Origin of the sequence: Pseudoteredinibacter isoporae (assembly GCF_040372805.1) — a bacterium.
Taxonomy (GTDB): domain Bacteria; phylum Pseudomonadota; class Gammaproteobacteria; order Pseudomonadales; family Cellvibrionaceae; genus Pseudoteredinibacter; species Pseudoteredinibacter isoporae_A.
This window is the reverse complement of sequence record NZ_BAABWJ010000001.1, coordinates 574332-688001: the sequence shown is the minus strand read 5'-3', so window position 1 is coordinate 688001 and position 113670 is coordinate 574332. Positions and strand designations below refer to the sequence as shown.

Sequence of the window (113670 nt, the reverse complement as noted above, 5' to 3'; positions counted from 1 at the left end):
CCAGATTTAATGTGGCTTATTTTTGCTGCTATTGGTCTACTCACTTCAGCAGGCTTGTGGTGGTTTAATCGCCGCTACGTAAGACGCTCAATCGCGTAATTACTTGGCGAATAGTCTCTTGGCGCCTACCAGTCTTTGGGCAGGCGCTCATCTTTCAAACGCTGTTGCTTTAAGCGTTTACTGCGCTCTTCTTGTTCGACTTTCTTCCGATGACGGCTGTTCGCCTTCGCCCAATAGGCATCATCTCGTTTAAGTAATATGGCTTGGCACGCCGTGTATAAACCTGTGGCTTCCAGTAGAGGGCGCAAGCCTACTCCCAGAAAAATTAACACGGGAATGTACGTCCATAGAACATTGGGTGCGACCCAGACAAAAAACAAACAGAACCACCAAGCGGCGATGTAGCAGGCTCTTGCGAAAGGTCCCCAATAGAACTGCGCTTCTTTCACGACGATGTCATGTCCGAGGTTTACTAAACATCAATTTTTTGAGCGACAAATATGATCGACGCGGCTTTTCGGGTGTTGGGGTTTATGGGTTCGCGGACGCTTTGCAAACTGTATCCGGTTTCGCTGAATAGCTGCAGCCAAGTTTCCAGTGTTCTGAAATACCAAGGGGCGGCTTCTTTGAAGCGTTCACTGATGCCTGCCCAACTGCCTTCGCGCCAGCCATCCTCATAAGGCATGTCGCCACAGCTGGTATGGGGATGAAGTGTTTGCACAACAAAATGTCCGCCATAGTTCAGCAGGGGGCGTAAGCGTCGGAAAACCAATTCAACGGATTGTCGCCCGAGTAGTGAGAAGTTGGCGACAGCCAGGTCAACGGTAGTGCCAACAGTGCGTCGGCATATATGTTCATAACGACAGAGTTTGAAGTCGCCGCCGCCTTTTGCTTTGGCGGTTTCCAGAAACATGGGGACTGCATCAACGCCGACAACATTTCGCCCCTGATTGGCGAGCGCTCGGCTTAACCAGCCTTCACCACAACCCAGATCGAGTACACTGCGGCTGGGAATGTTTTGCAGGGTTTCCAAAATAGCTTGGTTAGTCACCAGCTCTCGACTGGCAATTTCACGAGCTTCCAGGGCTTCTATCCAGGGTGAGGCGTTGTGGTTCCACGCCTGAAGGATAAGTTGTTCATTGAGCAGAGTCATAGTCTTCAGTGTTCGTTGTTGGCTTGTGAGATGCCGTAAGCCGATTGGTCTCTTGAAGGATACGATGCTTTTGATAGCCTTCCAAGTATAGATGCCAAATACTGGTGAGCAAAATACCAAAACCAAGTATTATAACAGCCAAATTTTTAAGCCAGTCCATCATAAATTTCCGTAAGGTATTTATGGGCTTTTGAACCTTCCTGAAAAACAACGTTCCCTTTTGGAATGATCATGGCAATTATTTTGGGGTATCCGGGAGGAACTCTACTTTATCAAAGTGGGGATTCTGTACCAGTGCTTCAATAGACACAATGTGTTTAAGTTTTATCGGATGCTTCATTTTGCTGGGTACAGCGTGTAACAGAATTTCAAGCACTTCCTCGCCGTTGTCGTCCTTTGCAATATCACTTGGGACGCCGTGAATACACTGCCCACTGACGAGTTCTACTTTGATGGCCAGATGATAGATGCAACACAGTTCCAATACGTCATAAATTTGACAAGACAGCATCTTAGTCGCCTCCACAACCGCCGCTGCATCCGCTGTCGGTACTTCCGGAAAACAAGCCGGAGCTTTCTGTGCTTGTGTTTCCTGAAGTGCCAGAGCAACCCGATGCACAGGCAATATGTGCTGCACAATAATCGATGTAGGTTTTGTTGCTGTCCACCTTTGTGTTGGCTTTGCGTTTGCAATCCAGGCTGTAGTGAAAACCATCCTCGATTTTAAGCGTTGCATCGATGGAAAACAGCAGTGGGAGTTGAGAAGGTCTTGCCGGATCAATATTTTTCTGGGCACAGGCCAGGCGCCAAGCTCGCTTAATACTTTCCTGCGCGCGCACCGGACTGGACATGACCTCACTGGGGTTGTGATGCAAGAAGCGGCCAAAAGCCCTTTGGCAAAAGGACTGGTAAGAGCGAGTAATGAGGATAAACTCATGCCAGGCAAGGTCGACCACTTGCGAGGGCATAGCCACCATTTTCTGTTTGGCCATATGGCAAAGAGTAAAGTAGTCACGCAATGCTGAAAATACCCTCGCCACATCCTCGTCACTCAAGTGGGGATACTGGGTTTTAATCTTTTTCGCGATTAGAGAATTAAATCGGAAGTGACCGATGTATTTTCTTTGTTGTTGCAGGCGAATTTGATAATACAAATAGCCGGCAAGAAGCGCGGGAATAATGAGTATGAGCAGTTTGAAATCCATTATTGCCCTCGCGGTCGGTGACGCTCTTCCCTAAGTTTGAATGTTTGGGGTGGTGTTTGGGAAGCCGCCCTAAGCTTCCATTTTTAACAGTAGGGCTTTGATGTCTTCTTTAGCATTCAGAATATGCTGTTGCAAAAATTCACAGGCCTCGGCGCGTTTTCCGGCACGGCACAGCTCCAGAATTTTTCGGTGTTCCTGGGCGGCGGTAGTAAAACCACCCGCCAACATCAGATGCATACGCACATAGCGATCGGCACTTTTGTTCAAAGTGCGCACCATTTCCTGAGTTTGTGGGCGTTTCGCTTTTTGATACAGATGTTGGTGAAAATCCAGATTCAATTCGCCGCTGTGGCTCTGGGTATTCTCGTCGTCCTGTTTGGCCAGCCGGTCAAGGATGTACTCAGCTTTTACGAAGTCGTCTTCGGTTAGGGAGTCAAAAGCATGCTTGAGCAATTCCGCTTCCAGCATGGCACGCAGCTCGAACAATTCGTCTACCTGTTCGGCGGACACTTCAGTCGCCGTAGCCCCTTTGTGGGGCTCAAAGTGCACGAGTCCTTCGCCTTCGAGTTGCAACAGGGCTTCGCGCACGGGAATCCGGCTGACGTTCAGCTCTTCTGCCAGGGCGGCCTGACGCAAAGGTTCACCGGATTTGATCTCGCCGTTCAGGATCTTTTCGCGGATGGATTCCACCACCAGCTGGCTACGGGTTTTGTGCACAATGGCCATTAGGCTTCTCGGTTGTTATCTTGGGCGCTAGCGAGCGCTGACTGAGGCATAGTATAACGGTTAAGTGTTCCGCAAAAAACAGGCCGCTTAGCCTAAAAAAAAGGCCAGACAAGCTGGCCAAACACTACAGGAAAAAGGAACGGTATCGTGGGCGTTAGCCCAATAAATGCGCAGGTGCGTTCTGGTAGCAGATGGGGCGCACAAAGCGGTGATAGGCTTCGGCACCCACTGAGGTGCTGCGGACATCGGTCGATGAAGGGAATGGGCCTCCGTGGTTCATGGAGTAGCACACCTCAACACCCGTTGGCATTTGGTTGTAAATCAAGCGTCCAACCTTGTGAGCCAGCTGTTGGCTTAGGGCTTGGGCTTGGGCCAGGTCTTGTTCCAGGCCGTGAATACTGGCTGTTAGCTGACCTTCGAGAGACGCAATGACCTGTTGAAGTTCTTCGTCATTGCGATAGCTCACGATCAGCGCCGCAGGACCGAAGACCTCTTCATGCAGCTCTCGATTGGCTAAAAACTGGTTGGCACTGGTGTTGAACAATTTTGCGGCTGAAAAGTGAGCCTGTTCGACTTCATTGCTGGCGAGCAGTTCAACGCCATCGGCTTGCGCCAGTTTAATCGTGGCGGCACTGTAGGCGGCGCTGATGCCCTGGGTCAGTAAGGCGGTGGTGCTGGCATTACGGATCGCTTCACTGGCGGCTTGACGGAAATCATTGGCCGACTCAGGCACCAGCCACAAACCGGGATTGGTACAAAACTGACCATTGCTTAGCACCAGAGAATCCACCAAACCTTGTGCGATATTCTGAGCGCTTTCGCTGGCCATAGCCGGCATCACTACTTGCGGGTTTACTGCCCCCAGCTCGCCATAAAACGGAATGTTCTGGCGGCGTTCCCAGCAAGCTTTTTGCAATAACTGGCCGACACGAATTGAACCAGTAAAGCCAACTGCCTGAATCGCCGGATGTTGCACGAGTTCAATACTGGCCTCGGGGCGACTGCTCTGTACCAATGAAAATACACCACTGTGCAGTTCACATTTACGGATCGCTTTGTCAATGGCCTGGGCGACCAGCTCTGAGGTGCCTGGGTGAGCCGGGTGGCCTTTAACCACTACCGGGCAGCCTGCGGCCAATGCAGAAGCGGTGTCGCCTCCAGCGGTTGAAAAAGCGTATGGGAAATTTGATGCTCCAAATACGGCAACTGGGCCCAGTGCAATATGGCGCAGACGGGTTTCTGGTTTGGGTAGTGGTTCGCGCGCTGGATCGGCTTCATCAAGAACTTCCGCATCCGCCTGTTCACGAATGAACTGGGCGAACATCTTCAACTGATTTACCGTACGCATGCGTTCACCCTGCAAACGCATCATGGGCAGGCCAGTTTCCTGGGCCGTCGTATCGAGAAGCTCGTCACCCAGGGCCAGGATTTCTTCACCGATGGTGTCCAAAAACTGCGCGCGTTGCTCAACGTGCAATTGGCTAAAGCTGGGGAACGCTGCCTCGGCTTGCAAGGCCGCTTGGTCGATCTCCTTGCGGCTGGCATTGAAATAACGCTGCTCAAGGTTCTCGCCGGCTAGAGGATTGTAAGCCTGAAACTGCCCTTCAGCTTCGTTACCTAACCAAACGCCAGCAACCAGACTTTTGCCACTAATACTCATAAATGATTCCTGTTTTTCAATAGGCCTCTTAAGGCCATTAAGCTGCTAAAAGATAAAATTATGTTACTTGGAAGCCAAAAGCATAGGGGTCGTCATCATCGACGGTAATGCAATTTTTACCGAACACTTTTGCCCATCCTTTAATGCTTGGCATCATGGCGGGGCGCCCGGCAATTTCAGTCGCCGCTTCGACTTTGCCAACGAATTGACTGCCAATAATGCTCTCATGGGTAAATTCTTGGCCGACGCTGAGTTCACCGCGTGCGTAGAGTTGAGCCATGCGTGCGCTGGTGCCGGTGCCACAGGGTGAACGGTCGATGGCCTTGTCGCCATAAAAAACCGCATTGGCGCCATCAGAACCTGCTTTCTGAGGTTTGCCGGTCCAGAGTAAATGTGAGGCCCCACACACACTGGCGTCGTCCGGATGTACACACTCGACAGTGTCGTTGATGATGTCTCGAATGATTGGGCTGAATTGTAAGACCTTTGCCGCGGACCAGTTTTCCAGACCCGGGTAATTTTCCTGCGGCTCGACAATGATGTAGTAGTTTCCGCCGTAGGAAATGTCGACCTTCAGTTCACCAATACCGGGAACATCAATAAGAATGTCCTGGTGAGCCAGATAGGAAGCGATATTGTATATTTTTACCCAGTCGACCTTGCCGTCTTTCTGTTCGTACTCTACGCGAATTTGACCGGCAGGGACGTCGAGTATTAATTGCCCCGGAGTCCTGGCTTGTAACAGGCCGGATTCTAATGCCGCCGTTACCGTACCAATGGTGCCATGACCGCACATTGGCAAGCAGCCGGAAGTTTCAATAAACAGGATCGAAGCATCGGCATTGTCACTGCAGGGCGGATATAAAAACGATCCTGACATCATGTCATGACCGCGGGGTTCGAACATCAGGGATTCCAGAATCCAATAGTGATTGTTGAGGAAATCCTGTCGTTTCTCACTCATATTGCTGCCGGCCAGAGTTGGATGACCTGAGGTCACCAGACGAACCGGGTTGCCACATGTATGAGCATCGATGCAAAAAAACGTGCCTTTGCGCATGTATTCGGCCTTAATCAAGCGTATTAAACGTGGGTCATCACTTATCTATGACCAAGCGAACGGGTTTCTGGCCGCGTGAAAAAGGCGAGTTTGCCTGCGGCTAAAGATCTGGGCAGGACGGGGCCTTAGCGGGGCCAATGAACGAATTGAAATATAGTGTATATTGTATACAATAACAATCACTTTTCTTTCCTGGCGTTTTCCCTATGAGTTTTAAATTGTCTCTCCAGCAGGAGAAAATTAAGAAATTTCAAAGCCTTACAACCATTGATGCCCATACTGAGGGTGAGCCGTTGCGTATAATCCTAGACGGTTACCCTGAGGTGCCGGGTGATAATATTTTGGCAAAGCGTCGTTATTTGCAGTCCGAGCTGGATCATCTGCGCCAGGTACTGATGTATGAGCCACGCGGGCATGCGGATATGTACGGCGCTCTATTGACCGAGCCCACAACCGAAGGGTCAGACTTCGGCATCTTGTTTATGCACAACGAGGGCTATTCCAGTATGTGTGGCCACGGCATTATCGCAGCCGTCACCATGGCCGCTGAGTACGCCAACTTGGAGGTGGCTACAAGCAGCAAGCGCACCATTGGTATCGATGCCCCTGCGGGAAAAATTACTGCCTATGCCGAGCGTAATGATCAGGGTGAGTTGGCGGTGAGCTTTGACAATGTGGAATCGTTTGTCGAGGTATGTGATCGCACTGTTACTGTACCCGGCTTTGGCGAGGTGAGATATGACATTGCTTATGGTGGTGCCTATTATGCCTACGTCGATGCCGATGCCATTGATGTGGCTTGTGGCCCTGAAAATGCCGAGCAGTTGATTCAATTGGGGCGTGCGATCAAGCATGCCGTGATGGCTGATTATCCGTTAGTGCATCCGACCGAAGAAGATTTGGGTTTTCTCTACGGCACTATTTTTACGTCCAGAAAAACCAATGACGAAAGCAGTCATTCCCGCCATGTCTGCATTTTTGCCGATGGCGAAGTGGATCGCTCACCTACCGGCACCGGAGTGAGTGCGAGAATCGCTCTGCTGCGCCACCGCGGTGAAGTCAGTGTGGGTGAACGCATCAATATTGAAAGTATTATCGGAAGCGCCATGCAGGTCGAAATTGCTGAGGAGTTGGATTTCGCCGGTAAGGCCGCCGTGATTCCGAGGGTGTTTGGCACCGCATTTATCACCGGTGTGAATCAGTTTCTGGTGGACATGGATGATCCATTGAAACACGGGTTTTTAATTCGATAATCACGCGATATGCATACTATGGTCGTTAAAAAAGTGGGCATCCTTGGTGCCGGTATTATCGGAATCTGCTCGGCAATCGAATTGCAGCGTCGTGGTTTTCAAGTCACCTTGTTGGATCCGAAAGGTTTGGGGACACAAGCGTCGTCTGGCAATGCCGGGCATTTTGCCAGTGAACAGGTTTTCCCTCTCGCGGACCCTGCGTTATTGCCCCAGCTGCCAAAAATATTACTCGATCCGAAGGGCCCGTTTCGAGTTCGGCCCGCTTATTTCCTGAGAGCCTTGCCTTGGTTTTTGCGTTTTCTATGGAATATGTTGCCCAGTCGCGCGAGACACAATTCGCACTTGATTCGTCAGCTGAATGAACGAGCAATACCCTGTTATCAGGAACTGTTGGGCGTGTGTGGTTTGAAGGGTGAGTTGCAATTGTCTGGAAGCTTACTGACTTTTGAGAAAACCGCTGAGGCAGACATTAAGAAACAGCTGGCGGCGTTTCAGGCAGAAGGTGTTGCTGTTGAATACCTGACACGAGCGGAAGCTTTACATTTGGAACCGGCTTTGGGAGATTCGGTAAGTGCTTGCCTGTATTTCAGCGACGTTGGGCATTGTCATGACCCTGCCACGCTGTGTCGGAAGTTGGCCGATTATTTCTTGGAACAAGGTGGCACCTTTCATACCGTGAGCGCTGAAAAGATTACCGAGTTTCAAACGTCCGTAAAGGTGAGCGTCGTATCGGCTGAAGACGAGCAGGTCCATAAGGATTTGTTCTTTGGTAAAATTTTGATCAGTTCCGGTGCCTGGTCCAAACCTTTCGCTCGTCAGCTGGGTTATCGTGTGCCTCTGGATACGGAGCGAGGTTATCATCTGATGGTGCCTGAACATCGTATTCTGAGTCGACCGGTGGCGTCGGCTGAGCGCAAATTCATTATGACACCGATGTCAGGCGGCCTTCGTCTTGCCGGTACGGTTGAGTTTGCGGGCCTGGATGCGGCGCCGGACTACAGTCGAGCGGATATGTTATTGCCTCACGCGAAGGCACTTCTGAACAATGAGGCCTTGGAGAAATTCCGAGTGCAGGATCACCATGAACGTTGGATGGGTTGTCGCCCCTCGCTGCCGGATTCTGTTCCTGTTATGGGGAAAGCGCCGAACCACAAACGTATCTATTTCAATTTTGGTCATCAGCATTTGGGATTGACTTGGGGAGCGGTTGCCGGGAAGCTGTTGGCGCAAGATATTTCCGGTGAAAGCAGCGATATTGAGCTTCAGCCCTATTCAATCGCCCGCTTCAACTAGGTCTTTCCGGTGCATTTCGCCCGGGCTTGATTGCGTCTGCCAGTTGCTAGTAAGCTGGCAGAAAAGGAAGTCATTATGAGCCCAAGCGCTTCGTTGTTCAGCGTTATCAAGTCCAATCTCGCCTATCAATTTAATTACTTGATGCTGTGCATCGTCTGGAATATTGCGGGCCTGATTTTATTATCGAACGGTGAGCCTGCCTTAGGACCGACGGCCTCTGTGAGCGCGATAGCGGTGCTGTTGGGATTTGCATGTGCGATTGCTCTGGGGGTGTGGCGTTGGCCCTATCTGTATATGTTTGCGACAGCCATATTAATGTTTCTGGCGAGCTCCGCGGTCATTCCTGCTTACACACAAGATCCGAGTTTATGGCCTTCGGACTATTGGCGTTATGGTGGTGCCCTATTGAATGGTTTGGGGGCATTGGTTTGTGCTCGCGGTTTACTGGGGTTTTGGCAATGGCGCAGCCGCCATGCTGAATCTTGAGCTGTCTGTGAATTCAATGAGCATTGTCGAATGCCAGATCCACGACTTGAATGAGGCCCACTGGGCACTGATGTTCATGGCTGACCCTGATCGAGAAGTCATTTCCGCTTACTTACCCGATTGTCGAATCTTTGCGATCCATAGCAATGGCTTGCCAATCGCTCTGGCACTGTTGCTTGGTGCTGAGTGTGCCTATGGAGAAAAGCTGGGCCTAACAAAAGGCGAGGCTGAACTGATTAATATTGCTGTGAACCCAGATCATCAGGGCAAAGGTTTGGCGAAACAACTGATTCAACATTGCATTGATGTCAGCAAGCGAGCTGAGCTGAAAGCGTTGTGGATTGGTACCGGCAATTCCAGCTTGTCGCAACTGGCGCTTTATCAAAAAATGGGTTTTCGTCTTCATCACATTCTTCCGGATTACTTTTCGGATTACCCCGAGAGCATTATTGAGAACGGTATCGATTGTTTGGATATGGTGCGCTTGACGTTTACCTTTAAACAGGAGGTGTCTGATGTCGGAACTGAAAACTAAAGCCGGACAAATCAGTTTGGCGGAGTTCATGGCCAGTGTGCCGGAAAAGAAACTTGAAGATACCAAACGCCTGATCAAGATGATGAAAACGATCACGGGTGAAAAAGTCACGGTATGGGGTAGCGCAATTGTTGGTTTTGGGGCTTACGAATACCAAAACACTGGTGCAGGAGGCCGCTGGTTTAAAACTGGATTCTCACCGAGGAAACAAAACTTCTCGATTTATATTATGAACGGTTTTTCTGAATACGACGCGCTTCTTGCGAAGTTAGGAAAGCACAAACTGGGAAAATCCTGTTTATACATCAGCTCATTAAAGGCAGTTGATGAGGCGGTGCTGAAAGAACTGATCACACGCTCATACACTGCCATGAGTAAGAAGTACGACTAGGTGAGAGTCATATTAGGTGAGAGCCATATTAGGTGAGTATGATGCCGGATAAACTCAAGTCGGCGCTGGTTATTGGTGCAACAGGATTGGTGGGGCGCGCCTTGCTCATGAAAATAGCCAAGGCTCCTGGCTATGGACGCATTGTGGCACTCAGTCGACGGCCGATCGAAGACTGCCCCGGTAACGTTGATAATATCGTACTGGATTTCGATCACTTAGCGGATCACGCTGCGGTGTTCAATGTCGACTGCTTTTTCAGTTGCCTCGGAACGACCCGTAAGCAGGCGGGTTCTATTGAGGCCCAGAGAGTCGTTGATTATGACTACCAGCGGCACGCTGCTGAGTTGGCGAGGGCTGCTGGCGTAAAGCACCTATTGCTGGTGTCTTCATCAGGCGCTGATGCGAAAAGTGCCAGTGCCTATATGAAAATGAAAGGTGAATTGGAACTGGCGGTACACGCCTTAAATTTTGACAAACTGTCGATCTTGCAGCCTTCTCTACTGGTTGGAAAAAGAGAGCATCATCGCTTGGGTGAAAGCCTGGGTGAGAGTGCCCTTAACTGGCTGAATGCCTTGGGTATCCTGAAACGCTATCGACCTATCGCGGGAAGCCAAGTGGCTGATGCTCTGCTTTATCTGGTGGAGAACCAAACCGGTGCATCTGAGGTCTATCGTCTTGATGAGATTTTCACACTCACTTAAAGGAAGATTATGATGGCAAATCGTCGCAGCAGTGCTTTGATTCTTGGTGCGCTACTCTGTATCGGCCTGGTTGCTCTGGGGTATCTGCTCGGGCAGTCGGCAGTGAAAGTTAAAGAATATGAGCGCTTGGTTCGAGTCAAAGGGCTGGCGGAGCGAGAGTTGCCTGCGAATATTGTCATCTGGCCGATTCAATACTCAGCGGCAAGTAATAGTCTTGAAGATCTGTACCAAAAGCTGGATGAACATGCCGCTGTGGTTCGAGGATTTCTAGTCGAGCGCGGTATTCAAGCTGAAGAGGTGAGTGTGTCTGCGCCTGCCGTTACGGATAAGTCAGCACAGCAGTACGGTAATGAGCGCTCTCCGTTTCGCTTCGTGGGCACACAAACGGTGACAGTTTATAGCGAACAGCTAAGCAACGTTCGTGGCATGATGGGAGCCATCAGTGAGTTGGGCAAGCAAGGTGTGGTGTTAAGGGGCGATCACTACGACAGTCGCCCAGAGTATATTTTTAATCAGCTCAATGACATCAAGCCAGCCATGATTGAGGAATCGACAAAAAACGCTCGGCAGGTTGCCGAAAAGTTTGCGGCCGATTCCAACAGCCGCTTGGGTAAAATCAAAAGAGCAAGTCAGGGGCAGTTTTCGATCCAGGATCGAGACCGCAATAACCCGCACATTAAAAAGATACGAGTCGTATCGACGGTTGAGTACTACTTGTCAGACTAGTTATTCTCAAGCCTGTTGTTGCTTCTGACGAATCTGTTCTTGCAGGATGTTGTGGAAGTATTGCAAGCTGGCTTCGTGTCCACCAATAATAAACGTATCGTTGGCGCCGGTAGCGATCCCCTTTTGAGCCTGCTCACAAACAAAAAAGTCTTCGGCTTCGAACACGCCGTTCTCAATGATATCGAAAGCGCGTTCATAATGAGCGTGCTCGGCTTCATTTTTGGGTTCGGCCGGGATCAGACAAATGTGATTGACCAGAGTTTCATCGGGCGCGATGGGGTACACCGATAAAATGCTGCTGTAGTCCGGGTGGAAAATCAGCGTTGTGTTGGGAAAAATCTGGTATGCAAACGTGCAGTGATGGCGATAATCCCAGTCAGTGTCGTTTAAATCAAATGCGTCTACCAATTCATTGCGCCCCACAGTGGAACGAATATGAACCCCCTTCGCCTCGCTGACCGCGGCGCAATCAATAAAGAGAGGCCCTACGGTATTTTTATGCAAGCGCTTTACGTGGTAACCATCAAGGAACGCGTCGACAATGAGTTTCCAATTGGTTTTCTTGCGTTTTAATGATTGTTTAAAGAACACCTCACCATCGATGTTAAACGCCTCCAGATCGTTGCCAATATCACCCAGGTGTTTGTCCAGATCTAATGACCCTTCCGGGTTGGGGTTTACCCAAATAAAACCATGGCGTACTTCGCAAGGCAGTGCCTTCAGGCTTCGACACGTTTTATCAAGATGAGGAAAGGATTCTTCCAGAGGTACGGCGATTAGCTTTCCATCCATGCCATAGGCCCAGTTGTGGTATGGGCAAACCATGCTGGGACGCCGTTTAACTTCTTCTCCATCGACCAGACGAACGCCGCGGTGGCGACAGGCGTTTAAGAATGCTCTGATTTTGCCGTCGCGAGCGCGGGTTAAAATAATGGGCTGCCCCAGGTGATCGAATGCCATGTGATCACCGGCTTCTTTCAACATGGTGTGATGACCGACAATAAAAGCCCCGTCACGAAAGATGGTGTTTTGCTCGTCCTTGAACACCTCTTCGCAATGATAGATTTTCGCCTCAATTTCTCCGCAGGCGTCCATGTTGCCTAAATCCCCTTCTCTGGTTTTGGCGATCAGTTCGGAAAAAATATCGTGTCTGGGGTCGGACATATCAGGCTCCTTGTTATGTTGGGGTGATGTCAGGCATCGAGCTTGTTGAGCAACCGGTCAAGTTTTTGATCGATGTGGTCGAGATCAGAACTCTGGTTGTTTGTTGAGTGCTCGCGGCTGAGCACGCCTCGGAATAATAACTGCCAAAGTTGCTCCAAAAATTGTGCACTGTCGTGGGCCTTACCGGTGTTGAAGTTGGCGATGGCAAAATGTTCTATTGCACCGAACAGCGCGTCACGAAACACCGGGCTTGGAATATGACCGTCGATTTCCTCTTGGCTGATATCCTCAAAGGCATCAACAAAAAGCTGGGTGTATCGTCGGTTGTGGCGATGCAGGGCTTGTTGAGTCTGTTCATCTCCATAGCGCGCATGATTGCCCACGACCAGCCTGGCGAGTGGCCATTGAGCCTCCAGCTGCTGGATATAGTCCTCGGCCATTGCTCTTAACCGCCTTTTGGGGCAGCTGTGAGCTTGCTGAATCATTTCAATGTTGGTGTGTATCGTCGCGAAGACCTCATCAATCAGGGCCCGCAAAAGCCCCTGCTTGTTTTCAAAATGAAGGAACACTGTGCCTTCGGCGACTCCCGCGCGCTTGGCGATGGTACTGGTTTTGCTATTGGCAAAATCCTCTTCGCTCATGATGGCTTTACAGGCCTCAAGAATGGCCTGCCGGGTGGCTTCCCGACGCTGTGACTGGCTGCGTTTTTCTATCTGAGTAGCGCTCATAATGGTTTGGTCAATGTTCAGTTAAGTGCCAGTAAAATGGCTGTATATCGATTTTTAGTGAGTATTACTCATTAAAATATAGGCGGCAAGCTGAGTTTCTGCCACTTTTTTGGGCTAAATTGACGTTTGTTGCAGTCAGGCTCAGTTTTTTAGCTATGTGGCCGTTATTCGTCTATGAGCGCGGTGAGGTCATGGCGACAAAAGGCAAAAAAGGATGTAACAGCATGAATTTCAAATACCGTTTACTGTTGCTGATGGGGATTTCCGTATTGGGGGCGGTTTGCTTTGCCCTTGGTTTTCGACAGGGCCTGGTGCTTTTGGTGATGGTAGGCCTGATTGTGGAATTATTGGTTTGGCTGGGGCAAATGGAATCCGATTTTGCACTTGAACTCGCGAGACCGGCGGTACCGACCGCTCGTAAAAAACCGCTGTAAGCTATTTAGTGCGCTGCCTATGCGGCAGCGCATTTGAACATCGATTATGAAGCCATCCAGGCTTCAATCTCCTCTACGGTTCTTGGGGCGCCTGCTGAAAGATTTTCGTGGCCGTCGGCGGTCACTAGGATGTCGTCTTCAACTCGAATGCCCATGCCGCGAAATTCCGGCGCAACTTGGTTATCGTGGGCGGGGAAATACAATCCTGGCTCAATAGTAAATACCATATTCGCTTGCAATGTTTTCCACTCATTGTGATGTTTGTAGCGCCCAACATCATGAACATCCAGGCCCATCCAGTGGCCGGTTTTATGAATGCTGTAAGGCTTGTAGAGTTCTTTCTCCAAAGCTTCTTCCATACTGCAACGGAGAATGCCCAGATCGATAAGCCCTTGTGCCAGAGTGGCCATGGCAGTTTCGTAGAGGTGGTTCCATGGTGTGCCGGGTTTCACCAGAGCGATGGCATTATCGAGCGCGGCCAATACCACCTTGTATACGGCTTTTTGTGTATCACTGAAGCGGCCATTGACAGGAAAGCTGCGAGTGATGTCGGCCGTGTAATATTGAAAATCACCACCGGCATCAATCAGTAAGATTTGCCCGTCCTGGAGCACGTCGTTATTTTCAGTGTAGTGCAGGCAGCAGGCGTTATTTCCGCTGGCCAAAATAGTAGGGTAGCCCACATCCTGGCAGCCGTATTCAGACACTTTGCCAAAAAAAGCGCCGGCTAATTGCTGTTCGTTAATGCCCGCGCGAGCTTGTTTCATGACGGTTTTGTGCCCGTCGACCGAAGCCGTAACTGCTTGGCGAATGCGAGCGAGTTCGGCGTCGTCCTTAATGATACGACGTTCATGAATGAAGGGCAGAATCGAATGCAGGCTGCGAAAAACTTTTGTTTCGTCGAATCTCGCACCACGCCGCTGTTGGTTGATCCAGCTGAAGATTCGATCTTCAAAACGGCCCAGCTCGTCGGATAGATAAACATGCTGGCGCTGTCCCAGCAGCTCAGGCAGGCGCTGTTCAAGCTCGGCGATATCATACGCTGCGTCGCAGTCATAACGTTCAGCCGCCATTGTTTGGCCACAACGATGGCCAAAATTAATCTCTGCTGCTTTGTCCTTAGGCAGATTAAACAGCACAAAGGGTTGGTTGGAGTTAGGGCGCAGAACCGCAACTGCATCGGGTTCGGCAAAGCCTGTTAAATAGTAGAAATCATTGTCCTGGCGAAAATTGTAGGTAATGTTTTTATTACGCACCTTTTCAGTGTTCCCAACCAGAATGACCACAGAATCGGCTTCGATTTCGGTCAGCAACAATTCTCGGCGCGCTTTGTAATCAATGTTCATAGTGCTTTCCAAACCACATTTGTTTGTGTCTTAGGCTAAACTTTTTACGACCAGCTGGGCGGCAGCAAGATCTTCCAGGGCATGTCCAACTGACTTAAACAGCGTAATGTCTTTATCATTGCGAAGGAAGGCGCGTTCCTGTCGGCAGAGTTGAAACAGATCTGCGCAGATGTCTTCCTGCTGCAAAACGCCGTTGGCCAACGGTGTGGCGATATCGCCGGTTTCTTTGCAGGCGCCGGTGTAATTGTCGACAACGATACGGCTGCGGCGGATGCAATCGTCATCGGCTTCGCGCATATCGGGGCGATAGGCCCCGACCAAATCCAGATGTTGACCTTCCTGCAGCCACTCACCCATGATCAGGGGCTCTTTGCTCATGGTGGCCACTGAAATAATGTCTGCCTCACTGACGGCCTGATTCAGGTCATCGGCAACTTGAATATTAAAGCCCGAAAGATTGTCCAGCTCGGCAATGGCCTGGGCTTTTTCCGGGTTGCGCCCCCAGATGATGACATCCTCAATCGGGCGAACGCTGGCATGTGCGCGAATGAGCTGGCTCGACAGGGTGCCAGTGCCGACCATCAGCAGTTTTCGGCTATCCGGGCGCGACATAAAGCGACTCGCCAGTGCGGACGCAGCGGCCGTGCGTTTGGCCGTCAGGGCCGGTGCATCCATGGTGGCTTTGACGCAGCCCCGAACAGCATCAAACAGGACGTAGGTGCCTTGAATGGAGGGAAGGTCAAACTTGTAGCTCTCCGGGGTTACTGTGACCAGCTTAATTCCTATATCACTGCCCGCCTGCCAGGAGGGCATCATCAACAAGGTGGTTTCCCGGCTGCTCTCAGGATTAGGAATGTCATAGTGATTGCGCAGAGGGGTCTCAATATCGCTGGCAAAAGCCTTCTGAAGGGCATTCACCAAATCCTCAAAGGGTAAGGCGCGGTCAATGGCCTGCTGATCGATAAAATCCATGGACTGACTCTCATTACTGTAAATTGTATACAGTATACAAGAGTTGTCTGGACAAAATAAACGATCGAGGTCTGATTGGGAGTGAAAACGGGCCAGGCTTTCGGCCCTGACCCACTGTGCGGATGTCGATGCGTTTTAGGATTCGGACCAGATCGCAAACTCATTGCCGCAGGGCTCGCGGAAATGGAAGCGACGGCCGCCAGGAAAATCGAAACAAGGCTTGCTGATGTCACCACCGGCCTTGATAACGGCCTTTTCACTGGCCTCAAGATTCTCGCTATACAGCACAACTAACGCACTGCCTGCTTCCTGACTCATGGCCATATCAATGCGATAGAAACCACCATCGATGCCCTCTTGATGAAAGTCGCAGTAATCCGGGCCATAATCCTGAAAGGTCCAGCCGAAAGCAGAATGGAAGAAGGCCTTGGTCTTTTCGAGATCTTGGCTAGGCATTTCAATATAATTGATTTGTTGATGTTTTTTCATAGGCTACCTTGCTGACACCGCTTAGGAACCGCTGCTTGAGGGTTCCTGTAGTTAAAATCAGTGGGTATGGTAGCGACTTGCGGTTCGCGCAGAAAGAGATTCAACCAATGCTTTGCAAGTCTACTGACAGGGCCTGTCGTATGAGATTGGCTTTGCTGAAATTGCCACGGCTGACCTTATCCATCATTTCAGGTTTGCCCAGAATCTGGAACGTATTTTCTGCGAGAGACAGACCTTGCGCTTGGTTCCGTTGGGCATTCTTGCAGAGCTCGATTAGATAATTGAGTTTGTCCTGCATGCCGGCTTTTCCTGCTTCGTCGATCCCGCGATGGGGGCAAAAGACGACCTCTATGTCCAGCGTCAGCACTTTTTTCAAACTCAGCATTAACTCCATCAGATTTTCGTCGGAGCGCATGTATTTAAGCGCGCGTGCCAAGTACAGATCGCCGCTGAAAAACCAGCGTTGTTTAGGTAAATAAAAACAGGTGAGGTCTTTGGCGTGCCCAGGTGTATGTATGGCAATGGCCTCATCGCCATTGGCCAGGTACTCCTTTTCGGCCAGAGGTTCAGTAATAACCCGTTGAGGTTTTCCCCAGGTCAGTTGCTGAATGGCTGGAATTCGAAACCCTCGTGCGAGTTTTTGCTGGGCTTGAATCGGTGCTTTGGGGACTAAGCCATACTTGCGGCCAACCCGCGAGGCATTGCCGCTGTGATCTTCATGGTGATGGGTTAGCCACAGTTGTTCTATCGACGGACCAGATTCCAAAAAGCTTTTTACATGCCGCCACTGGTTCGAGGGACCGCAATCAACAAGCACACTGCCAATGCGATAAACAATAAAATTAGAGGTCACGCCCCCGTTAAGGCGACCCACTCTGACTCCTTCGACCAAAGTGCCGTCGGCATGTTGATGTTGATAGTGTTGGCGGATGGGCATGTTCGAATCTCTTACTTTCCTAATTGGCTATTCTAGTTCATGTTTGGCGAGACAAAAGTGTGAAATCCGTCTTTTTCAGTGGCATAAATTTACACATATGTAGGGGATATGTAATACAATTAACCAGCTCTCAGGCTAAGGAAGCAAGGATTGGCCGAATACAAGGGATAGATTTATAGGATGACTACTTGACCTCCTCTAAGAACTCCACCTCTTTTTTCGTTATTTTTATGGCATTCCTGTGCATGGCCTGCGGTGCATCCAAAGCATTCAGGTTAAATTAAGTGAATAGGAAAGGAAAATGCGCGTTGCTTTTGGTTTGCTACTGTTGCTCAGTGGCGTGAATGTATTTGCAAATTCAAATATTGATACTGTTTGTGATCATGCAGAGTTGAGTGTTGAAAGGAATGATTGCCTGGCCTTGGTGGATTTCTACCATTCTTTTAATGTTAAAAATGTTGATATTGGTAATACGTGGGGATTACCGGTAGTTAATCACTGGAAAGGTGTGACGACTTCTGGTGGTCGAGTTGTAGAGATTGTTCTGGATAAGCCTGTTTTAGATGATTCTTTTCAAAGTGATTCTTGGTTGGAGGGCAAGTTCGAAGATAGTTTCAAGCTGTTAACAGCATTGCATAAATTAAGTATTAATGGCACGACTTATGGAGCTCCTCTTCCCGATTTCTGGGATGCATTCCCAAATCTTGAGTGGTTAAGCTTGAGCGCTGGGAAAGCTAAGTTGATTAGCTCGTTTCCTCAGTCAATGAGGGACCTAAAAAATATTAGAATTTTAGATTTGGGGAATCTAAAAATTAGAGACAGATTTCCGAGTAATTGGGGGGACTTCGCTACTCTAGAGGTTTTGAGGTTGCACGATAATCTTTTTTATGGGGAGGTAGACAGTTCTATTGTAGATCTCAAGAAGCTTAGGAAGTTGAACTTGTCATTTAATCCCTATTTGTGGGGGGAGTTTCCATTTGAAATTTTAAAAAACGAAGTTGTTCCTGATGTCCACCTTGTGGAATCCAATTTCTGGGGCGAGATACCTGACTATGTTCTTGATACAACGAATCCATTGGATGAAAGTGCATTGATTTATTTGGATCATAATCACTTTTCAAATGCTTTGAGTGGCCCAATTCACTTAATTTTTCAGAATGGTTATTACTATGTTGAAATGTCGGGTCAGACATTAGCATATAATCAGGAAGAACATATTATTCCAATAACCTTGAAACATAATAATAAAGGAAATGTAGTTCTAGCGCCAAAAATAAAAGGCCAGCAGTCCCGTATATTCATTGTCCCGGACGAGGGTTATAAAGTTACAGCTGTTTCCGGGTGCTCAGGGCAATTGGAGAGAAACATCTTTTCTGTTTCAGGTGGTCAAGCACAATGCAACGCTGACATCGTATTCTCTCCATGCGAAGGAAAGTCCTGTGTGGTGGATTTCGGTAAAACGAATTCTATCCCTAATGTAAAGGTAGAGTCCCCATTTCAAGGGAAGCAATTGTCTGGAGTGGTTCAATTTAGGGGGTGGTTTCTTTTGCCAGATTGGCATCAATTTTTTAATAATGACTTTATTCACGGAGAAAAAACAAAGTTTTCCATAAAAATTGATGATAATGAACGTGTTTATTTTCAGGAGTTGGATGTAAGAAGTGATGTAACTGATGCAATGAATTACACGCGTCCAGAAGGTGAGAGAGAGCTGGGGTGGAGTGTTCCAATCTACACTGGAGATCTGACAAATGGTCAGCATAACCTAAAACTCTTTAATGACATGGGAGTGCAGCTGGCTGATGTTGATTTCACTGTCTTCAATCCTAAAATGGCGGGGAAAGTTCAATATATTAGTGGTGTTGAAAAATCTGCTATCGTTCCAAATTTTCCAATTCCGGGGCATTCTTCAGAGATTGCTTTTAATGTCGCGGAGCAGAGTTTTACTGTTGTGAATCAATTCGATTCCTCAGGTAAGTCTGTTCGAAGTGAAGAGCGGCATTTCAGTGATGATGGCGAACGATACTCAGATCCAAAGCTGAGACAGAAGTCATCGAAGTATGGAGATAGGTCTGCTGCTCAAATAGAAAACCCATCTCCTGATCGCATATATTCTGGTGTACAAAATATGCGGGGGTGGTTCATAACTCAAAGGGATCAAAGCCCTACGCTTGGAGAGTTTGGTTTGCAGGACAAAAAATTCTCCATTGATTCAGGGGGCGAAGAAAAAAATATCAACCGAAACCTGACGTTTCACAAGCGTGAAGATGTAAATAAAAATTTCTCGGTTGCAGGAGATTTTGGTTGGAGCTTTCTTTGGTACTCTGGTAGTTTGAAAAATGGCTGGTATAGAGCCGATCTTAGTGCGCTTGAAGATGTCATTTATCAGATAAGGTTTGTGCTCCAGGAGGTTGAGTTTTTGTCTTTTACGCCTGTCAATGAATTTGGCGAGCAAGTTTACGTTCACTCCTATAAAGATGAAATACTGGTGGAAAACTTTCCAGAAGATGGTAGTGATGTAAAGCTACGTTTTGATCCAGCTGGGCAGAATTTTCTCATTGTTGATCAGCTAATACACTAGGAGAGCTTGCTTGGTTAGTAGCTGAATTAAGCTGATCGAAGATGACGTGAGGATTGTATGTATAAATTGTTTTTTGTTTTTGGTTTTTTGGTTTTTTGCTCCCAAGCCTTTTCTGGGATACATCTAGACTCTTGTAGGCAGTATGTGAATGAGTTGGATGAGGAAGAATGTAGAATTCTTGTTGAGTTTTACAATGATAGCAATGCTGAGGCATGGGATGTAGAAAGTACATGGCAGAACTTCGATGTTCACAAGTGGCGAGGTATTACTATTGAAAATGGCCACGTTGTTGAGATTGATATTCACCCATCTTCTGGCGGTGTTAAACACAATAACCAAGGAGTTATTGGCGGGACGTTGTCGGCAAATTTTTCCAGCCTAAGTGAGCTGAGAAAACTAAGAGTTTCAGGGCAAAATTTGCGAGGTGAAATTCCTCACCAATTATCTAAACTCAAGAATATCGAATACATAAGTTTTGAGAAGAATAAGCTGACTGGGTTGGTGCCTGAAATTTTTTCAGGTATGTCGTCTTTAAAATTTGTTAATCTATCTTTTAATGATTTAGAAGGTGAGATTTTAAATAAGTTTGTGCACAATGAAAGATTGTCTGAGATTAGACTCAGGAATAACAGGTTTAAGGAAAGAATTCCCGATTCAATAGGTAATCTCAAGGATCTCGAGTACTTAAGGTTGGATGTCAATCGGTTCTTTGGGGAGGTTCCTGGGTCATTTGCCAACTTAAAAAATTTAAAATTTCTTAGCTTAAATGGAAACTATTTTTTATGGGGCGATATTGGAAAATGGATGTATGGTTTGGAGAGTGCCTTCTATATTGCTATTCGTGGAAATCAATTTTGGGGTGAGATACCGAAAGAGTTTAAAACTTTTAGTTCTTTGACTCATCTTGATGTGGCTGAGAACCATATTGTTGGAGATATTCGTGCAGGGTTGTATGATCCTAGCAAAATGGTGTTTTCTTTGATCGATCGCCAATCAATGGTAGCCGGGCAAGAAGATATAAAGGGAATCAACCTGAGGCTTCTAGGTGGTGGGCTGGCAACATTAACTCCGCGGGTCCGTGGTGCCGGGGTGAAAGTATTTATAGTGCCAGGTGAAAATTCAAAAATTGGCACAGTCGAGGGTTGCGGCGGAAGTTTGAAGAGGAGCATTTATTTTATACCTGATACTTCTGAGAATTGTACAGTTCGTGTGGTTTTCAGTTCTTGCTCATCAAAGGCTTGTGAGCCGAATTTGGGTAAAACTAATAATGTACCTAATGTTTCTCTCGAAAACCCTAGTGATAAACGTGTGCTTTCTGGAGTGGTTCAGTTGCGTGGCTGGTCTAGAGATCAGGAGTGGTATACTGAATTTTTATCGAACAGCTCTAATGAAAGGTTCGCGTACATTCGGCTTGATAATCAGCCTAAAATAAGAGTAAGAGTATCTTCTTTTCGTGCAGATGTCGTTCAGTCAATGGGCTTGTCTGATTTTGAGCAGGATAGAAATTTTGCATGGAGCTATTTATTCAATTCTGCGAGCCTATCTAATGGTAAGCACCGAATTAGAGTTTATGGAGCGTCTGATTTATTATGGGTTGATAGAGAATTTAATGTATTTAATCCGACGATAAATGGCGAATACCAGTACATCAGTGGCGTTACAAAATCTGTGACAGTGAAAGATTTTCCTATCGAGGGACATTCCTCGGTTATTGAATTCAATCAAGCGCAACAGAGCTTTACTATATCAGATCAAATGGATGGGAATGGTAGGTCTGTAACTAGTCGGGAAGTTCATTTTATCAATAGCCAGGCAGAGCGTTCAGTGCATGCTGATGATGATTCTATAGCGAAAATAGAGAATCCGAATGCAAGTATGGTTTTTTCCGGTGTTCAATCTGTACGAGGATGGCTGAGAACAGGGTTGACTGAGGCTGATGGGCGATTAAGTGAGTCCCCCAAACTTGTTTTTGATGGTGGGGCTGAGCTGGATGTAGTTCGAGAAAATCGGTCCGATGTTGGGGAGGTGTTTGGTTATGGCTACACCTCACTGTTAGGATGGAGTGTGCTGGGATACTCTGGGACTCTCAAAAATGGTTGGCACAAACTCGAATTAAAATCACGAACTTTTTTTGGCGTCAAAAGCTATGTGTATAGAGATGTTGAGTTTTTATCTTTTACCCCGGTCAATGAAAATGGAGAGCAGTTCTATGTACGTTCCTATGATAAAGATATCTTGGTAGAAGATTTTCCCTATCAAGGTAGCGATGTGACCTTGCGATTTGATCCGGCTGGCCAAAATTTTGTGATGGTTGATCAGTATATTCATTGATTTTAAACATAATTGCTTATTGTTTGTGTTCTAGGTGATGTGGTCAGTTTTTGCGCTCAAATAAAAAATCCCGCCGTGGCGGGATTTTTGGGAAGAGATTCGGCGTTAGTCCAGTTGCGATAAATCTCTTACCGCGCCTTTGTCGGCACTGGTGGCTAACATCGCATACGCTTTTAAAGCGGCGCTGACTTTACGTGGCCGCGCGTCAACGGGCTTCCAGCCTTTGCTGTCTTGTTCGCGGCGACGTTCGGCCAGTTCTTCATCACTCAGTAGTACGTCGATAGAGCGATTGGGGATGTCGATTTTGATTCGATCCCCATTGCGTACTAAACCAATGGCGCCACCGGCAGCGGCTTCTGGCGAAACGTGGCCGATGCTCAAGCCGGATGTTCCTCCAGAGAAGCGACCATCGGTTAGCAAAGCGCAATCTTTGCCGAGGCCCTTCGATTTAATGTAAGAAGTCGGGTACAACATTTCCTGCATGCCAGGGCCGCCACGGGGGCCTTCATAGCGCACGATAACCACATCGCCGGCCTTTACTTTATCGTCAAGAATATCCGCAACCGCTTGATCCTGTGATTCGGTTACGTAGGCATTGCCTTCGAAGACTAAAATAGATTCGTCGACGCCGGCTGTTTTTACCACGCAACCGTCTTCGGCAATATTACCGGTCAGAACCGCCAAGCCACCTTCCAGGCTGAAGGCGTGTTCCAGGGACCGAATGCAACCGTTGGCGCGATCGGCATCCAGGGTTGGCCAGCGAGTGCTTTGGCTAAAAGCTTGTTGGGTGGGAATGCCAGCGGGGCCAGCTCGATAAAATTCCATTACCTTGCTGCTGGGGTTGCGCATAATGTCCCATTTGTCCAGCGCTTCCTTCATGCTACTGCTGTGCACGGTGGGTAGCTCGCTGTGTAAAACACCGGCTCTGTCCAGCTCTCCGAGGATGGCCATGATGCCGCCAGCGCGGTGCACATCTTCAATATGATATTCGGGTGTATTCGGGGCAACTTTGCACAATTGCGGAACGGTTTTGGAAAGGCGATTAATGTCTTCCATGGTGAAGTCCACTTCGGCTTCCTGGGCAATGGCCAGCAAATGCAAAATGGTATTGGTGGAGCCCCCCATTGCGATATCCAAGGTAATACAGTTTTCAAACGCTTTGAAGCTGCCGATGCTGCGTGGCAGTGCGTTGTTGTCGTCACCTTCGTAATAGCGTTTTGCCAGATTCACAATTTGACGTCCGGCCTCTAAAAAGAGTTGCTCGCGATCGGCGTGGGTGGCAACTACGGTGCCGTTACCGGGCAGACTCAAGCCCAGTGCTTCGGTTAGGCAGTTCATGGAGTTGGCGGTAAACATTCCAGAGCAAGAACCACAGGTAGGGCAGGCGCTGCGCTCGATTTCGGCAACGTGCTCATCGCTGACGGAATCGTCGGCGGCGATAACCATGGCGTCCACCAAATCCAACTTGTGTTCGCTCAGTTTGGTTTTGCCGGCTTCCATTGGGCCACCGGAAACGAAAATAACTGGGATGTTCAGGCGCATGGCGGCCATCAACATTCCGGGAGTAATCTTGTCGCAGTTGGAAATGCACACGAGGGCATCGGCGCAATGCGCATTGACCATGTACTCAACGCTGTCGGCAATAATGTCTCGGCTTGGCAGGCTGTACAGCATGCCGTCGTGGCCCATGGCAATGCCGTCATCAACCGCGATGGTGTTAAATTCTTTTGCGACACCACCGGCCTTTTCAATCTCGCGGGCCACCAGTTGCCCCATATCTTTTAGGTGTACATGACCAGGAACAAACTGGGTGAAAGAATTGGCGATGGCAATAATCGGCTTGTGAAAGTCTTCGTCTTTCATGCCGGTGGCGCGCCACAGGGCGCGAGCGCCAGCCATATTGCGGCCAGCGGTGGAGGTTTTGGAACGATACTCAGGCATAACATCCTCGATTGCGCTATTGCTTGGTTTGCAGGTGGGCCTAGGGCCCTGCTGTCGGCCGTTTGTGAGGGCTTGGCCCTTTTTCTAATATGCTCGAATGATCGACAGCGTCGCCTTATGGGTTGGGGATTGTATCAGATGCAGCCCTTGGGCTATATGCTTGGGTGAATGATCGAGGTTTAGAGCTCGATATCGTAGTCCATAATGACCGGCAGGTGGCTGGAGAACTGTTTATTCTTGTTGATGGCGCCGTACTCAATACGATGTTTGAGATCATCAGAAATAATCTGCAAGTCGGTTCGCCAGCCATCGCCTTCACCGACGGTTCCAGAGGGCCACCAGCTGTATTCGTCGCCGTCACTGTTGACACGACGGAAAGCGTCAACATAGTCCAGTTCGTCTACCAGTTGGCGCATCCACTGCTGCTCATGGGGACGGAAACCGTCTTCATCTTCGTGATTTTGCCAGTTCTGTACATCGTTGCGATCTCTCGCCATGGCCCAGTTACCACAGAAAATGAAGTCGCGACGTTTGTTGGAGATTTTGTGTAAATGGGCCTGTAAATCATCGAAAAAGCCCACTTTTTCTTCGAGTTGCTGCTCGTGTCCGGGTTCGGCATTCGGAGCGAGGAACGAGCCAACACTCAGGCGTTCAAAATCCAGCTGAAGGTAGCGCCCTTGCATATCCAGGCCGCTGGCGAACCCAAAGCCATAAATCAGGGCTTTGGGCATATGACGAGTGTAGATTGCCACGCCATTGGTATGGGGAATGCCGGAATCGAAAAAATAGGCAAAATAGCCTTCCGGGTGGAAGGTATCATGATCGAGCTCATATTCCTGCGCACGGAGGTCTTGAAGACAAACGATGTCGGCGTCTTGCTCGGCCAGCCAATCATACAATCCACGCTGAGCTGCCTGGTGGATGCCGTCGACACTTAAACTGATAATGCGCATTAATAGCCCCTTGATACTGGACTGTGTATGATACCGGGCTTTGCAGATATTGGTAGTTTATTTGGTTCCATTGGACGCTATAGCGGCAGATGCGGCCAAAGTTTGAGCGTATCAGTACCGACGTTCGATCAGTCCCTCTATACGGGCTGACAAACAAAGATGTGGAGACAACTATGAAAGACTTTCAGCGTGAATTCATCAAATTGGCGATACAACATGAAGTCCTGTGCTTCGGTGAGTTTACTTTGAAGTCAGGGCGAGTGAGCCCGTATTTTTTTAACGCAGGCCGTTTTAAAACCGGTGCTGCTTTAGCCGCCCTGGGTCGATTTTACGCCGCGGCGATCGTCGATGCGGGCCTGGAGTTCGATGTCCTGTTCGGTCCAGCATACAAAGGTATTCCGCTGGCGACGACAACGGCGGTGGCGCTCGCCGATGAGCATAATCGCGATGTGCCCTATTGTTTTAACCGCAAGGAAGCCAAGGCGCACGGCGAAGGGGGCACTTTGGTTGGCGCGCCATTGGAAGGTCGCATTGCCATTGTGGACGATGTGATTACGGCAGGTACAGCGGTGCGCGAGGTCATGGATATTATCGATCAGCATGAGGCCAGCCCAGCAGCGGTGATCATCGGCCTGAATCGCCAGGAGCGCGGCAAGGGTGAGTTGTCGGCGATTGGTGAAGTGGAACAGCAGTTCAATATACCTGTTATTAGTATTGTCAGTTTGGAAGATATTGTGGTCTATTTAGAAGAGACTGGCGATATGGCCGAAACAGTCGCTAAAATAGAAGAATACCGGAAACAATATGGGGTATAAGGGCACCCCTCTGTTACGGTAACTTATTCTGTCGAATCCAAAGGAAGATATCCGTGTTGTTAACGACCTTAACTACAAAATTATCTCGTGCATCCATCGCTGTATTGGCGTTGATGACGGCGGCTGTCAGCGCAGAGGTGGTTTTTTATCGTTATATTGATAAGGATGGTGTTCCGGTTATTAGTTCGAAAATCCCTCCTGAATATGCCCAGAAAGGTTATGAAGTCGTAACGCCCAGTGGTCGAGTTGTGCGGGTAGTTAAGCCGGCACCGACCGATGCTGAAAAAGAAAACCTCAGGTCCAAAGCCGAGTTGGCCAAGTGGGACGCTGAATTGCGCCGTCGTTATAGCTCCGTTAAAGAGATTAAGCTGGCTAAGCAACGTAAGCTGGAAAGCATTGATGGCAGCATCCAAATCCTGAAAGGAAACATCGGGGGGATTGATACCCGCATCCACCAGAAGCGTATGGAAGCGGCTAATCTTGAGCGTGCTGGCCGTGAGGTAGGCGAAGGCCTTCTCAAGCAGTTAGAAGAGCTTAAGCACAAGCGTGAGGTGACCGTTACTCGCATTGAAAAGCGCGAGCGTGAACGCCAGGCCCTGATTGATAAGTTTGATCAGGATATTGAACGCTTCGGTGTGATTACCGGTCGCCGGGAAAGTTAGGAATATTGCCCAGGGCTCAGCGAAAAAAGCCCTGGGTTAACACCGCCCATTGATCCTGCCAATTCTCGGTGGGTGAACGTTTAAATTCACTTCGAACAAATTGCGCAATACGCCCTTCGGCGGTAGCAATCAGTAAATTGGCCGCGGCACCGACGGTTATGCTGGGGCGTAAACCTTCCCGCACTTCGGCTTCTCGCAAAATCTGTTTAATCTGGGTTTCCAGGCGATCGTAAAGCTGAGCCACTCGTGCTCTCAGTCGATCTGTCTCTCCCGCCAGGGCATCGCCGGTTAGGATTCGGGTAATACCAGGATTGCGTTCGGTGAAGGTCAGCAGCAGGTACAAAATCTTGTCGCAAGCAGCGAGGGCATTGGGTTGCTCGCTCAGAATCAGATTGATTCGACTGAACAGGGTTTCTTCAATAAATTCGATTAAGCCTTCGAACATCTTCGACTTGCTCGGGAAATGTCGATACAAAGCCGCTTCAGAAACACCCACTTCGCGAGCCAGAGCGGCAGTGGTGATTCGGGCGCCCGGACTGGCTTCTAACATATGGGCCAGGGCTTGTAGAATTTGTTGGCGTCGAGAAGTTTTATTGTTGCTTTTAGTCATAGATGCAAATAAGGCAAACCACAGGTCTGCACTAAGTTCCAAGGTCAGTGGAGAAAATACATCAGTTCACGCATGCCAAAGGCGCCTGCCATCCTAACGGCAACAGGAGCCGGCTGCAATTGCCCCGCAGCAAATTTGCCGAGCCGTCTATTTAAACGGCAATGGGTATGGGTCTGCCATGACCTAAATCAGGGGTAGACCACAGGCCGTCAAAGCAAAATCATTCTAAAGACTGATTATGGCGGTTTGATGGCACCTTTGTCGAATATTTATACCCTACGACGATGCCTTGCTATTGGTAATCAGTGTGCCGACACCGGTATCGGTAAAGATTTCCAATAGAACGGCGTGGGCAACACGGCCATCAATAATGTGCGCGCTGGTCACGCCCGCTTTCACGGCATCCAATGCGCAATTGATTTTGGGTAGCATACCACCGTAAATGGTGCCATCTTCAATGAGTCCGTCCACTTGCTCCGTGCTCAGGCCGGTGAGTACTTCGCCCTCTTTATCTTGCAGGCCTGCTACATTGGTGAGCAACATCAACTTTTCAGCTTGTACGACCTCGGCTAATTTGCCTGCCACCAGATCAGCGTTAATGTTATGGCTGTTGCCATCTTCACCAACGCCAATGGGGGCAATTACCGGAATGAAGTCACTGTCGATCAGCATATCAATCACGTCGGTGTTAATGCTTTTGACCTCGCCTACATGACCGATATCGATAATTTCGGAGGCTTTCATCGCGGGATTGTAGCGACTTACGGACAGCTTTTTGGACTTGATCAGATGTCCGTCTTTACCGGTAATGCCGATCGCTTGGCCACCGTTACGATTAATCAGACTGACGATTTGTTTGTTTACGGTGCCACCGAGCACCATTTCGACTACATCCATTGTCGCGCTGTCGGTCACTCGCATGCCATCGACAAATTCGCTGTGGATGCTGAGCTTGTCGAGCAGATTACCGATTTGTGGTCCGCCGCCATGAACGACAATAGGGTTCATACCCACCAGTTTCATGAGCACGATATCGCGGGCAAAACTGTTCTGCAGTTCTTCGTCGATCATAGCGTTACCGCCAAACTTTACGACAACGGTTTTGTTGGTAAAACGCTGGATATAGGGCAGCGCTTCGGTGAGAACCTCAGCGATTTTCATCGCTTTCTTTTGGGATAAAGACATAGGGATTCCTGAGTGGGCAGGCGTCGTTGGGCTATGGTGTCGAGCGCCGGCTCCGCTGATTAAAAGCTTATGGAAGGCGCTATTTTAGCGATTTCTGCTCTAAATTGCTCCTGGATATCCTCTAATTGTTCTTCTGTGTTGGCTTCGAAGCGCAGGGTGAGTGCTGGGGACGTATTGGATGCGCGCACCAACCCCCAGCCGTGGGCGAAGTCGACTCTCAGGCCATCGATGGTTGTGAGTCGGCCATCTTCGAAGTGACCATGGGAAATCAGGTCTTCGATAATCTGGAATTTTTCGCTTTCTTCGACGTCGATTTTGATTTCCGGTGTGGCAGGCAATTCCGGGAAGCTGGAGAAAATGGTGTCCAGATCCTGATCGCGCAAGCTCATGATTTCCATCAGTCGAGCAGCGGAATACATGCCGTCATCGAAACCGAACCAGCGCTCCTTGAAAAAGATATGCCCGGACAGCTCTCCGCCTAATAAGGCTCCGGTTTCGGCCATCTTGGCTTTCATCAGGGAGTGGCCGGTTTTCCACATGATTGGGCGCCCCCCATAACTGCTGACCAGACTGTTGAGCTGGCGGGTGCATTTAACGTCGAATAACACATCTGTTCCCGGGTTTCGGGAAACGATATCTTTGGCAAACAACATGAGCTGGCGGTCGGGCCAAATGATTTTGCCCTCTGGGGTGACGACACCCAATCGATCGCCGTCGCCATCGAAAGCAATACCCAGATCCGCTCGGTGCTTGCGTACGGCTTTGATCAGATCTCGAAGGTTGCGCTCCCGGCTGGGGTCGGCCGCGTGGTTTGGAAAACGGCCATCGAATTCGCAGTACATAGGAATTACAGTACAGCCCAATTCTTCAAATAGACGCGGTGCTATTTCGGAAGTTGCGCCGTTGCCGGCATCAATAACAACGGTGATATCCCCGGCGAGGGCGATGTCAGAAAAAATCTGCTCAATGTATTCTGCGCTGATATCCTGCTGGCTGACCTGGCCCGGACTATCGCTGCTCGCGAATGCTTGTTGTTGCATGCGTTGTTTAATGTATTGGATGCCCTGATCGCTGATGGTGTTGCGGTTGAACACCATTTTGAAGCCATTGTATTTCGGACCATTATGGCTGGCGGTGACGACTACGCCGCTGTTGCTGCTTGGCAATACATGACAGGCAAAGTACAACAGTGGGGTGGGCACGATGCCGAGGTCGAGTACATGGCATCCGGTACTGGTGATACCGGCAATTAGTTGTTCACAAATTTCGGGGCTGTGGACTCGACAATCTCGAGCCACGATCATGGTTTCCTCGCCTTGATCAATCGCCTCGCTGCCCAAGGCTTGCCCGAGACGTTGCACAAATTCAGGGCTCAGATAAGGGTCCGCTAAGCCTCGAATATCGTAGGCGCGAAACACTTCCTCTGGAATCAGTTCGTCACTGACTGCCGGGGCGGTTTCTTCGTCATTGTTGACGATATCCAGTGATGGCGTTGCACTCACTTTGCCAGAGTGCTGAGTATCGAAACTGTCTCCCAGAAGATCTTCATCATCCGCATTGACTTCGATATCCAAAATATCGTCCATTTTGCGGCCATTGGTCAGCTGGTGTTCGCGGACTTTCTGATCGAACTCTTGGACGGTGCGGCTGCCTCGGCTTGAATGAGGCGCGAATTGACGGCGGCATAACTGGAATGCACCGCTCAACAATAAGGCCGTTACGATAAACCAGGCACTGAGGAAAGGCAGCAGGTTGATACCCGAGGCATCCACGGTATTCTGAGATGGAGAAAAGCGCAGTTTCCACAGCGTATTGGGAATGTCTTTGGTCACGCTTTTTTGGCTATCGGATTTGCCAATGCCAAGGATCAATTGGGCGGGGTGACGGCCAAATTGTTGGAGCAGTTCAAAGCGACCACTGTCCTGATCGGCGTCACGCAGTAGCTGGGCAATGTCGCGTTGATTCAGAGTAACCATTAACGTCGCCACTGGGGTTTGATCCTGATTGTGCGGAATCGGAGCCAATAAATTAAATTGCCAGCTCTCCCCTATTTTTGCAGCTTCAATGGTGATGGGTTGATGGTTTTCCGCGCGAGTGATCATATCCAGCTCGGCAAAACGAATTGGCGCGGCATGTTCCCGATCCAATTGGGCTGTACCGCGGCGAATAATGCGAATGCTGAGGGCTTTGGGGAAGGCTTTTTCGAGGCTGGACATAAAGCTTCGAATGGTGACCGGCTCTTCTTGCACAATTGCTTTGGTTAAGGCTTCGCGGCTGGTGAACCGTTTCAGGTCCTGATTCAGTGAACCTATGCGATGGCCAATGGCGTCAATTTGAGTGCTGACCATACTGTCTATGGCTTTATCCAGCGCTTGCTCGGCTTCAATGACAACGTAGCGCTGGTAGTACCAGGCACCCACCCCTATACAGACCGTTAGCAGGCCACAGAGAATGGCTGCAGTTTGCTTTTCGGCGTTACCCCAGTTCTTGATGTTTGCTATGCGCATAAAAAAGAGTCGGACTTAATTATTAGTTTTCCAATCTTAACAATAGCTTAGGGTTAGCCCAAGCTTAAATTCCCTGTCGTCTCTGGGTGAAGGCGTTGTGTTTCCGCCCAAATACCGGTCGGTTAATTTGCCTTGTCGAAGCGCTCGGAAATTTCCTTTACCAGATGGCGAGCCAGTTCGGTCTTGCTCAGCTTGTCCAGCGGCTTGCTGCCGTTTGCGTCTACGATCAACACCTGATTGTCGTCGCTGTTAAAACCGATTCCCTGTTGGGAGACATCATTGGCGATGACCATGTCCAGCTTTTTGCGCTCGAGTTTTCCACGAGCGTAACGTTCAACTTCCTGGGTTTCTGCAGCAAAGCCTACACAGAAAGGGCGTTGCTGAGCGCTTGCCACGTCAGCCAGGATGTCGGGATTCTTGATCATTTCCAGTGTCATGGTCTCGCTATCGGCCTGCTTTTTAATTTTTTGATTGGCCGCCTGCCGAGGGCGAAAATCAGCTACCGCTGCAGTGGCAATAAAAATGTCGCATTCATTGGTGGCGTCCATGGCGGCTGAGTGCATCTGAAGCGCGCTGTCGACATCGATGCGCTGGCAGTGGGGCGGGCAGTCGAGTTGTGTGGGGCCGCTGATCAGTTGGCAAATGGCTCCGGCTTCCACGCAGGCCTGAGCGAGAGCATAGCCCATTTTCCCGGAGGAATGATTGCTGATATAGCGAACCGGGTCGATGGCTTCGCGGGTTGGGCCTGCAGTGATGACCACTCGCTTTCCGGCCAGCAGGCCCGATTGAAATTCAGCGGCCGTTTTTTCAACTAACTCGTCGACCTCGAGCATTCGACCGGGACCAACATCGCCACAGGCTTGGGCACCGCTGGCAGGTCCCCAGATGGCAATATTTCTCTCGGTGAGTGTCTTGAGGTTGTCTTGTGTGCTGGCATTGGCATACATGGCCTGATTCATGGCGGGAGCAATGGCCAGCTTGCTGCGCCTTGCGAGGCAAAGGGTGCTCAATAAATCGTTGCCTTGGCCCTGTGCCAGGCGGGCGATAAAGTCTGCGCTTGCCGGTGCCACCACAAGCAGATCCCCCCAGCGAGCCAGTTCGATATGCCCCATACCGGCCTCGGCCTCGGGGTCTAACAGCTCGGTATGAACGGGCTTACCAGACAGCGCCTGTAAGGTCAGCGGTGTGATGAATTCCATCGCCGCTTTGGTCATCACTACTCGAACATCCGCACCTTGATCTTGTAAACGTCGCACCAGTTCGGCGCTTTTATAGGCAGCGATACCACCGGTAATACCGAGAAGGATTTGTTTGTTTTGCAAGGAGCTCATGGGTACTGCCTTAGGGTCACATGGACAAATTTGGGATCTTTGGCCGAATCGGGCACGAATTTGGAAGCGCTAAGATACCCTGTCTAACAAGCTGGCGGCAATGGTTCCATTGTCTTCAAGGTCAGTGTAAGCGCAATTGAGAGGGAAAAATGAGTATTAGGGATTGGCCGTCGGCCGAGCGCCCAAGAGAAAAGTTACGCCTGCGGGGCCCCGGGGCCCTGTCTGATGCTGAGTTGTTGGCGCTGTTTTTACGCACGGGCACGCGCGGGGCGTCAGCGGTTGATGTGGCCAGGGCAGTGTTGCTTCATTTTGGTGGGTGGCGTGCGCTGCTGGAAAGCCAGGAAGAAGAGTTTTGCGCTCAACCGGGGCTGGGGGAGGCCAGTTTCAGTCTTTTACAGGCGGTTCAGGAGATCAGTCGCCGGCATCTGCGAGAAGCGTTGGAGCGAAATCAGGTTTTCAGCAGCCCAGAGACTGTACGTCGTTTTCTTCGAGCGAATCTAAGGCATCTTCAGCGTGAAGTGTTTGCGGTGCTGTTAATGGACAGCCAGCATCGCCTTATCCACTTTGAGGAGCTGTTTCAGGGCACTGTAGACAGTGCTCAGGTCTTCCCGCGAGAGTTGGTCAAATTGGCGCTCAGTCGTAATGCGGCCGCTGTGATTGTGGCGCACAACCACCCCTCGGGCATCAATGAGCCGAGTCAGGCCGATTGCCTCATTACGGACCGCATTCAGCAGGCTTTGAGTTTGGTGGGGGTGCGTCTTCTTGATCACTTGATTGTTGGTGATGGTGAGGAGGTTTCCCTGGCGGAGCGGGGTTTCATCACAAGCCATTAAGTAGGCCCCGCGATGGGCTCTTGTGTTGTATCGACCGTTTGACCACTAAATCAGCGACCGAAAGGACTTTTTGAATAAAAAATGGGCGCAAAAGTTGAATGTGGGGGGCTGTTCTGGTATAAAACGCCGCTCTCTGCGGCCGGGGTCTGCCCCGCCTGATGTGAAATGAGGTCAATGTGACCTATGTCGGGCTCCCGCAGGCCCAAAATGAGTCGAATTTTTTAAGTAGCGATTCGCTGTATTTCCAGTCTGATGCTGAGTAAAGCATGGCCGGTAGTGGCAGCGATGATACATGGTAGAGGCCAAAAGATGTCTAAGGTATGTCAGGTTACCGGCAAGCGCCCAGTAACTGGTAATAATGTTTCTCACGCAAAAAACCACACTAAGCGTCGTTTTTTGCCTAACTTGCACACCCACCGTTTCTGGGTTGAGTCTGAAAAGCGTTTCGTTAAGCTGCGCGTTTCTGCCAAGGGTATGCGTATCATTGATAAGAAAGGCATCGAGACGGTTCTGGCCGAAGTTCGTGCCCGTGGCGAAAAAGTTTAATCGTCGCTAAAGGACAGGAGAAATTCCCATGCGTGATAAGATCCGTTTGAATTCAACGGCTGGTACTGGTCACTTCTACACGACTGACAAGAACAAGCGTACCATGCCTGAAAAGATGGAAATCAAAAAGTATGACCCCGTTGTGCGTAAGCACGTGGTCTACAAAGAAGGCAAAATCAAGTAAGTCCTTTACTGTGATTTCCAAAACCCGGCTAAGGCCGGGTTTTTTGTGTCTGTTTGATCTTGCTTCACCCTTCACCCTTCTCTTTCTTGCCCCCGCTTTTGGTTTTTTACGTCGCAGAAACCCTTCTGTCCTGCTGTGTCGCCATATTGTCAGTAATGACCTTGGTGCTCAGTTGGTTTTGTAGTAACTATTACAAAACTAGAACAGTAAGGTGATTCCTCTATGGCGAGGCCTCAATCTATCTCAACCGATCAGCTGCTCAAAAGTGCGATGGCGCAGTTTTGGCAACATGGTTATCAAGCGACCAGCTTGCAGGATTTGCAACAAATAACCGGCTTGCCGGCCAGTAGCCTTTACAACCGCTTTGGCAGTAAATCTGGCTTGTTCGAAGCGGTGTTGGCGCAGTATGTACAGAAAGTTGTCAAAGGACGCTGCGATAAGTACTTGGCGCCAGGTATGGGTTTGACGGGTATCTACCAGTATGTTGCCAGTGCTTTGGAAGACCCCAATGCGCATTGGGGGTGTTTGATGGTGAACAGCCAAGCCCAGTTGGAACAGCTCCCCAGCGGATCCATTCCGGTCATTCAGGAAGCGGGCCGCTTGGTGTGTCGAGCGCTACAACAGACTTTGGAGGAAGCCGAGGCGAGCGGTGAGATTGCCGAGGGACAGAATCTTTCCCTACTTGCCGAGCAGCTTGCGCTATTTATCCAAGGGGTACTGCTGCAAAGCAGTTTGCCGCAGAATCGACCGAAAAAACAAAATATTACCGATATGTTGACGCAGCAGTTAGGCGTTAAAAACCTCAGCGGAGATTTATCATGAGCACAGTGATTGGAAAACAATTCTGGGTGAACAAAACCCAGATTTTAGACACCCAGTGGACGAAACAGGAAGAGCGAGCGCTTCAAGCGGATGAAGTTCGTTTGAGTATCCAAGAGTTTGCCTTTACCGCGAATAATGTGACCTACGCTGTGATGGGTGAAATGTTGCAATACTGGTCATTTTTCCCCGCTGGAGAAAACAAAGGTTTGATTCCCGTGTGGGGCTTTGCGGATGTTGTGGAATCGAAGAATGACGCTCTGAAGGCTGGCGAGCGAGTCTACGGATATTTTCCAATGGCAGACGCGTTGATCGTTCGGCCTGCAAATATCAGTGAGGGCAGCTTCATTGACTCGATGCCGCACCGTGAGGCGCTTCCCGTGGTTTACAATCAATACATTCGCTGTGCAAAAGACCCTCTGTACAGTGAAAACACCGAAGCCCTGCAAATGTTGTTGCGTCCTTTGTTCACCACATCATTTCTACTCCAGGATTTTTTCGAAGAACAAACATACTGTTCTGCGGAGCAGGTTGTGATGAGCAGCGCTTCGAGTAAAACATCTATCGGCACAGCCTTCGCGTTTTACCAGCGTCGACAGGAGACCGGATCGGGGCCGCGCATAATCGGTTTGAGTTCGGCGGGAAATGTTGAGTTTGTACGTTCCTTAAATTTATACGATGAGGTGTACAGCTATGACGACCTCAGCCAGATCTCAAGAAAACCTTCCCTCTTGATTGATTTTGCCGGTAATGCAGTGCTTAAGGCCAATGTTCACAAGCATCTGGATGATCAGCTGCAATACAGTTGCATCGTGGGTGCATCCCACTGGGATCAAACCACAGCGGCGGCTGAAGCATTAGCAGGCCCGGAACCCCAGTTGTTTTTCGCGCCCACCCAGGCTCAGAAGCGCATGCAGGAATGGGGTCCCAAGGGTTTTGCAGAAAAGCTGGCAGTGATGTGGCAAGGCTTTATCCAGAATGTAGAGGACTGGATAAATGTGGAATATGTTGATGGTGAGGAGGCGATCAGTGCTTCTTATCAAGCTATGGTAGAGGGCTCGGTGACACCGGAGCGGGGCTTGATCTACCGTGTGAATCCTTGAGGTGCTTGTGCGAACAAGCCAGCGTTTTGACCGCTAAACCGGATCAGAAAACAAATGACGTAAAAGAAAACGGAGCAGTACAGTGAATCGATTTTTACAACATAGTGGCGCTCAATACCCAATTATCCAGGCTCCAATGGGCTGGATGGCGAGATCTCAACTGGCATCTGCTGTGTCTAATGCCGGGGGTCTTGGGATTATCGAAACTTCCTCGGGCGAAACTGAAAATTGCAAGGCTGAAATTGAAAAGATGGCCTCGCTTACCGATAAGCCTTTCGGTGTAAATCTGCCGATTATGTTTTTGCATGACGATTCCATGCTGAAATTCATTTGTGAATCTGGGGTTCGTTTTGTGACGACGTCAGCGGGTAGCCCCAAAAAGTTTTTGGCACCTCTACAGGAAGCCGGCATCGTTGTTTATCATGCTGTGCCTTCGTTGGAGGCGGCCTTGAAGTGTGCTGATGCGGGCGTGGATGGTTTGGTTATTGAGGGCGGCGAAGGTGGTGGCTTCAAAAATCCGGAAGAAGTATCCACTTTGGTATTGTTGCAAGCTATCGCAGAGAAAGTCGATTTGCCACTGGTGGCTGCGGGTGGAATATGTGACGGCCGCGGCATGGCAGCAGCCTTTGCGTTGGGTGCCGAAGCTGTACAGATGGGTACGCGATTTGTGGCCTGTTCAGAAAACCCGGCTCACGACAATTATAAACAAGCCATTATCGATGCCGCGACAGACGGCACTTATATGTTAAATAAAACCTCCACACCCTGTGTGCGGGCATTAAAAACCGAACGCACGGCCGAGTACTTCAGTGCTGGGAAAATGCCCATGGAGGCTTTTATGACCATCAAAGACCTGTACTTCGGTGGTGACATGGAAGCCAGTATTGCCTTAGCTGGACAAACCGCCGGTTTGATTAATGAAGTGAAAAGCGCTGAGCAGATTATTCAGGAAACGGTTTCAGGCTATAAAGAGATCTGTGCCCGCATGAATCAATCGGACTTCTGATTTCGTCGAAAGTACTATCGCCTTCCTGCGCCATGCCCTCTCATGGCGCACAATTCTTCCTTTCTGCAAAATAACATTGCATAAAGAAATATCAGTACTACTTTTAATTGTGTTTAATTATTTGTGACGAAAAACCAAAGCATTCTTTGGTTTTTTCACAAGCACGTGCTAATTTTAAAACTGTCCCTTATTGACAAACTCGATAGATGTAAAAGTACGAGCTAATTCATTTGGGAAAAATACGATAAAAATAAATGTAATTTTCAAATAAGTACGATTTCACTGATAGAGTCGTGCACCGAGTTAGCAATACCGCCGACTGCAGTCATCAGTTTCAAGAGCATCAACAATAAATTGCTTTGAAGTAATTTATTGCGGCTTCGATTTGAAGCCTACTCCAAGTCACTATTGGAGTTAAAAGAGAAGACAATAAAAATAATTGCGAGGAGAACTCTATGAAGCTGTTTCCATCCAGTGCCTTGTCTCTGGCCGTGGCCTTGTCGGCTGCGGGTATGAGTCAGACATCCATAGCCCAGGGAGGCAATTCGGCTGATGATCTACTTGAAGAAGTGGTCGTTACCGGTTCCCGCCGAGCACCGCGCTCGGTTTTTGATTCTGCGGTACCTATTGACGTTGTCGGTGGTGATGATTTTGCAAACCAGGGCGATTCGGATCTCAGTAATTTATTACGTAACGTTGTGCCTTCGTACAATGTGAATGCACAGCCTATCAGTGATGCAGCGACGATTGTGCGTCCGGCCAATATGCGTGGCTTAGCGCCTGACCACACTCTCGTTTTGGTCAATGGCAAGCGCCGACACCGGGCGGCGGTTATCTATTGGTTGGGTAATGGTGTGGCCGACGGTGCTCAAGGTGCTGATATATCCCCCATTCCTGCTATCGCCCTGAAACAAGTAGAAGTGTTGCGAGATGGTGCCGCCGCCCAATACGGTTCTGATGCAATCGCGGGTGTGATGAACTTTATTTTAAAAGACGATCCGGAAGGCGGCAGCATTGAAGTTAAGTACGGGGAATATAAAGAAGGGGATGGTGAAAACATTACTGTCGCCGGAAATGTCGGTATGCCCTTTACCGACAACGGTTTTGTTAATGTCAGTTTTGAATATGGAAACACCGATCCAACAGATCGCAGCCAGCAACGAGCGGATGCTCAAGCGTTGATTGATGCGGGTAACACTGCGGTGGCCAACCCTGCCCAGATTTGGGGTACGCCAGAAATCAAAGACGACATTAAGCTAATGGCCAATCTTGGTTTGGAGTTGGGTGGTGGTAAGGAATTTTTTGCCTTCGGTAATTACGCAACCAAAGAAGTGGAAGGTGGCTTCTTCTTCCGTAACCCGGACACTCGCGGTGGTGTGTTCAGTAATGATGGTGGTGTGACTCGCCTGGTCGGCGATTTAACTCCGGATGATGGCATTGCATGCCCCACGGTAAACGTCGGTGATGCGGCGGCCTTGCAGCAGGTGATCGCCGATCCAAATTGTTTTGTGTTCAATGAAATGTTCCCCGGCGGCTTTACTCCGCGCTTTGGCGGTAAAGTTCATGATGCGGCGCTCACCGCAGGACTGCGTGGTACCACAGCCAGTGACCTGAATTGGGAGTTGAGCGCGAGCTATGGCCGCAATGATGTGGATTTTTTCATTAAAAATACGGTAAACGCTTCACTCGGGCCGCAGACCCCAACAGCATTTGATCCCGGTGATTACACTCAACAGGACATTAATTTCAATGCGGATGTGTCCTACGCGGTACCCGTTGATGCATTCGAATCGGACTTGAACATTGCTGCGGGACTGGAGTGGCGAGAAGAAACCTTTGAGATTACCGTGGGTGATCAGGCCTCGTTTGAAATTGGTCCATTGGCAGAGCAAGGATTTTCCGCAGCGTCTAATGGCTTCCCCGGTTTCAGCCCGCTCGCTGGTGGCAGTTTTGCGCGTAAAAATATCGCTGCTTATGTGGATCTGGAAGCGGATGTTACCGATCGTTTACTCGTGGGTATGGCGATTCGCTGGGAGGATTTCAGTGATTTCGGTACCACCACCAACGGAAAAATTTCAGCCAACTTTGAATTGACGGAAAACTTTTCATTACGCGGCAGCGCCAGTACCGGCTTCCGGGCTCCAACACCGGGCCAGTCCAACGCGTTTAACGTTTCCACAGAGTTTGATGCAGCAACAGGGGATCTGGTCAACAACGGTACCATTCCTTCGACCAACCCTGTTGCGGTCCTGCGTGGTGGTAAGCCTCTTGATCCGGAAGAATCTCGCAGCTATACCCTGGGTGCGATTCTGCAGTTGGGTGAAGTGAGCATGACCATCGATTATTTCAATATTGAATTGACCGATCGCATCAGTGTCTCGCAAAACTTCAGTTTGACTCAGCAGGAAATCGATGACCTGGTGGCGTCCGGAGTGACGAGTGCGCAGAATCTTCAGAATTTCCGTTTCTTCACCAATGACTTCGACACCACGACATCCGGTTTTGATGTTGTTGCTACCTACGGTTTAGATATGTTGGGTGGAAGTACCGAGTTCTCGCTGGCGTATAACTATACGGAAACCGAAGTGGACAGCTTCTCGCCGGATGTGATTGATGCTACTCGTATTCGAGAGTTGCAAGAAGGTCTGCCGGAGTCCCGCTGGAATTTGGCGATGACCCACAATTTGGAAGACTGGCGCTTTCTTCTGCGGATGAGTTACTTCAATGACTTCTATGATTCGGAAGATGATCGATCCTATGGTGATGAGTATATCTTCGATGCCGAGGCCGAATATAACTTCAGTGAAAACTACTCTATAACCGTCGGGGCTCAAAACCTGTTGGATGAGTATCCGGATGAAAACCCGACCGGTGCGCAGCAGTCCGGGCGTCGTTACAGCCAATTCTCACCAACCGGCTTTAATGGCGGCTTCTATTACGCCAGAGTGCGTTACAGCTTCTAGTGTTCATCCTCTAGATTCAGGCCGCCCCAGGGCGGCCTTTTGTCTTTGTTGGTTTTGTGCGGAAGTGCGTCAACTTTTAACCCTATATTCAGCTTGGGCAACTAATACTTTGTTACCATGTATTTTTACAGTTTGTCACTTATGTATTACCTTTAAGGGTGAGAGTAGTACCTTGTGAAGAATTACGTGCCAACTGATCAGCCTGCCGATTTTAATCAGTTAGATCTGGATGCGCTCAAAAGTGCAGTGTGGATCTATGACGTGCTGAATTATCGAATTCATTGGGCCAACAAAACCGCACTAAATTTGTGGGAATCTGAAAGCCTTTCTGAGCTCACGGCTCGGGACTTTAAGCCCGGTGCGTCCGAAGCTGTGCAGCAAACCCTATGCTCCTATCTGGAAGAATTTAAACACGGTCGAGTTATTGATCGTTGGTGGCAAATTTCACCCAAAAATATCGATAAGCGCGTGCACTGTCGCTTTTCCGGAGTCATGACGGCACCAGGCCATGTTTCCATGTTGGTGGAAGGTTTGCATTCGGAGTTATTGCAAGGCGAAGCCAGCGATTACGGTACGGTGATGATTTGCCTGTTTGATGCTTTGGGCGTTATTCAGAGTGCGAATCCACCGTTTGAGCGACAGTTTGGTATTGCCGTTCCCCTGGTGCAGGGCATTGTGCATGAAGCTCAGGATTTACTGCGTCTGCTGGCGGCAGATGATGGCCACAGCGAAGAAATACTGTGTGCCACAAAAAATGGTCCGCGTTGGCACAGTGTGGAAGTGCGTAAGCATCATCACCAGGAACTGAAAGCGAACTCAGTGCCGGTGCAGAGTTTGACTCTATTGGATATCCATGACCGGAAGTTGGCTGAACTTAAGAACGCTGTTGCTGCCGACACGGATGCATTGACAGGTTTATTCAACCGTCGAGGTATTTCTCGACAGTTGCAATCCAAAGTTGAAAGCGGCTGTACGGTTTTCTTTATTGACCTCGATGAATTCAAGCCAATTAATGATCGTTATGGGCACGCCGTCGGTGATGAGGTGTTGTGCCACGTGGCTAAGGTCTTACGTTATGAAGTGCATCAGTCAGCGATATGCGCGCGATTAGGCGGCGACGAATTTATTATGGCAATTCCCGCTGTGGTTGAGATCAGAGATTTGAATTTTATTGCTCAGCAATTAATTCAACAGTTGACTAAGCCCTTTGTGTGTAATGGGCAGCGGCGCCTGCATGTTACCGCCAGTGTGGGCAGTGCCAGTCTCCCCGAACATGCTGGAGACATCGACAGCGTGCTGCAAAAAGCTGACGCCGCAATGTATGTGGCCAAGCAGCGCGGTCGAAATCGTTATGTGCATTACTCGTCCAGAGTGAAAGAGCAGCTGATGCGCAGTGAGCGAATTGTTCAGCAGTTGGATGAGTCGTTGCAGGAGGGGGAAAGTCTTTTTGAATACCAGTCGGTTACCTCTTTGCCAGAGCAAGATATTTTTATTTATGAAGCTTACTTACGTTGGCCCCAACCATTATTAAGCAGCTTGCGCGCTTATGAGGTGAACGAAGCATTGGTCAAAGCGAACCGTTTGTTTGAGGTGGAAGCTTCATTGCTTGAAATGCTGAATGACGACTTTTCCCGTTTGCAAAGTGTCAGTTCGCCAGATGACTTTCGCTTAGCGTTTAATGTGTCGGCGAGCCAGCTTATTGAAGAAAGCTTTTTGACTCGAGTTGAAAAATACCTTCGACACAAGAACCTGACACTGGACAAGCTGGTGTTTGAATTAAGTGAGCGGGCGCTCAAGCGCGTGCTCGATCATCAGGCCGATTTTTTTATTGAGGCTGGCAAGCAGGGCTTTCAATTCGCGCTGGATAACTTTGGTTCTGACTGTTCCCCTCTTATGAACCTGAAGCGTCTGCCTCTTCAGTACATAAAGTTGTCGCCAGAATTTTCCCGGGATATGTCTGACCATTCGGTCGTGATTCGCTGCATTGTGGATCTTTGTCACCATTTGCAGATTCCCTGTGTGGCAGAGGGCGTGAGTTCTCAATCTGTGAGTGACACCTGGTCGGGTTTGGGGGTTCATTTGCAGCAGGGTGAGTTTGCTGCACCACGACTGCCTCTTCGGGAGTTTGCCAATAAGGGTTCGCGCTGCTAAGGTGCTCGGCAGTTTTCAAATCGAAGGGTGTTTTTCTTGCCTGAGTTACCGGAAGTAGAAACCAGTTGTCGAGGTATCGCACCTCATATTGTCGGTCGTACCATGAAGCAAGTCGTGGTGCGCAATGGTCGGTTGCGTTGGCCTATGGATGATAACCTTGCCGACGTTCTTGATGGGCGGAAGTTGTTAGGTTTGAGTCGTCGTGGCAAGTATATGTTGTTTCGATTCAAGCATGGTCACCTGCTGATGCATTTGGGGATGTCCGGCAGTGTGCGTATTGTCGAAGCCTCAAAGGAGCCGCAGAAACACGATCATGTCGATTTTGTTTTTGGCCTGGATACGGTGTTGCGCTTTACCGATCCACGCAGGTTCGGTGTGATTCTCTGGACAGATGAAGCGCCGGAGGCGCATAAGCTGATTCATCATCTGGGCCCAGAACCTTTGTCTGAAGCGTTTTCCGCTGACTATTTATACCAACAAACTCGCAAGCGAAAGCAGGCGATCAAAGTGCTGGTTATGGACAGCAAAGTGGTGGTGGGTGTTGGAAATATCTACGCGAATGAATCGTTGTTTATGAGCGGGATTCGCCCAGGGCGAGCGGCCGGGAGAATAACTCGAGTAGAGGCTGAATTATTAGTTCACAATATTAAACAAGTGTTGCAAAAAGCCATTGCTCAGGGAGGTACCACTTTGAAAGATTTTGTGGGCGGTGATGGAAAACCTGGCTATTTTAAGCAGGAGTTGAATGTTTATGGCCGGGATGGAGAACCTTGTTTACGGTGTGGCGGTATACTGAAAAGTCAGCGACATGCTCAGCGGGCCAGTGTGTATTGCCCGGAATGTCAAAAGTAAATGCTAACCTCTAAAAACAAGGTCCGCTGCAACGGCAAGATTACTTGCCGCTGAATTTTTTCTTCAAGTCTTGCTCAATGATTGGGTGGACAAACTTGCTGACGTCCCCGCCAAGTGAGGCGATTTCTCGTACCAGAGATGAAGAAATATAAGAGAGATGTTCGGCCGGAGTGAGAAACAGGCTTTCCATGTCAGGCGATAAGGCACGATTCATATTCGCGAGTTGAAATTCGTACTCGAAATCGGAGACCGCGCGTAATCCACGCACAACAGCTTGAGCTTTCTTTTGTTTTACAAGATCTGCCAATAAAACATCGAAACCACAAATTTCCACATTGGGCAGATGCCCTAAAACTTGTTCGGCCTGGGCAACGCGCTCTTCCAGAGTGAACAGTGGATTTTTTTTGGTGCTGGCGGCAATGGCCAGGACAACACTGTCGAACAGATTGCAGGCTCGCTCGACCAGGTCGATATGACCATTGGTGATTGGGTCAAAAGTTCCAGGGTATACCACGCGCTTCATATTTAGTTTCCACGTCAGGTTTCACGATCGGGCGCAGATGGTAAACAATTTGTCGTCTCAGTACAAAACTTAATCGGTAAAATGCCCGTAAAAAAGTTAATTATTTGGTGACTAGCGCGCGATAAACAGCTGGTAACAAACCTGACCACTGTTTTTGCAGCGCCAATTGCGCCAGTTATTCGGTAACTTTGGCAAGTTATCCTTAGGACTTTCCACATAAATCAGGCTTTCAGGGTGCAGCCAGCCATTTTGTTCAAGCAATGCGGCCGAGGTTTCCCAGAGGTTGGCGGCAAAAGGTGGGTCCATAAACACGACGTCATAAGCGTGTTCGGGCTTGCCGGTTTGTAGGTTGTTGAGTGTGTCGCCCTGCACGACATTAGCCTGTTGCTCAGGCATTTGCTCGGCCATCGCCTGAAGGTGCGTGTTGAGTAGTGCACAGGCCGCGCGGTTATGTTCCCAAAGGTCGACTTGAGAGGCGCCTCTTGATAGCGCTTCCAGGGCCAAGGCTCCAGAGCCGGAAAACAGGTCCAGACAGCGTGCGCCGTGGATGTCTCCACTGAGCCAGTTGAACAGTGTTTCGCGGATCCGGTCCCCGGTTGGTCGCAGGCCTTCTGCGTTCGCAAACGTAAACTTTCGCCCTCGCCACTGGCCGCCAATGATGCGTAATTGTTGGGTGGAGTTTGCCTTTGTCATGCTTTGCCTCGTCCAATCGGGTGGCCATTGTAGCGATCTCGCATTGCTGTGTTAAGGCTGCGACAGCAGCGGCAGACAGTGCTAGAATGCGGCCCTTTCATGAAGACCGAAATTGGCCTTCCCTATCCCGATAAGCAATAGATTTCAAATACCATGGTTTTTGGTTTTTTTAAAAAATCCCCCAAGAGCGACGCCGAAAAAACAGCCGTTGAGCACGATGAGCAAACGCCTGTGCTGGATGCGCCTGAGGCCCCTGCTGAGCTTGAAGCTGATTCGAGCCCTGACCCTGAAGCGGAACAGGCGACCACTGCTGAAGCTCCGGCCGAGCCTGTGTCCAAGCAGGTCGATGAAGTAGAAGCTGTTGAAGAGACGCCTGATGAACGTGCCTCGGGTAGGGGTAACTCTGACGCCACTCAAGAAGTCTTTATGGCGCCCGAAGGGTACGGTGAGCCCGAAGAAGAGAAAAAAAGGGGCTTGTTCGCCCGCATGCGCGCAGGCTTGGCCAGGACTGGCGGGAATCTGAGTGAAGGCCTGGGCAATATTTTCATGGGGCTCAAGGAGATTGATGAAGATCTTCTGGAAGAGTTGGAAACCCAATTGCTGATGGCCGATGTGGGTATTGAAGCGACCGAAGAGATTATGGCTCGCTTGTCTGAGCAAGTGGCCCGTAAGGAGTTGGCCGATACCGAGGCGCTCTACAAGGCTTTGCAGACGGCACTCGCCGAGCTGCTCATGCCGGTTCAACAGCCTCTGATGATTGATACCCAGAAAGCACCTTTCGTCATTTTGGTGGTGGGTGTAAACGGCGTGGGGAAAACCACAACCATTGGCAAGCTGGCCAAGGGCTTTCAGAACCAGGGCAAGCAGGTCATGTTGGCGGCTGGTGACACCTTCCGAGCAGCGGCGGTCGAGCAGTTACAGGTTTGGGGTGAGAGAAACAATGTGCCAGTAGTGGCCCAGCACACGGGGGCTGATAGCGCCTCGGTGGTTTTTGATGCCCTTCAGTCCGCGAAATCGCGAAATGTGGATATTTTGATCGCCGACACTGCGGGGCGGCTTCACAATAAAGATAATTTGATGGATGAGCTCGCGAAGGTGAAGCGGGTAATGGCCAAGCTGGATGATTCTGCTCCCCATGAGGTATTGTTGGTACTGGATGCGGGAACGGGTCAAAACGCCATTAACCAGGCCCAGCAGTTCAGTGATTCTGCGGGCGTTAGCGGTCTGGCCTTAACCAAGCTGGATGGTACGGCGAAAGGTGGTGTGATCTTCGCTCTTGCCAAACAGTTAGGGTTGCCGGTTCGTTTCATAGGGGTGGGGGAAGGTATTGACGATCTCCAGCCGTTTGATGCCAAAAGCTTTGTGCGCGCCTTGTTTGATCAATCCCAGGCAGAATAAGACGATCAGAGAGAATAAGAACAAAAGGACCTCTACTCCAGGCCATGATCCAGTTTCTCAATGTCAGTAAGCGTTACCCGGGGGGATTTGATGCCCTCAGTAATCTGAGTTTAACAGTCGATGCCGGAGAGATGGTCTTTCTCACCGGTCATTCCGGGGCGGGCAAGTCGACGCTTCTGAAGTTGGTGATGCTGATGGAGCGTGCCACTCGCGGTCAGATGGTCGTTGGGGGGCAGAATCTTAATAAGATGCCGCGCCGCCAAATTCCGTTTTTACGCCGCCAGATTGGCGTAGTCTTCCAAAATCACCAGCTGCTGTTCGATCGCAGCGTATTTGACAATGTCGCCCTGCCCTTGCTGATTTCCGGTTTTGAGCCCAGGGATGTTGGTCGCCGCGTGCGAGCTGCTCTCGATAAGGTCGGGTTGCTGAGTAAAGAAAAACTCAACCCAATCGCCTTGTCGGGAGGTGAGCAGCAACGTGTGGGCATTGCTCGTGCGGTTGTCAACAAGCCTCCATTGCTGTTGGCGGATGAACCCACCGGTAACCTGGACCCCGAGCTCTCGGCCGAAATCATGAAGCTATTGCAGCAGTTCAATGATGTCGGGGTCACGGTGTTGATTGCCAGCCATGATCTGGCGCTTATTGAACGCATGGGTAAGCGCAAACTTACCTTAGAGGCTGGGCAATTAGTGGGTGACACCGCTGGAGTTTCCCCAACTTATCAAGGGGAGTTGTCATGAGTCAGCAAGCCCAGAAACCCTTGCCGGATGCGCTCAGCCGTGGCGCCAGTGTGAAGCAGCTGAGTCTGATCAACCTCTGGCGCTCCTATTGTCGCCATCATGTCAGCAGTGCCCGTGACAGCTTGCGCCGCTTGTTGGTGCAACCCTTATCCAGCTTAATGACCTGCCTGGTGATCGCGATTGCGTTGGCGCTGCCCCAGGTGTTGTCGGTAGCAGTCAGCAATATTGACCAGCTTGGTCAGGGTTGGCAGGGGCGTCCGAGTTTATCGGTGTATTTACACCAACAGGTGAAAGAGCCTGTGGCACAACGTTTGCTGGATACGCTTGAAAAGCGTGATTTGATTGTTGAAGGGCGTTTTATCAGCCCGGATCAAGCCCTTCAAGAGTTTGAAGCGCATTCGGGATTTGCGGATGTTCTTGGCAAGTTGGAGCGAAACCCCTTGCCGCCCTTACTTCAGCTGAGTTTGGCTGAAGAAGCGAGTTTGGAGCAGGTGCAGGTCTTGCAGAGTGATTTGCAGGCCCGGGGTGAGGTCGATCAAGTGGATGTGGATCTGCAGTGGTTGCAGCGTTTGCAGCAAATTCTGGCACTGGGCAAGACCCTTATCTGGCTGTTGGCGGGGTTGCTGGCATTGGGGGTTCTGTTGATCGTAGGCAACACTATTCGCTTGGCCATTGCCGCCCGTAAAGATGAAATTCTGGTGACTAAGACCTTGGGCGGCACCAACGCCTTTGTTCGCCGCCCTTTCCTTTATACCGGCTTCTGGTATGGCTTGTTGGGAGGTTTGCTGGCCTTGGTGCTTACGGAAATCTGTCTGTTCGCGTTGTCTGGCCCAGTGGCTAAGCTTGCTGGGTCTTATGGTAGCAGCTTCCGGCTGATTGGCTTGAATTGGTTCGATGCCGGCTTTCTTTTCCTGGTCAGCTCTGTGTTGGGATGGTTGGGCGCTGCGCTGGCCGTGGGGCGCCATTTGGCGTCGATTGAGCCCAAATAGGCAGTGTTGTAACGGTCGGAACGACAGGCTGGCCGGGGCTTTACAAGACTTTAAAGTCTTTTCCTCGAACCCGCGCTAGTATTAGCAGTCAAACCCGATAGCTGCTAGTATTAAGGGTCGAGTAACGGAGAATGTTTATGAGCACAGCTTTACAGCCTGTAGGTATGTTATCCCCCGGAGCCAATCTGGGTGCCTATATGCAGGCGGTAAATGGAATCAGCATCCTGTCAGCCGAGGAAGAAAAGAGCTTGGCTGAAGATCTGTATTACCACGAGAATCTGGATGCTGCCCGCCAATTGGTTATGGCGCATTTGCGTTTTGTGGTGCATATCGCCAAATCGTACTCCGGCTACGGCTTGTCTCAGGCCGATCTGATTCAGGAAGGCAATGTTGGTTTGATGAAAGCGGTGAAGCGCTTCAATCCTGAGCGCGGCGTTCGCCTGGTGTCCTTCGCGGTACACTGGATCAAAGCCGAGATGCACGAATTTATCCTGCGTAACTGGCGCATTGTTAAAGTGGCCACAACCAAGGCCCAACGTAAGTTATTTTTCAATCTGCGCAGCGCCAAAAAGCGTTTGGCCTGGTTGAATAATGAAGAGGCAGAAGCGGTTGCCAAAGATCTGAACGTCGATGTTAACCACGTTCGAGAAATGGAAGGTCGTTTGGCGGCAAGCGATATGGCCTTCGATGCCGGCGCTGATGATGACGATGAGGGGGCTTATCAGGCGCCCGCGAACTATTTGGAAGATCGCGCAGCTGACCCTGCCATGGCACTGGAACATCACGATACAGAGCAAAACAGTCTGGCCAGCCTGAGTGCGGCTCTGGAGCAGTTGGATGATCGCAGTCGCGATATTCTGCAGCAGCGTTGGTTAAGTGAAAATAAAGCTACATTGCATGAGTTGGCTGATCAATATGGTGTTTCTGCCGAGCGGATTCGTCAGCTTGAAAAGAACGCTATGAAGAAAATAAAGGCCAACATCGAAGCATAAAATATGCAATGTTGGTGAAGAAGCCGCCTAGTGCGGCTTTTTTTATGGCCGTTGAGGAGCTTGGAGTCGAGGATGATGTATCGCAATATTCTGGCCATTGCCGCGATTAATGGTTTGTTGGCTACGATACTGGGAGCTTATGGTGCCCACGGTTTGAAGGCTGAACTGAGCGATACCTTGTGGTCAGCGTACCGCACGGCTAATCAATATCATTTTTATCATACGCTTGCCCTATTGGCGTTGGCGGCCTTTGCCTCGGTGCGCCCGTGGCCCAAGTTGGCTTGGGTGGCCTGGGGTTGGCAGATCGGCATTGTGCTCTTTAGTGGCAGTATTTATGCCCTGGCGTTGGGCGCGCCAAGTTGGATGGGGCCGGTGACCCCACTTGGTGGTTTGACCCTGATGTGTGCCTGGGGTTTGTTGTTTCAACAGGCCCTTGCGAAAAAAGACGTTTAAGATTGAGTTATGCAAGAACCCATTTATAAACCTGAGTACAAAGATAAATCGATCCGCAGTTTTGTGATTCGTGCCGGCCGGATGACCGATGGCCAGCGTCGAGCTTTTGAGCAATGGTGGCCGAAATATGGTCTGAGTCTTTATTCTGGTGCTCAGGATTTCGATCAGGTCTTCGGGCGCAAGGCTCCCAGAGTGATGGAAGTTGGCTTTGGTATGGGGGACTCCCTGCTGGAAATGGCCAAGGCTGAACCTGAAAAAGATTTTATCGGTATTGAAGTCCATCCTCCTGGTGTGGGAAGACTGATTAATAATGCGGGGCTGGAGGGCGTTGAAAATCTGCGGGTATATATGGCGGATGCCAATGATGTGCTCGAAGATTGCATTGCGGATGCCAGTCTCGATCGCTTCCAGCTTTATTTCCCCGATCCTTGGCACAAGAAAAAGCACAATAAACGCCGCATTGTGAATTCAGGCTTTATTCAGAAGGTTTCAGACAAACTGTGTCACGCTGGTATCTGCCATATGGCGACCGATTGGGAGCCCTATGCCGAGCACATGATGGAAACCATGAGTGCAGCTGAACAGTTTGAGAACACCCAGGGCGATTATTTATTTTCTGAAAGACCCGATTTTCGCCCGGTGACCAAATTCGAACGCCGAGGCGATCGATTGGGTCACGGGGTTTGGGATCTCCTCTTCCGCAAGCGCTAAGCTCCTGTACCGCTCCTTGACGCCTAAAACGTGATGTGTGTCACGTTATTGGGAATGTTGCGAAAAATACGCTAGAATGCCGCCCATTCAGCAGCAGGATGCTGTTTGGTGCATTCTTTTGCGTATCTTAAGACCGGGAAGCTTTATGATTCGACAGTCACATACCGTCTTTAAGCTCACGCTTATTGCACTCTTATCCTTGGGCCTTATGGCCTGTCAATCCGCTTATTACTCTGCGATGGAATCAGTTGGTCAGCACAAGCGTGACATTCTTTCCAGTCGTATTGAAGGCGTGCGCGATGCGCAAGTGGATGCCAAAGAACAATTTCGCGACGCACTTGATCGTTTCAGTCAAGAGCTGGGTTACAGCGGTGGTGAGCTGCAAAGCGTTTATGAAAACCTTCGCGATGCTTACGAAGACAGTAAAAAAGAAGCGGACAATGTCACGGCGCGAATCGATAAGGTTGAGGATGTGGCAGAAGCCTTGTTCGCCGAATGGGAAGATGAGCTGGAACAGTATTCCAGTGCAAGCTTGCGTCGTGATAGCCAGACAAAATTGCGACAGACCCGCAGTCAATACAAGCGCATGCTGACAACCATGCGCAGTGCAGAGTCAAAAATGGCACCGGTGTTGACCACCTTTAATGATCAGGTTTTGTACCTCAAGCACAACTTGAACGCTCGTGCCATCAGCTCACTGAAAGCTGAGTTCGGTGATTTGCGTCGTGACATAAATACTTTGATTGCGCGTATGGAAGATTCCATCGCGGAGTCAGAAAAGTTTGTAGAAAGTTTGAAGTAGGGATTTTAATTCAATAATAGGAGTTCATTTAATGAAAAACTTCCAACAACACGCTCTTATGGTAGCTCTGGGTGTTGCTGCCAGCGTGACTTCCGTGACGGCTTTGGCCGACGGTCATCATAGCGCTAGTAATCACAAATACGAAGCTTACCTTGGGGCTGCTCGTCAGTTCATCGATGGCAAGCGTGGTATTGATAACGACACGGGTGTCGTTGTAGGCCTGGGTTACGTACTGGATGAAAACTGGACCATCGAAGGTGTGTTCAACGGTTTTCAGGCCGACACCGAAGTAGGTGCAATTGACGTTGATGGCCGCCACTATCGCTTGGACGCTGTTTATAATCTGGCTCGCAATGGTGCTTGGCAACCATTCCTGGTTGGTGGTGCAGGTGATCAGGGTTTTGATGTCGACGGTGGTAAAAACAATCGTGAAACCGCATTGAACTTTGGCGGTGGAGCCAAGTATTTCCTGTCAGATGAGTGGGCTTTGCGTGGCGACTTGCGTGCAATTCACTCTCTGGATGAAGAGGCGACTGACTATGCGCTTGGTCTTGGTGTAGCTTATTTGATGGGCGCAAAATCAGCGCCTCAGAAGCTGGACAGCGATGGCGATACAGTCGAAGACAGTCTGGACCAGTGCCCAAATACACCAGCGGGTGTTGCAGTAGATGGTAAAGGTTGTGCGCTTGACAGTGACCGTGATGGCGTTTTCGACTACGGTGATCTGTGTCCAAATACCCCAATGGGTACCAAGGTCGATAAAGATGGTTGTCCAGAGAAAATCGCGAAAACCGTTTCTATTGAGCTGCAAGTTAACTTCGACACAGACAGCTCCAAGGTGAAAACTCAATACATGTCTGAGTTGAAAGATGTCGCTGAGTTTATGAAGCAGTACAACAAAACCAATGTTGAGTTGGCTGGCCACACTGATTCACGTGGTACCGATGCGTATAATCAGGCTTTGTCCAAGCGCCGTGCTGATGCCGTTGCTAAAGTTCTGGTAGAAACCTTTGATGTTGAAGCAGGCCGTGTAACCTCGAACGGTTATGGTGAGTCTCGTCCTGTAGCGGATAACAACACTGATGAAGGTCGTGCTGCTAACCGTCGCGTAGTTGCAGAAATCAGTACTGAAACGGTTGAATAATTTCAGCGCTGTTTAGCATTAAAAAACCCGGGCTTGCCCGGGTTTTTTAATGGGCGAAACGTGCATTATCTTCTCGAGGGAGCGAGTGATAATATGTGCGCCACTTTACTGTAGCGAATTCATTTCAGGGGATTTAACTAATGTCGAAAAAAGTCGCTGTTGTGCTGGCAGGTTGCGGAGTATTTGATGGTGCGGAAATTCATGAGTCAGTGCTGACATTGTTGCGCCTGGATCAGTTAGGGGCTGATGTCACTTGTTTGGCTCCGAATGTGGAACAAATGCACGTAGTCAACCATCTAAGCGGAGAGGTAGTGGACGGCGTGACACGCAATGTATTAGTGGAGGCGGCCAGAATTGCACGCGGCGAAATCCGCGATATAGCGACTGCAAGTGCTGAAGAGTTTGACGCCGTGATCGTTCCTGGCGGTTTTGGTGCGGCAAAGAATTTATGTACTTTTGCGGTTGACGGTCCAGAGATGACGGTTAATGCTGAGTTTTCTGCGTTTATGCAAGCTGCCAAATCTGCGGGTAAAACGATTGGCTTAATGTGCATTGCGCCGGCGATGTCAGCAAAGCTCTTGGGCGAGGGTGTCACCTGCACCATTGGTTGTGATGCCGAGACCGCTGTTGCGGTTGAAGCCACGGGTGCGCGCCATGAAAACTGCACCGTAGGCAATATTGTTTATGATGAAACCAACAAATTGGTGAGTACGCCTGCGTATATGCTAGCTGATGGTATTGCCGAGGCTGCAACGGGGATCAATGCGCTCGTCGAAAAGGTCATTGAAATTTGCTAACACGAGGGGCTGGAAAGCCCTATCGCCATACTTGGGACAAGAGGGTGTAAACATGCAAAGACAACGTTATCGTTGGAATTCGGTGCCGGGATTTTTTGTGCTCTTGCTGTTGAGTGCGCTCTCAGCCTGCAGTCATTTGCCCAATGTGGTTGAAGAACCGCGATTGCGGGTTTTGGATATCCAAATGTTGCCGGGAGACAATTTGTCTCCGAGCTTTAATATCAAACTTAAGGTCGACAATCCAAATCGATTCGATATTGATGTGGTGGGGGCTTCTTACAGTGTGAGTTTACAAGGCTTTGAGGTGATTCACGGTGTGGCCAACGATATTCCGACCATCGCGGCTTATGACAGTCAGGAGTTCACGGTTAACGCCCAGGCCAGCGTGGTCCAAGGCGTAAGATTGCTAAACAAATTGATGCAAAGTCAGCAGCAGGATTTGGACTATCGTATGAGTTTAAAGCTTGATACAGGAAGTCTGTTTTCGGCGATTCGAATTGAAGATGAAGGCAAAATAAGCCTAAGCGATGTGCGTTAACATTCGCCGTCGACAACTGTAAACGTACAATCGGGGAAACCAAAAGAGTCATAAATGACATAGCAACCCTGGCCGCTGGGGGCTGAGCCTGGAATATCAAAGCCAATGAAGGTGTATCGGTTATTGACTCTGGACTGCATGTTGCCGGTAAGGTTAATGTAATCAACCATGGTTAAGCGGCTGCCCAATTCGGCTCGGCTTTCCGGGCACAGATTTCTCCAATCCAATTCGGAACTGCCTCCGCCTACCTGAATAACATATTGTGATTGCCCGCCCCCAGGATTGCTGCTGCTTACCTTGAGACCATTCGCGGCCGCCATGGCTTTTGTCATTCTGGCGGTTGAACGCATGGTTTCCTCAATGCCTTCGAGCGCCGCGATTTTGGCAGCGCGAGATAAATCGGAGAATTTGGGTGCGGAGACGGCAGCCAAAATTCCGAGAATAACGATAACAGCGACTAACTCGATCAGCGTGAAACCGGCATTGTGAACGCGCTTAGGCATGAGGAAACTCAGATTCAATGTCTCATCAATTATAGACGATATAACCGAAATTGCGTTTTTGCCGATCAGTGGTCATGTTTTAAAATAAGCGGATAGAGCGACCGCAGCTGATACGATTTTTTGATCGTCGTGTGTGTCACCGCGCCTATTCGGCCGCGTAACCGGGAAAACAGAATGAAGATGACTGCGTCAGAATTGCAAACTTTGGTTGAGCTAACAGGCTTATCCTGCTCCGCGCGAGAACAGATATTTGAAGAAGCGCGCTACGCCTGTTTTCGTAAGGAGGGAATGAACCGGCAATGGTTGATATTTAATTGGGTGCTCACCTTGGTCTTGTTAGTAGTATCCGGTTCTATCTTGACGATGTTGCTAGGGCTTGGTTTGACACGATCGCTTTTGGTTTTTTTCCCTGTGCTGCTGTCCATTGTGATGTTCTTTATCCAGAAGGCCAGGCATCAAAGATACTTGGCGATGGTTCGTCCCTTTCTTGCGAGAGCGTTGCGGAATCACAACGCGTTGGTAGAACACTGACTCGGTCCGAGAGCAAAGGGCGAATATAGGCGGCGGTTGGTCGTTTAGTGGCTTAGGGTTTCCAGCTCTTCATTGAATTCCAGCCACTGCTCTTCCAGCTCTTCCAGTTTTTTACGAAGCTCTCCCTGTTCGAGTAGCAGGGTGCTAAGTTGCTTGCTGTCGCCCTCGTATAGTGCGCTGTCACCAAGCTTTTCTTCGACGCGGGTGAGTTGTTCTTGTGCTGACGCCATCTCTCGATCGATCTTTTTGATCTTATTACGCAGCGGTTGCAGTTTTTGCCTCAGTGCTGCCGCAGACTGGCGTTGTTCTTTTTTATCTGTTTTTACTGGTTTGCCTGCTAGCTCCGCCGGCTCTTCCTGTCTGGGGGCCTGCTGGGACAGCCAATGTTGATAGTCTTCCAGTGTGCCATTGAATTCCTCGGCACGTTGGCTATCGACAAGAATAAACTGCTCAACGGTGTTTTTCAGAAGGTGTCGATCGTGTGAGACCAGAATAATGGCGCCTTCATAAGCTTGGAGCGCAACCGTCAGGGCGTGGCGCATTTCCAGATCGAGGTGGTTGGTTGGCTCGTCCAGGAGGAGTACATTGGGTTTTTGCCAGGCAATAATGGCCAAGGCCAGGCGAGCTTTTTCGCCGCCAGAAAAATGCTCGATGATTTCAAAGGCACGATCCCCGTGGAATCCAAAGCCACCCAGAAAATTGCGTACTTCCTGCTCACTGCTACTCGGGCTCAAGCGTTGAATATGCAATGCAGCAGATGCCTGCATGTCCAGCGCTTCCAGTTGATGCTGAGCAAAGTAGCCAATGGCTAAATGTTCGGATTGGCTGATCTCTCCCGAGCGGATACTCAGATTTCCGGCCAGAGCTTTCATCAGTGTTGATTTGCCCGCGCCATTGTGTCCGAGTAAACCAATGCGGCTACTGGGTAAAACGGCGAGATTAATTTTATCGACGATCACTTGCTCGCCGTAACCGAGTTGTACTTGCTGCAGATTCATCAAGGTCTGTGGCAGCTTGTCCGCAACCGGAATCTGGAAGTTAAAGGGGGAGTCAATGTGGGCCGGGGCAATGGCTTCCATACGCTCCAGTTCTTTTAATCGGCTTTGTGCCTGTTTGGCTTTGGTTGCCTTGGCGCGAAAGCGGCGTACAAAGTTTTCAATTTCAGCGATACGGGTTTGTTGTTTTTCAAAAGCCGCTTGCTGTTGTGCGAGACGTTCGGCTTTTTGCTTTTCGTAGCTGCTGTAATTACCGTTGTACAACTCCAGTTTTTGATTATGCAGATTGACGGTGTACTGGATAACATTGTCCAGGAAATCCCGATCGTGAGAAATAATCAACAGCGTGCCAGGGTATTGCTGGAGCCATTGTTCAAGCCAAACAGTTGCGTCAAGATCCAGGTGGTTGGTCGGCTCATCCAGCAGGAGGAAATCAGACGGACACATCAGGGCCTGGGCGAGATTGAGGCGAATGCGCCAGCCACCGGAAAATTCGTGTACCTGCTTTTGCGTGTCAGCCTGACTGAATCCCAGGCCGTTCAGTAAGCCCTGGGCTCTCGACTCAGCGGTGTAGCCTTCCAGTTGTTCGATTTCACCATAGAGCTTGGCCAGGGTTTCTCCGCAGGCATCCTGACCTTTGGCATTTTCCTGTTCCAACCGTGTTTCCAGTTCGCGCAGAGCCTGGTCCCCATCGATAACGTAATCGAGGGCGCGTCGTTCACTATGACTGACTTCTTGAGCCATATGGGCCAGTCGCCAATTGCTGGGAAGGCGGTACTCGCCCGTGTCAGCTTGCAGTTGGCCCAGAAGTAATTTGAACAGGCTGGACTTGCCACTGCCGTTCGCCCCAATCAAGCCTATTTTTTGACCCGGATGTATGCGCAGTGCACAGTGGTCTAGCAGAAGCTTGTGGCCGCGCTGTAAACTTAAATCTTGTATCTCAATCATGGTCGCTATTGTACTGGTGCGAAGAGTAAATGACAGAGCACAACGAGAATTTGTTTTGGCTATTTAGCCTGGATTTCTATGGTGAAGAAGAGGTTGCTGAAACCCTGCTGACGATGCAGGATGAATATGGCTGCCAGGTAAATATGATTTTGTGGTGTCTGTGGTTGGGCCAGCAGTCGCATTGTCTTGGTGAGCAGGAGATGAAACTGGCCCTTGAGCCTATCGTGGCACACCAGGTTCGGTATTTGTTGCCGATGCGAGATCTGCGTCGACAACTTAAATGTCATCCTGAGGTAGAGTTGTACCAACAGGCCAAGGCACTGGAATTGGCTATGGAGCGTTGGGAGCAGGACAGGCTTTATGCTTTGTCCCATGAACTGGGTGTCGGGCGATCCGATGATGGCCGCAGGGCGGCCGAAGCTAATGTTCATCTTTATATGACATGTTTGCATCAGGATGGGGCGACAAGAACCGGGAGCGAAGCTAAACTTGATGCCCTAATAAAGAGGCTGCTTGAGCAGTTGTTCCGCGGTTGAAATGCCAGCCGCCCGCGATATCGGAGAGTTTATGCGCCTGTTTCTTACCTTACTGATTCTCTTATTGGTGGTTGCTTTGGCGGCTCCCTATGTCTTGAAAAGGCCGGATGGGCAACCTTGGATGGACGCCTCGGAACTGTCGCCAGATATTCAGGTCAATGGTAGTTACGAAAAAGCCAAGCTGGAGCTGTATCGCTGGTGGCATGGTTTGCGGAGGGATCTGTTTGCGGACAGGCAATCCGGCAAAACCCGGGCCTATCGCTGGCAGGACAGTGAGGGGAATTGGCATTTATCCGATACGCCGAATCCCGCTGGTAACTCTGAGGAGCTTTGGGTTGATCCAAATGTGAATCTGATGCCAGCCACGCTGCTGCCGGTAGAAGAGGAGAAAAACACTACTCAAGGGGAGCCAAGTTCTGTACCCTTGCCGATGACTGTAAGTCCCGGGCAGGCCCAACAATTGATGCAGGACGCCCAGAAAATTCAGGGGCTGGTGGACAAGCGCTATGAGCAACTCGATGCTGATGCGCAAAAGTAATTAGACATAAGTAAACGGGGCGCGGCCCCATCATGGACTATTAGGAAGCAATAATGAAAAAATTCGCGATTGCCGGTGTTGCGGCTGCCGTCATGTTCGTTGCTGGTTGTAATGAACAGGCCAAAGAAGCAGCAGAACCCGAGTTGGTGTTGGACACCATGGAAAAGAAAATCAGCTATATTCTGGGTTACGATGTAGCGGGTCGTTTCAAAGAAGATGAAATGAGTCTGGATGCAGCGGCGATTGCGGCCGCTGTAAAAGACATTGCTGCGGGTAAAGAGTCCCGTCTGACGCCAGAAGAAATGCAATCGGTGATGACTCAGTACCAGGAAAAGCAAATGGCCAAGCAGCAGGAAGCCATTGAAAAAGCCCGTCAGGAAAGCGAAAAAGTAGGCCAGGAAAATCAAGCCAACGGTGAGGCCTTTCTGGCTGAAAACGGTAAAAAAGAAGGTGTAACTACCACGGCTAGCGGCTTACAGTATGAGGTGATTACCGAAGGTAGCGGCGCAAAACCAACGGTTGATGATACGGTGCAAGTACATTATGTAGGCACATTGATTGACGGTACTGAGTTCGATAGCTCCGTTGCTCGCGGCGAGCCTGCAACCTTTAAGGTGACCCAGGTCATTCCTGGTTGGACTGAAGTTCTGCAGTTGATGCCTGAAGGGTCAAAGTGGAAAGTGTACATTCCGGCTAACCTGGCCTATGGCCCAGGTGGTACGGGCGGTGTGATTGGTCCGAATGCGACTTTGGTCTTTGAAGTAGAGTTGCTGAAGGTGAATCCTTAAGTGCACGATTGAGATATTAATGTCTCAATGAAAAGCCGCCGTTTTTACGGCGGCTTTTTTGTTTGCGCGATGTCACTTCTGCAACAAGCCCTCGATATTTTCATGAAAGTAGCGCAAGCCCTGTTCAAATCGGCCGTGCAGGAATTCTTCGCAGGCTCCTGAATGAAGGCCGCTCTGCACATCCAGCGCCATGCTGAAATCCTCCTCCAGTGCTCGATACAAGATTTCATTGTTTTTCCGAAAGTACGCCGTCCCTTTTTCGCTGGGTGCTTCAGGCAAAAGTGTGAAATTGATCAGTTGGGTGTGGCCAATACCGTCAGGATACACAATGGAGACATTTATGTGGTCAGGTTCGATCAGCAGCAAGGTGTTTGGGAACAGCAAGTAAAGAAAATTACCGTGTTCTCGGATATGCCATTCCGACTCGTCTTTTTCACGCAGACTTCTGATGGATTTCTTGGGGTACAGATTACGCTGTTGCAAACCAAACTGTTTATAACTGCCGACGGTATCCAGAAACATAAAATCGATGGTTTCTTTATGGGTTTTGCGCACGTGGTAGTTTTCCATAAAGGTATCCACCGCCAGCTTCCAATTGATGGGGCGGTGGAAATCTTTCGGATCAAAGACCACGTGCTCGTCCATCTGATAGCCTTCCAGATCGCTAATAATGGTGTCACCCAGCAGTTGCTCCAGTGTGTTTTCGAAACCACTGTTCCGATCGTCCGCGGTTATTGGGCTTAGGCGTAGCCAGATAAACCCAAAGCGTTCACTAAGTGGGAGTTCAGTTAAGCTTTTACAGCGATCGGGCATATCGCTGAAGCCATCCCGATGCGGTACCCCACGCAATTGGCCATTGGTTTCATAGGTCCAGGCGTGATACTGGCAGACCAGCGAACGAAGGCCTTGGCCGCTGCTTTCGCGTACCAACCGGCCGCCCCGGTGCTTACAGACATTAATAAAGGCTTTCAGGCTGCCGTCTTTCTGCCGCAGAACAAGGACAGGTACCTGGCAGATATCTCGGGTGAAGTAGTCACCAGGTTCGGGGATCTGGCTGCAGTGCCCAACGATAATGGGCATCTCTTTGAACAGCTGAAGTTCCTGCTCGAATTGATCGTTTCGGGTGTAGCCGTCAACCGCGATGCTTGAGCAGTGGCTTTGCATATCGGTACTCTTGTCGGCTTCGTAGCTGAGAATCTCTTTGATCAGATTAATTTCGGCTTGTCTTTCCATTGTCAGGCATCTCTTTATTGTTGTTACCGTAACTCGCTGGTGGTGAGGCCCATGGCGCGTGCAATAAAAGCCATGGTTTGGTCCAGTAAGTGGGTCGTATCGGATTTCAAATGGGGGCTATCTGACAGCAGTTGCACCATCAATTCGCGTATGCCGCCCATAACCATTGGGCAGGCCACATAGGCATCAATGCTTTTATTGATTTCCCCTTTTTCCTGAGCCAATCGAACATTGTCGATGGCGAGTGCAAGGTGTGCCGCCAGGCGACGACTTTCGACGGCCGCAACGAGGGGTTCTTTCTGGCGGTTCAGAAAAACCACTCGAGCGAGCGGATGCTTGCGTATAAAACTGATGCTGCGTTCTACCCTGGCCCGTTCGCGACTGATCCAGCCGGCACCAGGTAAGGGGTTAATGTCGATAATCCATTGATCGTATTGATCATAGAAGTCATCGACGGTGGCGGCGATCAAATCGACCCGAGAACTGAAATATCGGTAAATTAAACCGCTGGAGACCTGGGCTGTGGCGGCCACATTGGCGATTTCCAGCTCCCCGCCGCGGTCTGCCAGTTCTTGAGCGGCGGCTCGTAGGATGCGTTGGCGGGTTTGCTTGGCTTTTTGGCCAAGGACTTTATTTGGGGATTCTTGGCTCATTTGTGTGGCGCCTTTCACTGCGGTCTTGTCTCTACAGTGTGTAGATTGATTGATATTTGCCCAAAAGTAAAGTGAATTCAATTTACTTTACTTTTGGGCAAATAAATCGCCAACACACCCTTCTATATATAACGATGAGATGTGGCGTTTAGAAGCAATGCTGGAAATGGCGGCGATCAGGTTGGGTCAGATCACCATATGGGTAATTGTACTCATAAAAGTCGAATTCCCGCTCTCCAAGGAAGACCACGCTGGAGCTGCGAGTGCCGTAGTGTGAACCGCGTATAAAGAGAGGGCTAAGCAGGCGTTCCAGTTCCTCACCGATGCCTGTGTCAGGCAAGCCATTTTCAAATACTTGCTCGTCAAGCAGTAACTGGCGCAGCTCTTCGGCCTGGGCGCCCTGCTCTATGCAGGTTTGCAGTTTGGCTTTGCCCTCAAGCGCCTTTGGCCAAGGGGCGTCGAAGTTTCCATTGCTGAGCGCGTAATAGCCTGGTGTCAGTGGCTGGGCGGCGCCTCCCCGATTACTGAAGTGCCAGAGCTCATGGGCATTTCCCGTGAGCAGATTGAAACCGGCGTAGTGTTGGGCAGATTGCTCCAGCTGGCTCAGGTACTCACGTGGGCTGAGTTCAGAGTCCAGAAATTCACTGACGAGCTGGCCTCGTGAGGGGCCTTGGTGGGGAGTGGCTGCCCCCTCTCGAAAGTTTGTCAGTGCTGCGAAACGCCCATTCTGGCTCAAACCCAGCCAGCTGCCCCCGGCTTCCAGGTCTCGTCCCGCAAGAATATGGGGGGATTCCTGCCAAAATTCGGCCCTGGCGGTTGGCCGATCATAGGCTTCATCGCGGTTGGCGGCGGCGATCAGGGCATGCTCGGCGCTCGGGTCAAAGCGAAATAAAATCAAACACATGGCATCGGCAGGGATAAATGAAATTGGTGGTGGAGTCTAACAGAACTAGGCACCATAATGCCCCGCATTAACTGATTTGTGTGGCAGCTGAATTTTCCGGGGGCAGAATGCTGTTTTTGATTTACGCAATCTTGGGCGTATTTGCAGGTATTGCAGCGGGTCTTTTCGGGGTTGGTGGCGGCATCATTATAGTGCCGGTGTTGATCTACAGCTTTGGGGTATTGGGTTTTCCATCCGAGCATCTGGTGCACATGGCGATTGCGACCTCACTTGCCTGTATTGTCAGTACGTCGATCAGCTCGATTTATGCCCACCATAAGCAAGGGGCGGTCAATTGGTCTTTGGTGGCCTTGATGGCGCCGGGCATTGCGCTCGGCAGTTGGCTGGGTGGCCTGACTGCGGTGGGGATCAGAGGCGAGCATTTGCAAATCATTATTGGTGTGTTTGCGCTCTACACTGCTTGGCGGATGTGGAACAAGTCTCGACAGGAGGTGGTGCAAAAATCACTCAGCCCTGCTCTGCTGGTGCCGGTTTCCGGGGGTATTGGTTGGGCCTCTGCTATTTTCGGTATCGGTGGTGGATCACTGACGGTGCCCTTCTTGAGTTCTCGAGGTGTGCAAGCGCAAAAAGCGGTTGCCTGCGGTGCTGCATTGGGCTTTCCAATCGCCCTGGTGGGCACCTTGAGTTTTATCTACAGCGGCTTGGCACTGGAAGCTCTCCCTGAGAGGAGTATAGGGTTGGTGTATTGGCCGGCCTGGTTGGGGATTGCCGTATTCAGCACCTTGTCAGCCCGTTTTGGCGCCCTACTGGCGCACAAACTTTCGCCCGCTTTGTTGCAGCGATGCTTTGCCGTTTTTCTTTGTCTGGTGGGGCTCAATTTTATGCTTAGTGGTATCATAGACTCCATCTGAATTTAGTGAATCAAACTTATGCAATACCCCGATATTGATCCGGTAGCGTTTAATTTATTCGGCCTGAAGGTCCACTGGTACGGCATTATGTATCTGTTGGCGTTCGCCATGGCTTGGTATCTAGGGATGCGGCGTGCGCGCAGGCCGGGTTCGCCTATCGCACCGAATCAGGTTGAAGATCTGATTATGTTTGGCGCTTTTGGCGTGATTCTCGGTGGCCGTTTTGGTTACGTATTGTTTTACCATTTTGATAAATTTTTAGTCGATCCACTTTGGCTGTTCCGAGTCTGGGAGGGAGGCATGTCTTTCCATGGTGGTTTGCTTGGTGTATGTGTTGCCATCTTTTTTTATGCGCGTCGCACGAAAACAACCTTGTTACAACTGGGTGATTTTGTGGCGCCATTAGTGCCTTTGGGTTTGGGCTTTGGGCGTATCGGAAATTTTATTGGGCAGGAATTGTGGGGGCGTGTTACTGACCCGGATGCTCCTTGGGCTATGTATTTCCCCAATGACCCGATGAACCCTCGCCACCCTTCGCAGTTGTATCAGGCATTTTTGGAAGGCTTGGTATTGTTTGTGGTGTTGTTTTGGTTTTCAAGAAAACCAAGGCCGCGTGGCGCCGTGAGTGGATTATTTTTGGCGTTGTACGGCAGCTTCCGTTTTATTGTGGAATTCGTACGCGCTCCCGATGCTCATTTACAAGATCAGCTTTGGCTGGGTTGGGTGACACGCGGGCAAGTTTTGTCCTTGCCAATGATTGCGGCGGGTTTGTTGTTGATCGCCTGGGCCTACTTCGCGGCGTCGAAAGAAAAGAGCGGCGTGGACACAGAAAGCAACAGTACTAAAGAAGCCTGATACCTATTTGGGAGCTGAGCGCGTCCCGTTTAAGAGAAAGACATTTAATGAAACAGTATCTCGATTTAATGCGCCATGTGCGCGACCAGGGTTGTGAAAAGAGCGACCGCACCGGAACAGGAACCAAAAGTGTTTTTGGTTACCAAATGCGTTTTGATTTGTCGGACGGTTTTCCTTTGGTGACAACGAAAAAATGCCACCTGAAATCCATCGTTCACGAGCTGTTATGGTTTTTAAATGGTGATACTAATACAGCGTATCTAAAAGAAAATGGTGTCAGTATTTGGGATGAGTGGGCCAGCGAAGAGGGTGATTTAGGCCCTGTATATGGTTACCAGTGGCGCAGTTGGCCAGCTCCAAATGGTGAGAGTATTGATCAGATCACGCAACTGATTGATATGATCAAGCGCAAGCCGGATTCCCGTCGCCTGATTATCTCAGCCTGGAACCCTGCCGATTTGCCCGATGAGAGTATGTCGCCACAGGATAACGTAAAAGAAGGTCGGATGGCGTTGGCGCCTTGCCACACCATGTTCCAGTTTTACGTCGCCGAGGGAAAACTTTCGTGCCAGTTATACCAGCGCAGTGCCGACATATTTTTGGGGGTGCCCTTTAATATTGCCTCGTATGCGCTGCTGACTATGATGATTGCTCAGGTTTGCGATCTGGAGCCTGGTGATTTTGTTCACACCTTTGGCGATGCGCATTTGTATTCCAATCATGCCGAACAAGTGGAGCTGCAATTGCAGCGCACACCCAAGGCACTGCCGAGCATTAAAATTAATTCACAGGTTAAGGATATTTTTGCTTTTCGTTTTGACGATTTTGAATTGCAAAATTATCATCCCGATCCGCACATTCCCGCGCCAGTTGCTATTTAGGCGGCGGTGTTTTTGAAAGACCCCATAAAATTAATACGAATAAGGTAAAGATGCAGTGAGTGTTTGCTTGGTTGTTGCGGCGGCAGAAAATAATGTGATTGGCGTGAATAATGAGTTGCCTTGGCACTTGCCAAAAGATTTGCAGTATTTCAAACAGCTGACCATGTCGAAACCCATTGTGATGGGTCGCAAAACCTTCGATTCGATTGGGCGTCCATTGCCGGGCCGCGAAAATATTATCATTACTCGTCAGCGTGATTGGCAACACGAAGGTGTACGAGTTGTGCATGATCTTGACGCCGCAGTGAGTTTGGCAAAGCAACTTAATCCTGCCCTTGATGTCATGGTAATTGGCGGCGCAGAAATTTATCGTCAAGCCCTGCCCATGGCGGAAAAAATTTACCTGACTCGAGTGTATGTCGAGTTGGAAGGTGACGCTTTTTTTCCAACATTGGATGATGGGCAGTGGCAGCAAACCGCCTGCGAAGAACATCCGGCCTGCGAGCGTAATCCATATCCGTACGCTTTCTGCGTGTTGGAGCGTGTTACTTCTGGAGACATAAATAATTCATAGCGGTCTTCGAGCATTTATTCAAAATTGGTTAAAAATCACCCAACTGTCTTGATTTTAACCGCTCTGTGACAGGTTTAATTTATATGTTACCTTAGTGCCCGATTCGAGTCGGGGGATGTGTTACCCGGCTGATACTTAATTACACAATTTTCAGAGGGGCCAGATTAACCGTTGAATCTTGCTCCAGCCTGTTATTACAATGGCGCACTCTTGACCTCGGCAAATGGATAATTTCTATAAACCATTCGCCAGTTAGAGAACGTCGCAAACTCAGTTGATAGAAGCACCCGAGTTGGGGGAAATATGAAGAAGCAGCGATTGAAAGCCGTGGCTTTAACCACTGTGCTTTCTGCCGGCACACTCATGGGGAGTGTCGCCCAAGCAGATCAAACTATTGATGCCATCCTGAAGGTTGGCCAGACTAAAGCCCAATCAGGGGCTCAGTCTCAACAGAAAATCGATAAGATTGCTGAGCAAACCAGCAGCCTGTTACAAGATTTTAAAACCGTAAATAAGCAGATCGAAGGTTTGCGTGTTTACAACAAGCAGCTGGAAAAGCAGATTGCTAGCCAGTTGAGGGTTATCACTAACCTGACTAACTCCATTGACCAGGTAACGGTAATGGAGCGTCAGATCCAGCCATTGATCCTGCGTATGCTGGATGGTCTGGAGCAGTTCGTTAGCCTGGATATGCCTTTCCACACCGCTGAGCGTGAAGAGCGTCTGGAAATGTTGCGTAACAATCAGGAGCGTGCTGATATCCCGGTATCTGAGAAGTTCCGTCAGGTATTGGAAGCCTACAAAATTGAGTCTGAGTATGGTCGTAAGATCGACACCTACAAAGACACTCTGGAGATCGACGGTCAAGAGCGTGAGGTGAATATCCTGCGTGTTGGTCGTATCGCCCTGATGTACCAAACTACTGATACTCAAAAGTCTGGCGCCTATAACTCCAGCACCCGTCAGTGGGAAGCGATTGATTCTGGTGAATTCCGTGCTGCCATCCTGAAAGGCATCAAGATCGCCAAGAAGCAAGCAACAATCGACATCATGGATCTACCTATTCTGGCTCCGGAGGCTGCACAATGAAAATGACCTTCGCCAAGCGCGTTATTGCTATCGCCGCAGCAGGCATGCTGTCTGCCGGCACTGCTATGGCCCAGGACAAAGCAGCCTCTTTGGATGAGCTGCTGAAAATGGTTAAAGACGCCCGTGTGGCCGAAACCTCTGATCAGCGTAAGCGTGAAGCTGACTTCCGTCGCCAGAAGGCTAATCAGCAAACTTTGCTGAACCAAGCCAAGCAAACCAAGGCTAACGAAGAAGCTCGTTCAGTTCGTCTGGAAAAGAACTACGAAGAAAACGAAGTAGCCGTTGACCAGAAGCGTCAACAGCTGCAAGAGCGTTTGGGTTCTTTGAAAGAACTGTTTGGCCACTTGACCTCTGCGGCCGGTGACCTGCGTTCTAACGTTGAAACTTCTCTGGTGAGTGCCCAGTACGACGAGCGTTCTCAGTTTTTGGACGACTTGATCGAGAAAATGAACAGCGCTGATCAGCTGCCGACAATCGAAGAGATTGAGCAGTTGTGGTATGAAATTCAGCGTGAAACCATCGAAGGCGGTAAAGTGGTTAAGTTCACTGGTACCGTAATCAAGCCAAATGGTGACAAGGCTGACCAAGACGTTGTTCGTATTGGTACCTTTAACTTGGTTTCCGATGGTCAATACCTGAGCTTCAAAGAAGGTAAATTGGAAGAGCTGCCTCGTCAGCCTACCGAATACCTGGCGCAAGCTAAGGCTCTGGAATCTGCGGCTCCTGGCACATTCTCTAAAGTGGGTATCGACCCTACCGGTCCTTCCGGTGGTTCTTACCTGGGTGCACTGATCAACAGTCCTTCTATTGTGGAGCGCTGGCACCAGGGTCAACTGGTTGGTTACATCATTACCGGTGTTGGTGTATTTGCCATGTTGCTGGCCATCTTCCGTCTGATTGTTCTGACCGGCGTGTCTGCCAAGGTGAGCGCTCAGCTGAAGTCTGATAAAGCCAACACTAACAACCCACTCGGTCGTGTACTGAAGGTTGCTGAAGACAATCCAAACCTGGATGGCGAGACTCTGGAACTTAAGCTTGAAGAAGCGGTTCTAAAAGAGAAGCCTGCTATCGAATCCGGCCTGCAGCTGCTGAAGATTATCTCTGCGGTAGCGCCTCTGCTGGGTCTGTTGGGTACCGTAACCGGTATGATCGTGACCTTCCAGGCGATCACTATCTTCGGTGCTGGTGACCCGAAAGCAATGGCTGGCGGTATTTCCGGTGCTCTGGTAACCACAGTACTGGGTCTGGTTGTGGCTATTCCTACTGTATTGATGCACACCTTGGTTAACGGTCGTGCTCAGCGTGTTCTGCACATCTTGGATGAGCAAAGCGCTGGTATCGTAGCTGAAAACGTAGAAGCTAAGTAGGAGAGTACTCATGACGGCATTAATGGATCAATTAGAAGCCATTAAGGCCTTTGTGGAGTCGGGTGGTGAGGTTCTTATCCTAATCGCCATCCTGACCTTCGTCATGTGGACACTGATTTTCGAACGTTTGTGGTATTTCAAGGGAACTCTGAAGCGCGATGTGCAAGGCGCTTTAGATACCTGGGAAGCTCGTCCCGAGCGCCAGTCCTGGAATGCCCACCAAATTCGTTATGCACTGATTTCTCGTGTAAGTGAGAAGGTTCGCTCGAATATGAGCATGATCGAGACCCTGGTTTCTCTGGCGCCATTATTTGGTCTGCTGGGTACCGTATGGGGAATGATCGAAGTGTTTAACGTCTTGGCCATTACTGGTGGTGGTGATGCGAAATCCATGGCTAGTGGTGTATCCAAAGCAACAATCCCGACAATGGCGGGTATGGTTGCAGCGCTTTCGGGCGTATTTGGTAACACCCTGGTTACGCGTATCGCCGAACGTGAAAATCAGTTACTTGCAGATCACCTGACGATGGATCACTAAGCAGTCCGACTGCTTAGTGCCACAAGGCAGACGCTAAGTATTAATCGGTTATGTTAAGAGAGTAACCATGGCCAAAAAAAGAAAAGTTGAAGAAGAAGGCGGCATTGACTTAACACCTATGCTTGACGTGGTGTTCATCATGTTGATCTTCTTCATCGTAACGGCTTCCTTCATTAAGGAAACCGGTATTGAGATTAATCGACCTGATGCGACCACTGCGGAGCAGAAGTACAAGTCGAATATCTTGATTGCGATTAGCGGCAACAATGAAATCTGGATCGACAAAAGTCGCATTGATGAGCGTCAGGTGCGTAACCGCATCGAGCAATTGCGTGCGGAGAACCCGAAAGGGGGGATTGTGGTCCAGGCGGATGATAAGGCAAGCATTGAAACCCTGACTAAGGTGGTTGACGCCGCCCGTGATCTGGGTGTCACTGACGTTGCTGTGGCAACAGAGAAGAACTAGGGCGAGCTATGAATCCTGTACGACTCATAATAGCCGGAGCCGTTGCACTCGCAGTGACTTTTGGCTTGTTCGTTTTGATGCACACCTTGATCGCGGCCAATATGAAAGAGCCTGAAGAGGCTGAGGCTACTAAGATTGCCGACATTCATATGCCGGAAGCGAAGATTGAGACGCGCTTCGAAACAGAAAAACCTGAAAAACCCGAAGAGCCGGATGAGCCACCACCAGAGATGCCTCAACCTGAATTCGACACTCCTGATGTTAGCCCTGACGCTATCAATATGGGTGCCCCGAAGGTACAGGCAAATCTAAACGTGGCGGGTGTTGGCGGTTTCTCTTCCGATGGTGAATATTTGCCGATCGTGAAGGTTCAGCCCCAGTATCCTCGTCGAGCGCTTAGTCGTGGTATTGAAGGTTATGTTATTGTTGAATTTACTGTGACCAAGAGTGGTGCGGTAAGTAACCCGGTAGTTGTAGAGCACGTACCTGAAGGTTCCACAATCTTTGCCAAAGCGGCAATGAAAGCGGCGCTGAAGTTTAAGTACAAGCCGCGGGTTATCGACGGTGAGCCAATTGAGGTTCCTGGCGTGCGCAACAAGATATCCTTCGCCATTGCACAATAGAATGGGTGACAACATGAAAATGACGGCTGCGGCAACAAAGTTCGTCAAACACACTCTGCTGGCGGCTCCGCTGATGCTTGCCCCAGCAGTATCCAGTGTGGTGATGAAAGCTTTTAATCAAGATGCGACTTTTGGTGCGGTTTACGCTCAAGAAGCGACGAAAAAGCCACCCCAGAAAACGCGTAAAACACCGGCCCTAAGCCAAAAGGTGTTTAAAAAACTCGAAGCGCCTAACCAGCTCATCAACCCTGAACAGGGTGAGCCGGATTACCGCGGTGCTTTGAAATTGCTTAATGAGATTAATACTGACAAATTTAATAAGTACGAAAAGGCTCAGGTGTATAACCTGAAAGGTTTCGCTTATTACAGTTTGGAAGATTATCGTAACGCCATTAAGGAATATAAGTTATTGCTGGCTCAGAGCCCGCAAATTCCACTGGGTCTTGAAGTGCAGATCACCTATACGGTTGGTCAGCTCCAGTTTGTATTGGAAGATTATGATGCAGCTGAAAAGACCATTGAAAAGTGGATGAGCATGGCTCCGATTATTGGTGCTGACGCCCACGCTTTGTTAGGGCAGATTTATTACACCAATAAGAAGCCTAAGAAAGCGATCAAGTCGATCAATACCGCTGTCGGCATGTACGACAAAAAAGGTAAGACGCCAAAAGAAAACTGGTTCCAGATCTTGAGTGCCCTGCATTATGAAGTGGGTGACAACAAGAAGGTGATTGGGATTCTTGAGCGTTTGGTTCGCTTGTATCCAAAACAAACTTACTGGCGCCGTTTGGCCGGTATGTACGGTTTGGATAATCGTGAGAAAGATCAGTTGTACGCCTACGATGCCGTTTACCAAATGGGCGGCTTGACTAAAGAAAAGGAACTGATGAACTTGGCCTATTTGTACATGGGCGAAGACGTACCTTATCTGGCGGCAAAAGTTCTTAAGAAAGGCTTGGCTGACAAGATTATTGAGCCTACTTCCAAAAACCTGGAGGTTTATGCAACCGCGTTGCGTATGTCCCAGGAGATTAAGAAGTCTATTCCAGTAATGGAGCAAGCGGCTTCTAAATCTGACAGCGGTGACTTGTTTGCTCGCTTGGCTGGGATTTACCTGGACAGTGACAACAACACAAAAGCCGTTGAAGTTGGTGAAAAAGCGCTTAAGCGTGGTGGTGTAAAGCGTAAAGATCAGCTTTATATTACTTTGGGTATGGCCACGGCTAACCAGAAGAAATACACCTCCGCGATCAAGTTCTTCAAAGAGGCAGCGAAAGACAAGCGCAGCAAGAAATTTGCTACCGGTTGGATTAAATACTGTCAGAACGAACTCGAGCGTGAGCGCAAGTTGGCCGCTTCCTAAGCGATCAACTTCAGCCATAAAAAAAGCCGCATAAGCGGCTTTTTTTATGGCTGGAATGCTTGTCGTTGAGTTGGGCGTTACCGCTCTGCGTTCACTTATGATGACCTAATGTGCGGTCCGTTTTTAGCGGCCGCTCTCTTCCAGCAGGCTATGGCGGGGCGATAATTCTTTGAGGGCCCGGCGGTAGACTTCTTGCTTGAAGGATACAACTTTGCCAATTGGGTACCAATAGTTTACCCAAGTCCAGTGATCAAACTCCGCACTGCCAACTTTGTTCAAACACACCTTGCTTTCATCACAGAGCATGCGTAATAAATACCACTTTTGTTTTTGGCCGATACACAGGGGATTGGAGTGTCGTCGAATAAGACGTTTGGGAAGACGGTAACGTAGCCAGCCGCGAGTGACGGCCAGAATTTCAACGTCGGATTTCTCCAGTCCGACTTCTTCATAGAGCTCGCGAAACAAAGCCTGTTCGGGTGACTCGTTGTCATCAATTCCACCCTGTGGAAACTGCCAGGCATCCTGGCCGCCAATTCGTCTGGCCCAAAGGGTTTGGCCTTTATTATTACAAATTATGATCCCAACGTTGGGACGAAAACCATCTGCATCTATCAAGGATTGCTCCAGGGGGCTGTCATGGCGATCGTCAGAAGCGGGGTGCTGTCTTTGTAATCTGCTCTAGCGCAGCCGCAAAAATTAATTGTCATTATTGTTTCATAAGTTTGACATAAGGGCCATAAGAAGAGACAAAATTAAACTGCTCGACGGAGGCTTTTGACCTACAATAAGCCTACCTTAAAAATAGCAAAGAGTAGAACCATGACCCTAGCCCTGTTCGACCTGGACAACACTCTAATTGGCGGCGACAGTGACAATCTCTGGGGAGAATTTCTGGTGGAGCAGAAGCTGGTGGATCCGGATACGTATGGGGCCCAAAACGAAGCCTTTTACGAGGACTACAAGCGCGGAGAACTCGACGTTTATGCTTACCTTGCGTTTGTTGCCTCTGCCCTGAATGACATTGCGCCAGAACGCAGGAGCGGTCTGCGCGAGCAGTTCTTTCATGAAAAAATAAATCCGATCATGTTGCCAAAAGCGCAGGCGCTTATAGAAAAGCATCGAGCAGAAGGCCACACACTGATGGTCATCACTGCCACCAGCAGTTTCATAACGGCGCCTATTGTTGAGGCGCTGGGAATTGATTTACTGCTGGCGCCAGAACTGGAAGTATTGGATGGCCATTTTACGGGCGCCGTTGTAGGAACGCCTACCTTTCAAGAGGGCAAGGTGACTCGTCTCAATGAATGGTTGCAAGAGAGTGGCGAATCAATGGCAGGCGCTTTCTTTTACTCTGACTCGCATAATGACATACCTTTGCTGGCTAAGGTGGCGAGACCGGTTGCGGTAGATCCCGATGAAAAACTACGCGCTTATGCGGAAGAGCATAATATCGAGATAATGAGTTTGCGATGAAAAATATCGTCTGGCGTTCAATCATCGCCGTCTGGACAGCGCTTTTGCTGATCGCATGTGACCGTCAGCTCGGTGAGGAGAAAGCGGAGGCAGTGAGCGTGCCTGAGCAGGTCTCGTCACCAGTACTCAGTCGAGACCAGGAAATGCAACTTAAAAAAGCCGTTGCTGAATACTGGCGGGATGTTCGAGCAGCTGCCACCCAAAATCGTCAGAACCTAAGTAAGCTGCAAGAAGTGGTGGCAGAGTTTCTAAGGGACCCAACAGCGGAACGCTTGGATGAAAGCAAGGTGTTGTGGTTGGAAAACTATAGACAATATCAAGCGCTGAATGTGGTTCGTAATTTTCCGAGAGCGGCGCCCAATGTCTTTGCTGATCAGGGAAATATTTGGTTGGCAATTGATCCCTACCCAATCGCCATTGGATTTATTGATGAATTTGGTCCCTATAAAAATGTTGGTATCGTTCATGATCACACTGTAGAAATGAGCGAAGTCGCCATACGTGCGCAGCACGCGATTACTGATGAGAGTGAGGCCGTGTTGGGCTTTATGCCCATGGCGTTTTTATTGTGGGGCGATGGCAAGACCAGTGAGCAGCGTGTCGTTGATTTCTCAGTAGGCAGCGAAGCAAAGCCCGTTCAACGGCGCCGAAAGCTTTTGGAGTTAAATAGCTTGGCAATCTCAAACGATGCCGCTGTGTTGGAAAGTTGGTTGGGCGATACAGGCCCCATTGATGTGCTGTTTTATCGCTTGCCCGTTATCGCTCAGCTTGAGCTGATCAAGCAGGCCACAGCCGCAACGATTGAAAACAATATCCTGTTAGCGCTGAATGATGTTGGGCAAGAGGACTGGCGGCCACATCAGGTTTGGCCTGCCGTGTTCAGTTCTCAATTGACACACCTGCGTGAACAGTTGAAATTCCTGGCTGCCAGCGGCCTGAATGTAGGCCTGCTATCTCAGGACTTAATGGCATTTGTTGCCAAGCCAGAAGAGCAAACAGGGCTGCAGTATGAAGCACTCAGCGCTGAGCAGAGTGCGCAGTTCGTTGATGAGCTGCATCAGATCCTGAATGCTATTCGGGTGAAGTAGGAACAATGCCTGCTACTGAGTAGCAGGCAGGAATATGCCTTAAGGCAAATAAACTCTGGCGAAGACGGCTTTCAAATAATCCGTTTCAGGAATGGCTGGGTGCACGGGGTGGTCGGGGCCTTGTCCGCCTTGATGAAGGATCTGGCAGTGCCGTTCAAGATGTCGAGCCGACGCGCGAACAATATCGTTCAGGCGATCTTTTTCCAAGTGCATCGAGCAAGAACCAGAAACCAGTATGCCGTCCTTACCCAGCAAGCGCATACCCAGTTCATTAATATGGCGGTAGGCCGCTTCTCCAGATTTTTTATCTTTGCGTTTTTTAATGAATGCCGGCGGATCCAAAACCACGATGTCAAAGCGTTCTTGAGCTTGAATCAGTTGTTTCAGAACATCAATTGCCTTACCGTGAATGGTTGAGACTTTGTCCTCTAAGCCGTTGATTGCGGCGTTTTCCGATACCCAGTCAAGGGCTGACTCTGAGGCATCGACACAAACCACTTCGCTCGCGCCGGCATGGGCAGCTTGCACACCCCAGCCACCAACATAACTGAAAACATCAAGGACGCGCTTACCCGGCGACAAACGTTGGAGCAAGGCTCGGTTTTCCCGATGATCGTAAAACCAACCGGTTTTTTGTCCGTAGGCAACTGGGGCCAGAAAGGCGACGCCGTTTTCTTCCATTTCAACCGCTTCCGGAATGTCGCCAATGGTCTCGACCGTTTCCTCAAGGTTTTCCAGCGCTCGTGCGCTGTGGTCATTGCGCAGCAGGATGGCCTCAGGTTTCAGGACTTTTTGCAGCGCTTCGACGATGTCTTGTTTGATTTGGTCCATGCCAGCGGTAGAAATCTGTACAACCAAGTAGCTGCCGAAACGGTCCACAACCAGGCCTGGCAGCAGATCACTGTCGCCGTAAATCAAACGATAAAACGGTTTACTGAATGCGAGCTCCCTCAGGGATAAGGCTTGTTTGAGGCGATGTACCAGTAGGGATTTATCCAGTGGGTACTTTTTCTGGCGGCTCACCAAGCGGGCGCAGATCAACCCTTGAGGGTTCATGGTGGCCAGGCCCAGAGACTTGCCTCCATTGCTTAAGACTTCGACCTGCTGGCCTGCGCTGAAGCTGGAGAGTGGACTGCTGTCCGTATTGATCTCGTTGGAATAGATCCACAGGTGCCCTTGTTTAAGGCGTCGATCAGCGTTGGATTTTAAGTGCAGGGGGGCAAAGGACATGAGCTTTCCTAGGAAAAAACGCTATTATAGAGCCCCCTGGGGGTAGGGGGCCAGCGTTAGCGATAACTGATGATGTCATCGCTCTTGCTGAGGGCGGCCAGGTACTGATGCTCGTTAAAACTGGACAGACTGATGTTGTGCTGACTGTGAATCAGGCGGGTGATGGACGCGTTAATAACGGGTTCAAATAATCCATACACCTTGTCGGCGCCCATGCCCATGACGATGGCACTGAGTGCGGCGATAACACCGCCTGAAGTAAAGGCTGCAGCACTTTGCCCGGAATGATTGTTTGCCATCACTGTTTGGAGCGCCGATTTGAAGCGCGCCTTAGCCTGAGGCCAGGATTCAAGTTCTTCGGTTTCGGGTTCTTCGAGAATCCAGTACTGAAAAACCGCACGCAGCACTTTCTGGAAGCTTTTTTTGTCTCGCAGCATGGCTTCTGCATCGCTCTTTAATTCGGGATGTTGCTGCAATAAACCGGGCAAGAGTTGCTCAACTTGGGCGTGATTGTCAAATTCGTTCCAGGCGGCATCGACGGTGAGCGCCGGCACGTCAACAGCTGCGGTGCGATAAACATCAATAACAGCCTGAGCCGTTTGCTGTTGCCGTGCAAGTGTGCCGCTATAGAGGCCGCTGAACAGATGTTCTTTTTGCAGAAAATGTTGCCCGAGCAGGCGGCCTTGTTGATAGCCAAGTTCTGAAAGCTGGTCATAGTTGTCGCTGCCGAATGACGCTTGGCCATGCCGTATCAGTAAAATTTCAGCCATCGAAAACTCCGTAAAAATGGAAACCTGGATAGGATCAAAAGCCAATGAAGGCCTTATTTTGTTCATTATAATGTTCCTCAGGTGATTAAAAAGTGATTTTCCAGGTTCGGCAGCACGAGGTATGATGACTGTCGCTTTTGGCTGGTAATCATGCCTGTTCGACCTTGGCAGTTGCCAGAAAAACAGGCAGTCTAAGTGATATGGCCAGAGCTCACGTTTTTGTGGGTCTGGTATTCAACGAAAACAGGACATTGTTAAAGGAGCCTCAGATGGAAACTCTAAAGTTTTATATTAATGGTGAGTGGGTTGAACCCAATCAAGCTCAAACTTTGGACGTCATCAACCCTGCGACAGAGCAAAGTTGTGGTCGAATTGCTTTGGGTAATGAGCAGGATGTGAACGCCGCTGTGGCTGCCGCTAAAGCGGCATTTCCAGCTTTTTCCCAAACCAGCCGGGAAGAGCGTATTGCTCTGTTGGAAAAAATCCTCGCGGGTCTTGCTGCCCGCAAAGATGATCTAGCGGAAGCGATCACCGCCGAAATGGGCGCACCCGCCTGGTTATCCAAAATGGCTCAGTCGGCGATGGGCGCAGCGCATTTCAATGAAACTCTGCAGCTGCTCAAAGACTATGAATTTGAAAGTGATCGAGGCAGTACGCGTCTGCGCAAAGAACCGATTGGTGTCTGCGCCTTGATTACGCCGTGGAATTGGCCATTGAATCAGATCGCTTGTAAGGTGGCTCCTGCTTTGGCAGCGGGGTGTACAATGGTATTAAAACCTTCGGAAGTCGCACCGTTCGATGCCGCAATATTTACAGAAGTTCTTCATGAGGCGGGTGTGCCGGCGGGTGTGTTCAATATGGTCAATGGTGATGGTCCAGGTGTTGGTGCGCCGTTGTCCAGTCATCCCGATGTCGACATGGTTTCCTTTACGGGTTCCACACGTGCAGGTCGTTTGATTTCTAAGGCTGCCGCAGATGACATCAAACGTGTTTCACTGGAGCTGGGTGGAAAATCCGCCAATATTATTTTGCCGGCCGCTAATTTGGAAAAAGCAGTTTCCAAGGGTGTTCAGAGCATGATGATGAATTCAGGGCAATCCTGTAATGCCCCCTCGCGCATGTTAGTTCCAGCGGAAAAGCACGCTGAAGCCGTTGAGATTGCAAAGCAAACCGCTGCCGCGTTGGCGGTCAATGACCCCCATGCAGAGGGTGTGTATTTGGGGCCGGTATCTTCCGATGTGCAATTTGAAAAAATTCAGGGTTTGATCCAAAAAGGAATCGATGAAGGCGCGGAGTTGGTGATTGGAGGAACAGGCAAACCGGAAGGTTTGGAGCAGGGGTACTACGTAAAACCAACGGTTTTTGCAAATGCAAATAATCAAATGACCATCGCGCGAGAGGAAATTTTCGGTCCGGTTTTGACTATGATTCCTTATTCTTCAGTGGAGGAAGCTGTTGAGATAGCGAACGATACGCCGTATGGCTTATCGGGTTATGTTTATGGAGAAACCGTTGAGGAAGCTGCTGGCATTGCGAACCAGCTGCGCACGGGTAATGTTCACCTCAATGGTTCAGGTGCGGATACCAAGGGGCCGTTTGGAGGCTACAAACAGTCTGGTAACGGTCGCGAATGGGGCGAGTTTGGGTTGGAAGAGTTTCTGGAAGTTAAAGCGGTATTTGGCGCAAATTCCTGATCTATTTTACTTTCCCCGCCCACAAAAAAAGCCGGCATTTGCCGGCTTTTTTTGTGGGTGTATTTCCATCTCGGCACGCAGAGCATGAATCGAGAAACGTCTAAAGTTAGATGTCAGAAAATTGAGTTTGTCGATGTTTATAGTATTCAACAACATCGGCCATCGCCTGTTCATCAAACGCTCTCAAGCCGGAAAGGACCATGCGTTTTTCACCCTGTCCCACTCGCTGTCCTTCACTCACGATATCAAAACCAAGAATAACGGTGCCGCGTTTTCCATCCACGAGCAGTTCGGATTCTGCGCCTACAAGTTCGGCTTCATTCAAATCCAGACGCTCCAGTTCCAGCTCGGCGCTTTCATAGATCACCAAGGGGCGAGCCGGATTGATCATCACGTTTTGTTCACGCATCAAAGGAACTAAAATATGTGGAAAGGTCAGGCCAGAGTATGCCACATAGGATTCGCTTAACTTGCTTATCAGTTCGGCGTTCTGGCTGTGTTCCCCAGCGGACGTTAACTTCAAATAGCATTTGTCGTTATCGCCGATCAGCTGGCTCTGCCCTTTTTCAGACGTTTGTAGGCTCAGTTGAATACCGTCTGTTACCATATCCGTAAAATCAACTTTCATGCGTTGACTCAAGCCGACTTTGGCGAGGCTGATGGCGAACAGCAGATCTCCAGGTACGCAAAATCGCTTGGCATCGATATCGTGAATCGGGTTGAAATCGTTTGCGACGCATTTGGCAAAACGGCTAGCTTGTTCCCGAGTAAAACTGAATTGATTTGCGTTTTCGGTACCCGGGGTGAAGTATTCCTGAATGTGCATATACTTTTATACTGTTGTTCAAAACCGATCATTATACACATTTAACCCTGCCGATTCTTGGGTGCTTAACGCCCATGCTCGGGAGCAGTTACCAAAGCGATGTTATGAATTCGAACTACGTTAGTCTGTTTAGCAATCTCAGTGTGGCCCTCGATACGCATAAGGCTTACTGGCAGAGCCATGCCTTTCGTGAGCCCGAGTTGCCGTGGCGCGCACAATTGCCCGACTTGCATGCGGCGCTGCTGGCCTTGGGGGATGAGAGCCTGCTTGAGCTTGAATCCGATGCTGGCGCTCTTCAGCGGTTTACCCAGGACTATGTGCCTGGACAGGACGCTTTACTCAAGATGCTTGAAGGTATTCCATCGTTGTTGCGTTCGCCGGATGAGATTCCAAGCGAGATGCGTTTCTTTGCCAAGCATATTCCGGGGCGCAAATGGCAGCAGATTCAGTACTTCTCTGCGCATACGGAGAGTCGAGGCAAGCGTTTTATTGATTGGTGTTGTGGCAAGGGGCATCTCGGGCGTTACATGGCTCGTAGCCGTGCTGCTGATGTTCTGGGTCTGGAGTGGGATCAGGTGTTGGTTGATGAGGGACGAGACCTGGCTCGAGATATGGTGGAAGGCACAATGGATCTACAGTGCTGTGATGTGCTTTCCCGCGAGACCGTTGACCATCTTGCTAGCAAAGACCATGTATTGGCTTTGCATGCCTGCGGTGATTTACATCGGCAATTGTTAACAACAGCCGTGCTCAAGCCTATGGCGGCCGTATCGATTGCGCCGTGCTGTTATCAGAAAACCCGCGCAGAGCGCTATGAGTTTCTATCTCGGCAGGGACAAGAGCAGGCACTGGCATTGCGTCGGCAGGATCTCCATACCATGGTGCAGGAAACGGTGACGGCACCTGGCGCTGTGCGCCGCCGTCGTATTCAGTTGCAACAATGGCGGCTGGGTTTCGACCTTCTGCAAAGGGAGTTACGGGGTGAAGATACCTATATGACAACACCTTCCTTGCCACAATCGGTTCTTAAATTGGGCTTTAAAGGGTTCTGTCGATTGTTGGCTGAGCGCCGAGGTTTGAGCTTGTCTGCCGAGCCTGACTGGGATCATTATGAAACACTGGGTGAACAACGCTTCGCCGAAGCTCGTCGCCTGGATGTGCTGAGGTTGAGTTATCGCAGGGCCCTTGAGGTGTTGGTGTTGCTCGATCAGTTGCTGTTTTTGCAAGAACATGGTTTCCAGGCGGAATTGCGAGAGTTTTGCCCTCGTGAATTAAGCCCGCGAAATTTATTGATCAATGCCTGGCGCGATTAAGCCCAGCTACAGGCGGTAAAAAATACTATAGTGCCAACTATTGAAAGTACTATGTTCGGGAGTGCGGAGTGAATCAAAATCGTTTTTGGAAGCAGGCCTTCAGTTTTGTCCTGTTGCTGTTGGTTTATGGCGTTTATCAATTCGGCAATAAACAGGCAGAATCAAGGCAGCCGGGTGAATACGACGACCTTGTCAGTTTGCAGCAAGCTGTCACGGCGAAGCGCAGTAAAGTCTGGTTTGATGAAACCCAATTTACGGTTTACAAGCTCCTGGCCGATGATACCAAAGGGAGCCGTCATCAGCGTTTTCTGGTGAGGCGCGAAGGGTTGCCCACCTTGCTGGTGGCTCACAATATCGATTTGGCCCCACGTGCCCCTTTGCGCCCCGGCCAAAGCTTGTATATAAAGGGTCGTTACGAGTGGAATCAGAAAGGTGGTGTGCTGCACTGGACACACCATGACCCGCGAGGAGTGCAGCCTGGAGGCTGGTTGCGTCTCGGGGAAGAAAAATATCAATAGTACGTCGTGTAGAGGATTGCAAACCCCATGCTTAAATCAATGATCAGCGCTTCACTCATGTTGGCTGCGGGCCTTTCCCAGGCGGCCGAGTTTCAGGTTAAGGAAGTAGCCAAGGATTTAAATCGCCCTTGGGGGATGAGTTTCATCAATGGCTATGAGGCTTTGATTACCGAGAAAGGGGGGACGGTTAAGCGCCTCGATCTGCGAACCGGAAGGCAATCCGATGTCAGCGGCCTGCCTGATGATATTTACGTATATGGCCAGGGCGGCTTGCTGGATGTGAATCTTCATAAGAATGGCTACGCGTATTTTACCTACAGCAAACGCAGTGAGCAGGCTGAAATGCACGGGCGCACGGCCTTGGCTCGTGCCAAGCTGGACGGAAATCGTTTGCTGGGTTGGGAAGATCTGTTGGTGACCGAATCCGATACCGATACGGGGCGTCACTACGGTAGCCGTGTGGTGTTTGATGGCAACGGCGCGGTGTATTTTGGTGTGGGCGACCGGGCCAAAAGGCAGCCAGCCCAAGACAATAGCAACCACATTGGAACCGTCTTGCGCGTCGACTTACAAGGCAAGGCTTTGGCGGGCAACCCCTTCTATGGTGACAAAAACATCAAGCCCGAAATTTACAGCTTTGGCCATCGTAACCCGCAGGGTTTGGCGTTTGACGCGGATGGACAGCTCTGGGAAATCGAGCATGGCCCGCGCGGTGGTGATGAAATCAATAAAATTGAGTTTGGTAAAAATTACGGCTGGCCAGTGGTGTCATTCGGGAAGGAGTATCGCGAAGACAAAATGGTGGGTGAAGCCACTCACAAGGACGGAATGCTGGATGCGGCGAAAGTGTTTGTGCCCAGTATTGCGCCAAGCAGCCTGATGATTTACTCGGGTAAAGTCTTTCCGGAATGGCGAGGTGACTTCTTCGCTGGGGCATTGGCACAAACTCATGTGAATCGATTGCGTTTGGGTGAGGATGGCAGCCTGCATGAGCAGGAGCGCCTGCTCGATGATGCAGGCGAGCGTATTCGTGATGTTAAGGAAGGACCGGAAGGCTTTATTTATCTGTTGACCGACTCTGGAAAAGTTCTGCAGATATCGCCTAAATAACCGGGGCGAACACGCTCCGGTTTGAGTGCGGGCGCAGCAATTGCGTCATGGCATCCATCGGAGCGTGAAACACCTCGTTGAGGCGTGGAACCTTAGAATTAATCACTACAAAATGTCTAGCTTTTAGTTCAAAAAAGATATATTCCTCCAAATTTGGGGAATTATTCCTGGCTTGCGAGCGTTTTTAGACAACTCTACCAAAACCCCCCTCCCTGGCCTCTATATTGGCAGGACTCTCTAGCTGGCTCGGTGCTAAGCTCTAAATACAATAATTGCAGCACTCTTTGCGTACTTTTCCGGTGTCGAAGGACAAACAAGGAAAAGGGCGTCAGCGAGTTTATGGAGGCGAAAATGAGTAGCGCAAGCGATGAGAAGCCCAATCTGATGCATCAGACTCGGTTTATCCAAGGGCACGATTTACCTATTCCTACCTTAAGCATATTGAACGCCGATGGCAGCATTCAAGCTGGTGCCGAAGTGCCCGAGCTGGATCAGGAAACGGCCATCAAAATCTACCGAAATATGGTGTATATCCGGGTTCTGGATGAGCGCATGATCAGCGCCCAGCGCCAAGGGCGTTTGAGTTTTTATTTGACCTGCTCCGGCGAAGAGGCGGCCGTTACGGGAACCGCTGCGGCGTTCACCATGAACGATATGATCATGGGGCAGTATCGCGAACAGGCCGCATTGCGTCTGCGTGGTTTCAGTACCGAGCAGTTTATGAATCAGTTGCTGAGCAATAAAGATGATCTGGGTAAAGGTCGTCAGATGCCGGTGCACTACGGTTCCAATGAACTCAATTACATGACCATCAGCTCGCCATTGGGCACTCAAATTCCCCAGGCAGCGGGCTATGCCTATGCGCAAAAGCTGCAAGGCAATGATGCGTGCACCCTATGCTATTTTGGTGAAGGGGCGGCCTCTGAAGGTGATTTCCACGCGGGTATGAACATGGCGGCGGTTTTGAACTGCCCGGTTGTCTTCGTCTGCCGCAACAATGGCTACGCGATTTCCACGCCTGCTGATGAGCAATTTAAAGGGGATGGTATCGCTGCTCGGGGTGTGGGTTACGGTATTAAAACCATTCGCGTTGATGGCAACGATATTCTGGCTGTATACAGTGCCTCACTGGTGGCGCGTCGCATCGCGATTGAAAACAATGAGCCCGTCCTGATTGAAACCATGAGCTACCGCCTTGGTGCACATTCTACATCCGATGATCCAAGTGGTTATCGCAGTAAGGATGAAGAAGACAAGTGGCGAGAGAAAGATCCCATTGAGCGTATGCAAAACTGGTTGCAAAGCAAAGGTTGGTGGGACGAAGATGAAGAAAAAACCATCCTTGAATCCTACCGCAAGGAAGTACTTGATACCCTTAAGCGTGTTGAGAAAAAAGACATGCCCGGTCTTGATGAGCTGATTAGCGATGTGTACGACACGCCACCCGTGCATTTGCAGAAACAGTTTGACGAGTTGAAAGAACATATCGCTAAATACCCCGAGAATTACCCGGTCGCCGGAGGTGCTAAACATGGCTAAGATGAATTTATTGCAGGCCATTAACAATGCCCTGGACACCGCCATGGCGGCTGACGACAGCATGATTTGCCTGGGTGAAGATGTGGGTAAATTTGGTGGCGTGTTTCGCGCGACCAGTCATCTGCAGGAAAAATACGGCAGAGCGCGCTGCTTCAACACACCTTTGACTGAGCAGGGCATTGCCGGCTTCGCTATCGGTATGGCGGCTCAGGGTTCAACAGCGGTTGCTGAAATTCAGTTCGCCGATTACATTTTTCCCGCCTTCGATCAGATCGTGAATGAAGCCGCTAAATTTCGTTACCGTTCCGGTAATGAATTTGACGTAGGCAGCTTGGTATTTCGCACACCTTACGGTGGCGGTATCGCCGGTGGTTTGTATCACTCACAGTCGCCGGAAGCGTATTTCTGTCACACCCCTGGCCTGAAAGTGTTGATGCCATCGAACCCTTACCAGGCGAAAGGTTTGTTGTTGTCGGCGATTCGTGATCCTAATCCAGTGTTGTTCTTCGAGCCGAAGCGTTTGTATCGCGCGGCGGAAGGCGATGTGCCAGAGGATGATTACGAGATTCCAATCGGCAAGGCCGAAGTGGTCCGCAGCGGCAGCGATATTACCTTGTTGGCTTGGGGCGCGCAGATGACAGAAATGTATAAAGCAGCCGATAAAGCAGCAGAAGAAGGCATTTCCTGTGAAGTGATCGACCTGCGTTCTTTGTTGCCTTGGGATGTCGAAACGGTTGCCAGCTCTGTTCGTAAGACCGGCCGCTTGTTGATCGCTCACGAAGCACCACACACCGGTGGCTTCGGTGGTGAGATTGCCGCAACCATCCAGCAAGAGTGTTTCCTGTCTCTGGAATCTCCAATTGCACGCGTTACCGGTATGGACACGCCATTCCCCCTGGCTCACGAAAAAGAATATTTGCCAGATTATCTAAAAGTCTACGAAGCCCTAGTGGCCAGCTTGAACTACTGAGGTGCTAAAGATGATTAAAGATTTTATTTTGCCTGACATTGGTGAAGGTATTGTCGAGTGTGAAGTCATCGAGTGGAAAGTGGCTGAAGGCGATATCATCGAAGAAGATCAGGTGGTTGCGGACGTCAGTACCGATAAAGCCATTGTTGAAATTCCTTCCATGTATACCGGCAAAGTCGTAAAACTGCACTATCAACAGGGTGATATTGCCAAAGTGCATAGCCCATTGTTTGCCATCGAGTTAGAGGGTGAAGAGGGTGATGATGCGCTTGCTTCAGAAAACACACAGACATCTGATGCTGTTGAAAGCGCGGCACCCGTTACAGCGGTACAAGACGCAAAGCCTGATGCTGTTGTCAGCTCTGGAAAAGTTCTGAGTACGCCTGCCGTTCGCAAGATTGCCCGGGAAAACGATCTCGATTTGGCTCTGGTGACCGGTACCGGGAAAAACGGCCGCGTCCTCAAGGAAGATGTGCTGAATTATCTTGACGGCAACAACGGCCAGCCCAATGTCATGGATTCTTCATCGAGCGCGGTCGTGAGTGCTGACATGGTCGACCGTGTTGAGCCTATTAAAGGTGTTCGTGCCGTTATGGGCGCGCGTATGGCAGAATCGGTTTCAACCATTCCGCACTTTACCTACGCTGAAGAATTTGATGTGACCGAGCTGATCAAGTTGCGTTTGAAGCTAAAAGCCATGTACGCCAGCGATGATCTGAAAATCACCATGATGCCACTCTTTATCAAGGCGCTGTCCTTGGCCATTAAAGAGTTTCCGATCATGAACAGCCGAGTAAATGACGCGTTTACTGAGTTGACGTATTTAGCTGAACACAATATCGGTATGGCTGTGGATGGCAAAACCGGTTTATTGGTGCCGAATATTAAAAACGTTCAGAGCTTGAGTCTATTGGATGTGGCTGCCGAAGTTACTCGTCTCACGGCGGAAGCGCGCAGTGGCAAAATCAGCCCAGCTGATCTCAGTGCTGGCACCATTACCATTTCAAACGTTGGTGCTATCGGTGGAACGGTTGCGACGCCGATCATTAACAAACCGGAAGTGGCAATTGTCGCCCTTGGTCGAGTACAGGAGCTGCCACGATTCAATGCGAATGGTGAGGTGGAAGCCCGCCAGATCATGACCGTCAGCTGGTCCGGTGATCACCGTGTGATTGATGGTGGTACGATTTCCCGCTTCAATAATTTGTGGAAGCAATACCTGGAACAACCAGCCACAATGTTGGCCTCTATGGTGTAGCGAATGATCCAGGCTCGGAGCAGCTGTGTTATGCTGCCTCCGGGCCTGCAGATAGTCAAAACAAATCCATGAGCTTAATTGAAAGCGATCAGCTTCAGCATTTTTACATCAATGAAGAGCAATCTTTTTATTTGCTCTCCCATCGCGATGCTCAGAAACTCAAAGATTGGTTGAGCTTGTGTCAGCAGCAGCTAGAACGCCTTGGCTATCTGAATATTGAGTTGCTGGGAAAGGGCGCCTATGGTTTCGCATTTAGCGGGACGGCAGCCAACGGGCAAGAGTATGTGTTCAAATTTGCACGCATAACCTTGCCCACTTCTGTTCAGGAACGCCTGGAAGAAGAGGGCTATATGCTCTCCCAAGTGAAGCATTCCAATGTTCCGTCGTTTATCGAATTCACTCGAGTTCGCAGTCAGTCTATTCTAATGATGAGCCGAGCCCAAGGTGAAAACCTGGAAGATTATGCGCGTCAGCATGGTCGCCTTGGCATTAAACTGTTGCTCGGTATCGCCGAGCAAATGGTCGACATTTTGCAGCACTTACGAGACAGTGCAAAACACCGAGCGAAATCCGTATTGGTGCATGGCGACATTAAACCATCCAACTTGGTGTACGATCCAGATCGCCGTCAAGTCAGTTTGATTGATTGGGGTGCGGCGGTTTACGGGCAGCTCGATCATCAAGGGCAACACAGCAGCAGTGGAGGTTTGACGGCTCTCAGCTCAGACCTGCATCAAACCAATGCCAAGTTGGGTGACATTTATTTTATTGGCGAAGAGCAGTTGGAAGGTCAGCTGAGTTCTCCGCGCTTTGATGAGCAAGGTTTGGCTGGGACACTTTATGCCCTGGCGTCAGGACAAGGTAGCCGCTTTGGTAGTAAGGTGATTTCACCATTGTCATTGGGATTGCCGGAAGAGTTTGCAAGAACGCTCGCCAATATGATGTCTGATGATGCCCAGTTGCGCCGCGAAGCGGGAGACTATCTGTTTCGAAATATCCAACATATGTCGAAAGTGGCAGTGCACGAGCATGATCGCAATGAAAGTACACCGTTGTTACCGGTCTGGATCGCTCAAGAAGACCATGCAATTGAAACGGTGGTGTACAGTTCCCGCAAATCTTTTTTACGGCAAGAGGTGGATCGGGAAAAACTGGAAGATGTGAATGACGCTGAACTCGAGAAGTACTATAAAAATTACCTCTCTGGGATGGCCGATACGGAAAAAGCTTTTGTCACGGCCGTTGCGCATTTGAGTCATTACCCGATTGTTGGCGGTTTGGCTATGCACTGGGACGAAGACGGCATTAATATTGATTCCAGTTTAAAACTTTACGACCGCCGCATGGCTCCCGCTTTGTATTCGGCGGTGAATAATATTGTGCATCTGGGGCGAGCAATCAATAAACAGGGTGTTTTTAAAAGTTGTATTTTTGATGCCAAAAAAACCCTGCACATTGAACGTCTAAGTGTCGATGACGCCTTCGTGGCCAGTGGTGATATGCACATTGGTTTCGATGTCAGCGACGAGATCGTCCTGGAAGAAGAGAGCCGCCTGCATTCCTACTTCGAAGATGGCGATGACCCGGATGAGATGCTGCAGTTACCTGAGGAGATCATGGTCGTTCTTGCGCATATGAACAGCCTGCATCACACCGGTTGCATTATTTTTGAAAGTGTCGAGCTGGATTTGAAAATTCATAATTACTTGAATCTTCTGGATGCGAGTAAGGTGGAAGAGTTCCAACAGTGCCTGGATCAAATCCTGGAAAACATCCATTTAATCGATGGCTTGGGCGTGTCGGGCTTTATGAAGCTGCCTTACAAAGACACAAAGTTCTTTACCAAGCAAGATCAATTGCCTGTGCACTTTTACCAACACCCGTCCAAAACGCTGTCACAATAAATCTTTGATCTGTTGTCGTTCTTTAATCCATGCCAAAAGCTTTTGGGTGTTAGGAATTTGGATGGAGCGATACGCTTTATTGATCAAACCCAGCTGATTCAGTTCTTTTAACGAAGAAGAAACAACCATTCGGCTTACCCCGAGCTGTGATGCCAGTTCCTCCTGGCTTAGGCTGCGGACATCCAAACCGCCCGCTTCCCGATTTAACTCATGCAATAGCTTAGCGATTCTGACAGCCACCGGGAGTCGTTTGATATCGTCCATCACTTCCAGGCTCATATGCAGGCGGGTGGAAAGTGATTGCAACAGTTGCAGGGCGATTTCAGGTTGATTCATGATGGCTTTTTTCAGCTTTCCCGGGCTGACATAAGCCACTTTGCTCTCGCCACAGGCTTCTGCGGTATGGGTTCGGGGAAGTTTTGAAAAAATGGTAAATTCTCCAAAACTTTCGTTGGGTTTCAGCACCTTGCTTAAAAAATATCGCCCGTCAGTACCATAGTTGCCGACCTTGACGGACCCTTCCAGGACAATGCACAAACCAGCCTTGTATTCACCTCGGGCGAAAATCAGCTCGCCGTCAGCGTAGTGTCGAATACTGAGTAAGGGCTCCAGAAGAGTCATGCAATCTGCAGATAATGATCCGTTTATTTCGTGATGGTGCTTGGCTGTCATGTGAATGCAAATATCGTATAAATGTAAACTTATTTACATTTATACGATATTTATCATGCTATAACAAATGCCTTGATTACAGGAGATTGTCTTATGCGTGGCCCAAATCTAAAACGGACTCTGTTGATGCTGACCGTGGTCAGTGGATTGTCAGCGTGTGATTCCGGAACGAAATCGACCGAACCGCCGCATGCATCATTGTCTGAAGCCGGGCCCGCCAGTCAGTACACGATTGAGCATAATCGCCAGGTGGCCGAAGCCTTGCCGCTGGATCGTCAGACCGATTTTGATCAGGCCAATCAAGGCTTGATCGCCCGCGACGAAGTACTGGAAATCAAAGACGAATCGGGTCGAGTGATCTGGAATATGCAGGACTACGCTTTCATTCAAGGTGAAGCGCCAGATACCGTCAATCCCAGTTTATGGCGCCAGGCAAAACTGAATAATCTGCATGGTCTTTATGAGGTTACCGAGGGCATTTATCAGCTGCGGGGTTACGACCTTTCCAATATGACTCTGATCGAAGGGGAAAGCGGTTGGATTGTGGTTGATCCACTGACAACCAAAGAAACCGCTGAGGCGGCCTTAGCTTTTGCGCGTAAACATCTCGGAGAAAAACCAATCACCGGTTTGATCATGACACACAGTCATGTGGACCACTTTGGCGGTGCGTTGGCCGTACTGGATCCAGAGACCCAGGGCGATGTGCCGGTTGTGGCTCCGGAACATTTTATGGCTGAGGCGACCAGCGAAAATATTCTGGCTGGTCCGACGATGAAGCGCCGTGCCGTGTATATGTATGGTCGTGATCTTCCGAAGAGTTCGTATGGGCATGTTGACACCGGATTGGGTAAGGCTCCGGCATTCGGCACCGTGGGAATTGTGCCGCCCAATGTATTGATCTCGAAAACCGGTGAAACACACACCATTGATGGTGTGGAATTTCAGTTCCAGTATACGCCAAATTCTGAAGCACCGGCCGAGCTGACGTTTTATCTGCCGAAGCAGAACGCGTTTTGCGGTGCGGAGTTGTTGTCCCGAAATATGCACAACCTCTATACTTTGCGTGGTGCCAAAGTGCGCGATGCTTTGGCCTGGAGTGCGTATATTGAAGAGGCGCGTCAGCTCTTTAATCAGGCGGATATTTATTTCGCAAGTCACCATTGGCCGATCTGGGGGCAGGCATCCATCGATCGCTTTCTACGTGGACAGCGTGATACTTATAAGTACATTCATGATCAAACTCTTCGCTTAGCGTATAAGGGGCACACGCCAAACGAAATCTCGGATATGATTCGTTTGCCGGAATCGTTGGCTTTAGAGTTTTCGAATCGCGGCTACTATGGAACAACAAGCCACAACTCTAAGGCGGTCTACCAGGCGTATTTCGGTTGGTATGATGCGAACCCAGCGAATTTAAATCCCTTGCCTCCAGCAGCGGCATCGAAAAAATATGTGGAGGCCATTGGTGGTTCAGAGGTCGTTTTTCAAAAAGCACAGGCTGCATTTAAGAAAGGCGAATATCGTTGGGCGGTTGAGTTGTTGAATCATCTGGTGTTTGCGGGAGGTGGCGACAAGGCCAAGGACTTGCTATCACAAGCCTACACCCAATTAGGCTATCAGGCTGAATCGGGCCCCTGGCGAGATGTGTATTTGTCAGCAGCTCTGGAGCTGAAGCAAGGTGTTGGAAAAGATCTGATCAGCTTGGCTGCGGCGAAGGATTTGTTAAAACATGCTCCGGTTGAAAAGTTTTTCGATGCCATGGCTGCGCAATTAAACGGGCCCGAAGCTGAAGGCGAAAACATCAGTTTGAATGTTCACTTCAGTGATTTGAAGCAATCGTATCAATTGTGGATTGAAAATGCCGTCCTGCATCATCGCCCTTTGAATGAGATCGGTGAAGCCGATGCGACAATGCATATTTCTCACGATTTGTTTCTGGATGTCATTCTGGGTACGGCCAAGTTGAAAGACTTGTTGTTCTCTGATCAATTGTCATTGGAAGGCAGTCAGTTGGATGTGGTGACATTTTTCTCTCTGCTGGATAAAAGCGGCGAGCCCTTTGCCATTGTTGAGCCTTAATTTGTGGTTTAAGACTTGGTTGTTTTAAGGGCGTTTTAACTGATGAATAAAGCCGTTTGAGGCAATGGCGTAGTAGGTGCGTTTGGCACCGGCGAAGGCGACGTCTTGAATCGCGGCGCTGGTGGGTTTCCAAGCGTCACGTTTTAACACCTCCCATTCGGCCAGAGTTTTCATGGTTTTGGTGTCCCAAAGCTGAACTCTCTGGTCGGGACGTCCCACCAAAAGATAACGCCCACTGCTGGAAAAACGTGCGGCACTGAAGCGCAACCCGCGTTTGATTTTTTCCGCCGATAAAGGAATTTCCCCAATGGCCTTTCCGGTTTGGGTATTCCACACGACTGCTTTGTCGTATTTTGCGGCCGACAAGGCACGGTCTCCTTTTTGGCTCAAGCGAACCAGCTGAACATCTTCTTCATGTTGCATGCTCTGCATGCGTTTGCCGGAAGCAATGTTCCACAGTACCGAGTTGCGATCCTCTGAACCGGTTAGCGCCAGCTTGCCATCGGCACTGAGATCAACACTGCGCACACGACCGTTATGATTAAAGCGACGCTTTACCCCGCCGCGCTTGCTATCAAAAATAACGGCGCTGTGATCGGCCATACCAAGCAAGGCATACTCACCATTGGGAGCCAGGGCCATCGACAGCACTTCACCTGGGGCTGTCCAAAAGCGGAAGGCTTCACCGGTGTCGACTTTCCACAGCACCAGACTATGGGAATCGGTCGTCATGGCCCAATCGCCCTCAGGGGAAAACGCCGCAGCGACTAGGGTGCTTTTTTCTTTGCTGTGATTCCAGTCGAACAGGCGCTCTTCTTTCAACACCTGCCAGAGGCTTCCGCCGTGATTGATCGACCCAATTACCGCTCGGCTACCGTTGTGGGACAAGCGCCCCATGTGGCTGCCCTGTGCGGCAACTTCGATGCTTTTCTCGGGTTCGGGCAAGGGCTCGCAAGCCATTAAGCTAAACAGAGCGAGGGCAATAATCAGAGTGCTGAATACGGGACGCAGCATGGCAAATTCCTAGTTTTTAAGCCTATGCATACTGTAGCGGCCGATGCGCGGAAAAGTACAATATTCGGGAGGGGAATTGGGCCTCGCGGCCCAAGTTCAGATCAGGCCGCCTGCTCGCGGTGAGCCTCGTGCATAACGTTCACCATGCTATCCTCCACAAAGAAGCGTCTTTCCAGGCAGAGGCCGAGCTTGGATAAATCCTGAGGCAGATGCTCGAGATCGTCCAGTGAGGTATAGCGTTGATCAAAGTCCAGCACCAACTCGGTGCAGTTTTCGAGCTGCTGGTATAAGCGGTAACCCATCACGAGCGCTTCTTCGTCCTGGTAGCGCTTGGCTTCAGTTTGCAGCTGTTCGTAGATTTCAAAGTGACCTGCGGATACGTAATCCATCAAGCTTTGGCAAAAGCGACGCAGGCGAGCTTTTAATGCGGGACTGTCTTGATCGGCCAGGCGTTGGCACAGGGCGGAATATTCCACCAACAATTGTTTACGCGCTTCAAACCAACCATCCAGTGTGCGATTCACGCCACCCCAAAGTTCTTGTTGTGTCCTGCAATGCTCGAGCATATGTCACCTCTGCTTTTCATCTTTTTCTTTGCCATTCGCGACGGCTCACTTGGAATTGAATAGGGTGTTCAAGCGGCTTTCGAGATCGGCATTTTTTAAACCCTGTAAATTAAAAGTAGAAGACGAACGGTAGGCCCGCAAGAAAGTGTGAGCCAGTTCTTAGAACAGTCTGGGATAAAAAAATTTAGTGTCCAAAATTCCGAGAAGATTTGTTTAAAACTTGCTCAGGGTGGTAAAACTTTGAACAGCTAGATGCCAAAGAAGTGAATGGCGTAGGGTAGGGTCAAGGCGGTAAAGGCCCCGGTAAGCCCCATAGCCAAGCTGGAAAATGCGCCGCAGGAGGCATTTTTTTCAAAGGCAACGGCGGTACCAATGCCATGGGCATTGAGCCCAAGCACAATGCCTTGCAAGCGCGGGTCGTCCAGTGCGCAGAGGCGAAACGCCAGGGGCGCCAGCAGTGCACCAATGATGCCGGTCGCCACCACCACACCCGTGGTCAGTGTACTGATGCCATGAATCTTATCGCTGATACCCAGGGCAATCGGGGTCGTTACCGACTTGCTCGCTATCGAGCGCAGCACCTCGCCTTCGGCCCCCATCACGCTCCCCAGCAGGACGGCACTGCCTGCGGCAATGGTGGCGCCGAGTATGACGGTGATCAAAATGGGTTTGGCCAACTGTCGAATATGGCGGAATTCCTGATAGAGCGGAACCGCCAGGGCAACGGTTGCCGGGCCCAGCAAGAAATAGAATAGCTGGCTGCCATCGCGATATTGCTGATAACTGATATCAAAATAAAATAAGGTGGCGGCAATGATGCATCCGGCAATCACAACTGGATGGAAGAGCATCAAGCGATTGCTGCGTTGGTAACAGAATTGCCCAAATTGATAGGCGGCCAGAGTCAGAATAATGGCGCTTAGCGGCTTAAGGTTGCCGCTGCTGATGAATTGCGTCAAAGAATCTCTGAGCGGCTCAATCATTCGAGCGCACCTGTTTTTTTACAATCCAGCTACTGAGAAGGAGGCTGATAAAGGTGCCGACGACCATCGCCATAGCGATCGCGGGCCATTGCGCAATCACATCATCGCTCAGGAAGAAGATGCCGACCCCGGCGGGCAAGAACAGCAGGCTTAGATGCTGCACCAGTACATGGCTGCTTTGCTGAAGTCCGCTGGAGACCTGCTGGCGTAATAATAAAGCCAGCAGGAGCAAGAGCATGCCAATGACCGGGCCGGGAATGGGCGCCTGAGTCGCCAGGCTTATCCATTCACCCAGCCACTGAAAGAAAAATAGAATCAGTAAACCCCGGACCATCAGCGGCGCAGGAATTGCCAAACATTGAAGAGCAGCAAGCCGACAAAGGCGACCAGAACCCAGCCAGGCATGCTCAAGCCAAACAGACTCCACATGATTTCGCCGCAGTTGCCGTCACCCATCAACAGAATTTCCAGGGCTTCCATAAAGGGGAAGGTTTCAAACATATAGCTTAAGCCAGGGCCACAGGATGGCAACTGATCGGGTGGCAGGCCTTGTAGATACAGGTGACGTCCGGAAAATCCGGCACCGGCAATGGCCATCACAGCACCGCCAATGGCATACAGTTTACGTCCGGAACTCGCAGGGTTATGAATAAAGCCAGCCAGAGCAAAGAGACCGACCGCGACCACAAAGATTCGCTGGGTGATGCACAGTGGGCAAGGCGCCAGGCCCATAATTTCCTGAAAACCCAATGCAATTAAGATCAGGGCAACACAGCCGATAAAGATAATTAGGTTGGTCTGACGAGGGTTGGGTAGTGGCATGTCTGCGAAATCCCGAAGTTTGACTAAAATTATATGCAAGGGCCCAAGCTAGGCGGGCTCTGCAGTTTACCATAGATAGGGCAATCTTATTTACTGGCCTTTTGGACCTAAGGGTCACGGGCAGGTTCCCTGATGGAGAAAGAGGACACTATGAATACGGCAATCGCTGTCTTGGCTAAAAAATCGGCTCCCCTGGCATTGATGTTGTTGCTGCTGTTGGGTTCGTCATCGGCCGTGGCGCAGGATGCAGAAGCGATTGGCCCGGCTGGGCCTTTTTACGTTCCACTGCAACCGGCCTTTGTGCTCAACTACGGTGGGCAGGGGCGCTTGAAGTATTTGCGTGCAGAGATCTCGGTACGGGTGGATTCGATTCATGTGGCCAATTCGATCCGCCATCATCTGCCTTATATTCGTAACAATCTGGTGATGTTATTCAGCCGTCAAACTGAAGAGGCCATCAACAGTTTGGATGGGCGTGAGGCCATGCGTAAAAAAGCGTTGGCGGAGGTGCGTCGAATTCTGTTGAATGAAGACAAAACGAAAAAAGGGGTGGAAGATTTATTTTTCACCAACTTCGTGGTTCAGAAGTAAATCGTTCTCTGCAAGACTACTGCCACTTGCTGATGGAGTAGCCTTCATCGGCAAGTCTGCTCGCCGCGAAGTGTTTGATGTCGGCAAAGCATTGCTCAAAGCCCTTTTCCATTTCTGAATAACAGGACTGCCAATTCTCGTAGGCGCCGGCCATTAACTGTGGCCGGCTGAAACGCTGTGCGACGCGGTCTAAAGCAACCGCAATCGTATCCGGCTCTTGATAGAGATTAAATAAACCCGCCGATTGGCTGCGTTGGCGAAATCGTACGAAGCCATCGGGAGCTTGTGGGCAATTTTCCATGGCAGCGTATAAGCCTTCGGCAAATTCAGGCAAGCCCTGCGTGTGATGCTGATGCCAATGTTTAGCGAGATAGTGGTCGAAGCAGATGTCGACAATAATCGGCGCGACTCTGCGGAAGCGGTTGTCCAGCAGTGCCGCGCATTGACGAAAACTTTGCAAGCTATCGCTGAAGGCGTCAATGCTCCGGTGGTGTTGAATGCCAAAGTGGATGTGGCGCTTACCTAAAAAGGCCGGACTTGTGTCGGACAGGGCGAGGGGATATTGGGGCAGCGGCCCCTTGCAGAAATCACCCAGTAAGCCGCCCAGCTGAACCTCGGGATGATCACCAGAGAGAAAAGCGTGGGCGAGGTAATTCACAGGAGTGCGTTACTGAAAGGGTTTGTACTGGGCGTAAAAGTTGGCCAGATAGCTTTCAAAATCCAGGTCTTCTTCAGCTTCGATTTTTTTCTGCTCGGCCAGAGAACTCACCGCCAGAGTTTCATAGCGATCCAGATCATTGCCGCTCAATGGGTTGTTGATGAAGCTTTGCTGGTGGCTTTTGGCGAGGTCCATGGCCACCTGGAAGAAGCTTTTGTCTTCATCTGCCATGGTTTGCAGAATTTTCCCAGACGGGGTAAGGCTCGGATCTTTGATCAGTTCCAGTTGATCGCGCAAAGCCTGGCTGTGACCTTCAATTTTGTAGGCGCTGTCGAGTAACTCAGCAATGGGCTGCATTTCTGCAATCAATTCACTGCCCCAGTCACTGATGCTGCGATCCCCTTCGGCGGTTTGCAATTTCATTTCCGTGTCGCGCCCGCGGTACACCGCACGTTTCTGGTTTTCGTGCATGCGCTGATACTCGGCGCAGTCGGTTTTAGGGCTGTCTTTTAACAGGCAGAACAACAGAAAGGTATCAATAAAATGAATTTGTTCTTTAGTAATGCCGATCGGCGAATACGGATTTACGTCGAGACAGCGAACTTCGATATATTCCACACCGCGTTGGTCCAGAGCACTTAGGGCCGTTTCGCCAGAGCGTGCCGTACGTTTAGGGCGAATGGTACTGTAAAATTCATTTTCAATTTGCAACAAGCTGGAATTGAGCTGTTGATAATCCCCATTACTGTCGACGGTGCCGATTTCGTCATAGGGCTCGTAAGGTGTGTTGATCGCTTCGGTCAGGGTATGCAGATAATTATCCAGTTGGTTGTAACACACCATCAAGGATTTTTGTGCATTACTCTGATAACCCAAATCGCCCATGCGCAGAGAGGTTGCATAGGGTGCGTGCAGACTGTGTTCGTCATTGCCGAAGGCTTGTAAATTGTGAGGCTGATCTTTCACGAAACTGCGACACACGGCGGGGGATGCCCCAAATAAATACAACAGTATCCAAAAATATCGTCGGAAGTTACGGATCAAATCAAAGTAGCGTTCGGTTTTGTATTGTTGCAAATCCAGAGCGCTGTTTTCCTGAGTGTGTAACATGGCCCAGAAGGCGCTGGGCAGGGAAAAGTTGTAGTGAATGCCGGCAATGGTTTGCATCTTGCGGCCGTAACGATGACCCAGGCCATAGCGATAATAGGTTTTCATGCGGCCGACATTTGAGTTGCCATAACGGGCAACGGGCACTTCGTCGTGACTACCGAGCATGCAGGGCATGCTGGTGGCCCACAGCAATTCTTCATTAATTTGTTGAGCGGTAAAACGATGTTGCTGTTCTAATTGCTTTAATACTTCATCCAGACGATGTGACGGTGCCGTAATAAATTCCAGCAGTGCTTCACTGAAGTCGGTGGTGATTTGCGGATGCGTCAACGCCGAACCCAGACTTTCCGGGTGTGGCTTCTGAGACAATTGACCGTCCTGGCCAATACGCAGGCTTTCTTTTTCGATACCCCTCAGGATGCCGGTGATCAATGGGCGATTGGCCTTATCGTTTAAGGCCTCGAGCAGGGTGTTATCTAAAGTCACGGGACAACCTCGGGGTGGTGTGATTAGAACAGGTTATGGGTACTGGGCTGATTTGGGCTTGTGGCCTCAGCTTCCGTAACATCGGTTTCGGCGATGCTTGAGTGTGCTTCCTCGGACGTTCCTTCGGTGTCATCGGAAAGCGTGCTCTCATTGTCGCTCGCCACATCGACTTTGGGCTCGGGCAGTTTTTCCGGGTCCAGTGCGGGGTGACGTTTGTCGTTGAGCTGACAGTCGACGATGGTAATGCGTTGGGTGTAGTCCTTTGCATTCACTTCGACCATTTGATTCAGCGCCTCATCACGGTGAGGGCTGCGATAGAGCAGGCTGGCATCGCGTCCGTCGACCCACTCCTTTTGCTTGCTTAAAAAGTAACCGTCCTGATTTTGCAGGATAAAAACTTGGCTCATTGTTGCTTCTCGTTGCCAATCAGATAGCTATATAGATAAGGGCAGTGTAGCGATTATCAAGTATCGGCTCTAGTCTGCGACTCGTAATTCACCGTGCATATTTGTGTCTTGTCGCTTGCAGCCCCGCAGGGGTCGGCGCTTTCATTCCCTGCTCGAATATGTTTAGGTAGATCCACTTCATAATAAAAGACCAATCTTTATGTGCCTTAGTCGCCTAAGCCGAATTCGCCGTATTATCTGTTCACCTCTTTATTTCTCTTGTTTCCTCCTTATCAGCACCTTGCTCTTTCAAGCTCAAGCTTATGCTGGCATTGACGACCACATAAATCAGGCTCTGGGGCCTATGGCCGATGCGTTGGCAGCATTGGTGTTTTACGCGGTGCCCATTGCCGGTGTCGAGTTGCCCTTGATCGTGGTGTGGCTGGTATTGGCTGCCTTGCTGTTTACCTTGTATTTGGGTTTTATCAATGTACGTGGGTTTACCTTGGCTTGGCGTCTGGCCTTCGGTCAGTATTCTGACCCCAAAAGCCCTGGCGATATTTCACCCTTCAAAGCTGTAGCGACAGCGATTTCCGGCACAGTGGGGGTAGGCAATATTGGCGGTGTTGCCGTTGCGATGATGGCGGGCGGGCCTGGGGCAACCTTTTGGTTGATCATGGCCGGTCTACTGGGAATGTCCACTAAATTGGTGGAATGTACGCTGGCGGTGAAGTATCGCGATTATCATCAGGATGGCACGGTGGCCGGAGGCCCGATGTACTATCTGAACCGGGGGCTGGCCAAGCGGGGTTGGAACAAAGTCGGCCGCTGTCTGGGGGCGTTTTATGCCATCGCCATTGTGATTGGCTGTATGGGCATTGGCAATATGTTCCAGTCCAACCAGGCTTACGTACAATTTGTGAACGTCAGTGGCGGTGAGGCCAGTTGGTTTGCTGATCGCGCCTGGGTTTTCGGTTTGGTGCTGGCGGGCATTGTGGCTGCGGTGATTATCGGGGGCATTCAGTCGATTGCGAAGGTAACCGGTAAGTTGGTGCCTTTTATGGCGCTGCTGTATGGCGTGTCCTGTATCTTGATTTTGGCGTACCACGCCGACCGAATTCTGCCTGCCGTTGCACTGATTATTGAAGGTGCCTTCAGCCCAGAAGGTATATCCGGGGGTATGTTGGGGGTGATGATTATCGGTTTCCAGCGCGCGTTGTTTTCCAATGAAGCCGGCCTGGGGTCTGCCTCTATCGCTCATGCGGCGGTCAAAACCAATCACCCGGCTTCCGAGGGGTTGGTATCTTTGCTTGAGCCCTTTATTGATACGGTGGTGATTTGCACTTTGTCCTCACTGGTAATCATCACCACGGTTTACGGTTCACCGTTGATGGATTCTGGTCTGGAGGGCGTTGCGTTAACATCGGCGGCCTTTGAGTCCACGGTGTCCTGGTCTCCTTACCCCTTGGCCATTGCGGCCTTGCTGTTCGCTTTTTCGACTATGATCTCCTGGGCTTATTACGGGCGTCAGGCCTGGCAGTATCTGGTAGGGGATAAACCAGTGCTGGTGCAGCTGTTTAATCTGGTGTTCTGTGGTTTTGTGGCGCTGGGCTGTGTGATGCAGCTGGAGGCGGTGTTGAAGTTCTCAGATGCGCTGGTGTTCTTGATTGCTGTGCCAAATATCATTGGCCTGTTAATCATGTTGCCTGAGGTAAAGGCCGAATTGGGAGGCTATCTGCGTGCGATTCGAAAGGGTGACATTGAGCGCTAATGGCGCTCATTCAAAGCCTGGCCCAACCGCAGGCTTCGGCTGATCCCATTGATCGCCAGAATCACGGCAGCACCAAAGACGCCAAACAAACCCATTTTTAACAGAGGGCGATTAAGGTCGACCGCAAACGATTCCATAAAGAAGCCATAGCTCACCAACAACAACCCTGCGATGCAGAGGCCGCTGGCCAGAATCATGGGCCAGTACAAGGGGCGCCAGATCGGACCGATGGCGGCCAGTGCCAAATGCAAGCCGGCCAGCAAAAGAGTATAGATGTGAGCAGAGCGAAACAGCATGCGGGGGCCATCGTCCAAGTCTTGCAGGGCGTTGTGAGCCTCCATCATGTACATCCCTTGTCCGAGAAACAACAAAACCGCCAGGCAGCCGAGAAGGCAGTGTATTAACTGTAGGGAGTGGGGAAAATGTTTCAAAGCGATCCTCGCATACACCGATGTGGCCACATCAGTGTATGCGTCTTAGTGGATTAATCAAATAAATCCGGTTGTTCTTTGCTGATCACATCAAACAAAGGCTTGAAGCTGAACCAGCCGGCCAGTTCACTGCCGACTGTGCCGTGGGTTTGCTTGGCGTGTTCCGGGCTGATCAATTTCGGAGTACCTGCCGCTTCGGCCATCAATTGTGCCTGACAGCTTCGTTCCATGGTGATGTACCACCAGGCGGCGGCTTCAACCGACTGCCCAACGGTCAACAGGCCGTGATTCTGTAAAATAATGGCTTTTTTGTCGCCTAATGCATCGCCGATACGTTTGCCTTCGTCCAGGTCGAGAACGACACCGGTGAATTCCCCCAGCAGCGCGTGATCTTCATAAAAAGCGCAGGAATCCTGAGTGATCGGATCGAGGAGGCGTCCGAGGCTGGACCAGCTCTTGCCATAAACAGAGTGAGCATGGGCGGCGGCAACAACGTCTGGGCGGGCCGCGTGTACGCGAGAGTGGATGGTGAAGGCGGCGCCGTTCAACAAGCCATTGCCTTCGACTACATTGCCTTCGTGATCGACCAGCAGCAGATCGGACACGCGAATCTGCTTGAAAGAAACGCCCATTGGGTTGACCCAGAAGTGATCCTGGAGTTCGGGGTCGCGTACGGTAATGTGGCCGGCGACGCCTTCATCGAAGCCAAAACGACCAAACAGGCGGAAAGCGGCAGCCAACTTTTGTTTGCGCTGCAATCGCTCTTCTTCTACCGGCAGGGTTTCGGCACCGGGCATGCCCTGGCCATCATTATTCATCACGATGTCACTGACGTTATTGTTGCTCATAAGCGTATTGTCTTCTCTTGTTGTGTCTCGAAATCAGGCTTGCCGGGTATCGACCCAAACGGCATTGAGGTCAGTATCGTCCCTGCTTGAAAAAAATACTGTCATCCAGGCGACAAAATCATCACTAGTGATGACGCGAGCCCCATTCTTTTTCCTTAGGCTGCTCTACATAGGTATAAAAACGAGACTGATTATGAACAAAAGAATTTCCGTGCTGTTGTTAAGCTTGACGTTGGGCGCCTGTCAGGCGATGGATGAATCGCGAGCCCTCGATGAAGCGGAACGGGTTATTGCCGAGGCGAAACAGCAGCAATTACTCAATGCCATGGTGTTCATTGATGAGCAAAAACTCAAACAGGATGCCCGTGCATTGGACCGCTTGAGTGAGTCAGAGCGTGCCGCCTTGCCGCTGGCTGGTCTGGCTTTGGTTATCAAAGACAACATTCATGTCGCCCATATGCCCAATAGTGCCGGCACGCCGGGCTTAAAAAATTTTGTGCCCAGCCGTGATGCCGAGGTGGTTAAACGCCTGCGTGATGCGGGCGCGCTGATTGTCGGCAAGAGTAATCTGCATGAACTGGCTTATGGCATCACCAGCAATAATCATTTCACTGGACCGGTTCAGAACCCAGCAAAACCCACTTATTTTGCTGGCGGCAGTAGCGGCGGAACGGCGGCGGCGGTTGCGGCCGGCATTGTCCGTGCTGGCCTCGGTACCGACACCGGAGGGTCCACTCGAATTCCTGCTGCACTGACCGGTATTGTGGGTTTTCGGCCCACCAGCGGTCGATACCCGAATGAGGGTTTGACAATGATTTCCCAAACTCGTGACAGCGTTGGTCCGATGGCGGTGGATGTTGCCACGGTGGCCACATTGGATGCTGTACTGGCGGGTGAGCCTGAGCTTGAGTTGGCACCTCTCTCACGAGCATTGGCTGAGCCTATTCGACTGGGGGTGGCGCGGGATTATTTTTACCAAAATCTCGAGCCTGAAATGGAGAAAGGTATTGAACAGGCCCTCGCACATTTGGCGCGTTCGGGGGTTGAGTTGATCGAGCTTTCTGCTTCTGAATTGGCGGGTTTGAATCATCGAGTGAGTTTTCCGGTGGTGTTGTATGAAACAGCGCAACTCTTACCGACGTACTTGGAAGTGAATAATGTCGGCTTGAGTGCTGCGCAGTTGCTTGACGCTGTTAAGAGCCCGGATGTTAAAGCTGTGCTGACGGATGCATTTGCCGGCGCAATCACCCCTGAGCAATATCAGGACGCGATTGAGAAACACCGTCCGGCTTTGCAAGCTTATTATCAAGGGCTTTTCACTCGGCATGATTTGGACGCCTTAGTGTTTCCGACCACACCGCTGACCGCGAGGCCGATTAAAGGCAGCGAGGAAACCGTCAGCGCCACTGAAACCGGTTTGGGTCCCGCTTTGCCAACGTTTCCAAGTTACATCCAGAACACTGATCCCGCCAGTAATGTGGGCAGCCCGGCCATCAGTTTGCCGATGGGGCGCTCCGAACAGGGTTTGCCCATGGGGCTTGAACTGGATGGGCCGGTTGGCAGTGATCGTAAACTGCTGGCAATCGCAGCCCACATTGAGGCAATCCTGAAAGAACGGAGTAACTAAAATTCGTATAAGTCAGTGCTTAGCTAATAACGCTTTGTTATCACCAAAATAAAAATAGCGAATCTGTAAATTTTTTTGGAGGGGGAACAACAGAGCGGTGTTAATGCCACTAGGACGGCCGAATAAAAAACCAACTAGCCGTCAAGAATAATGATAATTGAGACGATGAGGACAACCTAATGAGAAACCCTTTAGCCGTAGCTATCCGTCGAGCAGCTGCAGTGACAGCAATCAGTGCCGTGTCCATGAGCGCAATGGCCCAGATTGAAGAAATTGTTGTAACCGCTCAGCACCGTGCTGAGAATGTGCAGGATATCCCGATCGCCGTAACCGCCTTGGGTGCGGATGAATTGAAAAAAGCGGATATTTTTGACGCCGGCAGTATTGCCCAACACACACCGGGCCTGTCGTTCAGTGAATTTGCTCCAGGCCAGGCCATTCCATCGTTACGTGGTATTTCTTCTGCCGATGACGGTGCTGGTTTGGATAACTCTGTTGCCCTGTTTTTGGACGGCGTTTACATCGGTCGTGGCGCCAGCATTAACTTTGATATGTTTGATCTCGAACGTGTTGAAGTGTTGCGTGGACCACAGGGCACACTGTTTGGTCGGAATGCTATCGGTGGTGCGATCAATGTTGTTTCGGCGAAGCCAACCGATGAAACCAAACTCAAAGCGGGCGTTACGGTTGGTAATGAAGGCATCGTACGTTATCAAGGTTTGGTGAGCGGCGCTCTCAGTGACAATGTCTTTGGTAAAATCAGTATCAACCATCGCGAACACGATGGTTATGTCGATAACGTATTGCTCGGTACAGAATTGCAGGATGAAGACCAAACGTCTCTTCGCGCGCAGTTGCGTGTAGAAGGTGAACGTTCAGACTGGTTGTTGTCGATTGACACTATGGAAGACAATCGTTCGGATTTGGGCCGCACAGGGGTAACCGATAATGCACCTTTGAGCGCCATCATGGCCGCCAATGGCGTGACCGGCCCACGCCAGAACGCTGCATCGAGAGACGGCTTTTCCGATCGTGAGGCAAGTGGCATTAGCTTGCAAGGCGATATCGAATTCGACACTGGCACCTTAACAACCATTACGGCATTTCGAACGGCAGAGACCGATTGGGAAATGGCGTCTGTAGGTGCGCCTCTCGGTGCTTTGGGTTTGCCATTCGACGAAGTGATCGATGATATTCAGGAAGAAATTGATACCTTCTCACAGGAGCTTCGTTGGACATCCAATCTCGACGGCAATTTTAATTACACCGCCGGTTTGTATTTCTTCACAGAAGAAACGGACCGCACTGAAATTTTCCGCATCACCCGAGCGGGCAGTTTTGATGGCTTCCGTGCAACGGATGTGGGCAGTCAGGATATTATTGGTAACGAATACGCCTTTACCGGTAATGAAACCACCAGTTACGCCGCTTATTGGCAAGGTACCTGGGAATTCAGCGAACAGTTGCACTTAACACTGGGTGCGCGTTACACCGTAGATGAAAAAGATTACACGGCGGTATCAGTGAACTGTGATCTGGTGCGTGACAATGCCCCATCGATTGTCGGAACGCAGTTTGAAAACTTTGCGCCTTGTGGTGGTGTTGGCGGCAGCTTGAATATTATTGCTGAAGCGTTCGAAGTGAATCCGAGCGATGACTGGAATGACTTCTCGCCTAAAATTGCCCTGCAGTATTACCCAACCGATGATGTCATGTTCTTTGCCTCGGCATCGAAAGGCTTTAAGTCCGGTGGCTTTGCTGGTTCCCAAGGGGTCGAGGCTTCAGCGTCCACTCCGGTTGATCCCGAAACTGCGTTGAACTACGAAGTTGGTTTTAAAGGCGACTTCATGGACAACAGCCTGCGTGTGAACCTAACCGCGTTCTATACCGATTATGAAGATCTACAGGTTGTTCGTTTTGGTCCTGTTCCGAATTCCAGCTTCGGTACCTTCCTGACCACGAATATCGGTGAAGCTGAAATTACCGGTGCGGAACTGGAAGTGACCTGGTACCCCAGCGACAATTTTTACATCAAAGGTTTCTATGCCTATATGGATAGCGAGGTCAGCGACCTGATCATTGAAACCACCAATGGCGTGGTTGATGCTTCGGGCAAAGGTTTGCGTTCAGCGCCACCGAACAGCTCGAACCTGTCCTTTAACTACAATGTGCCGATGGAATCTGGTGCGATGGATTTCCGCTTGGAGTACAGCTATTCGGATGAACAGCGCGGCGATTACATTGATGATCGAATCACTCTGGATGCCTATGAGCTGTGGGATGCGCGTGCCGCATGGACATCGGCTGATGAGCAGTGGGAAGTTGCCCTATGGGGTAAAAACCTGATGGATGAAGATTATATTTCACACCAGTATGTGATCGGCCCAGGTGGTATTGGTGTCTGGGGTGCTCCACGCACATACGGTTTGACCGTGAATTATTCTATGTAAAACGAATGTGACTGGTTCTGGCGTGTCTCCCCTTGGCGGAGCCAGTTGTGACAACGTGTTAGAAGTCGATTTCGTTGTGTATTTAGCCCGATCACTTTGATTGGGCTTTTTTTTGCCAAAATAATATCGATCCAATCGAAAGGAGCGAAGCATGAAAAAAGCTCTAGGCCTAGTGGTTTTTTCAGCCCTGTTTGTAATGGCTTGTGAAACATCGACAGAACACCTTAAAGAACAAAAGCGTTCTGATGTTGAAATCATTCGTGATAGCTACGGCACCCCTCATATCTTTGCCGACGACAACTATGGCGTGTACTACGGTTATGGTTATGCGATTGCTGAAGATCGGCTCTATCAAATGGAGATGCTCCGGCGAACCGTGTTAGGGCAGGTGGCTGAGGTCTTGGGCGAACAGTACCTGCCTTTGGATCAACATATACGCAGCAGCTATGATTTGCCGTCTGTAAGAAAGCAGTTTAATACGATTTCAAAAGACGACCGTCTTATTTTAGAAGCATACGCTGCAGGATTCAGCCAGAGAGTGGAGGATGTTCTGGCTCAGCAACAAGAGCTGCTTCCGAAAGAATTTCATGATAATGGCTTCCTTCCTAAGTCCTGGCAGGCGTACGACGTTGCGATGATCTTTGCCGGTGCTATTGCTCATCGGTATTCGGATTTTAATTCAGAACGAGACAATCTGGTTCTGTGGCAGAATCTAAATGAGCAGCACGGGTCTGAGAAAGCCTGGCGAATTTTCTCGGCCTCGAAATGGTTGTTTGATCCGAGTTCACCGACCACGGTCCCTAAAGGCGATGCCATTCCGGAAGAGCTTGGGCAGCCAATGCCCACCTATCTGAAGAGCCTTGCGACAATCGGGAAATCGAAACGCGTTGCGGTAAATGAACGAGGCGAGTTTCAAGGCATCAGTGGTTCTGACGGAATTGATCGAGCGTTTGAAAAAATGCTGGCCGAGAATGGTTTCCACAGCAGTCCGGAATTTGCCCCTGCCAGTAACTACTGGGCGGTTTCAAAAGCCAAGAGCGAAGGGGTCAACGGCATTTTAGTGAATGGTCCGCAATTCGGGTGGAGTCGGCCGTCTTATGTGAATGGTATTGGTCTGCACGGCGGTGATTTCAATGTGGTGGGTAATACCCTGTTAGGTTTGCCCGCACTATTATTTGCTCACAATAATCGCATCGCCTGGGGCAGTACGGCGGGTTTGAGTGATCAGGTCGATGAATTTATTTTAAGCTTGAATCCCGATGACCCGGAGCAGTACTGGCATCAAGGGGAATACAAAAACTTCCAGAGCTGGAACGAAACCATTCTCGTAAAAGGCGGTGCAGAGCACAACATAAAAGTACGTAAAGCCGCTCAGGGAATGGTGCTCATGCACAAGCCAGAAGCCGGTCTGGCGGTCAGCCGGGCCCGTGCCTGGGATGGTAAAGAACTTCAAACTCTATTGGCTTGGATTAATCTTGCCAAGCAGGATTCCATTGCTGAGGCCAGACGCACAGTCAAAGAGGTAGCCACGAACATTAATTTTTATTATATGGATACCCGAGGCAACATCGCCTACACACATGCCGGCCGATATCCTAAACGTGCAATAGGCCACGATTCACGCTTACCTGCACCGGGTGATGGTTCTTATGATTGGTTGTCCCTTCGTCCTTATCGGGACAACCCAGCGGTGGAAAATCCGCCATCAGCCTACATCAGTAATTGGAATAATCGCCCGTCTGAAAACTGGGCTGCGTCTGATCTCTGGTCTCTCAGCTGGGGAAGGGCGGATCGTGTTCAGCTACTGATCGATCAGTTGGAAAGTCAGAGCACATTTACTGCCGATGAAGTTTGGGCGATTAATAAGAGCGTCAGTTATGGGGATGTTAGCTTGCCGTTTTTATTGCCCCACCTGAATCGATCTTTGGCGAACAGTAAACTTAATGACTTGGAAGCCAAGGCTCATGATCTATTGAATGCCTGGGATCAACAATGGATTGCCGATGCAGAAGGCCAATATCCGGCCGAAGCGGTGCTGGCAGAGCGTTTGATTGCCCTGCTTTTAGAGAAAGCGATTCTTGATGATGTTGGGAGAGAGAACTTCTATCTTTACAGTTCAACGGCGTATCCGGTTCGACCGCTTGGGGCATCAATGCATACTGGACCGGGCGTCAAAGCATTGATCAAAAATCTGGATGCCTTATCCAGCGGGCAACAGGTCACTTATGATTTTTTTAATGGGCGTTCAGAACAGCTACTGCGCAAGACCTTTCGCGAGGCGGTGAAATCCTTGAGTGCTGAACAAGGTTTTGTGCCGGACAAGTGGCGTATTCCGGCGCCGGCAATGGTGTGGCAGCCGCTGAACTTTCGCGGTGTTCCTCAAGCCAGCCAACTGCAGGACATTTCTGTCCCTGAATACGCTAATCGCGGAAGCGAAAATAATATATTCATTGCAAATGATGAGGGTTTTTCAGCTTACGATTCCATCCCGCCGGGGCAGAGTGGTTTTGTCAGTATTGAAGGAAAAGAAAGCCCGCATTACAGAGATCAGCTAAGTCAATTTGCGAACTATAAGTACAAGAAAATTCCTCAAACACGGGATGAGATTGTGCAGAGTAACCATCGAATCGTGACACTTACGCCGAAGTGATGTTGAGACAGTGATATGGAGGGAATAGTGACCGCCCTGGGTGCAGGGCGGTCAGAGAATTATTCGCTCGCGAGCAGGTTCGTCAGGATCTGGGCGGTAGGTTGGGTCTGGTTCATAGTGTAGAAGTGCAGACCTGGCGCGCCATTGTCCAACAACATTTCACAAAGATCTGATACCAAATCAATACCAAAAGAGATAATGCTCTCTTGATCGTCAGCGAAGTCTTCCAGGCGGCGAGCCATCCAGCGAGGAATTTCGGCACCGCAGTTTGCACTGAAACGTGCCAGGTTCTGGTAGTTGATGATCGGCATGATGCCTGGAACAATCGGTTGATCGATGCCGGCCGCCTGACATTGGTCGGCAAAGTAAAAATAGGCGTCGGGGTTATAAAAGTACTGGGTGATCGCGCTGTTGGCACCCGCGTCAAATTTTCCTTTTAAATATTCGATGTCTTGTTTGTAGCCACGAGCTTCAGGGTGAATCTCAGGGTAGGCTGCCACTTCAATATGAAAATGATCGCCAAAATGCTCTCGAATAAAAGCCACTAACTGATTGGCATACACGAGTTGAGAGGCGCCCCCCATACCGGATGGCATATCGCCGCGTAGGGCAACGATGCGTTTAACGCCACCGTCTTTGTATTCCTGCAGCAATTGTTTAATGGTGTCTTCATCGTCGCCACCGAACGAGAGGTGTGGTGCCGTATCGAAGCCCGCATCGATGGAGTTTAAAACGATGCCTTTAGTGCTGTCTCGAGTAGAACCGCCAGCGCCATAGGTTACGGAATAAAATTCAGGTTGAAACAGGGCAAGCTCTTTTTGTACGGCTGCCAGTTTCTCTTTGCCAGCAGTGGTTTTCGGTGGAAAAAACTCAAAGCTGACGGGGATGTGTTCATTGCTCATGGTGTCTGGCCTGTTTTGTGTTGAACAGTGCTCAATAGTCCGCCCCGACACATAGAAGTGCCGGGGCAGGCCGATATTAGTACTTATAGGATTCCGGCTTAAATGGGCCATCAACTTCAACGTTGATGTAATCCGCCTGGGTTTGGGTCAGTTTGGTGATAACACCGCCGAAGCCCGCAACCATATCGGCGGCCACTTCTTCATCCAGTTTCTTAGGCAGTACTTTTACGTACAGGGCGTCCTGCTTATCAGCGTCGGCCAAATCCGCAAACTTGCGCTCCCACAAGTAAATCTGAGCCAGTACCTGGTTGGCAAAAGAACCATCCATAATACGAGAAGGGTGACCGGTGGCGTTACCGAGGTTTACCAGGCGACCTTCTGACAGCAGGATTAAATGATCTTTGCTGGCTTTGTCGCGATAGATTTTGTGAACCTGGGGTTTGACTTCTTCCCACTCCCAGTTTTCGCGCATGTAGGCGGTATCGATTTCATTATCGAAGTGACCGATGTTACAAACTACCGCGCCGTTTTTCAGGCCTTGCAACATATTGGCATCACAAACATTGGTGTTCCCTGTGGTCGTCACGATCAAATCAGTGGTGCCCAGCAGTTCTTTGTTGATGCTGCTCAGTTCACCGGTGTTGATGCCATCGATGTAAGGGGATACCACTTCGAATCCATCCATGCACGCTTGCATAGCGCAGATCGGATCAATCTCGGTGACCTTAACGATCATGCCTTCCTGACGCAGTGAGGCAGCTGAACCTTTGCCGACGTCACCGTAGCCAACGACCAGAGCTTTCTTACCGCTCAGCAGATGGTCAACACCACGCTTGATGGCGTCGTTCAATGAGTGACGACAGCCATACTTGTTGTCGTTCTTTGATTTGGTCACCGAATCGTTCACGTTGATGGCGGGTACTTTCAGCTCGCCTTTTTCCAACATCTCGACCAGACGGTGTACACCTGTGGTGGTTTCTTCAGAAATACCGTGAATGTTGTCCAGTACTTGTGGATATTTCTCATGGCACATCTGAGTCAGGTCGCCGCCATCGTCCAGAATAATGTTGGAGTCCCACAAGGCCTCACCATCTTTCTCAGCCAGAATGGTTTGCTCGATACACCACCAGAATTCTTCCTCTGTTTCACCTTTCCAGGCGAAAACAGGAATGCCAGCGGCTGCGATTGCGGCTGCGGCGTGATCCTGGGTAGAAAAAATATTACAGGAAGACCAGCGTACATCAGCACCCAGTTCCACCAGTGTCTCAATCAACACGGCCGTTTGAATGGTCATGTGGATACAACCCATAATCTTGGCGCCGGCCAGCGGTTGGGCATCTTTGTACTTGCGGCGCAGGGCCATCAGCGCTGGCATCTCGCCTTCAGCAATTTCGATCTCTTTACGGCCCCAATCGGCCAGGCTGATATCAGCAACTTTATAGTCAGTAAATGTGCTCATTGTTTGTCTCTCAGAAAAATTATTGGCCAAGGGCAGCTTTCAGTGCATCCACTTTATCGGTTTTTTCCCAGGTAAAGGCCGTAAAGGTATCGCTATGGGTTTCGCCATTTTCTACCCACTCGTAGCTGTGCTCGAAGGGTTCGCGGCCGAAGTGGCCGTAGGCGGCAGTTAATTGGTACATCGGGTGCTGCAAATCCAACACCTTGGTGATCGCGTAAGGACGCAGATCAAAAACTTCGCGGATGGCGGCAATCAATTGTTCGTCGCTCACTTTGCCCGTGCCAAAAGTATTCACGGAAATCGACGTGGGTTCGGCAACACCAATGGCGTAGGACACTTGAATTTCACAGCGATCGGCCAGGCCGGCTGCGACCACGTTTTTCGCAACATAACGGCCGGCGTATGCTGCTGAACGATCCACCTTGGATGGGTCCTTACCAGAGAAGGCACCACCGCCGTGGCGTGCCATGCCACCGTAGGTATCAACAATGATTTTACGGCCAGTCAAACCGGCATCCCCCACGGGACCACCAATCACAAAATTACCCGTTGGGTTAATGTGATACTGAGTGTCTTCGTGCAGCAATTCGGCCGGCAGCACATGCTTGATAATATTTTCCAGCACGGCTTCGCGAATATCTTCCTGGCTTACGTCGGGATTATGTTGGGTAGACAGAACCACCGCATCAACAGCAACGGGTTTGCCGTCGTCATAACGCAACGTGACCTGGGATTTTGCGTCCGGGCGTAACCAGGGCAGGATACCGTCTTTGCGCAACTGCGCTTGACGTTCAACCAAACGGTGCGAGTAGTACACGGGGGCGGGCATCAGTGTTGGGGTTTCATTGGTGGCGTAACCGAACATCAGGCCCTGGTCACCGGCACCCTGATCTTCAGGCTTGGAGCGATCAACGCCCTGGTTGATGTCCACTGATTGTTTGCCAATGGCATTGATAACTGCACAGCTGGCGCCATCGTAACCCACATCCGAACTGTTGTAGCCGATGTCTTTAATGACGTCACGGATGATGTCTTCCAGGTCTACATAGCAACTGGTGGTCAGTTCGCCGGCGACGACGGCCATACCGGTTTTTACCAGGGTTTCAACGGCAACGCGCGCGTCTTTATCACGGGCAATGATGGCATCAAGAATGGCATCGGAAATCTGGTCGGCCATTTTGTCGGGATGACCTTCAGAGACAGACTCCGAAGTAAAAATGCTGTACTCAGACATAACTGTTTTCCTAAACTTATGGCCTTTGGCCAATGAGTATCTGCACTGTTTAAGTCAGTGCGGGTTTAATAAATTCTCGTATTTGAATCTGAAAGCCATTACGCAAGGCAAAATAAAGGCTCTGGCCTTCTTCAAGGCCTGCTGCTTCGCTCCACTGGCTTAGATCCTGGGGTTCAAAGCCCAGCCATAAATCCCCACAAGCGTCCTGTGCCCAGGCTTGATCGTGGCGACAAAGGTCGGTAACCAGCAGGACCCCGCCGTTGGCTAAGCTATTGGCTAAATCACTGAAAATCTGTGCGGGTGAAGGGGTATGGTGCAAGACCATATTCACCACGATGCACTGAGCTGACAGATCCAGGTCGGCCAGGCGTTTGGTATCTCCAAGGATCAATTCCACATTGTTCAGTCCTTGGGACTGCACCAATTGGCGCGAGGTCTCGAGCATGGCTGGGCTATTGTCCAGAGCAAACACCGTATCGAAGCGCTCGGCGAGGTGGGGCAAAAACTCCCCTTCCCCAGGGCCGAGTTCCAAGGCCAATGCCTGTCCTGCCAGTGGGGCCGCAAGTAAGGCTTCAGCCACCTGCTCCTGATAAATCGGAAAACTGGCAATCAAGTCGGCTTGTTCACGGAACTTGCTGGCATTCTCGGTGAAAAACTTGCGTGAAGCCGCTTCGCGTTCGCTTTGAATTTCATCGAGTCGGGCTTGCAGTTGCCCGGCCAATGGCAGGCTGTCAACGCTGTGAAACAAACGCCTTTGGGCATCACCAAGCAAGGGATCGTGGCTGGCGAGAGCGCGCCGGTAGAAGATGGAATTGCCTTCTCGTCGAGTCGCAACCAGTCCAGCGCTGGCCAGAACTTTCAGGTGATGGCTCATGCTGGACTGCTTCAGATCGAAAATCGAAACCAGCTCGAGTACGCCATATGAATCTCGGGAGAGCACCCTTAAAACCTCCAGGCGCAAAGGATCGGCAGCTGCTTTTAACAAAGCAGCCAGCTGCTCGGCAGGGCGATCTGCTATGGCTTCTGGAGTCGACATGCAGAGGAGTGTAGCAGCGCTTTATATCTATATCAAAATATTTCGATATAGATCCGTTTAATTTTTGTTTGACCTTATGGCTTGGTGGTGCTAATTTTTTAGCATAATGCTAAAAAATTAGCACCAGGGTGCGGGTCCCGCAAAGCTCACACACTGATGCCACATTGGAAGCCAGAACCATGACCAAAACACCCCACAAGCTCAGCCGCCGAGAACGACAGATTTTGGATGTGCTGTATCAAAAGCAGCAAGCGTCTGCGAAGGAGGTGCAAGCAGGCATTGATGATGCGCCCAGCTATTCATCTGTTCGCGCGCTGTTGGCACGAATGGTTGAAAAGGGCTTGGTGAGCCATACCCAGGACGGCGCTAAATATCTCTACCGTCCAATGACCGCTAAGGAAGATGCCAGTCAGTCGGCCATCGGACGGTTAGTGAAAACTTTTTTTGATGGTTCGGCTCTGAAGGCGGCCAGTGCGCTGATCGGTAATGCTGAGGAGCAACTGGATGAAAAAGAACTGGAATCACTGGAAAAAATGATTCGTCAGGCGCGTGAGCGCAAGCAGCAGGAGAAACCCTGATGTTTGCGGTGGTGCTTATGTTTTTCGTAAAAGCCGCTTTGGTGGGGCTATTGTTTATCGGTTGTTACTTCGGTTTGGATAAGCATTCTGCCCGCCTTCGTTACCAATGGCTGAGTGTGGTGAGTGTGTTATTCATGCTTTTTCCGTTTCTGGATCAACAGTTAAACAGTGTGGACATCGCGTTGGCGGTACGCCCGAATCACTTGTTGTTGCGAGACAGTATGGAAATTCTGCAGGACCCCGGGTGGCAGTTTGGGTTGTTGGCCTATTGTTTTATCAGCTGTTGGCTGCTGCTTTATTTGTTCCTCGGTTTGTCGCAGCTGTCTAAATATCGCCAGGCTGCCACGGTGGCCCCCGCTGCCTTGCGGGACGTGTTGCAAGGCCTCTCGGCTCGTATCGGGTTGGCCAAGGTGCCTGAGTTAAAGCTTCACCAGAATGCTGCCATGAGCCCTTGTACATTTGGTTTCCTCAAGCCGGTCGTGCTGTTGCCTGCCAATGCGATTGACTGGCCCAGAGAACAACTTGAATTGGTTTTGCTGCATGAACTGGCGCACATCAAACACCGGGATTTCCTGCGATTAAACGGTGCTCGCCTACTGCTCGCCTTTTATTGGTTTTTGCCTCCAGCCTGGTGGCTGTTGGCTGAACTTAAGAAACTGTCAGAACATTTGGCGGACGATACGGTATTAAATGTCGGTGCAAACGACGCTGATTATGCTGAGGTGTTGCTGCAGGCCGGACGCCTACATAAAGAAGCAAGCTCAATGGCTGTGGCCGTAAATGGAAATGGTGAGTATTACCAGCGTGTGATGACGGTTATGGATCGCTACGTGGACCGTACCGCACAGCCAGGCCGCGCGACACGTCCCTTATTCTGGTTTTTAATCCTGAGTACGTTCAGCGCTGCAGCAGTGGATTTGAGTATTGAAAACAAGGGCTATCTTAAGTTGCCTGTTGATATGGTTCGTATCCAAAAATTTCATGACACCCCCGTACGAGATACGACCACATGGAATGAATCCCTAAAAGTTATTGCCATGGCGATAGAAACCGCTCCAGCGATAGACAAAGTGGCCCGGGTCGAAATGAGTGGGTACTTGGCGGATGATATTGAATTGCCTTCGGCGGAACTCTTCGAGGGTGTTGATAAGACCATCGAGATTCGAGCGAACTTCAACATTGATCAGAACGGTCGAGCGTATGCGGTGAAGGTGAAGCCCGAAGAGCTTGAAAAAACACTCAGAGAAGAAATTTCCAATTCAATCAGAAAAAGTCAATTTGCTGTTCATAGGCTCAATGGTGAACGGGTTGTTGTAACGGGGGCAGAGCAGCGTTTTCAGCTTAGAGAAAAACCCAAGAAGGAAAGAGCGCAAGTAAAGGAGGATAAGCCTGCGCACGATACCAAACCACCGAAAGGCTCCGTAGAGTCTGTCGAGAAAAAATAGATTCTCGAACGCACACACGGAAATTATCGACGATCGAAAGAGGTGTGATATGAATACTCTATACGAACAAGTTTGCATCAATCAGGAAACTGAATCCAGGGCGACAAGCCCTGTTACCCGAATCGTAGCATTTTTATTGGCAGTGGTTTTTTCTGTTGCGGTAACAGCCGCTTTACTGCTCCTGATGCACAGCCTGATTTATCAGGATTATATTGAGCCTGTTGAGCCGCCTCAGACAATACCCACAGACATTTGGGCACAGGAAAGGGTTATTGAAACGGTCAAAGAATATGAAAAACCAGAGCTTGTTGAAACACCTCAAACGCCACCCGAAGCACTGCCGAATGCTCCCGATATTCCTGATCATCAAGGCCCGGGACTGATCGGTGAACCCTTTAAGGTAGATCCGGGGTTCGGGCAGGGCGTTACGATAGGCCAAAGTGGTATGTTGGTTAAACGTGTTGCAGCGGCACCGCGATACCCCGGGCGGGCGATCACCCGAGGCATCGAAGGTTTTGTAGACATTCGTTTCGATGTTACCAAAATCGGCAATACCGAGAACATTCGGATTATTCAGGCTCAACCGGAAGGTATCTTTGACAATGCGGCAACCCAAGCGGTGGCCAAATACAAGTATCAGCCGGCTCTGCAAGATGGCGAGCCGGTAGCAACTAAGAACGTCACAGAGCGTATTCGGTTCACTTTGGAGAAGTAGACGCTTTCACCTCTTTTTTTGAGGGAAAGCATGCCAGGGAAGGTATTTCAAAAACGTTTAACCCCTTTTTCCTTGCAACGCCGTTATAGGTACAGATATTCACTGAGGAGTGATGGTTATGAGTATTTATAAGTCTTGTGCAAGTCCTGTTTTATTGTTGTTAGTGAGTGGTTTATTGGCTTGTCAGAGTTCGACGGAAACGGGTAAAAATGCCCAGGCACCGGAACCCACCCCTGTGGTGCTCGCCAGCGATCAGGAGCTGGAAGAAGTGATGGTTGCAGGTGCGAAGCGAGAAGGAGTTATGCACCCGCGAGCAATGGCTAAGGTGCAGGCCGATATGCTTATAAGCCGCCCTTTTCCGGAGCCGCATTATCTACCCGAGGAACAAGATCGAGAACATTATCGAGGCCCAGATGACAATCCAATTCGCAGTGTTTTAGAACACCCTATGTCGACATTCTCTATCGATGTGGATACGGCGGCTTATGCCAATGTACGGCGCATGATTCTGCGTGAGGGTCGCTTGCCGCCGAAAGAAGCCGTTCGGGTTGAAGAAATGGTGAATTATTTCCAATACCGCTACCCGAAGCCCAAAAGTCCCGAACAGGCATTTGCGATAGATACCGAGCTGAGCGCCTCCCCCTGGAACGACAATAAGTACTTGATGAGAATCGGTTTGCAAGGTTATGAAAACGATCTGGATGAACGCCCAGCGTCAAATTTAGTCTTTTTGGTGGATGTCTCCGGCAGTATGCAATCAAAAGATAAGCTTCCTTTGTTAAAACGTTCCTTGCTGATGTTGCTGGATAAGCTGGACGAGCGCGATTCCGTTTCTCTGGTAGTTTATGCGGGCGCAGCAGGCGTGGTGCTTCCACCCACAAAGATTTCAGAAAAGCTGAAAATACGCGATGCGATCAATGCTCTGGAAGCGGGTGGCAGTACCCACGGCAGTGCGGGCATCAAACTTGCCTATGAGCAGGCACAGAGCGCTTTCATCCAGGATGGCATTAACCGAGTGATTATCGCCAGTGACGGTGACATGAACGTGGGTATCACGGATATCGACCAGCTCAAGTCTCTGATCGAGCGCAAACGTGAATCGGGTATCGCGCTGACCACACTGGGTTTCGGGTCGGGTAACTATAATGATGCCCTGATGGAAGAGCTGGCCAATGTGGGTAATGGTAACTCCGCCTACATCGACAGCATGAAAGAAGCCTATAAAGTGTTGGTTCAGCAAATGAATGCCACTTTACACACCATCGCCAGTGACGTAAAAATTCAAGTGGAGTTCAATCCGGATCAAGTCAGTGAGTATCGCCTGGTAGGTTATGAAAATCGTCTGTTGAATCGTGAGGACTTCAATAACGATAAGGTTGATGCGGGTGATATTGGCATGGGGCATCAAGTGACCGCCATCTACGAAATCAGCGTAAAAGGGCAGGGCAGCCTGCCAGAGCGACGCTATGGTAAACAGGCCACAAGACATGAGCTCTCGAAGAAGCCACCTGTTGCTGAGGACAAGAGCCGGGAGCTCGCCTACATTAAACTGCGCTACAAACCTGCCCACGGAGAAGCCAGCCGCCTGATTGAAAAAATTGTTCATACCGATACTCTCAGTACGGACTTTAACAAGGCGTCCAATGAGCATCGCTTCGCAGTGTCTGTGGCTGAGTTTGCTCAGCGACTGCGCGGTGGTCAGCGTATCAACAAGGGCAGCATGCAGGCATTGATTGAACAGCTCCGGAACAGTCGAGGTGAAGATCGCTTCTCCTACCGAGGTGAACTGATCAACATTGCCGAGCTCGCCGCTAGTATTGATCAACAGATTGCGCTTCAATAGGTTCTTATACTAAAAAGATTTCTTTTTGAAAGGCTTGGCGAGGATAAGACCTCATTGAACGGATACGCAAAGTTTCCAAGAACAGGGACGTTTTTGAAAAGCTTCATAGGATTGGGCAATGGCAAGTGTCGTGAATCGGCGTTGCGCCAAGCCCTGCTAGAGGTAACTCCCGAAAGGACGTGTTGAATTGGAGGTAACACACTGTTAAATCGCTTTAAGTCAGATGAAAGCCTGCTTCGGAAATTCAGTACAGGCTCTCATTCCAGTTTCGAAACCCTATACGGCCGCTACAAAGATGCTGTATACCATTATGTGCTTAAAAGCGTGCAAGACAGCGCCTGCGCCGAGGATATCGCCCACGAGGCTTGGGTTTCTGTGATCGACAAAGCCGACAGTTTCGTTCCCGATGGCTCTCTGGCTCAGCCTTTCAAGCAATGGCTGTACAGAATTGCCCATAACAAAGTTATCGATTTCTGGCGAAAACAAAAGAACATTCATTATCTCGACGAAGACAATGACGATACTTTGGAAAGCGAACGCCGCATGGATGGTGGTCCGGAGCAGCAATATTTGCTGGTCGAGATAGAACGGCTGATTGCCCAGTTACCACCCACGCAGCAACAAAGTTATTTGTTGCAGTTGGAAGGGTTTAGCCTGGCTGAGATCGCCAGGATTACGAATAGTCAGCCCGAGTCGGTAAAAAGCCGATTGCGTTACGGTAAGAAAAAATTGCAACAACTTCTGGAGGGTGAAGCATGAGCGACAAACCACATACTCAAGCACATCCCGAACGGCAAATTTCGCCTCGGTCTCTCGATGACAAGGTGTTGACTTACGCCCGAGCCAAGGCTGAAGCAAATAAACAAAATCAGGGGTCACGATGGTTAACAAACGGATATGCCGGAGT

At 50.0% G+C, this 113670-nt stretch carries 113 protein-coding genes (2 of these 113 running past the window's edge); 68 read left to right on the top strand and 45 right to left on the bottom strand.

The window, feature by feature from the left end; all coding sequences use genetic code 11:
• Nucleotides 1-99, top strand: the end of a protein-coding gene (locus ABWW03_RS03170) for an MFS transporter (RefSeq protein WP_353406309.1). 1605 nt of this gene lie to the left of the window's left edge; only the last 99 of its 1704 coding nucleotides appear in the window; its start codon lies beyond the left edge, outside the window; it ends in the stop codon at nt 97-99.
• Nucleotides 100-125: 26 nt separating this feature from the next.
• Here ABWW03_RS03170 and ABWW03_RS03165 read toward each other — a convergent pair whose 3' ends face one another.
• From ABWW03_RS03165 to ABWW03_RS03135, 7 genes are all read right to left on the bottom strand, one after another.
• Nucleotides 126-449 carry a hypothetical protein gene (locus tag ABWW03_RS03165; protein WP_353406308.1) on the bottom strand — a complete coding sequence of 108 codons (324 nt, stop codon included), beginning with the start codon at nt 447-449 and terminating at the stop codon, nt 126-128.
• 23 nt (nt 450-472) lie between these two features.
• Nucleotides 473-1153 (bottom strand): class I SAM-dependent DNA methyltransferase, encoded by a 681-nt coding sequence (locus tag ABWW03_RS03160; protein ID WP_353406307.1) that lies wholly within the window; start codon nt 1151-1153, stop codon nt 473-475.
• 238 nt (nt 1154-1391) lie between these two features.
• Complete coding sequence (locus ABWW03_RS03155) at nt 1392-1664, bottom strand: Rho-binding antiterminator (protein ID WP_353406306.1); 273 nt, start codon at nt 1662-1664, stop codon at nt 1392-1394.
• Nucleotide 1665: 1 nt separating this feature from the next.
• Nucleotides 1666-2358 (bottom strand): glycine-rich domain-containing protein, encoded by a 693-nt coding sequence (locus tag ABWW03_RS03150; protein ID WP_353406305.1) that lies wholly within the window; start codon nt 2356-2358, stop codon nt 1666-1668.
• A 69-nt stretch (nt 2359-2427) separates the two neighbouring features.
• Nucleotides 2428-3084, bottom strand: coding sequence for a GntR family transcriptional regulator (locus ABWW03_RS03145; RefSeq protein ID WP_353406303.1), 657 nt, complete (start codon nt 3082-3084; stop codon nt 2428-2430).
• Nucleotides 3085-3238: 154 nt separating this feature from the next.
• Nucleotides 3239-4744, bottom strand: coding sequence for an aldehyde dehydrogenase (NADP(+)) (locus tag ABWW03_RS03140; RefSeq protein ID WP_353406302.1), 1506 nt, complete (start codon nt 4742-4744; stop codon nt 3239-3241).
• 58 nt (nt 4745-4802) lie between these two features.
• The gene (locus tag ABWW03_RS03135; RefSeq protein ID WP_353406300.1) at nt 4803-5804 is read right to left on the bottom strand and encodes a 4-hydroxyproline epimerase; all 1002 of its coding nucleotides are present in this window, start codon (nt 5802-5804) and stop codon (nt 4803-4805) included.
• 206 nt (nt 5805-6010) lie between these two features.
• Between ABWW03_RS03135 and ABWW03_RS03130 the strand changes: the two genes are divergently transcribed.
• The 7 genes from ABWW03_RS03130 to ABWW03_RS03100 all read left to right on the top strand — a co-directional run bounded on the left by ABWW03_RS03130 (nt 6011) and on the right by ABWW03_RS03100 (nt 11189).
• The gene (locus ABWW03_RS03130; protein WP_353406299.1) at nt 6011-7057 is read left to right on the top strand and encodes a proline racemase family protein; all 1047 of its coding nucleotides are present in this window, start codon (nt 6011-6013) and stop codon (nt 7055-7057) included.
• A 9-nt stretch (nt 7058-7066) separates the two neighbouring features.
• Entirely contained in the window at nt 7067-8350 is a 1284-nt protein-coding gene (locus tag ABWW03_RS03125; protein WP_353406298.1) for an NAD(P)/FAD-dependent oxidoreductase, read from the top strand.
• 75 nt (nt 8351-8425) lie between these two features.
• Nucleotides 8426-8836, top strand: a complete 411-nt coding sequence (locus ABWW03_RS03120; protein ID WP_353406297.1) for a hypothetical protein — start codon at nt 8426-8428, stop codon at nt 8834-8836.
• Nucleotides 8781-9371, top strand: a complete 591-nt coding sequence (locus tag ABWW03_RS03115; protein WP_353406296.1) for a GNAT family N-acetyltransferase — start codon at nt 8781-8783, stop codon at nt 9369-9371. The genes ABWW03_RS03120 and ABWW03_RS03115 overlap by 56 nt, the downstream gene beginning before the upstream one ends.
• Nucleotides 9352-9762 (top strand): DUF1801 domain-containing protein, encoded by a 411-nt coding sequence (locus tag ABWW03_RS03110; protein WP_353406295.1) that lies wholly within the window; start codon nt 9352-9354, stop codon nt 9760-9762. The genes ABWW03_RS03115 and ABWW03_RS03110 overlap by 20 nt, the downstream gene beginning before the upstream one ends.
• A gap of 38 nt (nt 9763-9800) precedes the next feature.
• A complete protein-coding gene (locus tag ABWW03_RS03105; protein ID WP_353406294.1) occupies nt 9801-10463 on the top strand; it encodes an NAD(P)H-binding protein in 663 nt (220 codons plus the stop codon).
• Between the two features lie 9 nt (nt 10464-10472).
• Nucleotides 10473-11189, top strand: a complete 717-nt coding sequence (locus tag ABWW03_RS03100; protein WP_353406293.1) for an SIMPL domain-containing protein — start codon at nt 10473-10475, stop codon at nt 11187-11189.
• A gap of 6 nt (nt 11190-11195) precedes the next feature.
• On the opposite strand, the gene ABWW03_RS03095 is transcribed toward ABWW03_RS03100, so the two are convergent.
• Together ABWW03_RS03095 and ABWW03_RS03090 are read right to left on the bottom strand one after the other, a co-directional pair.
• Nucleotides 11196-12353 (bottom strand): aromatic ring-hydroxylating oxygenase subunit alpha, encoded by a 1158-nt coding sequence (locus ABWW03_RS03095; RefSeq protein ID WP_353406292.1) that lies wholly within the window; start codon nt 12351-12353, stop codon nt 11196-11198.
• A 29-nt stretch (nt 12354-12382) separates the two neighbouring features.
• Entirely contained in the window at nt 12383-13081 is a 699-nt protein-coding gene (locus ABWW03_RS03090) for a TetR/AcrR family transcriptional regulator (protein WP_353406291.1), read from the bottom strand.
• A gap of 224 nt (nt 13082-13305) precedes the next feature.
• Between ABWW03_RS03090 and ABWW03_RS03085 the strand changes: the two genes are divergently transcribed.
• On the top strand, nt 13306-13515 hold the full coding sequence (locus ABWW03_RS03085; protein ID WP_353406289.1) for a hypothetical protein: 210 nt from the start codon (nt 13306-13308) through the stop codon (nt 13513-13515).
• A gap of 44 nt (nt 13516-13559) precedes the next feature.
• Here ABWW03_RS03085 and ABWW03_RS03080 read toward each other — a convergent pair whose 3' ends face one another.
• The 4 genes from ABWW03_RS03080 to ABWW03_RS03065 all read right to left on the bottom strand — a co-directional run bounded on the left by ABWW03_RS03080 (nt 13560) and on the right by ABWW03_RS03065 (nt 17259).
• Nucleotides 13560-14861 (bottom strand): aminopeptidase P N-terminal domain-containing protein, encoded by a 1302-nt coding sequence (locus ABWW03_RS03080; RefSeq protein ID WP_353406288.1) that lies wholly within the window; start codon nt 14859-14861, stop codon nt 13560-13562.
• 30 nt (nt 14862-14891) lie between these two features.
• Nucleotides 14892-15833: an ornithine cyclodeaminase family protein gene (locus tag ABWW03_RS03075; RefSeq protein WP_353406287.1), complete on the bottom strand. Its 942-nt coding sequence runs from the start codon at nt 15831-15833 to the stop codon at nt 14892-14894.
• A gap of 135 nt (nt 15834-15968) precedes the next feature.
• Entirely contained in the window at nt 15969-16322 is a 354-nt protein-coding gene (locus ABWW03_RS03070; protein ID WP_353406286.1) for a VOC family protein, read from the bottom strand.
• Between the two features lie 100 nt (nt 16323-16422).
• Nucleotides 16423-17259 carry an MBL fold metallo-hydrolase gene (locus tag ABWW03_RS03065; RefSeq protein WP_353406285.1) on the bottom strand — a complete coding sequence of 279 codons (837 nt, stop codon included), beginning with the start codon at nt 17257-17259 and terminating at the stop codon, nt 16423-16425.
• A gap of 301 nt (nt 17260-17560) precedes the next feature.
• Between ABWW03_RS03065 and ABWW03_RS03060 the strand changes: the two genes are divergently transcribed.
• Together ABWW03_RS03060 and ABWW03_RS03055 are read left to right on the top strand one after the other, a co-directional pair.
• Complete coding sequence (locus ABWW03_RS03060; protein ID WP_353406284.1) at nt 17561-19840, top strand: leucine-rich repeat domain-containing protein; 2280 nt, start codon at nt 17561-17563, stop codon at nt 19838-19840.
• A gap of 57 nt (nt 19841-19897) precedes the next feature.
• Nucleotides 19898-22171: a hypothetical protein gene (locus ABWW03_RS03055; RefSeq protein ID WP_353406282.1), complete on the top strand. Its 2274-nt coding sequence runs from the start codon at nt 19898-19900 to the stop codon at nt 22169-22171.
• A 105-nt stretch (nt 22172-22276) separates the two neighbouring features.
• Here ABWW03_RS03055 and ilvD read toward each other — a convergent pair whose 3' ends face one another.
• Nucleotides 22277-24112 (bottom strand): dihydroxy-acid dehydratase, encoded by a 1836-nt coding sequence (gene ilvD / locus ABWW03_RS03050; RefSeq protein ID WP_353406281.1) that lies wholly within the window; start codon nt 24110-24112, stop codon nt 22277-22279.
• A 179-nt stretch (nt 24113-24291) separates the two neighbouring features.
• Complete coding sequence (locus ABWW03_RS03045; protein ID WP_353406280.1) at nt 24292-25065, bottom strand: exodeoxyribonuclease III; 774 nt, start codon at nt 25063-25065, stop codon at nt 24292-24294.
• 173 nt (nt 25066-25238) lie between these two features.
• Between ABWW03_RS03045 and pyrE the strand changes: the two genes are divergently transcribed.
• Both pyrE and ABWW03_RS03035 read left to right on the top strand, forming a co-directional pair.
• A complete protein-coding gene (pyrE, locus tag ABWW03_RS03040; RefSeq protein WP_353406278.1) occupies nt 25239-25880 on the top strand; it encodes an orotate phosphoribosyltransferase in 642 nt (213 codons plus the stop codon).
• Nucleotides 25881-25933: 53 nt separating this feature from the next.
• A complete protein-coding gene (locus ABWW03_RS03035) occupies nt 25934-26542 on the top strand; it encodes a DUF4124 domain-containing protein (protein WP_353406277.1) in 609 nt (202 codons plus the stop codon).
• A gap of 16 nt (nt 26543-26558) precedes the next feature.
• On the opposite strand, the gene slmA is transcribed toward ABWW03_RS03035, so the two are convergent.
• From slmA to coaBC, 4 genes are all read right to left on the bottom strand, one after another.
• Nucleotides 26559-27152, bottom strand: coding sequence for a nucleoid occlusion factor SlmA (gene slmA, locus ABWW03_RS03030; RefSeq protein ID WP_353406276.1), 594 nt, complete (start codon nt 27150-27152; stop codon nt 26559-26561).
• A gap of 276 nt (nt 27153-27428) precedes the next feature.
• The gene (argB, locus tag ABWW03_RS03025) at nt 27429-28337 is read right to left on the bottom strand and encodes an acetylglutamate kinase (protein ID WP_353406275.1); all 909 of its coding nucleotides are present in this window, start codon (nt 28335-28337) and stop codon (nt 27429-27431) included.
• Between the two features lie 59 nt (nt 28338-28396).
• Complete coding sequence (locus ABWW03_RS03020; RefSeq protein WP_353406274.1) at nt 28397-30844, bottom strand: phosphomannomutase/phosphoglucomutase; 2448 nt, start codon at nt 30842-30844, stop codon at nt 28397-28399.
• Between the two features lie 122 nt (nt 30845-30966).
• Nucleotides 30967-32175: a bifunctional phosphopantothenoylcysteine decarboxylase/phosphopantothenate--cysteine ligase CoaBC gene (gene coaBC / locus ABWW03_RS03015; RefSeq protein ID WP_353406273.1), complete on the bottom strand. Its 1209-nt coding sequence runs from the start codon at nt 32173-32175 to the stop codon at nt 30967-30969.
• A 149-nt stretch (nt 32176-32324) separates the two neighbouring features.
• Here coaBC and radC point away from each other — a divergent pair, with 149 nt between their 5' ends.
• From radC to mutM, 9 genes are all read left to right on the top strand, one after another.
• Entirely contained in the window at nt 32325-33008 is a 684-nt protein-coding gene (gene radC / locus ABWW03_RS03010) for a RadC family protein (protein WP_353406272.1), read from the top strand.
• A 309-nt stretch (nt 33009-33317) separates the two neighbouring features.
• Nucleotides 33318-33554, top strand: a complete 237-nt coding sequence (gene rpmB, locus ABWW03_RS03005) for a 50S ribosomal protein L28 (protein WP_166851327.1) — start codon at nt 33318-33320, stop codon at nt 33552-33554.
• A gap of 28 nt (nt 33555-33582) precedes the next feature.
• Complete coding sequence (rpmG, locus tag ABWW03_RS03000) at nt 33583-33738, top strand: 50S ribosomal protein L33 (protein WP_166851324.1); 156 nt, start codon at nt 33583-33585, stop codon at nt 33736-33738.
• A gap of 222 nt (nt 33739-33960) precedes the next feature.
• Nucleotides 33961-34560 carry a TetR/AcrR family transcriptional regulator gene (locus tag ABWW03_RS02995; protein ID WP_353406271.1) on the top strand — a complete coding sequence of 200 codons (600 nt, stop codon included), beginning with the start codon at nt 33961-33963 and terminating at the stop codon, nt 34558-34560.
• A complete protein-coding gene (locus tag ABWW03_RS02990) occupies nt 34557-35660 on the top strand; it encodes a DUF2855 family protein (RefSeq protein ID WP_353406270.1) in 1104 nt (367 codons plus the stop codon). The genes ABWW03_RS02995 and ABWW03_RS02990 overlap by 4 nt, the downstream gene beginning before the upstream one ends.
• Before the next feature lie 82 nt (nt 35661-35742).
• Nucleotides 35743-36666, top strand: coding sequence for an NAD(P)H-dependent flavin oxidoreductase (locus ABWW03_RS02985; RefSeq protein ID WP_353406269.1), 924 nt, complete (start codon nt 35743-35745; stop codon nt 36664-36666).
• Nucleotides 36667-37121: 455 nt separating this feature from the next.
• Nucleotides 37122-39629, top strand: a complete 2508-nt coding sequence (locus ABWW03_RS02980) for a TonB-dependent receptor plug domain-containing protein (protein ID WP_353406268.1) — start codon at nt 37122-37124, stop codon at nt 39627-39629.
• A gap of 174 nt (nt 39630-39803) precedes the next feature.
• Nucleotides 39804-41780: a diguanylate cyclase domain-containing protein gene (locus ABWW03_RS02975; RefSeq protein WP_353406267.1), complete on the top strand. Its 1977-nt coding sequence runs from the start codon at nt 39804-39806 to the stop codon at nt 41778-41780.
• Between the two features lie 36 nt (nt 41781-41816).
• The gene (mutM, locus tag ABWW03_RS02970) at nt 41817-42632 is read left to right on the top strand and encodes a bifunctional DNA-formamidopyrimidine glycosylase/DNA-(apurinic or apyrimidinic site) lyase (protein ID WP_353406266.1); all 816 of its coding nucleotides are present in this window, start codon (nt 41817-41819) and stop codon (nt 42630-42632) included.
• Nucleotides 42633-42672: 40 nt separating this feature from the next.
• On the opposite strand, the gene coaD is transcribed toward mutM, so the two are convergent.
• Together coaD and rsmD are read right to left on the bottom strand one after the other, a co-directional pair.
• Nucleotides 42673-43155 (bottom strand): pantetheine-phosphate adenylyltransferase, encoded by a 483-nt coding sequence (coaD, locus tag ABWW03_RS02965; protein WP_353406265.1) that lies wholly within the window; start codon nt 43153-43155, stop codon nt 42673-42675.
• 111 nt (nt 43156-43266) lie between these two features.
• A complete protein-coding gene (rsmD, locus tag ABWW03_RS02960; RefSeq protein ID WP_353406264.1) occupies nt 43267-43848 on the bottom strand; it encodes a 16S rRNA (guanine(966)-N(2))-methyltransferase RsmD in 582 nt (193 codons plus the stop codon).
• A 426-nt stretch (nt 43849-44274) separates the two neighbouring features.
• Between rsmD and ftsY the strand changes: the two genes are divergently transcribed.
• The 10 genes from ftsY (at nt 44275) to ABWW03_RS02910 (ending at nt 52412) form a co-directional block, all read left to right on the top strand.
• Nucleotides 44275-45246 (top strand): signal recognition particle-docking protein FtsY, encoded by a 972-nt coding sequence (gene ftsY, locus ABWW03_RS02955; RefSeq protein WP_353407115.1) that lies wholly within the window; start codon nt 44275-44277, stop codon nt 45244-45246.
• 44 nt (nt 45247-45290) lie between these two features.
• Nucleotides 45291-45986, top strand: coding sequence for a cell division ATP-binding protein FtsE (gene ftsE / locus ABWW03_RS02950; RefSeq protein WP_353406263.1), 696 nt, complete (start codon nt 45291-45293; stop codon nt 45984-45986).
• Nucleotides 45983-46975 (top strand): permease-like cell division protein FtsX, encoded by a 993-nt coding sequence (ftsX, locus tag ABWW03_RS02945; protein ID WP_353406262.1) that lies wholly within the window; start codon nt 45983-45985, stop codon nt 46973-46975. The genes ftsE and ftsX overlap by 4 nt, the downstream gene beginning before the upstream one ends.
• Nucleotides 46976-47112: 137 nt before the next feature.
• The gene (rpoH, locus tag ABWW03_RS02940) at nt 47113-47967 is read left to right on the top strand and encodes an RNA polymerase sigma factor RpoH (protein ID WP_353406261.1); all 855 of its coding nucleotides are present in this window, start codon (nt 47113-47115) and stop codon (nt 47965-47967) included.
• 72 nt (nt 47968-48039) lie between these two features.
• Nucleotides 48040-48420, top strand: coding sequence for a DUF423 domain-containing protein (locus ABWW03_RS02935; RefSeq protein ID WP_353406260.1), 381 nt, complete (start codon nt 48040-48042; stop codon nt 48418-48420).
• A 9-nt stretch (nt 48421-48429) separates the two neighbouring features.
• The gene (gene trmB / locus ABWW03_RS02930) at nt 48430-49131 is read left to right on the top strand and encodes a tRNA (guanosine(46)-N7)-methyltransferase TrmB (protein ID WP_353406258.1); all 702 of its coding nucleotides are present in this window, start codon (nt 48430-48432) and stop codon (nt 49129-49131) included.
• A 145-nt stretch (nt 49132-49276) separates the two neighbouring features.
• On the top strand, nt 49277-49933 hold the full coding sequence (locus ABWW03_RS02925; protein WP_353406257.1) for a DUF2959 domain-containing protein: 657 nt from the start codon (nt 49277-49279) through the stop codon (nt 49931-49933).
• 31 nt (nt 49934-49964) lie between these two features.
• Entirely contained in the window at nt 49965-51077 is a 1113-nt protein-coding gene (locus ABWW03_RS02920; protein ID WP_353406256.1) for an OmpA family protein, read from the top strand.
• Nucleotides 51078-51217: 140 nt separating this feature from the next.
• On the top strand, nt 51218-51874 hold the full coding sequence (gene elbB / locus ABWW03_RS02915) for an isoprenoid biosynthesis glyoxalase ElbB (RefSeq protein WP_353406255.1): 657 nt from the start codon (nt 51218-51220) through the stop codon (nt 51872-51874).
• Nucleotides 51875-51926: 52 nt separating this feature from the next.
• The gene (locus ABWW03_RS02910; protein WP_353406254.1) at nt 51927-52412 is read left to right on the top strand and encodes an LEA type 2 family protein; all 486 of its coding nucleotides are present in this window, start codon (nt 51927-51929) and stop codon (nt 52410-52412) included.
• On the opposite strand, the gene ABWW03_RS02905 is transcribed toward ABWW03_RS02910, so the two are convergent.
• Nucleotides 52409-52915, bottom strand: coding sequence for a prepilin-type N-terminal cleavage/methylation domain-containing protein (locus tag ABWW03_RS02905; protein ID WP_353406252.1), 507 nt, complete (start codon nt 52913-52915; stop codon nt 52409-52411). The genes ABWW03_RS02910 and ABWW03_RS02905 overlap by 4 nt on opposite strands.
• A 174-nt stretch (nt 52916-53089) precedes the next feature.
• On the opposite strand from ABWW03_RS02905, the gene ABWW03_RS02900 reads away from it, so the two are divergent.
• The gene (locus tag ABWW03_RS02900; RefSeq protein ID WP_353406251.1) at nt 53090-53446 is read left to right on the top strand and encodes a hypothetical protein; all 357 of its coding nucleotides are present in this window, start codon (nt 53090-53092) and stop codon (nt 53444-53446) included.
• Between the two features lie 44 nt (nt 53447-53490).
• On the opposite strand, the gene ABWW03_RS02895 is transcribed toward ABWW03_RS02900, so the two are convergent.
• Nucleotides 53491-55389, bottom strand: a complete 1899-nt coding sequence (locus tag ABWW03_RS02895) for an ABC-F family ATP-binding cassette domain-containing protein (RefSeq protein WP_353406250.1) — start codon at nt 55387-55389, stop codon at nt 53491-53493.
• 29 nt (nt 55390-55418) lie between these two features.
• Here ABWW03_RS02895 and ABWW03_RS02890 point away from each other — a divergent pair, with 29 nt between their 5' ends.
• From ABWW03_RS02890 to ABWW03_RS02880, 3 genes are read left to right on the top strand one after another with little or no spacing between them, the layout of a single operon-like run.
• Entirely contained in the window at nt 55419-55925 is a 507-nt protein-coding gene (locus tag ABWW03_RS02890; protein ID WP_353406249.1) for a TIGR02444 family protein, read from the top strand.
• A complete protein-coding gene (locus ABWW03_RS02885; protein WP_353406248.1) occupies nt 55903-56463 on the top strand; it encodes a hypothetical protein in 561 nt (186 codons plus the stop codon). Before ABWW03_RS02890 ends, ABWW03_RS02885 begins: the two co-directional genes overlap by 23 nt.
• A gap of 53 nt (nt 56464-56516) precedes the next feature.
• Nucleotides 56517-57251: an FKBP-type peptidyl-prolyl cis-trans isomerase gene (locus tag ABWW03_RS02880; protein WP_353406247.1), complete on the top strand. Its 735-nt coding sequence runs from the start codon at nt 56517-56519 to the stop codon at nt 57249-57251.
• 72 nt (nt 57252-57323) lie between these two features.
• Here the strand turns inward: ABWW03_RS02880 and ABWW03_RS02875 are convergent, their stop codons facing one another.
• From ABWW03_RS02875 to ABWW03_RS02865, 3 genes are all read right to left on the bottom strand, one after another.
• A complete protein-coding gene (locus ABWW03_RS02875; protein ID WP_353406246.1) occupies nt 57324-58484 on the bottom strand; it encodes an aromatic ring-hydroxylating oxygenase subunit alpha in 1161 nt (386 codons plus the stop codon).
• A gap of 23 nt (nt 58485-58507) precedes the next feature.
• On the bottom strand, nt 58508-59137 hold the full coding sequence (locus tag ABWW03_RS02870; protein WP_353406245.1) for a TetR/AcrR family transcriptional regulator: 630 nt from the start codon (nt 59135-59137) through the stop codon (nt 58508-58510).
• A gap of 148 nt (nt 59138-59285) precedes the next feature.
• Entirely contained in the window at nt 59286-60041 is a 756-nt protein-coding gene (locus tag ABWW03_RS02865; RefSeq protein ID WP_353406244.1) for an NRDE family protein, read from the bottom strand.
• A gap of 107 nt (nt 60042-60148) precedes the next feature.
• Between ABWW03_RS02865 and ABWW03_RS02860 the strand changes: the two genes are divergently transcribed.
• The 10 genes from ABWW03_RS02860 (at nt 60149) to ABWW03_RS02815 (ending at nt 68708) form a co-directional block, all read left to right on the top strand.
• A complete protein-coding gene (locus ABWW03_RS02860; protein ID WP_353406243.1) occupies nt 60149-60952 on the top strand; it encodes a sulfite exporter TauE/SafE family protein in 804 nt (267 codons plus the stop codon).
• Between the two features lie 18 nt (nt 60953-60970).
• Complete coding sequence (gene lgt / locus ABWW03_RS02855) at nt 60971-61807, top strand: prolipoprotein diacylglyceryl transferase (RefSeq protein ID WP_353406242.1); 837 nt, start codon at nt 60971-60973, stop codon at nt 61805-61807.
• A gap of 47 nt (nt 61808-61854) precedes the next feature.
• Nucleotides 61855-62688, top strand: coding sequence for a thymidylate synthase (locus ABWW03_RS02850; RefSeq protein WP_353406241.1), 834 nt, complete (start codon nt 61855-61857; stop codon nt 62686-62688).
• A 55-nt stretch (nt 62689-62743) separates the two neighbouring features.
• Nucleotides 62744-63262 carry a dihydrofolate reductase gene (locus tag ABWW03_RS02845; RefSeq protein WP_353406240.1) on the top strand — a complete coding sequence of 173 codons (519 nt, stop codon included), beginning with the start codon at nt 62744-62746 and terminating at the stop codon, nt 63260-63262.
• Between the two features lie 303 nt (nt 63263-63565).
• On the top strand, nt 63566-64351 hold the full coding sequence (locus ABWW03_RS02840) for a DUF3450 domain-containing protein (protein WP_353406239.1): 786 nt from the start codon (nt 63566-63568) through the stop codon (nt 64349-64351).
• The gene (locus tag ABWW03_RS02835) at nt 64348-65718 is read left to right on the top strand and encodes a MotA/TolQ/ExbB proton channel family protein (RefSeq protein WP_353406238.1); all 1371 of its coding nucleotides are present in this window, start codon (nt 64348-64350) and stop codon (nt 65716-65718) included. Before ABWW03_RS02840 ends, ABWW03_RS02835 begins: the two co-directional genes overlap by 4 nt.
• A 10-nt stretch (nt 65719-65728) precedes the next feature.
• Nucleotides 65729-66256 carry a MotA/TolQ/ExbB proton channel family protein gene (locus ABWW03_RS02830; RefSeq protein ID WP_353406237.1) on the top strand — a complete coding sequence of 176 codons (528 nt, stop codon included), beginning with the start codon at nt 65729-65731 and terminating at the stop codon, nt 66254-66256.
• Nucleotides 66257-66323: 67 nt separating this feature from the next.
• On the top strand, nt 66324-66722 hold the full coding sequence (locus ABWW03_RS02825) for an ExbD/TolR family protein (RefSeq protein WP_353406236.1): 399 nt from the start codon (nt 66324-66326) through the stop codon (nt 66720-66722).
• 8 nt (nt 66723-66730) lie between these two features.
• Nucleotides 66731-67345 (top strand): TonB family protein, encoded by a 615-nt coding sequence (locus tag ABWW03_RS02820; RefSeq protein WP_353406235.1) that lies wholly within the window; start codon nt 66731-66733, stop codon nt 67343-67345.
• A 13-nt stretch (nt 67346-67358) separates the two neighbouring features.
• On the top strand, nt 67359-68708 hold the full coding sequence (locus tag ABWW03_RS02815; protein ID WP_353406234.1) for a tetratricopeptide repeat protein: 1350 nt from the start codon (nt 67359-67361) through the stop codon (nt 68706-68708).
• 123 nt (nt 68709-68831) lie between these two features.
• Here the strand turns inward: ABWW03_RS02815 and rppH are convergent, their stop codons facing one another.
• Nucleotides 68832-69326: an RNA pyrophosphohydrolase gene (gene rppH, locus ABWW03_RS02810; protein WP_353406233.1), complete on the bottom strand. Its 495-nt coding sequence runs from the start codon at nt 69324-69326 to the stop codon at nt 68832-68834.
• Between the two features lie 204 nt (nt 69327-69530).
• Here rppH and ABWW03_RS02805 point away from each other — a divergent pair, with 204 nt between their 5' ends.
• Together ABWW03_RS02805 and ABWW03_RS02800 are read left to right on the top strand one after the other, a co-directional pair.
• Entirely contained in the window at nt 69531-70184 is a 654-nt protein-coding gene (locus ABWW03_RS02805; protein ID WP_353406232.1) for an HAD family hydrolase, read from the top strand.
• Entirely contained in the window at nt 70181-71272 is a 1092-nt protein-coding gene (locus tag ABWW03_RS02800; protein WP_353406231.1) for an imelysin family protein, read from the top strand. Before ABWW03_RS02805 ends, ABWW03_RS02800 begins: the two co-directional genes overlap by 4 nt.
• Before the next feature lie 39 nt (nt 71273-71311).
• Here the strand turns inward: ABWW03_RS02800 and ABWW03_RS02795 are convergent, their stop codons facing one another.
• A complete protein-coding gene (locus ABWW03_RS02795) occupies nt 71312-72502 on the bottom strand; it encodes a class I SAM-dependent rRNA methyltransferase (protein ID WP_353406230.1) in 1191 nt (396 codons plus the stop codon).
• A gap of 56 nt (nt 72503-72558) precedes the next feature.
• Nucleotides 72559-73338 carry a histidine phosphatase family protein gene (locus tag ABWW03_RS02790; protein WP_353406229.1) on the bottom strand — a complete coding sequence of 260 codons (780 nt, stop codon included), beginning with the start codon at nt 73336-73338 and terminating at the stop codon, nt 72559-72561.
• A 203-nt stretch (nt 73339-73541) separates the two neighbouring features.
• On the opposite strand from ABWW03_RS02790, the gene ABWW03_RS02785 reads away from it, so the two are divergent.
• Nucleotides 73542-74966, top strand: a complete 1425-nt coding sequence (locus ABWW03_RS02785) for an aldehyde dehydrogenase family protein (RefSeq protein ID WP_353406228.1) — start codon at nt 73542-73544, stop codon at nt 74964-74966.
• A 106-nt stretch (nt 74967-75072) separates the two neighbouring features.
• On the opposite strand, the gene ABWW03_RS02780 is transcribed toward ABWW03_RS02785, so the two are convergent.
• The gene (locus tag ABWW03_RS02780; RefSeq protein ID WP_353406227.1) at nt 75073-75792 is read right to left on the bottom strand and encodes a DUF3581 family protein; all 720 of its coding nucleotides are present in this window, start codon (nt 75790-75792) and stop codon (nt 75073-75075) included.
• Nucleotides 75793-75896: 104 nt separating this feature from the next.
• Here ABWW03_RS02780 and ABWW03_RS02775 point away from each other — a divergent pair, with 104 nt between their 5' ends.
• The 7 genes from ABWW03_RS02775 (at nt 75897) to ABWW03_RS02745 (ending at nt 84404) form a co-directional block, all read left to right on the top strand.
• Nucleotides 75897-77105, top strand: a complete 1209-nt coding sequence (locus tag ABWW03_RS02775; protein ID WP_353406226.1) for a methyltransferase — start codon at nt 75897-75899, stop codon at nt 77103-77105.
• A gap of 68 nt (nt 77106-77173) precedes the next feature.
• Nucleotides 77174-77623, top strand: a complete 450-nt coding sequence (locus ABWW03_RS02770; RefSeq protein WP_353406224.1) for a DUF3465 domain-containing protein — start codon at nt 77174-77176, stop codon at nt 77621-77623.
• 27 nt (nt 77624-77650) lie between these two features.
• Nucleotides 77651-78733, top strand: coding sequence for a PQQ-dependent sugar dehydrogenase (locus tag ABWW03_RS02765; RefSeq protein ID WP_353406223.1), 1083 nt, complete (start codon nt 77651-77653; stop codon nt 78731-78733).
• 351 nt (nt 78734-79084) lie between these two features.
• Nucleotides 79085-80272, top strand: coding sequence for a thiamine pyrophosphate-dependent dehydrogenase E1 component subunit alpha (locus ABWW03_RS02760; RefSeq protein WP_353406222.1), 1188 nt, complete (start codon nt 79085-79087; stop codon nt 80270-80272).
• On the top strand, nt 80265-81242 hold the full coding sequence (locus ABWW03_RS02755) for an alpha-ketoacid dehydrogenase subunit beta (protein WP_353406221.1): 978 nt from the start codon (nt 80265-80267) through the stop codon (nt 81240-81242). Before ABWW03_RS02760 ends, ABWW03_RS02755 begins: the two co-directional genes overlap by 8 nt.
• A 10-nt stretch (nt 81243-81252) precedes the next feature.
• Nucleotides 81253-82500, top strand: coding sequence for a 2-oxo acid dehydrogenase subunit E2 (locus ABWW03_RS02750; protein WP_353406220.1), 1248 nt, complete (start codon nt 81253-81255; stop codon nt 82498-82500).
• A gap of 68 nt (nt 82501-82568) precedes the next feature.
• The gene (locus tag ABWW03_RS02745; RefSeq protein ID WP_353406219.1) at nt 82569-84404 is read left to right on the top strand and encodes a serine/threonine protein kinase; all 1836 of its coding nucleotides are present in this window, start codon (nt 82569-82571) and stop codon (nt 84402-84404) included.
• On the opposite strand, the gene ABWW03_RS02740 is transcribed toward ABWW03_RS02745, so the two are convergent.
• Entirely contained in the window at nt 84396-85025 is a 630-nt protein-coding gene (locus ABWW03_RS02740) for a Crp/Fnr family transcriptional regulator (protein ID WP_353406218.1), read from the bottom strand. The two genes, ABWW03_RS02745 and ABWW03_RS02740, sit on opposite strands and share 9 nt — an antisense overlap.
• A 144-nt stretch (nt 85026-85169) precedes the next feature.
• Here ABWW03_RS02740 and ABWW03_RS02735 point away from each other — a divergent pair, with 144 nt between their 5' ends.
• Entirely contained in the window at nt 85170-87158 is a 1989-nt protein-coding gene (locus ABWW03_RS02735) for an alkyl/aryl-sulfatase (RefSeq protein ID WP_353406217.1), read from the top strand.
• Between the two features lie 24 nt (nt 87159-87182).
• Here the strand turns inward: ABWW03_RS02735 and ABWW03_RS02730 are convergent, their stop codons facing one another.
• From ABWW03_RS02730 to ABWW03_RS02710, 5 genes are all read right to left on the bottom strand, one after another.
• Nucleotides 87183-88172: a WD40 repeat domain-containing protein gene (locus ABWW03_RS02730; RefSeq protein WP_353406216.1), complete on the bottom strand. Its 990-nt coding sequence runs from the start codon at nt 88170-88172 to the stop codon at nt 87183-87185.
• A gap of 101 nt (nt 88173-88273) precedes the next feature.
• Complete coding sequence (gene rsd, locus ABWW03_RS02725; protein WP_353406215.1) at nt 88274-88738, bottom strand: sigma D regulator; 465 nt, start codon at nt 88736-88738, stop codon at nt 88274-88276.
• Between the two features lie 248 nt (nt 88739-88986).
• Nucleotides 88987-89721: an LrgB family protein gene (locus tag ABWW03_RS02720; protein WP_353406214.1), complete on the bottom strand. Its 735-nt coding sequence runs from the start codon at nt 89719-89721 to the stop codon at nt 88987-88989.
• Nucleotides 89714-90076 carry a CidA/LrgA family protein gene (locus tag ABWW03_RS02715; protein WP_353406213.1) on the bottom strand — a complete coding sequence of 121 codons (363 nt, stop codon included), beginning with the start codon at nt 90074-90076 and terminating at the stop codon, nt 89714-89716. The genes ABWW03_RS02720 and ABWW03_RS02715 overlap by 8 nt, the downstream gene beginning before the upstream one ends.
• Nucleotides 90055-90543 (bottom strand): disulfide bond formation protein B, encoded by a 489-nt coding sequence (locus ABWW03_RS02710; RefSeq protein WP_353406211.1) that lies wholly within the window; start codon nt 90541-90543, stop codon nt 90055-90057. Before ABWW03_RS02710 ends, ABWW03_RS02715 begins: the two co-directional genes overlap by 22 nt.
• Before the next feature lie 150 nt (nt 90544-90693).
• On the opposite strand from ABWW03_RS02710, the gene ABWW03_RS02705 reads away from it, so the two are divergent.
• Nucleotides 90694-91134 carry a flagellar basal body-associated FliL family protein gene (locus ABWW03_RS02705; protein WP_353406210.1) on the top strand — a complete coding sequence of 147 codons (441 nt, stop codon included), beginning with the start codon at nt 90694-90696 and terminating at the stop codon, nt 91132-91134.
• Nucleotides 91135-91150: 16 nt separating this feature from the next.
• Here ABWW03_RS02705 and ABWW03_RS02700 read toward each other — a convergent pair whose 3' ends face one another.
• Genes ABWW03_RS02700 through ABWW03_RS02690 form a run of 3 tightly spaced genes read right to left on the bottom strand, consistent with a single transcriptional unit; the run spans nt 91151 to nt 93795 of the window.
• Entirely contained in the window at nt 91151-91792 is a 642-nt protein-coding gene (locus ABWW03_RS02700; protein WP_353406209.1) for an ACP phosphodiesterase, read from the bottom strand.
• Nucleotides 91793-91801: 9 nt separating this feature from the next.
• Entirely contained in the window at nt 91802-93388 is a 1587-nt protein-coding gene (gene gshA, locus ABWW03_RS02695) for a glutamate--cysteine ligase (protein WP_353406208.1), read from the bottom strand.
• A gap of 23 nt (nt 93389-93411) precedes the next feature.
• Nucleotides 93412-93795, bottom strand: a complete 384-nt coding sequence (locus tag ABWW03_RS02690) for a hypothetical protein (protein WP_353406207.1) — start codon at nt 93793-93795, stop codon at nt 93412-93414.
• Between the two features lie 343 nt (nt 93796-94138).
• Here ABWW03_RS02690 and ABWW03_RS02685 point away from each other — a divergent pair, with 343 nt between their 5' ends.
• Nucleotides 94139-95545 (top strand): alanine/glycine:cation symporter family protein, encoded by a 1407-nt coding sequence (locus ABWW03_RS02685; protein WP_353406206.1) that lies wholly within the window; start codon nt 94139-94141, stop codon nt 95543-95545.
• Here the strand turns inward: ABWW03_RS02685 and ABWW03_RS02680 are convergent.
• Entirely contained in the window at nt 95542-95889 is a 348-nt protein-coding gene (locus tag ABWW03_RS02680; RefSeq protein WP_353406205.1) for a hypothetical protein, read from the bottom strand. The genes ABWW03_RS02685 and ABWW03_RS02680 overlap by 4 nt on opposite strands.
• Nucleotides 95890-96029: 140 nt before the next feature.
• On the bottom strand, nt 96030-96824 hold the full coding sequence (locus ABWW03_RS02675; protein WP_435372736.1) for a class II aldolase/adducin family protein: 795 nt from the start codon (nt 96822-96824) through the stop codon (nt 96030-96032).
• A 193-nt stretch (nt 96825-97017) separates the two neighbouring features.
• Here ABWW03_RS02675 and iaaH point away from each other — a divergent pair, with 193 nt between their 5' ends.
• From iaaH to ABWW03_RS02660, 3 genes are all read left to right on the top strand, one after another.
• Complete coding sequence (iaaH, locus tag ABWW03_RS02670) at nt 97018-98451, top strand: indoleacetamide hydrolase (protein ID WP_353406204.1); 1434 nt, start codon at nt 97018-97020, stop codon at nt 98449-98451.
• Between the two features lie 179 nt (nt 98452-98630).
• Entirely contained in the window at nt 98631-100901 is a 2271-nt protein-coding gene (locus tag ABWW03_RS02665; protein WP_353406203.1) for a TonB-dependent receptor, read from the top strand.
• Nucleotides 100902-101052: 151 nt separating this feature from the next.
• Nucleotides 101053-103551 carry a penicillin acylase family protein gene (locus ABWW03_RS02660; protein ID WP_353406202.1) on the top strand — a complete coding sequence of 833 codons (2499 nt, stop codon included), beginning with the start codon at nt 101053-101055 and terminating at the stop codon, nt 103549-103551.
• Between the two features lie 59 nt (nt 103552-103610).
• Here ABWW03_RS02660 and metF read toward each other — a convergent pair whose 3' ends face one another.
• The 4 genes from metF to ABWW03_RS02640 form a co-directional block, all read right to left on the bottom strand.
• Nucleotides 103611-104453: a methylenetetrahydrofolate reductase [NAD(P)H] gene (metF, locus tag ABWW03_RS02655; protein ID WP_353406201.1), complete on the bottom strand. Its 843-nt coding sequence runs from the start codon at nt 104451-104453 to the stop codon at nt 103611-103613.
• Nucleotides 104454-104529: 76 nt separating this feature from the next.
• Complete coding sequence (gene ahcY, locus ABWW03_RS02650; protein WP_353406200.1) at nt 104530-105912, bottom strand: adenosylhomocysteinase; 1383 nt, start codon at nt 105910-105912, stop codon at nt 104530-104532.
• 19 nt (nt 105913-105931) lie between these two features.
• On the bottom strand, nt 105932-107146 hold the full coding sequence (gene metK / locus ABWW03_RS02645; protein WP_353406199.1) for a methionine adenosyltransferase: 1215 nt from the start codon (nt 107144-107146) through the stop codon (nt 105932-105934).
• A gap of 49 nt (nt 107147-107195) precedes the next feature.
• Nucleotides 107196-108182 (bottom strand): ArsR/SmtB family transcription factor, encoded by a 987-nt coding sequence (locus tag ABWW03_RS02640; protein WP_353406198.1) that lies wholly within the window; start codon nt 108180-108182, stop codon nt 107196-107198.
• Nucleotides 108183-108361: 179 nt separating this feature from the next.
• On the opposite strand from ABWW03_RS02640, the gene ABWW03_RS02635 reads away from it, so the two are divergent.
• The 6 genes from ABWW03_RS02635 to ABWW03_RS02610 form a co-directional block, all read left to right on the top strand.
• Complete coding sequence (locus tag ABWW03_RS02635) at nt 108362-108760, top strand: BlaI/MecI/CopY family transcriptional regulator (RefSeq protein WP_353406197.1); 399 nt, start codon at nt 108362-108364, stop codon at nt 108758-108760.
• Nucleotides 108760-110205, top strand: coding sequence for a M56 family metallopeptidase (locus ABWW03_RS02630; protein ID WP_353406196.1), 1446 nt, complete (start codon nt 108760-108762; stop codon nt 110203-110205). The genes ABWW03_RS02635 and ABWW03_RS02630 overlap by 1 nt, the downstream gene beginning before the upstream one ends.
• 49 nt (nt 110206-110254) lie before the next feature.
• Nucleotides 110255-110920, top strand: a complete 666-nt coding sequence (locus ABWW03_RS02625) for an energy transducer TonB (protein ID WP_353406195.1) — start codon at nt 110255-110257, stop codon at nt 110918-110920.
• Nucleotides 110921-111038: 118 nt separating this feature from the next.
• The gene (locus tag ABWW03_RS02620) at nt 111039-112763 is read left to right on the top strand and encodes a vWA domain-containing protein (RefSeq protein WP_353406194.1); all 1725 of its coding nucleotides are present in this window, start codon (nt 111039-111041) and stop codon (nt 112761-112763) included.
• A gap of 186 nt (nt 112764-112949) precedes the next feature.
• Nucleotides 112950-113522 carry an RNA polymerase sigma factor gene (locus ABWW03_RS02615; RefSeq protein WP_353407113.1) on the top strand — a complete coding sequence of 191 codons (573 nt, stop codon included), beginning with the start codon at nt 112950-112952 and terminating at the stop codon, nt 113520-113522.
• Nucleotides 113519-113670, top strand: the 5' portion of a protein-coding gene (locus ABWW03_RS02610) for a hypothetical protein (RefSeq protein ID WP_353406193.1). It continues 535 nt past the right edge of the window; the window shows 152 of its 687 coding nt (coding positions 1-152); it begins with the start codon at nt 113519-113521; its stop codon lies beyond the right edge, outside the window. Before ABWW03_RS02615 ends, ABWW03_RS02610 begins: the two co-directional genes overlap by 4 nt.

Excerpts from the sequence above, each read along its gene's own strand:
- ABWW03_RS03160 (WP_353406307.1), bottom strand. The coding sequence starts at position 1,153 with ATGACTCTGCTCAATGAACAACTTATCCTTCAGGCGTGGAACCACAAC.
- ABWW03_RS03155 (WP_353406306.1), bottom strand. The coding sequence starts at position 1,664 with ATGCTGTCTTGTCAAATTTATGACGTATTGGAACTGTGTTGCATCTAT.
- ABWW03_RS03150 (WP_353406305.1), bottom strand. The coding sequence starts at position 2,358 with ATGGATTTCAAACTGCTCATACTCATTATTCCCGCGCTTCTTGCCGGC.
- ABWW03_RS03145 (WP_353406303.1), bottom strand. The coding sequence starts at position 3,084 with ATGGCCATTGTGCACAAAACCCGTAGCCAGCTGGTGGTGGAATCCATC.
- ABWW03_RS03140 (WP_353406302.1), bottom strand. The coding sequence starts at position 4,744 with ATGAGTATTAGTGGCAAAAGTCTGGTTGCTGGCGTTTGGTTAGGTAAC.
- ABWW03_RS03135 (WP_353406300.1), bottom strand. The coding sequence starts at position 5,804 with ATGCGCAAAGGCACGTTTTTTTGCATCGATGCTCATACATGTGGCAAC.
- ABWW03_RS03130 (WP_353406299.1), top strand. The coding sequence starts at position 6,011 with ATGAGTTTTAAATTGTCTCTCCAGCAGGAGAAAATTAAGAAATTTCAA.
- ABWW03_RS03125 (WP_353406298.1), top strand. The coding sequence starts at position 7,067 with ATGCATACTATGGTCGTTAAAAAAGTGGGCATCCTTGGTGCCGGTATT.
- ABWW03_RS03120 (WP_353406297.1), top strand. The coding sequence starts at position 8,426 with ATGAGCCCAAGCGCTTCGTTGTTCAGCGTTATCAAGTCCAATCTCGCC.
- ABWW03_RS03110 (WP_353406295.1), top strand. The coding sequence starts at position 9,352 with ATGTCGGAACTGAAAACTAAAGCCGGACAAATCAGTTTGGCGGAGTTC.
- ABWW03_RS03105 (WP_353406294.1), top strand. The coding sequence starts at position 9,801 with ATGATGCCGGATAAACTCAAGTCGGCGCTGGTTATTGGTGCAACAGGA.
- ABWW03_RS03100 (WP_353406293.1), top strand. The coding sequence starts at position 10,473 with ATGATGGCAAATCGTCGCAGCAGTGCTTTGATTCTTGGTGCGCTACTC.
- ABWW03_RS03095 (WP_353406292.1), bottom strand. The coding sequence starts at position 12,353 with ATGTCCGACCCCAGACACGATATTTTTTCCGAACTGATCGCCAAAACC.
- ABWW03_RS03090 (WP_353406291.1), bottom strand. The coding sequence starts at position 13,081 with ATGAGCGCTACTCAGATAGAAAAACGCAGCCAGTCACAGCGTCGGGAA.
- ABWW03_RS03085 (WP_353406289.1), top strand. The coding sequence starts at position 13,306 with ATGAATTTCAAATACCGTTTACTGTTGCTGATGGGGATTTCCGTATTG.
- ABWW03_RS03080 (WP_353406288.1), bottom strand. The coding sequence starts at position 14,861 with ATGAACATTGATTACAAAGCGCGCCGAGAATTGTTGCTGACCGAAATC.
- ABWW03_RS03075 (WP_353406287.1), bottom strand. The coding sequence starts at position 15,833 with ATGGATTTTATCGATCAGCAGGCCATTGACCGCGCCTTACCCTTTGAG.
- ABWW03_RS03070 (WP_353406286.1), bottom strand. The coding sequence starts at position 16,322 with ATGAAAAAACATCAACAAATCAATTATATTGAAATGCCTAGCCAAGAT.
- ABWW03_RS03065 (WP_353406285.1), bottom strand. The coding sequence starts at position 17,259 with ATGCCCATCCGCCAACACTATCAACATCAACATGCCGACGGCACTTTG.
- ABWW03_RS03060 (WP_353406284.1), top strand. The coding sequence starts at position 17,561 with ATGCGCGTTGCTTTTGGTTTGCTACTGTTGCTCAGTGGCGTGAATGTA.
- ABWW03_RS03055 (WP_353406282.1), top strand. The coding sequence starts at position 19,898 with ATGTATAAATTGTTTTTTGTTTTTGGTTTTTTGGTTTTTTGCTCCCAA.
- ilvD (WP_353406281.1), bottom strand. The coding sequence starts at position 24,112 with ATGCCTGAGTATCGTTCCAAAACCTCCACCGCTGGCCGCAATATGGCT.
- ABWW03_RS03045 (WP_353406280.1), bottom strand. The coding sequence starts at position 25,065 with ATGCGCATTATCAGTTTAAGTGTCGACGGCATCCACCAGGCAGCTCAG.
- pyrE (WP_353406278.1), top strand. The coding sequence starts at position 25,239 with ATGAAAGACTTTCAGCGTGAATTCATCAAATTGGCGATACAACATGAA.
- slmA (WP_353406276.1), bottom strand. The coding sequence starts at position 27,152 with ATGACTAAAAGCAACAATAAAACTTCTCGACGCCAACAAATTCTACAA.
- argB (WP_353406275.1), bottom strand. The coding sequence starts at position 28,337 with ATGTCTTTATCCCAAAAGAAAGCGATGAAAATCGCTGAGGTTCTCACC.
- ABWW03_RS03020 (WP_353406274.1), bottom strand. The coding sequence starts at position 30,844 with ATGCGCATAGCAAACATCAAGAACTGGGGTAACGCCGAAAAGCAAACT.
- coaBC (WP_353406273.1), bottom strand. The coding sequence starts at position 32,175 with ATGAGCTCCTTGCAAAACAAACAAATCCTTCTCGGTATTACCGGTGGT.
- radC (WP_353406272.1), top strand. The coding sequence starts at position 32,325 with ATGAGTATTAGGGATTGGCCGTCGGCCGAGCGCCCAAGAGAAAAGTTA.
- rpmB (WP_166851327.1), top strand. The coding sequence starts at position 33,318 with ATGTCTAAGGTATGTCAGGTTACCGGCAAGCGCCCAGTAACTGGTAAT.
- rpmG (WP_166851324.1), top strand. The coding sequence starts at position 33,583 with ATGCGTGATAAGATCCGTTTGAATTCAACGGCTGGTACTGGTCACTTC.
- ABWW03_RS02995 (WP_353406271.1), top strand. The coding sequence starts at position 33,961 with ATGGCGAGGCCTCAATCTATCTCAACCGATCAGCTGCTCAAAAGTGCG.
- ABWW03_RS02990 (WP_353406270.1), top strand. The coding sequence starts at position 34,557 with ATGAGCACAGTGATTGGAAAACAATTCTGGGTGAACAAAACCCAGATT.
- ABWW03_RS02980 (WP_353406268.1), top strand. The coding sequence starts at position 37,122 with ATGAAGCTGTTTCCATCCAGTGCCTTGTCTCTGGCCGTGGCCTTGTCG.
- coaD (WP_353406265.1), bottom strand. The coding sequence starts at position 43,155 with ATGAAGCGCGTGGTATACCCTGGAACTTTTGACCCAATCACCAATGGT.
- rsmD (WP_353406264.1), bottom strand. The coding sequence starts at position 43,848 with ATGACAAAGGCAAACTCCACCCAACAATTACGCATCATTGGCGGCCAG.
- ftsY (WP_353407115.1), top strand. The coding sequence starts at position 44,275 with ATGGCGCCCGAAGGGTACGGTGAGCCCGAAGAAGAGAAAAAAAGGGGC.
- ftsE (WP_353406263.1), top strand. The coding sequence starts at position 45,291 with ATGATCCAGTTTCTCAATGTCAGTAAGCGTTACCCGGGGGGATTTGAT.
- ftsX (WP_353406262.1), top strand. The coding sequence starts at position 45,983 with ATGAGTCAGCAAGCCCAGAAACCCTTGCCGGATGCGCTCAGCCGTGGC.
- rpoH (WP_353406261.1), top strand. The coding sequence starts at position 47,113 with ATGAGCACAGCTTTACAGCCTGTAGGTATGTTATCCCCCGGAGCCAAT.
- ABWW03_RS02935 (WP_353406260.1), top strand. The coding sequence starts at position 48,040 with ATGATGTATCGCAATATTCTGGCCATTGCCGCGATTAATGGTTTGTTG.
- trmB (WP_353406258.1), top strand. The coding sequence starts at position 48,430 with ATGCAAGAACCCATTTATAAACCTGAGTACAAAGATAAATCGATCCGC.
- ABWW03_RS02925 (WP_353406257.1), top strand. The coding sequence starts at position 49,277 with ATGATTCGACAGTCACATACCGTCTTTAAGCTCACGCTTATTGCACTC.
- ABWW03_RS02920 (WP_353406256.1), top strand. The coding sequence starts at position 49,965 with ATGAAAAACTTCCAACAACACGCTCTTATGGTAGCTCTGGGTGTTGCT.
- elbB (WP_353406255.1), top strand. The coding sequence starts at position 51,218 with ATGTCGAAAAAAGTCGCTGTTGTGCTGGCAGGTTGCGGAGTATTTGAT.
- ABWW03_RS02910 (WP_353406254.1), top strand. The coding sequence starts at position 51,927 with ATGCAAAGACAACGTTATCGTTGGAATTCGGTGCCGGGATTTTTTGTG.
- ABWW03_RS02905 (WP_353406252.1), bottom strand. The coding sequence starts at position 52,915 with ATGCCTAAGCGCGTTCACAATGCCGGTTTCACGCTGATCGAGTTAGTC.
- ABWW03_RS02900 (WP_353406251.1), top strand. The coding sequence starts at position 53,090 with ATGAAGATGACTGCGTCAGAATTGCAAACTTTGGTTGAGCTAACAGGC.
- ABWW03_RS02895 (WP_353406250.1), bottom strand. The coding sequence starts at position 55,389 with ATGATTGAGATACAAGATTTAAGTTTACAGCGCGGCCACAAGCTTCTG.
- ABWW03_RS02890 (WP_353406249.1), top strand. The coding sequence starts at position 55,419 with ATGACAGAGCACAACGAGAATTTGTTTTGGCTATTTAGCCTGGATTTC.
- ABWW03_RS02880 (WP_353406247.1), top strand. The coding sequence starts at position 56,517 with ATGAAAAAATTCGCGATTGCCGGTGTTGCGGCTGCCGTCATGTTCGTT.
- ABWW03_RS02875 (WP_353406246.1), bottom strand. The coding sequence starts at position 58,484 with ATGGAAAGACAAGCCGAAATTAATCTGATCAAAGAGATTCTCAGCTAC.
- ABWW03_RS02870 (WP_353406245.1), bottom strand. The coding sequence starts at position 59,137 with ATGAGCCAAGAATCCCCAAATAAAGTCCTTGGCCAAAAAGCCAAGCAA.
- ABWW03_RS02865 (WP_353406244.1), bottom strand. The coding sequence starts at position 60,041 with ATGTGTTTGATTTTATTTCGCTTTGACCCGAGCGCCGAGCATGCCCTG.
- ABWW03_RS02860 (WP_353406243.1), top strand. The coding sequence starts at position 60,149 with ATGCTGTTTTTGATTTACGCAATCTTGGGCGTATTTGCAGGTATTGCA.
- lgt (WP_353406242.1), top strand. The coding sequence starts at position 60,971 with ATGCAATACCCCGATATTGATCCGGTAGCGTTTAATTTATTCGGCCTG.
- ABWW03_RS02850 (WP_353406241.1), top strand. The coding sequence starts at position 61,855 with ATGAAACAGTATCTCGATTTAATGCGCCATGTGCGCGACCAGGGTTGT.
- ABWW03_RS02840 (WP_353406239.1), top strand. The coding sequence starts at position 63,566 with ATGAAGAAGCAGCGATTGAAAGCCGTGGCTTTAACCACTGTGCTTTCT.
- ABWW03_RS02835 (WP_353406238.1), top strand. The coding sequence starts at position 64,348 with ATGAAAATGACCTTCGCCAAGCGCGTTATTGCTATCGCCGCAGCAGGC.
- ABWW03_RS02830 (WP_353406237.1), top strand. The coding sequence starts at position 65,729 with ATGACGGCATTAATGGATCAATTAGAAGCCATTAAGGCCTTTGTGGAG.
- ABWW03_RS02825 (WP_353406236.1), top strand. The coding sequence starts at position 66,324 with ATGGCCAAAAAAAGAAAAGTTGAAGAAGAAGGCGGCATTGACTTAACA.
- ABWW03_RS02820 (WP_353406235.1), top strand. The coding sequence starts at position 66,731 with ATGAATCCTGTACGACTCATAATAGCCGGAGCCGTTGCACTCGCAGTG.
- ABWW03_RS02815 (WP_353406234.1), top strand. The coding sequence starts at position 67,359 with ATGAAAATGACGGCTGCGGCAACAAAGTTCGTCAAACACACTCTGCTG.
- ABWW03_RS02805 (WP_353406232.1), top strand. The coding sequence starts at position 69,531 with ATGACCCTAGCCCTGTTCGACCTGGACAACACTCTAATTGGCGGCGAC.
- ABWW03_RS02800 (WP_353406231.1), top strand. The coding sequence starts at position 70,181 with ATGAAAAATATCGTCTGGCGTTCAATCATCGCCGTCTGGACAGCGCTT.
- ABWW03_RS02795 (WP_353406230.1), bottom strand. The coding sequence starts at position 72,502 with ATGTCCTTTGCCCCCCTGCACTTAAAATCCAACGCTGATCGACGCCTT.
- ABWW03_RS02790 (WP_353406229.1), bottom strand. The coding sequence starts at position 73,338 with ATGAACAAAATAAGGCCTTCATTGGCTTTTGATCCTATCCAGGTTTCC.
- ABWW03_RS02785 (WP_353406228.1), top strand. The coding sequence starts at position 73,542 with ATGGAAACTCTAAAGTTTTATATTAATGGTGAGTGGGTTGAACCCAAT.
- ABWW03_RS02780 (WP_353406227.1), bottom strand. The coding sequence starts at position 75,792 with ATGCACATTCAGGAATACTTCACCCCGGGTACCGAAAACGCAAATCAA.
- ABWW03_RS02775 (WP_353406226.1), top strand. The coding sequence starts at position 75,897 with ATGAATTCGAACTACGTTAGTCTGTTTAGCAATCTCAGTGTGGCCCTC.
- ABWW03_RS02765 (WP_353406223.1), top strand. The coding sequence starts at position 77,651 with ATGCTTAAATCAATGATCAGCGCTTCACTCATGTTGGCTGCGGGCCTT.
- ABWW03_RS02760 (WP_353406222.1), top strand. The coding sequence starts at position 79,085 with ATGAGTAGCGCAAGCGATGAGAAGCCCAATCTGATGCATCAGACTCGG.
- ABWW03_RS02755 (WP_353406221.1), top strand. The coding sequence starts at position 80,265 with ATGGCTAAGATGAATTTATTGCAGGCCATTAACAATGCCCTGGACACC.
- ABWW03_RS02750 (WP_353406220.1), top strand. The coding sequence starts at position 81,253 with ATGATTAAAGATTTTATTTTGCCTGACATTGGTGAAGGTATTGTCGAG.
- ABWW03_RS02745 (WP_353406219.1), top strand. The coding sequence starts at position 82,569 with ATGAGCTTAATTGAAAGCGATCAGCTTCAGCATTTTTACATCAATGAA.
- ABWW03_RS02740 (WP_353406218.1), bottom strand. The coding sequence starts at position 85,025 with ATGACTCTTCTGGAGCCCTTACTCAGTATTCGACACTACGCTGACGGC.
- ABWW03_RS02735 (WP_353406217.1), top strand. The coding sequence starts at position 85,170 with ATGCGTGGCCCAAATCTAAAACGGACTCTGTTGATGCTGACCGTGGTC.
- ABWW03_RS02730 (WP_353406216.1), bottom strand. The coding sequence starts at position 88,172 with ATGCTGCGTCCCGTATTCAGCACTCTGATTATTGCCCTCGCTCTGTTT.
- rsd (WP_353406215.1), bottom strand. The coding sequence starts at position 88,738 with ATGCTCGAGCATTGCAGGACACAACAAGAACTTTGGGGTGGCGTGAAT.
- ABWW03_RS02720 (WP_353406214.1), bottom strand. The coding sequence starts at position 89,721 with ATGATTGAGCCGCTCAGAGATTCTTTGACGCAATTCATCAGCAGCGGC.
- ABWW03_RS02710 (WP_353406211.1), bottom strand. The coding sequence starts at position 90,543 with ATGCCACTACCCAACCCTCGTCAGACCAACCTAATTATCTTTATCGGC.
- ABWW03_RS02705 (WP_353406210.1), top strand. The coding sequence starts at position 90,694 with ATGAATACGGCAATCGCTGTCTTGGCTAAAAAATCGGCTCCCCTGGCA.
- ABWW03_RS02690 (WP_353406207.1), bottom strand. The coding sequence starts at position 93,795 with ATGAGCCAAGTTTTTATCCTGCAAAATCAGGACGGTTACTTTTTAAGC.
- ABWW03_RS02685 (WP_353406206.1), top strand. The coding sequence starts at position 94,139 with ATGGCCGATGCGTTGGCAGCATTGGTGTTTTACGCGGTGCCCATTGCC.
- ABWW03_RS02680 (WP_353406205.1), bottom strand. The coding sequence starts at position 95,889 with ATGATGGAGGCTCACAACGCCCTGCAAGACTTGGACGATGGCCCCCGC.
- ABWW03_RS02675 (WP_435372736.1), bottom strand. The coding sequence starts at position 96,824 with ATGAGCAACAATAACGTCAGTGACATCGTGATGAATAATGATGGCCAG.
- iaaH (WP_353406204.1), top strand. The coding sequence starts at position 97,018 with ATGAACAAAAGAATTTCCGTGCTGTTGTTAAGCTTGACGTTGGGCGCC.
- ABWW03_RS02665 (WP_353406203.1), top strand. The coding sequence starts at position 98,631 with ATGAGAAACCCTTTAGCCGTAGCTATCCGTCGAGCAGCTGCAGTGACA.
- ABWW03_RS02660 (WP_353406202.1), top strand. The coding sequence starts at position 101,053 with ATGAAAAAAGCTCTAGGCCTAGTGGTTTTTTCAGCCCTGTTTGTAATG.
- metF (WP_353406201.1), bottom strand. The coding sequence starts at position 104,453 with ATGAGCAATGAACACATCCCCGTCAGCTTTGAGTTTTTTCCACCGAAA.
- ahcY (WP_353406200.1), bottom strand. The coding sequence starts at position 105,912 with ATGAGCACATTTACTGACTATAAAGTTGCTGATATCAGCCTGGCCGAT.
- metK (WP_353406199.1), bottom strand. The coding sequence starts at position 107,146 with ATGTCTGAGTACAGCATTTTTACTTCGGAGTCTGTCTCTGAAGGTCAT.
- ABWW03_RS02640 (WP_353406198.1), bottom strand. The coding sequence starts at position 108,182 with ATGTCGACTCCAGAAGCCATAGCAGATCGCCCTGCCGAGCAGCTGGCT.
- ABWW03_RS02635 (WP_353406197.1), top strand. The coding sequence starts at position 108,362 with ATGACCAAAACACCCCACAAGCTCAGCCGCCGAGAACGACAGATTTTG.
- ABWW03_RS02630 (WP_353406196.1), top strand. The coding sequence starts at position 108,760 with ATGTTTGCGGTGGTGCTTATGTTTTTCGTAAAAGCCGCTTTGGTGGGG.
- ABWW03_RS02625 (WP_353406195.1), top strand. The coding sequence starts at position 110,255 with ATGAATACTCTATACGAACAAGTTTGCATCAATCAGGAAACTGAATCC.
- ABWW03_RS02620 (WP_353406194.1), top strand. The coding sequence starts at position 111,039 with ATGAGTATTTATAAGTCTTGTGCAAGTCCTGTTTTATTGTTGTTAGTG.